Annotated in this window: 102 protein-coding genes, 1 tRNA gene and 3 pseudogenes (1 of these 106 cut by a window edge); 62 read left to right on the forward strand and 44 right to left on the reverse strand. The window is 71.5% G+C overall.

The genetic code is table 11. The features are described 5' to 3' along the window. A pseudogene (locus tag BLW76_RS10640) lies at positions 1-557 on the reverse strand (amidase family protein); the annotation flags it as partial. Between the two features lie 53 nt (positions 558-610). Continuing rightward, positions 611-1,006: pseudogene (locus BLW76_RS47705) on the reverse strand (STAS domain-containing protein); the annotation flags it as partial. A 350-nt stretch (positions 1,007-1,356) separates the two neighbouring features. On the opposite strand from BLW76_RS47705, the gene BLW76_RS10645 reads away from it, so the two are divergent. After that, complete coding sequence (locus tag BLW76_RS10645) at positions 1,357-2,238, forward strand: LLM class flavin-dependent oxidoreductase (protein WP_208613263.1); 882 nt, start codon at positions 1,357-1,359, stop codon at positions 2,236-2,238. A 57-nt stretch (positions 2,239-2,295) separates the two neighbouring features. Here the strand turns inward: BLW76_RS10645 and BLW76_RS10650 are convergent, their stop codons facing one another. Further along, positions 2,296-2,481, reverse strand: a complete 186-nt coding sequence (locus BLW76_RS10650; RefSeq protein WP_091305937.1) for a hypothetical protein — start codon at positions 2,479-2,481, stop codon at positions 2,296-2,298. A 619-nt stretch (positions 2,482-3,100) separates the two neighbouring features. On the opposite strand from BLW76_RS10650, the gene BLW76_RS10655 reads away from it, so the two are divergent. The 4 genes from BLW76_RS10655 (at position 3,101) to BLW76_RS48445 (ending at position 5,596) form a co-directional block, all read left to right on the forward strand. After that, positions 3,101-3,541, forward strand: coding sequence for an RICIN domain-containing protein (locus BLW76_RS10655; RefSeq protein ID WP_143060607.1), 441 nt, complete (start codon positions 3,101-3,103; stop codon positions 3,539-3,541). Between the two features lie 32 nt (positions 3,542-3,573). Next, positions 3,574-4,917 (forward strand): Ig-like domain-containing protein, encoded by a 1,344-nt coding sequence (locus BLW76_RS10660; protein ID WP_091305939.1) that lies wholly within the window; start codon positions 3,574-3,576, stop codon positions 4,915-4,917. Beyond that, the gene (locus BLW76_RS10665; RefSeq protein ID WP_091305941.1) at positions 4,872-5,216 is read left to right on the forward strand and encodes a choice-of-anchor P family protein; all 345 of its coding nucleotides are present in this window, start codon (positions 4,872-4,874) and stop codon (positions 5,214-5,216) included. Before BLW76_RS10660 ends, BLW76_RS10665 begins: the two co-directional genes overlap by 46 nt. A 227-nt stretch (positions 5,217-5,443) precedes the next feature. Further along, positions 5,444-5,596 carry a hypothetical protein gene (locus tag BLW76_RS48445; RefSeq protein WP_167384572.1) on the forward strand — a complete coding sequence of 51 codons (153 nt, stop codon included), beginning with the start codon at positions 5,444-5,446 and terminating at the stop codon, positions 5,594-5,596. Between the two features lie 974 nt (positions 5,597-6,570). Here BLW76_RS48445 and BLW76_RS10670 read toward each other — a convergent pair. Together BLW76_RS10670 and BLW76_RS10675 are read right to left on the reverse strand one after the other, a co-directional pair. Then, positions 6,571-7,554 (reverse strand): hypothetical protein, encoded by a 984-nt coding sequence (locus BLW76_RS10670; RefSeq protein ID WP_091305942.1) that lies wholly within the window; start codon positions 7,552-7,554, stop codon positions 6,571-6,573. A 167-nt stretch (positions 7,555-7,721) separates the two neighbouring features. Then, positions 7,722-9,899, reverse strand: coding sequence for a choice-of-anchor P family protein (locus BLW76_RS10675; protein WP_143060524.1), 2,178 nt, complete (start codon positions 9,897-9,899; stop codon positions 7,722-7,724). Between the two features lie 239 nt (positions 9,900-10,138). On the opposite strand from BLW76_RS10675, the gene BLW76_RS10680 reads away from it, so the two are divergent. Then, positions 10,139-10,711, forward strand: a complete 573-nt coding sequence (locus BLW76_RS10680) for a hypothetical protein (RefSeq protein ID WP_091304073.1) — start codon at positions 10,139-10,141, stop codon at positions 10,709-10,711. Positions 10,712-10,768: 57 nt separating this feature from the next. On the opposite strand, the gene BLW76_RS10685 is transcribed toward BLW76_RS10680, so the two are convergent. Then, the gene (locus BLW76_RS10685) at positions 10,769-11,662 is read right to left on the reverse strand and encodes a TIGR03619 family F420-dependent LLM class oxidoreductase (protein ID WP_091304072.1); all 894 of its coding nucleotides are present in this window, start codon (positions 11,660-11,662) and stop codon (positions 10,769-10,771) included. A 251-nt stretch (positions 11,663-11,913) separates the two neighbouring features. Here BLW76_RS10685 and BLW76_RS10690 point away from each other — a divergent pair, with 251 nt between their 5' ends. After that, on the forward strand, positions 11,914-12,288 hold the full coding sequence (locus BLW76_RS10690) for an STAS domain-containing protein (RefSeq protein WP_091304071.1): 375 nt from the start codon (positions 11,914-11,916) through the stop codon (positions 12,286-12,288). Positions 12,289-12,460: 172 nt separating this feature from the next. Beyond that, on the forward strand, positions 12,461-13,987 hold the full coding sequence (locus BLW76_RS10695) for an amidase (RefSeq protein ID WP_091305944.1): 1,527 nt from the start codon (positions 12,461-12,463) through the stop codon (positions 13,985-13,987). A 169-nt stretch (positions 13,988-14,156) separates the two neighbouring features. Here BLW76_RS10695 and BLW76_RS10700 read toward each other — a convergent pair whose 3' ends face one another. From BLW76_RS10700 to BLW76_RS10730, 7 genes are all read right to left on the reverse strand, one after another. Continuing rightward, a complete protein-coding gene (locus BLW76_RS10700; RefSeq protein WP_091319281.1) occupies positions 14,157-14,594 on the reverse strand; it encodes an HIT family protein in 438 nt (145 codons plus the stop codon). A gap of 37 nt (positions 14,595-14,631) precedes the next feature. Next, the gene (locus BLW76_RS10705) at positions 14,632-15,885 is read right to left on the reverse strand and encodes a hypothetical protein (RefSeq protein ID WP_091305945.1); all 1,254 of its coding nucleotides are present in this window, start codon (positions 15,883-15,885) and stop codon (positions 14,632-14,634) included. Between the two features lie 3 nt (positions 15,886-15,888). After that, entirely contained in the window at positions 15,889-16,737 is an 849-nt protein-coding gene (locus BLW76_RS10710) for an alpha/beta fold hydrolase (protein ID WP_167384573.1), read from the reverse strand. Between the two features lie 14 nt (positions 16,738-16,751). Continuing rightward, positions 16,752-17,921, reverse strand: a complete 1,170-nt coding sequence (locus tag BLW76_RS10715) for a cytochrome P450 (protein WP_244170130.1) — start codon at positions 17,919-17,921, stop codon at positions 16,752-16,754. Positions 17,922-18,071: 150 nt separating this feature from the next. Continuing rightward, positions 18,072-19,505 carry an alpha/beta hydrolase gene (locus BLW76_RS10720; protein ID WP_091305948.1) on the reverse strand — a complete coding sequence of 478 codons (1,434 nt, stop codon included), beginning with the start codon at positions 19,503-19,505 and terminating at the stop codon, positions 18,072-18,074. Between the two features lie 26 nt (positions 19,506-19,531). After that, the gene (locus BLW76_RS10725) at positions 19,532-20,251 is read right to left on the reverse strand and encodes an ABC transporter permease (RefSeq protein WP_091305950.1); all 720 of its coding nucleotides are present in this window, start codon (positions 20,249-20,251) and stop codon (positions 19,532-19,534) included. An 11-nt stretch (positions 20,252-20,262) separates the two neighbouring features. Beyond that, complete coding sequence (locus tag BLW76_RS10730) at positions 20,263-21,147, reverse strand: ABC transporter ATP-binding protein (RefSeq protein WP_091305952.1); 885 nt, start codon at positions 21,145-21,147, stop codon at positions 20,263-20,265. A gap of 109 nt (positions 21,148-21,256) precedes the next feature. Between BLW76_RS10730 and BLW76_RS10735 the strand changes: the two genes are divergently transcribed. Continuing rightward, the gene (locus BLW76_RS10735) at positions 21,257-22,396 is read left to right on the forward strand and encodes a sensor histidine kinase (RefSeq protein ID WP_091319285.1); all 1,140 of its coding nucleotides are present in this window, start codon (positions 21,257-21,259) and stop codon (positions 22,394-22,396) included. Beyond that, positions 22,393-22,995, forward strand: coding sequence for a response regulator transcription factor (locus BLW76_RS10740; protein WP_091305953.1), 603 nt, complete (start codon positions 22,393-22,395; stop codon positions 22,993-22,995). The genes BLW76_RS10735 and BLW76_RS10740 overlap by 4 nt, the downstream gene beginning before the upstream one ends. 71 nt (positions 22,996-23,066) lie before the next feature. Here the strand turns inward: BLW76_RS10740 and BLW76_RS10745 are convergent. Further along, positions 23,067-23,139 (reverse strand) — tRNA-Ala (locus BLW76_RS10745). A gap of 274 nt (positions 23,140-23,413) precedes the next feature. Between BLW76_RS10745 and BLW76_RS10750 the strand changes: the two genes are divergently transcribed. From BLW76_RS10750 to BLW76_RS10775, 6 genes are all read left to right on the forward strand, one after another. Continuing rightward, positions 23,414-25,597 carry an RICIN domain-containing protein gene (locus BLW76_RS10750; RefSeq protein WP_208613264.1) on the forward strand — a complete coding sequence of 728 codons (2,184 nt, stop codon included), beginning with the start codon at positions 23,414-23,416 and terminating at the stop codon, positions 25,595-25,597. Between the two features lie 135 nt (positions 25,598-25,732). Next, a complete protein-coding gene (locus BLW76_RS10755; RefSeq protein WP_091305955.1) occupies positions 25,733-26,287 on the forward strand; it encodes an HdeD family acid-resistance protein in 555 nt (184 codons plus the stop codon). 13 nt (positions 26,288-26,300) lie between these two features. Beyond that, the gene (locus BLW76_RS10760; RefSeq protein WP_091305956.1) at positions 26,301-27,215 is read left to right on the forward strand and encodes a ribonuclease Z; all 915 of its coding nucleotides are present in this window, start codon (positions 26,301-26,303) and stop codon (positions 27,213-27,215) included. A 22-nt stretch (positions 27,216-27,237) separates the two neighbouring features. Beyond that, on the forward strand, positions 27,238-28,890 hold the full coding sequence (locus BLW76_RS10765) for a response regulator (protein WP_091305958.1): 1,653 nt from the start codon (positions 27,238-27,240) through the stop codon (positions 28,888-28,890). After that, a complete protein-coding gene (locus BLW76_RS10770; protein ID WP_091305960.1) occupies positions 28,887-30,308 on the forward strand; it encodes an ATP-binding protein in 1,422 nt (473 codons plus the stop codon). The genes BLW76_RS10765 and BLW76_RS10770 overlap by 4 nt, the downstream gene beginning before the upstream one ends. Beyond that, positions 30,308-31,801 (forward strand): carboxylesterase/lipase family protein, encoded by a 1,494-nt coding sequence (locus BLW76_RS10775; RefSeq protein WP_091305962.1) that lies wholly within the window; start codon positions 30,308-30,310, stop codon positions 31,799-31,801. Before BLW76_RS10770 ends, BLW76_RS10775 begins: the two co-directional genes overlap by 1 nt. Positions 31,802-31,884: 83 nt before the next feature. Here BLW76_RS10775 and BLW76_RS10780 read toward each other — a convergent pair whose 3' ends face one another. From BLW76_RS10780 to BLW76_RS10790, 3 genes are all read right to left on the reverse strand, one after another. Beyond that, positions 31,885-32,703: a hypothetical protein gene (locus BLW76_RS10780; RefSeq protein ID WP_091305964.1), complete on the reverse strand. Its 819-nt coding sequence runs from the start codon at positions 32,701-32,703 to the stop codon at positions 31,885-31,887. Between the two features lie 76 nt (positions 32,704-32,779). Further along, a complete protein-coding gene (locus BLW76_RS10785; protein WP_020643997.1) occupies positions 32,780-33,034 on the reverse strand; it encodes a hypothetical protein in 255 nt (84 codons plus the stop codon). Positions 33,035-33,243: 209 nt separating this feature from the next. Further along, the gene (locus BLW76_RS10790) at positions 33,244-34,152 is read right to left on the reverse strand and encodes an ornithine cyclodeaminase family protein (protein ID WP_091305966.1); all 909 of its coding nucleotides are present in this window, start codon (positions 34,150-34,152) and stop codon (positions 33,244-33,246) included. A gap of 42 nt (positions 34,153-34,194) precedes the next feature. Between BLW76_RS10790 and BLW76_RS10795 the strand changes: the two genes are divergently transcribed. Genes BLW76_RS10795 through BLW76_RS10805 form a run of 3 tightly spaced genes read left to right on the forward strand, consistent with a single transcriptional unit; the run spans position 34,195 to position 36,136 of the window. After that, entirely contained in the window at positions 34,195-34,794 is a 600-nt protein-coding gene (locus tag BLW76_RS10795; RefSeq protein WP_091305968.1) for a pentapeptide repeat-containing protein, read from the forward strand. Between the two features lie 29 nt (positions 34,795-34,823). Next, entirely contained in the window at positions 34,824-35,423 is a 600-nt protein-coding gene (locus BLW76_RS10800; RefSeq protein ID WP_091305970.1) for a sulfite oxidase-like oxidoreductase, read from the forward strand. Next, complete coding sequence (locus BLW76_RS10805) at positions 35,393-36,136, forward strand: ferredoxin reductase (RefSeq protein ID WP_091305972.1); 744 nt, start codon at positions 35,393-35,395, stop codon at positions 36,134-36,136. The genes BLW76_RS10800 and BLW76_RS10805 overlap by 31 nt, the downstream gene beginning before the upstream one ends. Before the next feature lie 317 nt (positions 36,137-36,453). On the opposite strand, the gene BLW76_RS10810 is transcribed toward BLW76_RS10805, so the two are convergent. Both BLW76_RS10810 and BLW76_RS10815 read right to left on the reverse strand, forming a co-directional pair. Then, a complete protein-coding gene (locus tag BLW76_RS10810; protein WP_091305974.1) occupies positions 36,454-38,829 on the reverse strand; it encodes a helix-turn-helix transcriptional regulator in 2,376 nt (791 codons plus the stop codon). Beyond that, positions 38,826-40,004: an Hsp70 family protein gene (locus BLW76_RS10815; protein ID WP_091305976.1), complete on the reverse strand. Its 1,179-nt coding sequence runs from the start codon at positions 40,002-40,004 to the stop codon at positions 38,826-38,828. The genes BLW76_RS10810 and BLW76_RS10815 overlap by 4 nt, the downstream gene beginning before the upstream one ends. Positions 40,005-40,307: 303 nt before the next feature. Here BLW76_RS10815 and BLW76_RS10820 point away from each other — a divergent pair, with 303 nt between their 5' ends. The 5 genes from BLW76_RS10820 to BLW76_RS10840 all read left to right on the forward strand — a co-directional run bounded on the left by BLW76_RS10820 (position 40,308) and on the right by BLW76_RS10840 (position 46,632). Continuing rightward, on the forward strand, positions 40,308-41,315 hold the full coding sequence (locus tag BLW76_RS10820) for an IniB N-terminal domain-containing protein (RefSeq protein ID WP_091305978.1): 1,008 nt from the start codon (positions 40,308-40,310) through the stop codon (positions 41,313-41,315). A 101-nt stretch (positions 41,316-41,416) separates the two neighbouring features. After that, the gene (locus tag BLW76_RS10825; RefSeq protein ID WP_208613265.1) at positions 41,417-43,198 is read left to right on the forward strand and encodes a P-loop NTPase family protein; all 1,782 of its coding nucleotides are present in this window, start codon (positions 41,417-41,419) and stop codon (positions 43,196-43,198) included. Beyond that, positions 43,195-44,397 (forward strand): GTPase, encoded by a 1,203-nt coding sequence (locus BLW76_RS10830; RefSeq protein ID WP_091305983.1) that lies wholly within the window; start codon positions 43,195-43,197, stop codon positions 44,395-44,397. Before BLW76_RS10825 ends, BLW76_RS10830 begins: the two co-directional genes overlap by 4 nt. Before the next feature lie 169 nt (positions 44,398-44,566). Further along, complete coding sequence (locus BLW76_RS10835) at positions 44,567-46,120, forward strand: acyl-CoA synthetase (protein WP_091305985.1); 1,554 nt, start codon at positions 44,567-44,569, stop codon at positions 46,118-46,120. Beyond that, the gene (locus BLW76_RS10840; RefSeq protein WP_091305988.1) at positions 46,120-46,632 is read left to right on the forward strand and encodes a TetR/AcrR family transcriptional regulator; all 513 of its coding nucleotides are present in this window, start codon (positions 46,120-46,122) and stop codon (positions 46,630-46,632) included. Before BLW76_RS10835 ends, BLW76_RS10840 begins: the two co-directional genes overlap by 1 nt. On the opposite strand, the gene BLW76_RS10845 is transcribed toward BLW76_RS10840, so the two are convergent. Both BLW76_RS10845 and BLW76_RS10850 read right to left on the reverse strand, forming a co-directional pair. Further along, the gene (locus BLW76_RS10845; RefSeq protein ID WP_091305990.1) at positions 46,629-46,919 is read right to left on the reverse strand and encodes a hypothetical protein; all 291 of its coding nucleotides are present in this window, start codon (positions 46,917-46,919) and stop codon (positions 46,629-46,631) included. The genes BLW76_RS10840 and BLW76_RS10845 overlap by 4 nt on opposite strands. Positions 46,920-47,013: 94 nt before the next feature. Continuing rightward, a complete protein-coding gene (locus tag BLW76_RS10850; protein WP_167384574.1) occupies positions 47,014-47,415 on the reverse strand; it encodes a PPOX class F420-dependent oxidoreductase in 402 nt (133 codons plus the stop codon). Between the two features lie 156 nt (positions 47,416-47,571). On the opposite strand from BLW76_RS10850, the gene BLW76_RS10855 reads away from it, so the two are divergent. After that, positions 47,572-48,777, forward strand: a complete 1,206-nt coding sequence (locus tag BLW76_RS10855; protein ID WP_091305994.1) for a family 8 glycosyl hydrolase — start codon at positions 47,572-47,574, stop codon at positions 48,775-48,777. Positions 48,778-49,223: 446 nt separating this feature from the next. Further along, positions 49,224-49,409, forward strand: a pseudogene (locus BLW76_RS10860) (NADAR domain-containing protein); the annotation flags it as partial. On the opposite strand, the gene BLW76_RS10865 reads toward BLW76_RS10860, so the two are convergent. Continuing rightward, complete coding sequence (locus BLW76_RS10865; RefSeq protein WP_091305996.1) at positions 49,370-50,353, reverse strand: Gfo/Idh/MocA family protein; 984 nt, start codon at positions 50,351-50,353, stop codon at positions 49,370-49,372. The pseudogene BLW76_RS10860 and the gene BLW76_RS10865 sit on opposite strands and share 40 nt — an antisense overlap. A gap of 98 nt (positions 50,354-50,451) precedes the next feature. Here BLW76_RS10865 and BLW76_RS10870 point away from each other — a divergent pair, with 98 nt between their 5' ends. From BLW76_RS10870 to BLW76_RS10890, 5 genes are read left to right on the forward strand one after another with little or no spacing between them, the layout of a single operon-like run. Further along, complete coding sequence (locus BLW76_RS10870; protein ID WP_091305998.1) at positions 50,452-51,399, forward strand: ABC transporter substrate-binding protein; 948 nt, start codon at positions 50,452-50,454, stop codon at positions 51,397-51,399. Further along, positions 51,386-52,264 carry an amino acid ABC transporter permease gene (locus tag BLW76_RS10875; RefSeq protein WP_091306000.1) on the forward strand — a complete coding sequence of 293 codons (879 nt, stop codon included), beginning with the start codon at positions 51,386-51,388 and terminating at the stop codon, positions 52,262-52,264. Before BLW76_RS10870 ends, BLW76_RS10875 begins: the two co-directional genes overlap by 14 nt. Then, entirely contained in the window at positions 52,257-53,024 is a 768-nt protein-coding gene (locus BLW76_RS10880; protein WP_091306002.1) for an amino acid ABC transporter ATP-binding protein, read from the forward strand. The genes BLW76_RS10875 and BLW76_RS10880 overlap by 8 nt, the downstream gene beginning before the upstream one ends. After that, positions 53,021-54,742 carry an aminotransferase class V-fold PLP-dependent enzyme gene (locus tag BLW76_RS10885; RefSeq protein WP_091306004.1) on the forward strand — a complete coding sequence of 574 codons (1,722 nt, stop codon included), beginning with the start codon at positions 53,021-53,023 and terminating at the stop codon, positions 54,740-54,742. The genes BLW76_RS10880 and BLW76_RS10885 overlap by 4 nt, the downstream gene beginning before the upstream one ends. 44 nt (positions 54,743-54,786) lie before the next feature. Then, the gene (locus tag BLW76_RS10890; RefSeq protein ID WP_091306006.1) at positions 54,787-55,173 is read left to right on the forward strand and encodes an effector-associated constant component EACC1; all 387 of its coding nucleotides are present in this window, start codon (positions 54,787-54,789) and stop codon (positions 55,171-55,173) included. On the opposite strand, the gene BLW76_RS10895 is transcribed toward BLW76_RS10890, so the two are convergent. After that, on the reverse strand, positions 55,174-56,346 hold the full coding sequence (locus BLW76_RS10895; RefSeq protein WP_091306009.1) for a macrolide family glycosyltransferase: 1,173 nt from the start codon (positions 56,344-56,346) through the stop codon (positions 55,174-55,176). It abuts the gene before it with no gap. 409 nt (positions 56,347-56,755) lie between these two features. On the opposite strand from BLW76_RS10895, the gene BLW76_RS10900 reads away from it, so the two are divergent. From BLW76_RS10900 to BLW76_RS10930, 7 genes are all read left to right on the forward strand, one after another. Beyond that, the gene (locus BLW76_RS10900; protein WP_091306011.1) at positions 56,756-57,598 is read left to right on the forward strand and encodes an HARBI1 family protein; all 843 of its coding nucleotides are present in this window, start codon (positions 56,756-56,758) and stop codon (positions 57,596-57,598) included. 184 nt (positions 57,599-57,782) lie between these two features. Then, positions 57,783-58,682 carry an ABC transporter ATP-binding protein gene (locus BLW76_RS10905; RefSeq protein WP_091306012.1) on the forward strand — a complete coding sequence of 300 codons (900 nt, stop codon included), beginning with the start codon at positions 57,783-57,785 and terminating at the stop codon, positions 58,680-58,682. Then, positions 58,679-59,410 (forward strand): ABC transporter permease, encoded by a 732-nt coding sequence (locus BLW76_RS10910; RefSeq protein WP_091306014.1) that lies wholly within the window; start codon positions 58,679-58,681, stop codon positions 59,408-59,410. The genes BLW76_RS10905 and BLW76_RS10910 overlap by 4 nt, the downstream gene beginning before the upstream one ends. 57 nt (positions 59,411-59,467) lie before the next feature. Continuing rightward, on the forward strand, positions 59,468-60,091 hold the full coding sequence (locus BLW76_RS10915; protein WP_091306016.1) for a hypothetical protein: 624 nt from the start codon (positions 59,468-59,470) through the stop codon (positions 60,089-60,091). After that, complete coding sequence (locus BLW76_RS10920; protein ID WP_091306018.1) at positions 60,088-60,399, forward strand: transcriptional regulator; 312 nt, start codon at positions 60,088-60,090, stop codon at positions 60,397-60,399. The genes BLW76_RS10915 and BLW76_RS10920 overlap by 4 nt, the downstream gene beginning before the upstream one ends. A 1-nt stretch (position 60,400) precedes the next feature. Then, positions 60,401-61,705, forward strand: a complete 1,305-nt coding sequence (locus BLW76_RS10925) for a DNA polymerase IV (RefSeq protein WP_091306020.1) — start codon at positions 60,401-60,403, stop codon at positions 61,703-61,705. A 135-nt stretch (positions 61,706-61,840) separates the two neighbouring features. Then, positions 61,841-62,149, forward strand: a complete 309-nt coding sequence (locus BLW76_RS10930; RefSeq protein WP_091306021.1) for a hypothetical protein — start codon at positions 61,841-61,843, stop codon at positions 62,147-62,149. Between the two features lie 22 nt (positions 62,150-62,171). On the opposite strand, the gene BLW76_RS10935 is transcribed toward BLW76_RS10930, so the two are convergent. The 5 genes from BLW76_RS10935 to BLW76_RS10955 all read right to left on the reverse strand — a co-directional run bounded on the left by BLW76_RS10935 (position 62,172) and on the right by BLW76_RS10955 (position 67,574). Continuing rightward, the gene (locus BLW76_RS10935; protein WP_091306023.1) at positions 62,172-63,248 is read right to left on the reverse strand and encodes a glycoside hydrolase family 88 protein; all 1,077 of its coding nucleotides are present in this window, start codon (positions 63,246-63,248) and stop codon (positions 62,172-62,174) included. An 83-nt stretch (positions 63,249-63,331) separates the two neighbouring features. Beyond that, positions 63,332-63,970, reverse strand: a complete 639-nt coding sequence (locus BLW76_RS10940; RefSeq protein ID WP_091306025.1) for a FadR/GntR family transcriptional regulator — start codon at positions 63,968-63,970, stop codon at positions 63,332-63,334. Then, positions 63,967-64,992 carry an ABC transporter permease gene (locus tag BLW76_RS10945; protein ID WP_091306026.1) on the reverse strand — a complete coding sequence of 342 codons (1,026 nt, stop codon included), beginning with the start codon at positions 64,990-64,992 and terminating at the stop codon, positions 63,967-63,969. The genes BLW76_RS10940 and BLW76_RS10945 overlap by 4 nt, the downstream gene beginning before the upstream one ends. Continuing rightward, positions 64,989-66,527: a sugar ABC transporter ATP-binding protein gene (locus BLW76_RS10950; RefSeq protein ID WP_091306028.1), complete on the reverse strand. Its 1,539-nt coding sequence runs from the start codon at positions 66,525-66,527 to the stop codon at positions 64,989-64,991. Before BLW76_RS10950 ends, BLW76_RS10945 begins: the two co-directional genes overlap by 4 nt. Before the next feature lie 72 nt (positions 66,528-66,599). Next, positions 66,600-67,574, reverse strand: coding sequence for a substrate-binding domain-containing protein (locus BLW76_RS10955; protein WP_091306029.1), 975 nt, complete (start codon positions 67,572-67,574; stop codon positions 66,600-66,602). Positions 67,575-67,943: 369 nt separating this feature from the next. Here BLW76_RS10955 and BLW76_RS10960 point away from each other — a divergent pair, with 369 nt between their 5' ends. Next, positions 67,944-69,071, forward strand: a complete 1,128-nt coding sequence (locus BLW76_RS10960; RefSeq protein WP_091306030.1) for a CapA family protein — start codon at positions 67,944-67,946, stop codon at positions 69,069-69,071. 160 nt (positions 69,072-69,231) lie between these two features. Here BLW76_RS10960 and BLW76_RS10965 read toward each other — a convergent pair whose 3' ends face one another. The 4 genes from BLW76_RS10965 to BLW76_RS10980 are packed head-to-tail and all read right to left on the reverse strand — an operon-like array spanning position 69,232 to position 73,233. Further along, positions 69,232-70,251: a family 2 encapsulin nanocompartment cargo protein polyprenyl transferase gene (locus BLW76_RS10965; protein WP_091306031.1), complete on the reverse strand. Its 1,020-nt coding sequence runs from the start codon at positions 70,249-70,251 to the stop codon at positions 69,232-69,234. Next, positions 70,251-71,639 carry a family 2B encapsulin nanocompartment shell protein gene (locus BLW76_RS10970; RefSeq protein ID WP_091306032.1) on the reverse strand — a complete coding sequence of 463 codons (1,389 nt, stop codon included), beginning with the start codon at positions 71,637-71,639 and terminating at the stop codon, positions 70,251-70,253. The genes BLW76_RS10965 and BLW76_RS10970 overlap by 1 nt, the downstream gene beginning before the upstream one ends. Further along, positions 71,636-71,818 carry a hypothetical protein gene (locus tag BLW76_RS10975; RefSeq protein ID WP_091306033.1) on the reverse strand — a complete coding sequence of 61 codons (183 nt, stop codon included), beginning with the start codon at positions 71,816-71,818 and terminating at the stop codon, positions 71,636-71,638. The genes BLW76_RS10970 and BLW76_RS10975 overlap by 4 nt, the downstream gene beginning before the upstream one ends. Beyond that, positions 71,818-73,233: a family 2B encapsulin nanocompartment shell protein gene (locus BLW76_RS10980; protein WP_091306034.1), complete on the reverse strand. Its 1,416-nt coding sequence runs from the start codon at positions 73,231-73,233 to the stop codon at positions 71,818-71,820. The genes BLW76_RS10975 and BLW76_RS10980 overlap by 1 nt, the downstream gene beginning before the upstream one ends. 474 nt (positions 73,234-73,707) lie before the next feature. On the opposite strand from BLW76_RS10980, the gene BLW76_RS10985 reads away from it, so the two are divergent. Next, positions 73,708-74,475, forward strand: coding sequence for a bestrophin-like domain (locus BLW76_RS10985; RefSeq protein WP_091319288.1), 768 nt, complete (start codon positions 73,708-73,710; stop codon positions 74,473-74,475). After that, a complete protein-coding gene (locus tag BLW76_RS10990; protein ID WP_091306035.1) occupies positions 74,472-75,803 on the forward strand; it encodes a DUF6923 family protein in 1,332 nt (443 codons plus the stop codon). Before BLW76_RS10985 ends, BLW76_RS10990 begins: the two co-directional genes overlap by 4 nt. A gap of 8 nt (positions 75,804-75,811) precedes the next feature. On the opposite strand, the gene BLW76_RS10995 is transcribed toward BLW76_RS10990, so the two are convergent. After that, positions 75,812-76,828 carry an autoinducer 2 ABC transporter substrate-binding protein gene (locus BLW76_RS10995; protein ID WP_208613266.1) on the reverse strand — a complete coding sequence of 339 codons (1,017 nt, stop codon included), beginning with the start codon at positions 76,826-76,828 and terminating at the stop codon, positions 75,812-75,814. A 262-nt stretch (positions 76,829-77,090) separates the two neighbouring features. Between BLW76_RS10995 and BLW76_RS11000 the strand changes: the two genes are divergently transcribed. Then, on the forward strand, positions 77,091-77,546 hold the full coding sequence (locus tag BLW76_RS11000) for a DUF4396 domain-containing protein (RefSeq protein ID WP_091306037.1): 456 nt from the start codon (positions 77,091-77,093) through the stop codon (positions 77,544-77,546). Positions 77,547-77,590: 44 nt separating this feature from the next. Here the strand turns inward: BLW76_RS11000 and BLW76_RS11005 are convergent, their stop codons facing one another. The 4 genes from BLW76_RS11005 to BLW76_RS11020 all read right to left on the reverse strand — a co-directional run bounded on the left by BLW76_RS11005 (position 77,591) and on the right by BLW76_RS11020 (position 84,263). Further along, complete coding sequence (locus BLW76_RS11005; RefSeq protein WP_091306038.1) at positions 77,591-78,838, reverse strand: glycoside hydrolase family protein; 1,248 nt, start codon at positions 78,836-78,838, stop codon at positions 77,591-77,593. A 208-nt stretch (positions 78,839-79,046) separates the two neighbouring features. Beyond that, positions 79,047-80,270: a hypothetical protein gene (locus BLW76_RS11010; protein ID WP_091306039.1), complete on the reverse strand. Its 1,224-nt coding sequence runs from the start codon at positions 80,268-80,270 to the stop codon at positions 79,047-79,049. 101 nt (positions 80,271-80,371) lie between these two features. Further along, positions 80,372-81,310: a pentapeptide repeat-containing protein gene (locus tag BLW76_RS11015; RefSeq protein WP_091306040.1), complete on the reverse strand. Its 939-nt coding sequence runs from the start codon at positions 81,308-81,310 to the stop codon at positions 80,372-80,374. Between the two features lie 16 nt (positions 81,311-81,326). After that, on the reverse strand, positions 81,327-84,263 hold the full coding sequence (locus BLW76_RS11020) for an AfsR/SARP family transcriptional regulator (protein WP_091306041.1): 2,937 nt from the start codon (positions 84,261-84,263) through the stop codon (positions 81,327-81,329). A gap of 114 nt (positions 84,264-84,377) precedes the next feature. Between BLW76_RS11020 and BLW76_RS11025 the strand changes: the two genes are divergently transcribed. The 4 genes from BLW76_RS11025 to BLW76_RS11040 all read left to right on the forward strand — a co-directional run bounded on the left by BLW76_RS11025 (position 84,378) and on the right by BLW76_RS11040 (position 88,999). Continuing rightward, the gene (locus BLW76_RS11025) at positions 84,378-85,034 is read left to right on the forward strand and encodes an SH3 domain-containing protein (protein ID WP_208613267.1); all 657 of its coding nucleotides are present in this window, start codon (positions 84,378-84,380) and stop codon (positions 85,032-85,034) included. A gap of 27 nt (positions 85,035-85,061) precedes the next feature. Beyond that, complete coding sequence (locus tag BLW76_RS11030) at positions 85,062-86,633, forward strand: alkaline phosphatase D family protein (protein ID WP_091306042.1); 1,572 nt, start codon at positions 85,062-85,064, stop codon at positions 86,631-86,633. Positions 86,634-86,649: 16 nt separating this feature from the next. Next, positions 86,650-87,276, forward strand: coding sequence for a TetR family transcriptional regulator (locus BLW76_RS11035; RefSeq protein ID WP_091306043.1), 627 nt, complete (start codon positions 86,650-86,652; stop codon positions 87,274-87,276). Positions 87,277-87,517: 241 nt separating this feature from the next. Next, a complete protein-coding gene (locus tag BLW76_RS11040) occupies positions 87,518-88,999 on the forward strand; it encodes a glycoside hydrolase family 28 protein (RefSeq protein ID WP_091306044.1) in 1,482 nt (493 codons plus the stop codon). A gap of 217 nt (positions 89,000-89,216) precedes the next feature. On the opposite strand, the gene BLW76_RS11045 is transcribed toward BLW76_RS11040, so the two are convergent. Continuing rightward, positions 89,217-90,404 (reverse strand): glycoside hydrolase family 88/105 protein, encoded by a 1,188-nt coding sequence (locus BLW76_RS11045; protein WP_091306045.1) that lies wholly within the window; start codon positions 90,402-90,404, stop codon positions 89,217-89,219. Positions 90,405-90,757: 353 nt separating this feature from the next. On the opposite strand from BLW76_RS11045, the gene BLW76_RS11050 reads away from it, so the two are divergent. Further along, positions 90,758-92,530, forward strand: coding sequence for a discoidin domain-containing protein (locus BLW76_RS11050; RefSeq protein ID WP_091306046.1), 1,773 nt, complete (start codon positions 90,758-90,760; stop codon positions 92,528-92,530). A 49-nt stretch (positions 92,531-92,579) separates the two neighbouring features. Here the strand turns inward: BLW76_RS11050 and BLW76_RS11055 are convergent, their stop codons facing one another. Further along, a complete protein-coding gene (locus BLW76_RS11055) occupies positions 92,580-93,866 on the reverse strand; it encodes an MGH1-like glycoside hydrolase domain-containing protein (RefSeq protein WP_143060608.1) in 1,287 nt (428 codons plus the stop codon). Positions 93,867-93,928: 62 nt separating this feature from the next. On the opposite strand from BLW76_RS11055, the gene BLW76_RS11060 reads away from it, so the two are divergent. Further along, on the forward strand, positions 93,929-95,065 hold the full coding sequence (locus BLW76_RS11060; protein ID WP_091306047.1) for an ROK family transcriptional regulator: 1,137 nt from the start codon (positions 93,929-93,931) through the stop codon (positions 95,063-95,065). Positions 95,066-95,367: 302 nt separating this feature from the next. Then, entirely contained in the window at positions 95,368-97,299 is a 1,932-nt protein-coding gene (locus BLW76_RS11065; protein ID WP_091306048.1) for a S53 family peptidase, read from the forward strand. Between the two features lie 76 nt (positions 97,300-97,375). On the opposite strand, the gene BLW76_RS11070 is transcribed toward BLW76_RS11065, so the two are convergent. Next, a complete protein-coding gene (locus tag BLW76_RS11070; RefSeq protein ID WP_091306049.1) occupies positions 97,376-98,911 on the reverse strand; it encodes a sensor histidine kinase in 1,536 nt (511 codons plus the stop codon). A gap of 134 nt (positions 98,912-99,045) precedes the next feature. On the opposite strand from BLW76_RS11070, the gene BLW76_RS11075 reads away from it, so the two are divergent. The 4 genes from BLW76_RS11075 (at position 99,046) to BLW76_RS11090 (ending at position 103,199) form a co-directional block, all read left to right on the forward strand. After that, the gene (locus BLW76_RS11075; protein WP_091306050.1) at positions 99,046-100,419 is read left to right on the forward strand and encodes a purine-cytosine permease family protein; all 1,374 of its coding nucleotides are present in this window, start codon (positions 99,046-99,048) and stop codon (positions 100,417-100,419) included. Between the two features lie 44 nt (positions 100,420-100,463). Next, positions 100,464-101,117 (forward strand): SDR family NAD(P)-dependent oxidoreductase, encoded by a 654-nt coding sequence (locus tag BLW76_RS11080; protein ID WP_091306051.1) that lies wholly within the window; start codon positions 100,464-100,466, stop codon positions 101,115-101,117. Continuing rightward, positions 101,114-102,121, forward strand: coding sequence for an S-adenosylmethionine:tRNA ribosyltransferase-isomerase (locus BLW76_RS11085; protein WP_091306052.1), 1,008 nt, complete (start codon positions 101,114-101,116; stop codon positions 102,119-102,121). Before BLW76_RS11080 ends, BLW76_RS11085 begins: the two co-directional genes overlap by 4 nt. Positions 102,122-102,203: 82 nt before the next feature. Further along, positions 102,204-103,199, forward strand: coding sequence for an RNA polymerase subunit sigma-70 (locus tag BLW76_RS11090; RefSeq protein WP_091306053.1), 996 nt, complete (start codon positions 102,204-102,206; stop codon positions 103,197-103,199). A 3-nt stretch (positions 103,200-103,202) separates the two neighbouring features. On the opposite strand, the gene BLW76_RS11095 is transcribed toward BLW76_RS11090, so the two are convergent. Further along, on the reverse strand, positions 103,203-103,790 hold the full coding sequence (locus BLW76_RS11095; RefSeq protein ID WP_091306054.1) for a dihydrofolate reductase family protein: 588 nt from the start codon (positions 103,788-103,790) through the stop codon (positions 103,203-103,205). Between the two features lie 67 nt (positions 103,791-103,857). After that, on the reverse strand, positions 103,858-104,238 hold the full coding sequence (locus BLW76_RS11100; protein ID WP_091306055.1) for a hypothetical protein: 381 nt from the start codon (positions 104,236-104,238) through the stop codon (positions 103,858-103,860). A gap of 380 nt (positions 104,239-104,618) precedes the next feature. Between BLW76_RS11100 and BLW76_RS11105 the strand changes: the two genes are divergently transcribed. The 4 genes from BLW76_RS11105 (at position 104,619) to BLW76_RS11120 (ending at position 107,793) form a co-directional block, all read left to right on the forward strand. After that, positions 104,619-105,671, forward strand: coding sequence for an ABC transporter substrate-binding protein (locus BLW76_RS11105; RefSeq protein ID WP_091306056.1), 1,053 nt, complete (start codon positions 104,619-104,621; stop codon positions 105,669-105,671). Between the two features lie 13 nt (positions 105,672-105,684). Continuing rightward, entirely contained in the window at positions 105,685-106,476 is a 792-nt protein-coding gene (locus tag BLW76_RS11110) for an ABC transporter ATP-binding protein (protein ID WP_091306057.1), read from the forward strand. After that, the gene (locus BLW76_RS11115) at positions 106,463-107,347 is read left to right on the forward strand and encodes an ABC transporter permease (RefSeq protein WP_091306058.1); all 885 of its coding nucleotides are present in this window, start codon (positions 106,463-106,465) and stop codon (positions 107,345-107,347) included. The genes BLW76_RS11110 and BLW76_RS11115 overlap by 14 nt, the downstream gene beginning before the upstream one ends. A 74-nt stretch (positions 107,348-107,421) precedes the next feature. Continuing rightward, positions 107,422-107,793, forward strand: coding sequence for a DUF1761 domain-containing protein (locus BLW76_RS11120; protein WP_091306059.1), 372 nt, complete (start codon positions 107,422-107,424; stop codon positions 107,791-107,793). Positions 107,794-107,851: 58 nt separating this feature from the next. On the opposite strand, the gene BLW76_RS11125 is transcribed toward BLW76_RS11120, so the two are convergent. After that, positions 107,852-109,432 (reverse strand): DEAD/DEAH box helicase, encoded by a 1,581-nt coding sequence (locus tag BLW76_RS11125; RefSeq protein ID WP_091306060.1) that lies wholly within the window; start codon positions 109,430-109,432, stop codon positions 107,852-107,854. 236 nt (positions 109,433-109,668) lie between these two features. Between BLW76_RS11125 and BLW76_RS11130 the strand changes: the two genes are divergently transcribed. Genes BLW76_RS11130 through BLW76_RS11150 form a run of 5 tightly spaced genes read left to right on the forward strand, consistent with a single transcriptional unit; the run spans position 109,669 to position 113,882 of the window. Continuing rightward, complete coding sequence (locus tag BLW76_RS11130; RefSeq protein ID WP_091306061.1) at positions 109,669-111,375, forward strand: acyl-CoA dehydrogenase family protein; 1,707 nt, start codon at positions 109,669-109,671, stop codon at positions 111,373-111,375. 23 nt (positions 111,376-111,398) lie between these two features. Then, on the forward strand, positions 111,399-111,821 hold the full coding sequence (locus tag BLW76_RS11135) for a nitroreductase family deazaflavin-dependent oxidoreductase (RefSeq protein WP_244170131.1): 423 nt from the start codon (positions 111,399-111,401) through the stop codon (positions 111,819-111,821). Continuing rightward, complete coding sequence (locus tag BLW76_RS11140; RefSeq protein WP_091306063.1) at positions 111,818-112,582, forward strand: 2-keto-4-pentenoate hydratase; 765 nt, start codon at positions 111,818-111,820, stop codon at positions 112,580-112,582. The genes BLW76_RS11135 and BLW76_RS11140 overlap by 4 nt, the downstream gene beginning before the upstream one ends. Beyond that, the gene (locus tag BLW76_RS11145) at positions 112,579-112,983 is read left to right on the forward strand and encodes a hypothetical protein (RefSeq protein WP_091306064.1); all 405 of its coding nucleotides are present in this window, start codon (positions 112,579-112,581) and stop codon (positions 112,981-112,983) included. The genes BLW76_RS11140 and BLW76_RS11145 overlap by 4 nt, the downstream gene beginning before the upstream one ends. A gap of 32 nt (positions 112,984-113,015) precedes the next feature. After that, positions 113,016-113,882, forward strand: a complete 867-nt coding sequence (locus tag BLW76_RS11150; RefSeq protein WP_091306065.1) for a YwqG family protein — start codon at positions 113,016-113,018, stop codon at positions 113,880-113,882. 119 nt (positions 113,883-114,001) lie between these two features. Here the strand turns inward: BLW76_RS11150 and BLW76_RS11155 are convergent, their stop codons facing one another. After that, a protein-coding gene (locus tag BLW76_RS11155) for a Tex family protein (RefSeq protein WP_091306066.1) crosses the window boundary here: on the reverse strand, positions 114,002-114,334 show its 3' portion. 2,052 nt of this gene lie beyond the right edge of the window; 333 of the gene's 2,385 nt are visible here — the last part of the coding sequence; its start codon lies off the right edge, out of view; the stop codon is at positions 114,002-114,004.

Consider the following 114,334-nt stretch of genomic DNA (forward strand, 5'->3'; position numbering starts at 1 on the left):
GACGCCGCAGAAATGCGCGGGAGTGCGCAACGAACCGGCGATGTCGGAGGCGATGGACAGCGCCGAACCCGGCTGCCAGTGCCGCCGCCGATCCGCCGGACGACCCGCCCGGCGTGCGACCGTGCGCCCACGGGTTCTCGGTGGTGCCGTAGATCTCGTTGAACGTCTGGATGTCCTGCAGCCCCAGCGGCACGTTGGTCTTGCCGAGCACCACCGCGCCCGCGGCCTTGAGCCGCGTCACCTGGACCGCGTCCCCGGCCGGCACGTGGTCCCGGTGCGGCGGCATGCCCCACGTCGTGGGAGCCCGGCCATGTCGTAGGACTCCTTGACCGTCACCGGAACCCCGAGCAGCGGCCGGTCCGCACCCCGCGCGCGGGCCTCGTCGGCGCGGCGCGCGGCGGCCCGCGCCCGGTCGAAGTCCGGTACGCAGATGGCGTTGATCGACGGTCGTCACGCTCGATGCGGGCGATCGCCTCGTCGGTCAGTTCCGCCGATGTCACCGCGCCGGCCCGCATCGCGGAAAGCAGCTCTCCTGCGGTTTTGAAACTCCATTCCATGAATCCGACGCTATCCGCACGCCGATGGGGCACAAAATTTCTTTTCGGGCAAATCAATCCCGCGCGGGGCACACGAATTCGCGGATGTCCAGCACCGGTTTCGATCCAGGGCCACCAACGGGCCCCGGAGGCAGCCGCCGGGCCGCCACTGTCCGAAAAGGACGGCGCCGGTCAGGCCGGTTCGAGCGCTTCGGCGAACCGCAGCGGCAGCAGGCGGATGACGCGCAGCGCGCGGCCGGTGGCGTCGACGCGGACGGTGCAGGCGATCCCCGCTCGGTGGCGAGCAGGTAGCCGTGTTCGACGGCCGCGAAGCCCGTGGCGCTGAGGAAGCGCACGCCGCACAGGTCGATCACGAGGTGGGTGAGCGTGCTGGTCGCTCTGGCGGTGATCAGCTCGCGCAATCGCGGGGCCGTGGCGAGGTCGAGGTCGCCGGCGACCTCGACGACCGCGGTGCCCGGTGCGGCCGGTGGGTGGTGAGCCGGAGGGCGTCGGGCAGTTCGACGGGCGAGAGGCTCGTGGACAGCGTGTGCCGGCTGTGGTCATGGTGGCCTGCTTCCCTGGGCCACACCCTAGGTACAGCGCTGAAGTGAGATCGCGGCGAGGGCCGCGCGACAACGGATGCCCCGAGCGCGGGGTATCTCGTGCCGGCCGTTGTCTCGACCGCTTCACCCAGCATAGGACATCCGCGCCCGAGGTGCGGGCTGATCCCACGACATGCTTGAACAAGCAACTAGATGGGGGTAGTAGTGGCATCAGGACCAGTAGGGTCCGTTCACACTTCAGGGAGAAGCAATGTCACTTGTTTCAGCCTTCCGGTGTTCGGCAAGGCGGCGGCCACCCCGGCGGGATCGCGCGGTACGCGCGCGAGGCGGAGCGGGCGGGCGCGGGCGGCCTCTGGGTCGGTGACCGGCTGTTGTCGCCGGTCGCCCCGGTGGTGTCCTACCCGGGTTACGACACGATGCCCGAGGAGTTCCACACCGCGTACGACCCGTTCACCGCGCTGGCGATCGCCGCGGCCGTCACCGAGACCGCGGTCCTCGGCTCCAGCACCATCAACGCGACGCAGTACCAGCCCGCGAACTTCGCCCGGCTGCTGACCAGCATCGACGTCGCGAGCAACGGCAGGCTGCTGCCCGGCCTCGGCATCGGCTGGTCGCCCGACGAGTACGCGGCGGTCGGCGTGCCGATGTCCGAGCGCGGCAAGCGGCTCGATGACCTGCTCGACCTCCTCGAGTCGTGGTGGACGAAGGACACCGTGGCGCACGAAGGCGTCGGCTACGCGATCGCCGAGTCGCACGTCGCCCTGAAGCCGGTGCGCAAGCCTCCGATCCACCTGGCCGGCTTCGGCGAGAAGTCGCTGCGCCGGGTCGCCGAGCGGCGGACGGCTGGCTCCCGGTCTGGTCGGTGCCCGAGCAGTTCCCGCGGACGTCATCACCTCGACGCTGGCGAAGCTCCGCGCCGACGCCGAGCAGGCCGGCCCGACCCGCAGGCGCTCGGCGTCGCCCTGCGGGTGAACGCCGCCCCGGGCACGGACGCGGAGACCATCGCCGCGTCGGTCACGAAGATCGTGGAACTCGTCGCCCCGGACCACACGTTCGTCGACCTCACCTACCTGACGAGCAGCGTGGACGAGCACCTCGACCTCACCGGACGGCTGCTGGAGCTGACCGCCAAGGGCTGACGCGCGGCGCGGGAGCCCTTCCCGGACCACGGAGGGCTCCCGGTTCGCCGGAGAACGCTAGGAAAGCTCGACCAGGTCCAGCAACGTCCGCGCGTAACCGGTGATCGCGGCCTCCGCCTGGTCCGTTCCTTCGCCCGGCGCGGACGTGCGGTCCAGCACCAGGACTACATTGGACTTCCGGGCGACGAGCACGACCAGGCTGCCGTGCGCGCTGATCCTCGCCTCGTCGCCGACCCCGCTCACCGGCGTGTCCGCGCCGAGCCGGTACCCGGCGGACGGCCCGTCGTACCGGGTGACGCGGGACGCCGCCTCCTGCTCGGCTTTCCCGGTGCCGCTTTGGTTTCCCGTTCGCCGGTACAGCGAATACCGCGCCTCGACCTCGGGCGGTCCGGCCCAGGCGCAGTCGGCGCCCTGGACGTCGCCGGGGCCGGTGAGGCGCGCCGGGCTTCCCGGGGCAGGCCGGGCAGCCGCGGGCAGTGCCCGGCAGCGTCGCCGCCTCGTGCCGGCCCGGCCACCACGCTTCGAGCCAGGGCCGGGAGACCACCGCGAGCGCGGTCACGAGGACCACGGCGGCCAGCGCCGCGCCCCGCACGAACCACCGCCGGCTCGGCCCGGCTGCTGTCATCGGCCCCTCCCGATGTCCTCGTCACCGGCAGCCTAGCCGAACGGGGCAGCGACGCTGGTCCATCCGGGTTGAACGGACGAAACGGAGTTGACCGCCGGCACACTCGCGCGTTGCCTGGTGTGGCCGGACGAGGGCCCGGCAGGGGGCGCATGGGGATCGAGCACGCATTCTGTCGTGCGCTAACTGAATAGCAGCCACTAGGGGGTAGTGGAATTGTTCCATCGGAAACGCTTTTCCGTGGCCATCGTCATGGCCGCATTACTGGCATTGTCCGGACTCACGGTGCAACCGGCCGCGGCCGCCGACTTCGGCACCAAAGCGATCGGGGACGCGGTGGTCGCCACCATCGTGAACCGCGAAAACCACAACTGCCTCGACAGCGACTACAACGGCAACGTCTACCTCAACCCGTGCGGCGCGCGGAACTACTTCCAGCACTGGCAGGCGGTGGGCCACACGCTGGTGAACGTGCAGACCGGCCGCTGCCTCGACAGCAACAACGCCGGTGACGTCTACACCCTGATCTGCAACAACGGCGAGTACCAGCAGTGGGGCGGCGGCGGCGAGCACGTCGTCGGCAACCGGAAGACGCTGCTGGCCGTGACCGCCCTCGACGAGCACGGGGTGCACGCCTACGCCCCGATCGGACTGGAATCGCAGCTCTGGACACGCACCTGACCGAAGGCCTCTGCGACCCCGACCCGCTGACGATGGTGGTCGACGAGATCCTCGAAGACGACTGGACGAAGATCCAGGACACGCAGCAGAGCACCGAAGGCATCGCCGGGCCGTGGGACTGGAAGGTGACGACGGGCGTCGGCACGCACATCACGGCGACGACGTCCGCCTCGGTCGGCGCGGAATTCGCCGTCGGGCAGTTCAAGGCGACGGCGTCGGGCACCGTCACCGAAGGCGTCACGCACGACATGACCTACACCGTCGAACGGCCCTTCCACGCCATCATTCCGCAGGGCCAGGTCATGTACGCCAACTACGGCGCGCACCGGCACAACATCCTGTTCCACTGGCACCGCAGCGCGAAGGACTGCACGGACCTGGAAAGCGGCCAGTACAAACTCACCGTGCCGTTCGCGCAGGGTTTCTACTGGCGTTGTGAAACGCGCCTGGATCCCGACTGCAGGCGGAAGATCGAAGCGGCGAACAGCGGGACGCCCAACGCGGCACGGCTCGCGGAGTCGTTCTACCCGTATTACGCCCTGCTCGAACTGGGCCCGCCGACCGAGCCCCCGCCGCCGGTCCGGAAAGCGACCAGCGTCGCCTACACCGGCCCGACGACCGCGGCCTACCACGACTCCGTCGTCGCGTCGGCGAAGGTCACCAGCGAAGGCAGGCCGGTGGGCGCCGGCCTGGTCACCTTCACCCTCGGCCGCGGCAGCTGCGTCGCCGGGGTGGGCCCGTCCGGCACCGCGTCCTGCTCGATCGACATCACGGACACGCCGGGCGCGGCGACGATGCGCGTCAGCTACGGGGGCACGGCCGACTTCTTCCCCAGCAGCACGAGCGCGGCCTTCACCATCACCAAGGCACCGACGAAGCTGGCTTACACGGGCACCAAGCACATCGCCAACGGCGAGCCCGCCCGCCTGGCCGCCGTGCTGACCGAGAACGGGCGCCTCACCGGTCCGCTCGCGGGCCGCACGGTGCACCTCACCATGGGCCAGGGCGCGACGCAGCAAGCCTGCGACGCGACGACGGACGCCGCCGGGGCCGCGCAGTGCGAGATCGCGTCGCCGGACCAGCCGCTGGAACGACACCGCGACCGTGCCGGTCGGGGCGAGTTTCGCGGGCGACGAGTTCTACCTGCCGTCCAGCGACGCGGCGCAGGCCCGGCTGCAGTACTACACCGGGCGGGCCGTCGGGCTCGAGGCCGCGGTGAACCTGCCGCTCCTGCCGCTGAAACTGGGTCCGGCGCCGGACACCGGGCCGGTCCGCCACGGCCACGGCGTCGCGGACCAGCACGCCGTGCACCGCGTCGCTCGGCGTCCTGGTGCTCAACGCCCGCGCGCTGTGCCCGCAGGTCACGACCAGCCTGAAGCCGGGCACGATCACGTCCACCGTGCACGTCGACGACGTCCACGTCGGACTGCCGGGCCTGCCGGTGATCGACATCGCCGGGCTGACCGCGACGTCCACCAGCACCTGCACCGGGACGAGCGGCTCGGCGACGATGACGCTGAAGATCGCCGGCGTCCAGGTGACGGTACCGACCCAGCCGAACAGCACGATCCCCCTCGCCGGCGGCGGCCGGATCGTCGTCAACGAGCAGAAACCGGTGCCGGGCAGCGACTTCGGGCTGGCCGAAACCGCCGTGCACATCGTGCAGCCGGGTTGACGGGCAACCTGGTCGACATCACCGTCGGCACCGCGGTGAGCGCGTCGCACCACTGCACGTAGCCGGATCGCCCCTCGGACCTGTCCGGTCCGAGGGGCGCCACCCGGCCCGTCCCTGGTGGGCGTAGGACGACGCTTCGGTGAGCACCAGGCCGGACCCGTGGGGGTGTAACGCGGCTGACCCGTTCGACGACTCCCCGCGGTGACGGGTCCTCGAAGGGTTGTGGCTTGCTGACCGAAGACGCACACCGGCGGATGACCGAGACGCTGCGCCGGGTGGAAGGCGAACCCGCGCCGGACTCGTTCCCCGTGCAGGTGCGGTGGGACCCGGCCGCACGCCGGCTGCGTTGGGTGTGCCGGCGGCACTTCGCGGGGAGCTGAGGTCGGCGCTCGCCGTGCGGCCCCTGTTCGCCGCCGGATCCCGCATCGGGGCCGCGCCCGGCGACGAACGCTCCGCCTTGCTCGGGCGGTACGCCCGGTGGTGCGGGCGCGGAGCCCGGCTGAAGTCGCACCTCGACCTTTTCGACGAGGCCGTACCCGCGGTGCTGGCGGCAGTCTTCGTGGTTTCAGCCGTCGTGGCGCCCCTGTGTCTGTGGGGTCCGGGGAATCTCGGCCGGGTCCTGCTCGCCGGCGAGCTGGTGATGGTCTTCGCCACCGTGATCATCTCGTCCGCCGGCGTCGAGGAAACCCGTGCCGACCGCGCCGCGACCCTCTTCACCCTGGCGCTCATCGCCGGTGGCGAGGCAGCCACCCTGACCCTCGGCGGGTCGTGGACCATTTCGGTGGGAGACACCTCCGTCGAGTGGTCGCGGCCCCTCGGCCTGCTGCTCCTGCTCGGCTCGTGTCTCCTGCCGATCTTCTTCTTCGCCCTCTTGGCCTTCGCCGGCTCGTGCGCCTCGAGTCTGTTCGGCAGGTACGCCGGCCGCGAGGGGCCGGCCGAGCTGGCTCTCTTTCCCTCGCACTCGCGCTGGCGCAGCTGGTCGACCGCGCACCCGGGCGAACGGCGGCTGCCGTCGGCCGCGCAGCTGCGGTCCGTGGCCACCTGCATCGAGGGCTTGGGCCGGGACGTCGACCTCCCGGACGCCCGGCACCGGCGCGTGTTCCGCGGCCGGATCCGGTCGGCGGCGGAGGCCCGTGCGAGAGAAGGCTCTTTGGGTGGCGCCCAGCCGGACAGGGCCGACACTGCAGCGCGTTGCGCAGCTTCGTCGATCGAGCTGATGACGACCGTCCTCGATCGGGACACGCGAGCTACCGGATTCACCGCGCACGAAGTGGCACAGGATCGCCCGGCACCCTGTGCCATCTTGTGCGGCGTGAATCCGGAGCGCGTCGTGGTGCGTCGAGGACGGTCGTCATCAGCCGACGACGAAGCTGCGCAACGCGGCCTGCGTGTCGCCTTCCGGCAGCGCCACCCAAAGAGCCTTCTCTCGCACGGCCTCCGCCGCCGACCGGATCCGGCCGCGGAACACGCGCCGGTGCCGGGCGTCCGGGAGGTCGACGTCCCGGCCCAAGCCCTCGATGCAGGTGGCCACGGACCGCAGCTGCGCGGCCGACGGCAGCCGCCGTTCGCCGGGTGCGCGGTCGACCAGCTGCGCCAGCGCGAGTGCGAGGGAAAAGAGAGCCAGCTCGGCCGGCCCCTCGCGGCCGGCGTACCTGCCGAACAGACTCGAGGCGCCACGAGCCGGCGAAGGCCAAGAGGGCGAAGAAGAAGATCGGCAGGAGACACGAGCCGAGCAGGAGCAGCAGGCCGAGGGGCCGCGACCACTCGACGGAGGTGTCTCCCACCGAAATGGTCCACGACCCGCGAGGGTCAGGGTGGCTGCCTCGCCACCGGCGATGAGCGCCAGGGTGAAGAGGGTCGCGGCGCGGTCGGCACGGGTTTCCTCGACGCCGGCGGACGAGATGATCACGGTGGCGAAGACCATCACCAGCTCGCCGGCGAGCAGGACCCGGCCGAGATTCCCCGGACCCCACAGACACAGGGGCGCCACGACGGCTGAAACCACGAAGACTGCCGCCAGCACCGCGGGTACGGCCTCGTCGAAAAGGTCGAGGTGCGACTTCAGCCGGGCTCCGCGCCCGCACCACCGGGCGTACCGCCCGAGCAAGGCGGAGCGTTCGTCGCCGGGCGCGGCCCCGATGCGGGATCCGGCGGCGAACAGGGGCCGCACGGCGAGCGCCGACCTCAGCTCCCCCGCGAAGTGCCGCCGGCACACCCAACGCAGCCGGCGTGCGGCCGGGTCCCACCGCACCTGCACGGGGAACGAGTCCGGCGCGGGTTCGCCTTCCACCCGGCGCAGCGTCTCGGTCATCCGCCGGTGTGCGTCTTCGGTCAGCAAGCCACAACCCTTCGAGGACCCGTCACCGCGGGGAGTCGTCGAACGGGTCAGCCCGCGTTACACCCCCACGGGTCCCGGCCTGGTGCTCACCGAAGCGTCGTCCTACGCCCACCAGGGACGGGCCGGGTGGCGCCCCTCGGACCGGACAGGTCCGAGGGGCGATCCGGCTACGTGCAGTGGTGCGACGCGCTCACCGCGGTGCCGACGGTGATGTCGACCAGGTTGCCCGTCAACCCCGGCTGCACGATGTGCACGGCGGTTTCGGCCAGCCCGAAGTCGCTGCCCGGCACCGGTTTCTGCTCGTTGACGACGATCCGGCCGCCGCCGGCGAGGGGGATCGTGCTGTTCGGCTGGGTCGGTACCGTCACCTGGACGCCGGCGATCTTCAGCGTCATCGTCGCCGAGCCGCTCGTCCCGGTGCAGGTGCTGGTGGACGTCGCGGTCAGCCCGGCGATGTCGATCACCGGCAGGCCCGGCAGTCCGACGTGGACGTCGTCGACGTGCACGGTGGACGTGATCGTGCCCGGCTTCAGGCTGGTCGTGACCTGCGGGCACAGCGCGCGGGCGTTGAGCACCAGGACGCCGAGCGACGCGGTGCACGGCGTGCTGGTCCGCGACGCCGTGGCCGTGCGGACCGGCCCGGTGTCCGGCGCCGGACCCAGTTTCAGCGGCAGGAGCGGCAGGTTCACCGCGGCCTCGAGCCCGACGGCCCGCCCGGTGTAGTACTGCAGCCGGGCCTGCGCCGCGTCGCTGGACGGCAGGTAGAACTCGTCGCCCGCGAAACTCGCCCCGACCGGCACGGTCGCGGTGTCGTTCAGCGGCTGGTCCGGCGACGCGATCTCGCACTGCGCGGCCCCGGCGGCGTCCGTCGTCGCGTCGCAGGCTTGCTGCGTCGCGCCCTGGCCCATGGTGAGGTGCACCGTGCGGCCCGCGAGCGGACCGGTGAGGCGCCCGTTCTCGGTCAGCACGGCGGCCAGGCGGGCGGGCTCGCCGTTGGCGATGTGCTTGGTGCCCGTGTAAGCCAGCTTCGTCGGTGCCTTGGTGATGGTGAAGGCCGCGCTCGTGCTGCTGGGGAAGAAGTCGGCCGTGCCCCCGTAGCTGACGCGCATCGTCGCCGCGCCCGGCGTGTCCGTGATGTCGATCGAGCAGGACGCGGTGCCGGACGGGCCCACCCCGGCGACGCAGCTGCCGCGGCCGAGGGTGAAGGTGACCAGGCCGGCGCCCACCGGCCTGCCTTCGCTGGTGACCTTCGCCGACGCGACGACGGAGTCGTGGTAGGCCGCGGTCGTCGGGCCGGTGTAGGCGACGCTGGTCGCTTTCCGGACCGGCGGCGGGGGCTCGGTCGGCGGGCCCAGTTCGAGCAGGGCGTAATACGGGTAGAACGACTCCGCGAGCCGTGCCGCGTTGGGCGTCCCGCTGTTCGCCGCTTCGATCTTCCGCCTGCAGTCGGGATCCAGGCGCGTTTCACAACGCCAGTAGAAACCCTGCGCGAACGGCACGGTGAGTTTGTACTGGCCGCTTTCCAGGTCCGTGCAGTCCTTCGCGCTGCGGTGCCAGTGGAACAGGATGTTGTGCCGGTGCGCGCCGTAGTTGGCGTACATGACCTGGCCCTGCGGAATGATGGCGTGGAAGGGCCGTTCGACGGTGTAGGTCATGTCGTGCGTGACGCCTTCGGTGACGGTGCCCGACGCCGTCGCCTTGAACTGCCCGACGGCGAATTCCGCGCCGACCGAGGCGGACGTCGTCGCCGTGATGTGCGTGCCGACGCCCGTCGTCACCTTCCAGTCCCACGGCCCGGCGATGCCTTCGGTGCTCTGCTGCGTGTCCTGGATCTTCGTCCAGTCGTCTTCGAGGATCTCGTCGACCACCATCGTCAGCGGGTCGGGGTCGCAGAGGCCTTCGGTCAGGTGCGTGTCCCAGAGCTGCGATTCCAGTCCGATCGGGGCGTAGGCGTGCACCCCGTGCTCGTCGAGGGCGGTCACGGCCAGCAGCGTCTTCCGGTTGCCGACGACGTGCTCGCCGCCGCCGCCCCACTGCTGGTACTCGCCGTTGTTGCAGATCAGGGTGTAGACGTCACCGGCGTTGTTGCTGTCGAGGCAGCGGCCGGTCTGCACGTTCACCAGCGTGTGGCCCACCGCCTGCCAGTGCTGGAAGTAGTTCCGCGCGCCGCACGGGTTGAGGTAGACGTTGCCGTTGTAGTCGCTGTCGAGGCAGTTGTGGTTTTCGCGGTTCACGATGGTGGCGACCACCGCGTCCCCGATCGCTTTGGTGCCGAAGTCGGCGGCCGCGGCCGGTTGCACCGTGAGTCCGGACAATGCCAGTAATGCGGCCATGACGATGGCCACGGAAAAGCGTTTCCGATGGAACAATTCCACTACCCCCTAGTGGCTGCTATTCAGTTAGCGCACGACAGAATGCGTGCTCGATCCCCCATGCGCCCCCTGCCGGGCCCCTCGTCCGGCCACACCAGGCAACGCGCGAGTGTGCCGGCGGTCAACTCCGTTTCGTCCGTTCAACCCGGATGGACCAGCGTCGCTGCCCCGTTCGGCTAGGCTGCCGGTGACGAGGACATCGGGAGGGGCCGATGACAGCAGCCGGGCCGAGCCGGCGGCGGTGGTTCGTGCGGGGCGCGGCGCTGGCCGCCGTGGTCCTCGTGACCGCGCTCGCGGTGGTCTCCCGGCCCTGGCTCGAAGCGTGGTGGCCGGGCCGGCACGAGGCGGCGACGCTGCCGGGCACCTGCCCGCGGCTGCCCGGCCTGCCCCCGGGAAGCCCGGCGCGCCTCACCGGCCCCGGCGACGTCCAGGGCGCCGACTGCGCCTGGGCCGGACCGCCCGAGGTCGAGGCGCGGTATTCGCTGTACCGGCGAACGGGAAACCAAAGCGGCACCGGGAAAGCCGAGCAGGAGGCGGCGTCCCGCGTCACCCGGTACGACGGGCCGTCCGCCGGGTACCGGCTCGGCGCGGACACGCCGGTGAGCGGGGTCGGCGACGAGGCGAGGATCAGCGCGCACGGCAGCCTGGTCGTGCTCGTCGCCCGGAAGTCCAATGTAGTCCTGGTGCTGGACCGCACGTCCGCGCCGGGCGAAGGAACGGACCAGGCGGAGGCCGCGATCACCGGTTACGCGCGGACGTTGCTGGACCTGGTCGAGCTTTCCTAGCGTTCTCCGGCGAACCGGGAGCCCTCCGTGGTCCGGGAAGGGCTCCCGCGCCGCGCGTCAGCCCTTGGCGGTCAGCTCCAGCAGCCGTCCGGTGAGGTCGAGGTGCTCGTCCACGCTGCTCGTCAGGTAGGTGAGGTCGACGAACGTGTGGTCCGGGGCGACGAGTTCCACGATCTTCGTGACCGACGCGGCGATGGTCTCCGCGTCCGTGCCCGGGGCGGCGTTCACCCGCAGGGCGACGCCGAGCGCCTGCGGGTCGCGGCCGGCCTGCTCGGCGTCGGCGCGGAGCTTCGCCAGCGTCGAGGTGATGACGTCCGCGGGGAACTGCTCGGGCACCGACCAGACCGGGAGCCAGCCGTCCGCCCGCTCGGCGACCCGGCGCAGCGACTTCTCGCCGAAGCCGGCCAGGTGGATCGGAGGCTTGCGCACCGGCTTCAGGGCGACGTGCGACTCGGCGATCGCGTAGCCGACGCCTTCGTGCGCCACGGTGTCCTTCGTCCACCACGACTCGAGGAGGTCGAGCAGGTCATCGAGCCGCTTGCCGCGCTCGGACATCGGCACGCCGACCGCCGCGTACTCGTCGGGCGACCAGCCGATGCCGAGGCCGGGCAGCAGCCTGCCGTTGCTCGCGACGTCGATGCTGGTCAGCAGCCGGGCGAAGTTCGCGGGCTGGTACTGCGTCGCGTTGATGGTGCTGGAGCCGAGGACCGCGGTCTCGGTGACGGCCGCGGCGATCGCCAGCGCGGTGAACGGGTCGTACGCGGTGTGGAACTCCTCGGGCATCGTGTCGTAACCCGGGTAGGACACCACCGGGGCGACCGGCGACAACAGCCGGTCACCGACCCAGAGGCCGCCCGCGCCCGCCCGCTCCGCCTCGCGCGCGTACCGCGCGATCCCGCCCGGGGTGGCCGCCGCCTTGCCGAACACCGGAAGGCTGAAACCAAGTGACATTGCTTCTCCCCTGAAGTGTGAACGGACCCTACTGGTCCTGATGCCACTACTACCCCCATCTAGTTGCTTGTTCAAGCATGTCGTGGGATCAGCCCGCACCTCGGGCGCGGATGTCCTATGCTGGGTGAAGCGGTCGAGACAACGGCCGGCACGAGATACCCCCGCGCTCGGGGCATCCGTTGTCGCGCGGCCCTCGCCGCGATCTCACTTCAGCGCTGTACCTAGGGTGTGGCCCAGGGAAGCAGGCCACCATGACCACCAGCCGGCACACGCTGTCCACGAGCCTCTCGCCCGTCGAACTGCCCGACGCCCTCCGGCTCACCACCCACCGGCCCGCACCGGGCACCGCGGTCGTCGAGGTCGCCGGCGACCTCGACCTCGCCACGGCCCCGCGATTGCGCGAGCTGATCACCGCCAGAGCGACCAGCACGCTCACCCACCTCGTGATCGACCTGTGCGGCGTGCGCTTCCTCAGCGCCACGGGCTTCGCGGCCGTCGAACACGGCTACCTGCTCGCCACCGAGCGGGGGATCGCCTGCACCGTCCGCGTCGACGCCACCGGCCGCGCGCTGCGCGTCATCCGCCTGCTGCCGCTGCGGTTCGCCGAAGCGCTCGAACCGGCCTGACCGGCGCCGTCCTTTTCGGACAGTGGCGGCCCGGCGGCTGCCTCCGGGGCCCGTTGGTGGCCCTGGATCGAAACCGGTGCTGGACATCCGCGAATTCGTGTGCCCCGCGCGGGATTGATTTGCCCGAAAAGAAATTTTGTGCCCCCATCGGCGTGCGGATAGCGTCGGATTCATGGAATGGAGTTTCAAAACCGCAGGAGAGCTGCTTTCCGCGATGCGGGCCGGCGCGGTGACATCGGCGGAACTGACCGACGAGGCGATCGCCCGCATCGAGCGTGACGACCCGTCGATCAACGCCATCTGCGTACCGGACTTCGACCGGGCGCGGGCCGCCGCGCGCCGCGCCGACGAGGCCCGCGCGCGGGGTGCGGACCGGCCGCTGCTCGGGGTTCCGGTGACGGTCAAGGAGTCCTACGACATGGCCGGGCTCCCCACGACGTGGGGCATGCCGCCGCACCGGGACCACGTGCCGGCCGGGGACGCGGTCCAGGTGACGCGGCTCAAGGCCGCGGGCGCGGTGGTGCTCGGCAAGACCAACGTGCCGCTGGGGCTGCAGGACATCCAGACGTTCAACGAGATCTACGGCACCACCGAGAACCCGTGGGCGCACGGTCGCACGCCGGGCGGGTCGTCCGGCGGATCGGCGGCGGCACTGGCAGCCGGGTTCGGCGCGCTGTCCATCGCCTCCGACATCGCCGGTTCGTTGCGCACTCCCGCGCATTTCTGCGGCGTCCACGCGCACAAGCCGACGCTGGGGCTGGCGGCCGGCCGCGGCATGGTCCCGCCGGCCGACCCGGCGTGGCCGGTCGAGCCGGACCTGGCCGTCGTCGGCCCGATGGCCCGCAGCGCCCGCGACCTGACGCTCCTGCTCGACGTCATGGCCGGGCCGGACCCGTTGACGTACGGCGTGGCGCACCGGTTGCAACTGCCACCCGCCCGCCGCGAGCGGCTCGGCGATTTCCGCGTCCTGGTCGTCGAGGAGCACCCGCTCATCCCGACGTCGTCGGCGGTGCGGGCGGGAGTGCACCGAGTGGCCACCGCACTCGCCGACGGCGGCGCCCGCGTCGCGCGGCACAGCCCGCTGCTGCCCGACCTGACCGAAGCGGCGACGCTGTACATGCAGCTGCTGATTTCGGGTTCGGTGGCCCGGTTCCCCATCGATTCGGACGAGCAGCTGCGCACCCAGGCGGCGGAACTGAGCGCGGAAGATCGAAGCCTGGACGCGGTCCGGCTGCGCGCCCTGCAGTTCAGCCACCGCGACTGGCTGGCGGCAGACCACGGCCGCGAACGCCACCGCCAAGGCTGGCGCCGGCTGTTCACCGAGTTCGACGCGGTGGTGTGCCCGATCACGCCGACCCCGGCGTTCCCCCACGACCACACCCCGAACCCGATGGAGCGGCGCATCGACATCGACGGCGCCTCGCACCCGTACTTCGACCAGCTCGTGTGGGCGGGTCTGGCGACGATGCCCGGCTTGCCGTCCACGGCGATCCCGGCGGGCCGCTCTCCGGAGGGCCTGCCGGTCGGGGTGCAGCTCATCGGCCCGATGTACGAGGACCGCACCCCGCTGCGGCTGGCCGAACTGCTGGAGCAGGAGATCGGCGGCTTTCAGGCACCGGGTGGCGCGATGACGACGTCTTTCGCGCTCTCCGCCGGTCCTGCGAGTTCTGGATCCGCGTGTGCCGCGACTGGTTCGTGAACGTCCCGATCGCCGGGGAACACGCCCTCCGGCTGCTCCCCGGGCTGGCCCCGGCGGGGCCGCTCGAGGACCGCGATCCGTACACGTACGTCAAGACCACCAACGACTACGGAACGGCCTGGTTCTACTACGCGGTCGAGACGCCGGAGCGAGTGCCCCAGGCCCGCGATCACGACGCGATGGCGTCCCTGATCGCTCCCGCGTCACGGTCGAGAAGCGACCGCTCGCGGGCCGGCGGCTCGGCCTTGAGGGTCCAGCCGTCCCCGGCGTGGCGGGGGATGACGTGCAGGTGGAAGTGGAAGACGGTCTGGAACGCGACCTCGCCGTCGCAGACGAGGACGTTGATTCCCGCGCAGCGCAGGCGTGAACGGCGCAACGCCCGCGCCATGTCGTGCCCGACCGACCAGACGTGCCTGCCCGTGGCGTCGTCGAGGTCCTCGAGGCCGACGGCGTGCCCGCGGGGCACGACGAGGAGGTGGCCGGGCGTCACGGGGTGCAAGTCCATGAAGACGACGACGGTCTCGTCCTCGTGCACCACGCTGGCCTCGGCCCGGCGCGCCACGATGGCACAGAAAACGCACTCCCGCGCTGCCGCGTTCTGTGCCATACGTGCCATGGTCCCAGCGCACCAGGACCACGGCAATTCAATTGCCGAGCCACTTCTCCACGTACGGCTGGAACAGATTCAGCAACACCGGCAGCGCGACGGAGAACAGCACCGGGATGCGCGCGAAGCTCCCCAGCCGCATCGGCCGGATCCGTGCCTTGCGGTAGCGCTGCACGCGCGCTTCGAGCTCGTCCAGTTCTCTCGTCGAGGCGCCTTCCGCCTCGGCCTCGGCGATCGCGATGTGGCGCTCCCGGGCGGCGGTTTCGATCCTGCGGATGCCGAGCCACGGCAGGCCGACGTAGATCCACAGCAGGATGAACCAGAACGCGGCCGGGATCCACCCGCCGCCGCCGAGGCCGAGGACGACGGCCAGCCCGGAGACCATGATCCCGTACAGGGCCATGGAGAGCCACACACTGCGGAAGATCTGCCGGACCGGATCCCAGCCGTAGTGGCCGTCCGGGTTGATCCAGTTGGCGTCGAGCTGCACCAGGCGGGGCAGCGCGGCCGCGATGCGCGCGATGCTCACCCCGACGTGCGTCTGGGCGAGGATCATGTAGATGGCGAGTGCCGTCAGCAGGAAGTACGTGATCGCCCCGATGGGGTGATCGATGCCCGCCCACCAGTGCGCGTACGCGTCGCGCCGCCACTGCTCCCGCGCCGCCGCGCTGCCGTCGGTGGGCATGAAGATGCGGAACAACCCGTAGTACTGGCCCAGCGACAGCAGCAGGGCCAGCACGAACGCGGACACGACGAACGCGGTCGTGAACACCGCGGCGTGCCGTCGGTTGCGTTCGTTCGTCCGCTCGAGGTACCTGGCCAGCCGCTGCTCGGGCGGGAACCGCGCCGCCCAGCGCAGGATCGGCGGGTCGTCCGCGTTCTCCGCGGTGAGGCCGTGCCGCGGTTTGATGACCTTGTTGGCGATCAGCTTCGGCAGGCACGCCTTGAACAGCCGCCACTGCCGGTGCATGATCATCACCTCGACGATCATGATGGCCGCGAACAGCCACACCAGAGTGTCGCGCACGAGCGGGTACCGCAGCCCGACGGCGACCGTCAGGTTGTTGCGGCCGACCGCCCGCCAGAAGTCCTCGACAGGCTGGAATTCGTGGGCGTCACCCAGCATCCCGCCCGCGGCGGCGCTCAGCACGAGCACCAGGGCCACCGCCGGCGCCAGGAGCAGCAGCGCACCGCCCGGCACCTTCCGCAGCCACCGCAGGGGGATCGCGGCGGCGTAGGGATCGAATTCGGCGACGTCGACCGCCGACGAGCGGACGGGGCTGTCCGGCATGTGTCACTCCTTCGCCAGGATGAAGTCGATGAGGGCCTGGGGATCCTCGATGAGGGGCCAGTGGCGGCAGTGGCGGATGACCAGTTCGCGCCGCACGTCGGCGTGCCGGCGCACGATGGCGAAATCGGCGGCCGTGTTCATCGTGTCGCGCTCACCGCGCACGACGTCGACCGGAACGCGCGCGGCGTCGAGCAACGCGGGCAGGTCGATGCTGCGCGCCTGCCGCAGGGCCCGCAGCACGGTGCGGGCGCCACCGGTGTAGGAGAGGGCCTCCGCGGTGAGCCCGGGGTCGAGCAGCGCCGGCTCCGCGACGAACACCCCGAGCGCGAGCGAGCGCAGCACCTTCGACCGGGCGATCAGCCCGGCCGACCAGGGCCGCAGCGGCACCAGGCCGCCGACGAACTGGGCGGCGAGCGTGGCGGCGAGCGCCGGTGCCCGCAGCGCGCGCGCCGGGTGCAGCAGCATTTCGATGCCGGCCACCGGAGTCGCGTCGACCAGCACGAGCCGACGGCACACGGCGGGGTCCTTCGCGGCCACCCGGAGGGCGATGAGGCCGCTCAGCGAGTGGGCGACGACCGTGCAGCCCGTGGCGCCTTCCCGCCGGCAGAACTCGATGATCGCGTCGGCCACCCCGTCCAGGGTCACCTGGCCGCCGGGCAGCGCGCTGCGCCCGAACCCCGGCACGTCGATCGCCAGCGTCCGTCCGACGGCGCCCAGCGCCGGTGCCACCCCGCTCCAGAACCTCAGCGTTCCGCCCAGTCCGTGCAGCAGGAGGAACGTCGTGTCCCCGCCCTGGCCCGGCCCCAGGTCGACGACGTGCACGCCGCCCCGGAGCTCGGCCCGCCTGCTCATCGCGCCCCCGCCCGTCACCATGTGACCGGCAAGGACTCGACGCCGTGGATGACGGAGAAGCGCTTGAACCCGACGCGCTCGGCGGGCACCGCGAGCCGCAGCCCGGGAAACCGGCGCAGCAACGCGGAAAACACGACGCGCAGCTCCAGCCGGGCGAGCGGCGCCCCGAGGCAGCGGTGCACGCCGAACCCGAACGCGAGGTGCGGCGTGGTCCGCCGGCGGGGATCCACCGTGTCCATCGCGGCGCCGAGCGCCGGATCGCGGCTGGCCGTGGGCAGCGAGCAGAGCACGACGTCACCCGCCGCGATGCGTTGGCCCTTGAGCGAGGTGTCGCGCCGGGCGAACCGGGGAAAGGCGAGCTGGGCCACGCACACGTAGCGCAGCAGCTCGTCCACCACCCGGTCGATCGGTGCGGCCCCGCCCCGGACCGACGCGGCGAGCCGATCGTCCTGCAGGAGCACCAGGCAGCCGGTGGCGATCATGCTCGCGGTGGTGTCGAGCCCGCCGGTCAGCAGCCCGTCGATCAGGCCGGCCAGCTCCTGGTCGTCCAGCTGGTCGCCGTGTTCGTCGAGCAGCCGCCCGAGCAGCCCGGCGCGCGGCCCCGCCCGCTGCCGCCCGACGAGCCGGCGAACGTCGTCCAACGACCGCCCGACGGCGGCCACGGAGGTACCGAGATCCCCGGACAGCTCGAACCGGCTGGTGCCACGGCCCCGCCGGCAGGCACGGGGAACACCGACCAGCGCGCTCATCACGCCCGACGCGACGGGTTCGGCGAGCGCACGCACCAGGTCGACCGGCGGCCCGGCTCGCGCCAGCCGATCGAGCTGCGCGGCAACGATGTCCTCGATCCGGGGAGCCATGCCCCGGACGACGTGGGCCCGGAAGGCGGGGGCGAGCAACCGCCGCCGTCGGGTGTGCACGGGGGAGTCGTGGAAGCCGAGGCCGCCGGGCTGCCACTGCCCGGCCACCGGCGCCCCGTCCCGGGCCAAGGAGAGGTCGTTGCCGAAGGTGCCGGCATCCCCGAGCACGGTCCGCACGTCGTCGTGCCGAGTCACGAGCCACGCTTCGCGCAGGCCCAGCATGGAAAAGGCGGCAACGGGACGTTCGCGGCGCAGGCGGACGAGGTCCTCGTGCGGATCGAGCCCGTCGCGCATGACGGGCAGCAGCGGATGCCTGATGTCCAAGAGGAGAACCCCCTTCCCTTCGACCCGGCAAAGGTGTCGCGAAAGGGGGAGCCGGCTGTTTCGCGGCGTGATACGCCAGTGAATGACCGTTGTTCGATCGTGACCTGCCGTTGGCGGCGGTGCCACCGCAGGTGGCACCGCCGCCCACGGTCAGCTTCCCGCGGCGCAGAAGGTGTCGACCGGCCGCTTCCCGCTCACCAGGTACTCGGTCACCAGCGAGTTCCCGCACTTGCTGGGCGTGAACAGGTAGGCCCCGTGCCCGCCCTGGTCGATCGTGATCATGCGGGCGCGCTCGCCGAACGCCGCGCGCAGCTTGCGGGCACCGGACAACGGCGTGCCCGGGTCACGCTGGTTCTGCACCATCAGCACGTTCGCCGGGCCGTGGCCGGTGATCCGCACCCGCGGCTCGGCGGGCGGCGCCCAGTACGCGCACGCCGCGATGTTCGCGCTCGCCGCGCCGAGCAGCGGGTACCGGATGCGGTCGACCGCGACGTCCAGCTGGTAGCTCGCGATCGAGCGCGGCCACGCCGAGTCGCCGCAGATCACCGCGAACCGGGACGCCAGCAGGTTTTCGACCCCGGTCACCGGTTCCGCCGGCGGCTTCGGGGCCCGGCCCTGATCGAGCCCCTGCCAGTCCTCGGCCAGCTGCGTCAGGTCCGTCGAGTACAGGCCTTCGAACGTCAAGCCGCGGAAGAACGAGCCCGTGATGCCCCCGACCGGGGTGCGGTCCAGCCGCGCGGCCAGCTCGTGGAACTTGGCCGTCACCTGCGCGGGCGTCGTGCCGAGCCCGTACTCCGGGTGCTTCGCCGCGAAGGCCGCGAAGTCGGGGAACCGGTCCTCCATGCCCCGCCCGAAGCCGCGCATCGCGTCGATGTCGTACCCGCCCGGCCCGAGGCTGCTGTCCAGGACGATCCGGTCGCTGCGCTCGGGGAACAGCGTCGTGTAGACCGCGCCGAGGTAAGTCCCGTAGGACGCGCCCAGGAACGACACCTTCGGCTCGCCGAGCGCCGTCCGGATGCGGTCCATGTCCCGTGCGGTGTTCGCCGTGGTGACGTACGGCAGCAGCGATCCGGTCTTCGACCCGGCGCACTGCTCGGCTTCCCGCTTCGCGAGCGCGGCCTGCTTGACGACGTCGGCCGGGCCCTTCGGGTACGGCAGGTTGCCGACCGCGATCTGCTCCGGCGTCAGGTCGCACGTCACCGGCGTGCTGTGCGCGACCCCGCGCGGGTCGAACCCGATGATGTCGTAGGCGTCGAGCACGTCTTGCGGCAGCTTCACGAGCTTCAGCAGCTGCGGGTAGTCGAGACCGCCACCGCCCGGACCGCCCGGGTTGGTCAGCAGCACGCCCCGCCGCTTCGCCGGGTTCTTGCTCGGCAGGCGCGACACGGCGACGTCGATCGTCCGCCCGCCCGGCTCCCGGTAGTCCAGCGGGACCTTCATCGTCGTGCACTGCAGGTCCGGCGCCGGGAACGCCCCGGCGGGACACGGTCCCCAGTCCAGGTCGTTCGGTGCGGCCGAGGCCGCGGGGACGGCGATCGTCGCGCCGAGCACGGCGATCGCGGCCACCAGCAGGGTTTTGCGCATCGGAGTTCCTTTCGTTCGCACCGCGCTCAGCGGCGCGGTTCCCAGCGGAAGAGCCGGGTCGCCAGCACGACCGCGACGAAGACCCAGGCCAGGGTCGGGGCGAAGAGGAGCAGGGAGTCGGCGGCCGGTTTCCCGCCGTTCCACGCGTCGAGCACCAGCTCGGCCGCCGAACCGCCGGGCAGCAGGCGCTTGAGCAGCGTGAGCTCGCCGGTGCCGGTGAGGCCGACCCAGCCGGCCACCGCGATCACGCCGACGCTGATCGGCAGCGTGGTCACCTGCGCGTGTTCCGGCGAGTTCGTCAGCCCGGCCGTGGCCAGGCCCAGCGCGAGCATCATCACCACGGTGGCCACGACGGCGGCGGCCAGCAGCAGCGGGTTCGCCGGCTTCCCGGTGATCACGGCCAGCACCGCGAGCAGCACGGCGATCTGCACCACCGCGATCGCGGTGACCGGCAGCAGGAGCCCGCCGAGGATGCCGGCGTCCCCGGCCGCGGTCGAGCGCAGCCGCTTGAGGAACAGGTTCTGGCGGCGGGCGGCCAGCGTCGTCACCGTCGTGGTGTAGAGGCCGATGCCCAGCACGAAGAACAACGTCAGCGTCGCGATGTAGCCGAGGCTCCCCATCTCGGCGAAGACGTCGTGCCGGGCGATGAAGAACGCGCTGAGCGCGGCCGGCAGCACCAGTGCGGTGACCAGCACGAGCCGGTTCCGGAAGAGCTGGATCAGCTCGCCGCGGGCGATCGTCAACATGGTTCCCTCTCTCAGGAGTTTTCGATGGCGCGGAAGACGTCGTCGAGCCGCGTCGGCCCGGCCTGCAGGTCGAGCAGCTCCACGGCCTGGTCCTGCGCCCAGGCGAGCAGCGTGTGCAGGTCCTTCTGCAGGCCGAAGGTCTCCACGAGGAACTTGCCGTCCACCCCCCGCGTGGCGAGCAGCGGCGGCGACGGCGCGTCGGCCGGGAGTCCGAAGTGGATGGTCGAGGGCAGCGTCCGGGTCAGCTCGGCGACGGTGCCCTCGCGGTGGAGGACGCCCTGGTGCATGAGCCCGATGCGGTCGGCGCGCTGCTGGGCTTCCTCGAGGTAGTGCGTGGTGAGCACGACCGTGGAGCCGTCCTCGCGCAGCCGGTCGACGGCGTCCCACAGCGCGTCCCGCGACTGGATGTCGAGGCCGGTGGTGGGCTCGTCGAGGAAGACCAGCTCGGGCGTGCCGTAGACGGCGGTGGCGAAGTCGAGCCGCCGCTTTTCCCCGCCCGAGAGCTGCCCGACCCTGGTGCCCGCCTTGCGGGTGAGGCCGGCCACGTCGAGCAGGCGCCCGACGTCGTCGTGCCGTCCGGTGAGCCGCCCGACCAGCCCGACGGTCTCGCGCACGGTCAGGTCGGCGGAAAACCCGCTCTCCTGCAGCATGATCCCCAGCCGCGGGCGGACGGCGGCGCGGTCGCGGGGGTCCTTCCCGAACACCCGGACCGCACCCGAGCTGGGCGCGCGGTGGCCTTCGACCGTCTCCAGGGTCGAGGTCTTGCCGGCGCCGTTCGTGCCGAGCAGGGCGTACAGCTCCCCGCGATCGACCTGGAACGAAAGGTCTTTCACGGCGGGGAAGCCGCCGTAGGTGAGGGTGAGGCGATCGACGTCGATGACCGGTGTCGTGGACATGCCCCGGATTCCAGCGTGGATCGGCGCGGCCCGGCAGTGCGGCGGCGTCACCCGGATACATGACGTGGTGTCACTGGTGGTGCCCGCTCAGCCGGATACGCTCGGCTGGGTGGAGGTGCCGACGATCGCGCGCAGGACGTCCTGGACCGGCGGGAAGGTCCAGGAGCGGCTGCGCCGGCTGAACCTGATCACGACCGTCCCGCCGCTGGCGCTCGTCGGGGTGCTGTTGCTGCTGCTGACCGCCCGGTCCTGGTGGCACGTCGTGCTCCAGGTCGTCGGGCTGGTCGCGGCGCTGGCGACCGCCGAACGCTGGACCGCGGGCGACTACCTGCGCGTCGCGCGGCCGAGCCTGGCCGTCACCGCCGTGGTGTCGCTGGCCGGGTCGCTGACCGACGACACCGCCGCGTTCTTCAGCCTGTCCGTGGTGGGGTCGTACCTCATCCCGCCGCTGCCCCGCCACCGGCTCGCCGCGCTGGCCGGGCTGACGGTGCTGATCGCGGCGCTGGGCGCGGCGAACGTCCTCGTGCACGACGACCGGATCGGCTGGCGGCTGTTCCAGTTCGTCGCCGTGCCCGCGGTCGCCATGCTGGTCTCGACCGGGTTCATGTTCGTCAGCCAGCGCTTCTTCGACCTGATCGCGGAGCTCGAGCAGTCTCGCGAGCGCGAAGCGGACCTCGCCGTCACCCGGGAGCGGGTGCGTTTCGCGTCCGACCTGCACGACATCCAGGGGCACACCCTGCACGTGGTGAAGCTGAAGGTGGCGCTGGCCGAGAAGCTGCTGGACCGCGAACCGGAGCGGGCGCGCGAGGAACTGCGTGAGGTGCACGACCTGGTCGGGGAGACCATCGTCCGTACCAAGGAACTCGCCTACGCCCAGCGGCGGCTGAACCTGTCCGCCGAGCTCGAGAACGCCAAGAACCTCTTCGAGGCCGCGGGGATCCACGTCCGCGTCACCCGCGAGTCCGAAGTGGACGCCACGGCGAGCGAACTGCTCGGCCAGGTCCTGCGCGAGACGACGACCAACATCCTGCGGCACGCCGAGGCTCGCCAGGTGGGAATCACGCTCACCAGGCGCGGAATCACGATCGTCAACGACGGCGCCCCGGAAACCGGCCCGCTCGAGCTCGGCGGCCTCGCGGTGCTCCGGCAGCGCTTGGCGGAGCACGGCGCCGAGCTGGAGGTCTCCCACGCCGGCGGCCGCTTCCGCACCGCGGCGGCCTTCCCCGCGCCGAAGGAGGCCCGACGATGACAACGGTGGTGCTCGCCGACGACGAAGCTCTGCTCCGCAAGGCTTTGGCGGCGCTGCTGCCGCTGGAAGGCGAGATCACGGTGCTGGCCGAAGCCGACGACGGCGAGACGGCGATCGCGGCCACCCTCGAACACCGGCCGGACGTGCTGGTCATCGACCTCGAGATGCCCCGCGTGGACGGACTAGGCGCGGTGGAGGAGATCCGCCGCGCCCGGCCGGAGCAGGTGATCCTGATGCTGACCCGCCACGCCCGCCCCGGCGTGCTCCGCAAGGCGCTGAAGCTCGGCGTCCAGGGCTTCGTCAGCAAGGCGGCGGAGCCGGCCCACATCACGTCGGTGATCAAGACCCTGCACGCGGGCAAGCGCTGGATCGACCCGGACGTCTCAGCACTGGCCGTCGTCGACGACTGCCCCCTGACCGACCGCGAGCTGGACGTCCTGCGCGCAACCCGCGAGGGCTTTTCGGTGGCGGACATCGCCGGCCAGTTGCACCTGGCGGAGGGCACGGTCCGCAACTACCTGTCCAACGCGATGCAGAAAACCCAAACCCGCACCCGCCACGAAGCGGCCCGATACGCCCGCGAGCACGACTGGCTGTAGGCGATCGCCGAGAACGCAGTAACCCCTCCGGCCTGCCGGAACGGCGTGACCGAAGGGGTTCTTCGAGAGAGTGGAGCTAAGGGGACTCGAACCCCTGACCCCCTCACTGCCAGTGAGGTGCGCTACCAGCTGCGCCATAGCCCCGAGGCGAAGGTGAACTCCGCATCTCGTATGCCCATACAGTACACCCCGCCCAGACCCCCTCCGCACGGGGGTCCCCACAACCCCGCCGCTCGATCCACATCGCCTTGACCAGCACGTTCACACCTTATTTTTAGTCCTGTATTGACGCACGACTGTGGCCGCCGTTACATTTTGCGCGGTTGTGACGCCGAGGTCCCCGCCCGTTACGCCGCGTCTCCAGAACCGGGCACACCTCTCGATGAACGCCGCCCTCGTGCGGCAGAGGAGGTCTCGAATGAAGACGAGACGGCGGGTGTTCACGCTGCTCGCGGCAGCGTCCGTCCTGGTCGGAAGCATGACGACGACGACAGCGGCGGAAGCCGCCATTACCCCGGACGGGTGGTACACCGTCGCCGCCGCGAACAGTGGGAAGTGCGTCGACGCGCGGGGTGCCGGGGGCTCCGATGGCACCGTTGTCCAGCAGTACGCCTGCAACCAGACCACTTCGCAGCAGTGGCAGTTCCAGTCCACCGGGGACGGCTACTTCCGGGTGAACGCCCGGACCAACCCGGCCGCGGCCTGGGACGTCAAGGACGTCTCGACCGCCGACGGTGGCCTGCTCCAGCTCTGGACCTACGGCGGCGGCGCCAACCAGCAGTGGCAGGCCGTCGACGAAGGGAACGGGCGCTACCACCTCGTCAGCCGCAACAGCGGGAAGTGCCTCGACGTTCCCGGTGCCTCCACCGCCGATGTCCAGCTGCAGCAGTACACCTGCAACGGCACCGCCGCCCAGTCGTTCATGCTGACCCCCGTGAACACGAGCCAGCCGGGGCAGCCGGACTTCGGGCCGAACGTCGTGATCTTCGACCCGTCCATGCCGAGCTCGACCATCCAAAGCCGGCTCAACAGCATCTTCGCGCAGCAGGAACGCAACCAGTTCGGCAGCCAGCGCTACGCCGTGATGTTCAAGCCCGGCACCTACGCCAACGACGTCAACGTCGGCTTCTACACGCAGGTGCTGGGCCTCGGCCTCAGCCCCGACGCCGTCACCGTCAACGGCGCCGTGCACGTCGAGGCCGACTGGTTCCCGCCGCAGAACGCCACCCAGAACTTCTGGCGGGGCGCCGAGAACCTGTCCGTGACGCCGAACGGCGGCGCCGACCGGTGGGCCGTCAGCCAGGCCGCGCCCTACCGCCGCATGCACGTCCGCGGCGACCTGCAGCTCGACGACGGCGGCTGGGCCAGCGGCGGCTGGATCTCCGACTCGAAGATCGACGGCCAGGTCCGCTCCGGCTCGCAGCAGCAGTGGATCTCGCGCAACTCGCAGTTCGGCAGCTGGAACGGCTCGAACTGGAACATGGTCTTCGCCGGCGTCCAGGGCGCGCCCGCCAACACCTTCCCGACGCCGCCGTACACGACCGTCGCCCAGACGCCGGTCGTGCGCGAGAAGCCGTTCCTCTACATCGACGGCGCCGGCAAGTACCAGGTGTTCGTGCCCGCAACCAAGACCAACGCGTCCGGCACGAGCTGGGCCGGCGGCGCCGCACCCGGCTCCTCGATCCCGATCGACCAGTTCTACATCGCCAAGCCCGGCGCCACCGCCGCGGACATGAACGCCGCGCTCGCCGCGGGCAAGAACCTGCTGGTGACGCCGGGTGTCTACCACCTGAACCAGACCCTGCGCGTCACCCGGCCGGACACCGTCGTGCTCGGCCTCGGCATCGCCACGCTGATCCCGGACAACGGCATCACCGCCATGTCCGTCGACGACGTCGACGGCGTCAAGGTCGCCGGCCTGCTGATCGACGCCGGCACGACCAGCTCGAACACGCTCATGCAGGTCGGTCCGGCCGGCTCGGCCGCGAACCACGCGGCGAACCCGACGTCGCTGCACGACGTCTTCTTCCGCATCGGCGGCGCCGCCGTCGGCAAGGCGGTGAACAGCCTGGTCGTCAACAGCGGCAACGTCATCGGCGACCACCTGTGGATCTGGCGCGCCGACCACGCCGAACGCAACGAATACGTCGGCTGGACGACCAACACCGCCGACACCGGGCTGATCGTCAACGGCAACGACGTCACGATGTACGGCCTCTTCGTCGAGCACTACCAGAAGACGCAGGTGGTCTGGAACGGCAACGGCGGCCGGACCTACTTCTTCCAGAACGAGATGCCCTACGACGTCCCGAACCAGGCGAGCTGGATGAACGGCTCGACCCAGGGCTTCTCCGCCTACAAGGTGAGCCCGAACGTCACCAGTCACGAAGCGTGGGGCCTGGGCAGCTACTGCTACTTCAGCACCAACCCGTCCGTGGCCAGCGCGCACGCGTACGAGGCGCCGAACACGCCGGGTGTCCGGTTCCACGACATGGTGACCGTCTCGCTCAACTACCAGGGCACGATCACGCACGTGATCAACACCACCGGCCCGGCGACGCCGCCGGGGACCAAGGCCGTCAACCTGGTGAGTTACCCCTGAGTCACCGGCGTGCGCCGCGGTGGCGGCCGCGGCGCACGCCGGTCCTTTGTGGATACGCCCGAACGGGGTGTTCCGGGAGCCGGACAGGGGTAACCGTCGCACTATTGAGGTCCCCAATCGATTCGGGAGCGGCAGATGACCTCGTTCGCAGCGTTCACCGTCGTCGAACCCCGCAAAGCCTGGCCGCTGGTGGCCGTTCGCGGGGTGCTCGCCGTGCTCTTCGGGCTCTTCGCGCTGATCTGGCCCGGCGCCACCGTGCTCGTCCTGGCGATCCTGTACGGCGTGTACGCGATCGTCGACGGCATCGGCGGCCTGATGCAGGCGTTCCGCCCAGGTGACACCGGGCACCGGGTGGCCTACGGCGTCCTCGGCGCGCTCGGCATCGTCGCCGGGATCCTCGTCCTGGTCTGGCCCGGCATCACCGTCCTGCTGCTGGCCCTGCTGGTCGGGTTCTGGGCGATCATCACCGGCATCGCCGAGATCGCCGCGGCGGTCCGCCTGCGCAAGCAGATCCAGGGCGAGGCCTTCCTCATCCTGGCCGGCGCGATCTCCGTGCTCGCCGGCGTCCTCATCGTGATCAACCCGATCGCCGGCGCGTACGGCATCGCGCTGCTCGTCGGGATCTACGCGCTGCTGTACGGGATCGTGCTGCTCGTCCTGGCGTTCCGGCTCCGAAAACTCGCCGGCTGAGTACCGTGCGGGGGTGTCGACCCGTGAACTGGTGGTGCTGGGCACTGCTTCCCAGGTGCCCACGCGCCACCGCAACCAGAACGGCTACCTCCTGCGCTGGGACGGCGAGGGCATCCTCTTCGACCCCGGCGAAGGCACCCAGCGCCAGATGCTGCGGGCCGGCGTCGCCGCCACGGACATCACGCGCATCTGCGTCACGCACTTCCACGGCGACCACAGCCTCGGCCTGCCCGGGGTGATCCAGCGGCTCTCGCTCGACAAGGTGCCGCACCCGGTGCACGCCCACTTCCCGGCGTCCGGCGCGCACTACTTCGCGCGGATGCGGCACGCGACGGCCTTCTACGAGCAAGCCGACCTGCGGGAACACCCGATCGCCGAGGACGGCCCGATCGCCGGTGGGAAGCTCACCCTCGAGGCGAGGCGGCTGAGTCACCCCGTCGAGGCGTTCGGCTACCGGCTGACCGAGCCCGACGGCCGCACGATGCTCCCGGAGAAGCTGCGTGAGCACGGCATCGCGGGTCCGGACGTCGGCCGGCTCCAGCGGGAGGGGCGCCTGGGCACCACGAAGCTCGAGGATGTCAGCGAGGCGCGGCCCGGCCAGCGGTTCGCGTTCGTGATGGACACCCGGCTGTGCGACGCGGTGTACGCCCTCAGCGAAAACGCCGACACGCTCGTGATCGAGTCGACGTTCCTGGCCGAGGACACCTCGCTGGCGAAGGACTTCGGCCACCTGACCGCGCAGCAGGCCGCCCGCGTCGCCGCCGAGTCCGGCGTTCGCCAGCTCGTGCTGACCCACTTCTCGCAGCGCTACCCCGATCCGGCGCGCTTCCTGGAGGAGGCGAAGGCCGAGTTCGACGGCGAGCTCGTCGTCGCGCAGGACCTGGAGCGGGTCCAGGTGCCGAAAAGACGTTCTTTCCCCACGGGGTGAGAAGCGCCGTAGGCTGCATCTCGTGAGCCAGCCGATCCTGATGACCGTCGACGACGATCCCGCCGTGTCCCGCTCGGTCGCCCGTGACCTGCGCCGGCGCTACGGGAAGGACTACCGCGTCATCCGCGCCGACTCCGGCCCGGACGCTCTCGACGCGCTGCGCGAGATCAAGCTGCGCGGCGACGCCGTCGCGGCGATCCTCGCCGACTACCGGATGCCGCAGATGGACGGGATCGCCTTCCTCGAGAAGGCGATGGACCTGTTCCCGCACGCCCGCCGCGCGCTGCTGACCGCCTACGCCGACACCGACGCCGCGATCCAGGCGATCAACGTCGTCGACGTCGACCACTACCTGCTCAAGCCGTGGGACCCGCCGGAGGAGAAGCTCTACCCGGTGATCGACGCCCTGGTCGAGACCTGGAAAGCGGTCGGCGACAAGCCGGTCGAGGAGGTCAAGCTCATCGGCCACCGGTACAACTCGCCTTCGTTCCACCTGCGCGACTTCCTCGCGCGCAACGCCGTCCCGTACCGCTGGTACTCGGTCGACGACGACGAGGGCTGCCGGATCCTGCAGGCCGCGGAGGCGACCGACAAGGACATCCCGGTGGTCGTCACCCCGGACGGCACCGTTCTCAAGAACCCGACCGGCAGCGAGATCGCCGACGCGGTCGGCCTGTCGACCCGGCCGGCGCAGGAGTTCTACGACCTCGTCGTCATCGGCGGCGGCCCGGCCGGCCTCGGCGCCGCGGTGTACGGCGCCTCCGAGGGCCTGCGCACGGTGCTCGTCGAGAAGAAGGCCACCGGCGGCCAGGCCGGCACGAGCTCGCGCATCGAGAACTACCTCGGCTTCCCCGACGGCGTCTCCGGCGCGCAGCTGACCGACCGGGCGCGGCGCCAGGCGCAGAAGTTCGGCGCCGAGGTGCTGACCGCGCGCGACGTCGTCGGCCTCGAAGCCCGCGGCTCGTCGCGGGTGATCACCTTCGGCGACGGCAGCGAGATCGCCGCGCACTCGGTGATCCTCGCCAGCGGCGTCAACTACCGCGCCCTGGACGCCGAGGGCATCGAGGAGCTGACCGGCCGCGGCGTCTACTACGGTTCGGCCGCGACCGAGGCGCCCGAGTGCAAGGGCGAGCACGTCTACATCGTCGGCGGCGCCAACTCCGCCGGCCAGGCCGCGGTGTTCTTCTCCAAGCACGCCAGCGACGTCACGATCCTGGTGCGCGGCTCCTCGCTGGAGGCGTCGATGTCGCACTACCTGATCGAGCAGATCGCGGGCATCGGGAACATCCACGTCCGCACGCACACGACGGTCAAGCAGGTGCACGGCGACGGGCACCTCGAGCGGCTCACGCTCTGCGAGAACGGCGTCACCGAGACGGTCGAGACCGGGCACCTGTTCATCTTCATCGGCGCCGCCCCGCGCACCGACTGGCTCGGCGACGCCATCCACCGCGACGACCACGGCTTCGTCTGCACCGGGCCGGACCTGCTGAGCGCCGGGCAGCGGCCGGCCGGCTGGCCGCTCGACCGTGATCCGCACTACCTCGAGTCGTCGATCCCGGGCGTGTTCGTGGCCGGTGACGTGCGGTCCCAGTCGGTCAAGCGGGTGGCGTCCGCGGTCGGCGAGGGCGCGATGGCCGTGACGCTGGTACACCGGTACCTGGAGGAACAATGAGCGCACTGCCGCGGGAAGAGCTTCGCGGCCTCTTCCTGTTCGAACACCTTTCCGAAGCCCAGCTCGACTGGATCGCCGACAACGCCGTGCTCGAGGAGTACGCGGCCGACTCCACCGTCATCAGCGAGGGCGGCGAGGCGACCTGCTTCTACGTCCTGCTGCACGGCGCGATCCGGATGACGCGCCTGGTCAGCGGCACGGAGGTGGAGACCAACCGGTCCGACCAGCGCGGCGCCTACTTCGGCGCGACGCAGTTCTTCGTGCACCAGGAGAGCGAGCACATCTACAACGCCACGGTGCGCGCGCTGTCCGACGTCACGTTCCTGGCGCTGCCGTCGAAGGAGTTCTCCTTCGAGTTCCGCAAGTGGTTCCCGATGGCCACGCACCTGCTCGAAGGCATGTACCTGGGGTGGCGCAACAGCGACACGGTGATCGGCTCGCGCCGCCGTCTGCTGGCCCTCGGCGAGCTGTCGGCCGGCCTGACGCACGAGCTGAACAACCCGGCCGCGGCGGCGGTCCGGGCGACGTCCGCCCTGCGTGAGCGCGTCGCCGGGATGCGGCACAAGCTCGCCTTCCTGGCCAAGAAGGACATCGAACCGGAGCTGCTCTACCAGCTGATCGACGTCCAGGAACGCCTGGTCAAGCAGGTCGCGCAGGCGGAGAAGCTGACAGCGATGCAGCAGGCCGACCGCGAGGACGAGATCGGCGACTGGTTCGACGACCGCGGCATCGACGGCGGCTGGGACCTCGCCGACATCTACGTCCGCGCCGGGCTGACCACGGCCGACCTGGACCACGTCCTCGAGCAGGTCGGCGACACCTTCATCGACGGTGCCGTCCGCTGGCTCGCGTACGCGCTCGAGACCGAGATGCTGATGGGCGAGATCGAGGACTCGACCACGCGGATCTCCGCGCTGGTCGGCAAGGCCAAGCAGTACTCGCAGATGGACCGGGCGCCGCACCAGTGGGTCGACGTCCACGACGGCCTCGACTCCACCCTGGTGATGCTGTCCGGCAAGATCGGCGACGGCGTCCGCGTCGTCAAGGAGTACGACCGCAGCCTGCCGAAGATCCCCGCGTACCCGGCCGAGCTGAACCAGGTCTGGACGAACATCATCGACAACGCCCTCGGCGCGATGGCCGGCGATGGCACGCTGACGCTGCGCACGTGGCGCGTCGACGACCAGATCCGGGTCGAGGTCGGCGACACCGGGCCCGGCATCCCCGCGGACATCAAGCCGCGGATCTTCGAGCCGTTCTTCACGACCAAGCCGGTCGGCGAGGGCACCGGGCTGGGCCTGGACATCTCGTGGAAGATCGTCGTCGAACGGCACCAGGGCGACCTGCGCGTCGAATCCGAGCCGGGGAACACGCGGTTCGAGGTCTGCCTGCCGACGGTCGAGCAGGCCTCGCTCTGATGGCTTCCGTCCCGACGGTCACGACCGAGCTCGGGGCGCTGGTCGGGCTGGCGGGCGACGGCGTCCGCGTCTGGCGCGGGATCCCGTACGCCCGCCCGCCGGTCGGCGAGCTGCGGTGGAAGGCACCGCGGCCGCCGTCGCTGTCCGGCGGCGTGCACGTGGCGACGGAGTACGGGCCGCACGCGATGCAGTCGCCGGACCCGATGAACCCGGCCGCCGTGTGCGACGAGGACTGCCTGTACCTCAACGTCTGCACGCCCGAGGGACCCGCACCGGAGGGCGGGTGGCCGGTGCTGTTCTGGCTGCACGGCGGCGGCTACCGCGTCGGCCACGGTGAGCAGCTGGGTGACGGCGAGGAGTTCGCGCGGGCCGGGATCGTCGTGGTCACCATCAACTACCGGCTGGGCTCGCTCGGCTTCCTGCACCTGTCCGGCGTTTTCGGCGCCGCCGAGCAGGACGCCGGGGTGTGCGGCTTCCTCGACCAGGTCGAAGCCCTGAAGTGGGTGCGGCGCAACATTTCCGCGTTCGGCGGCGATCCGGCGCGGATCACCGTCTACGGCGTTTCGGCGGGCGCGAAGAGCGTCGGCAACCTGATGGGCAGCCCGCTGGGCGCGGGATTGTTCGCGCAGGCGATCAGCAGTTCCGGCGGCGCGGACCACGTGGCAACACCCGAAGCGGGGACGGCGCTGGCGCGGCGCCTGCTCGACGAGGTCGGCTGCCACGACATCGACGGGTTGCGGTCGCTGCCCGCCAAGGAGTTCGTCGAGGCGCAGGAACGGATCCTGAGCGGGTTCCAGGCGCTGTGGCTGTGGCGCCCGACGCTGCACCCGCGCGTGTTGCCCGAGGTGCCGATCGGGCCGATCGGACGGGGGAGCGCGGCGGGTGTTCCGCTGCTGATCGGCTGCAACAGCAACGAAGGCAGCACGTACGCGATGATGCTCGGCGACGACGTCGCGACGGCGCCGGCCACCGATGTCCTCTCGGGCATCCTCGGCGATCCGGGCGCCGCACGGCTGCTCGAGACGTACCTTCGCCGGGTCCCCGACCTCAAGGCCGCCCGGATCGCCGCCATGGGCGACGAGCGGTACGGGATCCCGACGCAGCGGCTCGCCGACGCGCAGTCCGCGCACGCTCCCGTTTACCGGTACCGGATCGACATCGCCGCGCCCGGGGTGCCCGAGCAGCTCGACGGCGGCCACGGGACCGAGACCACGATGGCGTGGAAAGTGCCGCTTCCCTTGGCGGCACAGGGAACCGCCGTGAACCCGGCGCGCGAGCGGGCGGCGCTGCTCATCCACCGGTGCTGGGTGAGGTTCGTGCACTCCGGCGTCGCGTCCGCCGACGGTCCCGAATGGCCGTTGTACGGCCCGGAACTGCGGCCGGTCATGGTGTTCAGCGAGGACACGGACCTGGTGCTCGATCCGCGTCCGGACGAGCGCGAGGCTTGGGGCGACACGGAATGGGCGTCCGGGACGTGGTTTCCGGTCGCCTGAGCCGGCTCTACCCTTGTGAGTGATGATGTTCGAACACGCGTGCGAGTAGCGTGGTCGGTGTCCGGCTCATCGAGGGAGGAAAGTCATGGACGGGTACCGAGTTTCGGCAGCGTCAAGGTCATCGCGGCGGTCGTCAGCCAGCTCAGCAGATCGGCGAGCGGGATGCGCGAAAGCCGTTCCGGCCATTCCTCGGCCACTGCGTGCAGCACGAGTTCGTCGTGCCGTGGCTCCACTTTCGTCAGCCTCGTGCCCGGCGGGAGCTCCGGCAGCGGCAGCTCGATGGGCTGGAACCGCTTCGGAGCACGGAGGGTTTTCTGTCCGATGTGGAGGGTTTGCGGCACGAGCACTACGGCGTCGGCCGCCACCTGGGGGCGCAGGGTCAGGTGGCCCCAGTGCGGGCGCTTGGCCCAGTGGATCCGGAGCAACCCGTTCCCGGCCGGGGCCGCGACGATCCCGGGGCGGACCGTCGCCACCCGTTCGCGCAGCACGTCCGCGGACACGGCGATTTCCAGCCGCACGCGGGCGGGAATGGCGGCAGGCGTGGGCAGCGAGCGGAGGCGGACGTCTTCGGCGATCACGGCGACGCGGCGCAGCGGAATGCTGCCGCCGTCCTCTTCGGACTCCGGCCAGTCGACGTCGTCGGCGACGATCCGGACGTCGCCGAGGCGCCCGGTGGCCAGCCGGAGGCTGTCGGCCGGGTAGTCGAGTTCGGCGAGGGTGAGGCCGACTTCGCGGTCACCCACCTTCGCGGTCAGCCGGCGCCCGACGAGCTGTTCGGTGACCGTGCGCGCCAAGGCGGCCGGCGTGACCGGGACGTTCGGCAGCAGCGAACGCCCGGCCGCGGCCAGCCCGGCCAGCTCGGGCCACGGTGACCAGCCGTCGAACCACCTGCCGTCGCTCATCCGTCCAGTGTCACCCACGGACACCGCCGGTGGCGACGGCGGGTGGTTCCCGGCTGGGGCAGCGGATCGCGCCCGGTCACCGGCCCGCGAAGCGGGCGATGATGCCGGTCACGACCAGCCAGAACACCGCGGCCAGGCCGAAGTCGAGAATCACGGCCAGGCTGGGGCTGTCGACCGGGAACAGACCGGGCCAGAACAACGCGAGAGGAACCGCCAGTGACTTGATGAACTGGAAGAAGGCATTGCCGGCATTGGCACCGGCCAGCACCATGATCATGTAGAGAACTTCGATCCCCGCGAAGATCGCGCCGATCGCCGTGATGACCCGCACGGCCGTGTTCCGTCTGGTGGTGGTTCGCCAAGGAGACATGCCGCAAAAATTCCCGGATCAGGTGACTGATCAAACGCTCCAGAGCCCAGATTGCGCCGTTCGGCCGCTTCTGTTGCTCTCCGCGACCCTTCGCTGCAGCTCGTGAGCAAGCGGTCACTACTCCCGGTCGCCATGTCGTTCCTCCAGGTACGCGTGTCGTCCGTCGGCCCCTACCCACGCATTCCCACCGCGTCCCCGAGCAGCCGGCCGACAGCCCAGTCCTGCACCGCAAGCCCCACGGACTTGAACACGGTCCGCCCACCCACCACCGGTGGCGCCTGCAAGGCCGAACCCAGCTCGACCAGGGCCCCGCGGTCCAGCAGCCCCGCGTCCACCGCGTGGATCACCTCGCCCGCCTCCGCCAGAACGGCATCGACCTGATCCACCACCACACACCCCGCCGTGGCGAGCAACTCGGCGGGCAGCTCCCGCATGGACGGCAGATACGACCCGATCGCATTGACGTGCACCCGTTCGGGCAAGTCATCGACAGCGAAGAGAGGAGTACTCGACGAGGTAGCACAACAAACGATCTCCGCATCGGAAACCGTGTCCGCAACACTCGAAGCCACCCGCACCACCACCTCAGGGAACTCGGCCCGCAACCGCGAGGCCAACGCCGAAGCGCGCGAGACGTCCCGGCCGAACAGCGCCAGAGAACGCACCGGCCGCACGGCCGCCACCGCCCGCACCTGGTCGGCGGCCTGGGCCCCGGTGCCGAGCAACGCCAGCCGGCTCGCCGAAGCCGGGGCGAGCAGGTCCGTGGCCACGCCGGACACCGCGCCGGTGCGCAGGGTCGTCACCTCGACGGCGTCGGCGACCACCTGGCCCGCGGCCGTGTTCCACACCAGCGTGCCCAGGATCATCGGCGTGCGGCCGGGGGACAGGTTGAGCGTCTTCACCACCGTCGTCGACGTCGGCGTGTGGCAGGCGGTCATCACGAGCGTGGTCGCGGCGGCGAACGACAACCGTTGCGGCACCACGAAACGGCCGGCGGCGAGGTCGACGAAGGCCTCGCGCACCGCTTCGACCGCGGCCGGCATCGGCACGGCGTTCCGGACAGCGTCGGCGTCGAGCATGCGTGGCCCCTCCGGCGTCGGATCTGCCGCTAGCCTGGCGGCATGTCCGAGGTCAGGCAAGAGGAGCAGCGGTTCTTCCGCGACGACTGGTACGGCGAGGAGATCACCGGCCGGCACTACGTGCGATGCGAGTTCCACGAGGCCGACCTCTCGGAGGCGGTCACCCGGAACTCGGTCTTCACCGACTGCGTCTTCGGCAATGTGCGCTTCAACGCGTCGCGGCACACGGACTCGGCGTTCACCGGCTGCACCTTCAAGCGGTGCAGCTTCTTCGACGCCGAATTCACCGGGTGCAAGCTCGTCGGCGCCACGTTCAGCGAGTGCGCGCTGCGGCCGTTGCGGGTCACCGGCGGGGACTGGTCGTTCGCCGGGCTGGCGGGCGCCGACCTGCGGGCCGTCACCTTCCAGGGCGTCCGGATGCGGGAGGCCGACCTCTCCGGGGCGGACTGCGCCGGCGCGGTGTTCGCCGACGTCGACCTGTCCGGGGCGCTGCTGCACGCGGTCAAGCTGCCGAAGGCCGAGTTGCGGGGCAGTGACCTCTCGGCGCTCGACCCGCTGAACGCCGAGCTGACCGGTGCGATCGTGTCACCCGAACAGGCTGCGGTGCTCGTCACGTCGCTGGGGCTGCGGGTCCGGGCGTAGGCTCGGCGCGATCGGGAAGGGAGGGCGGCATGGGTGTCGTGACACCGGGTTTCCAGGGCCGGGCGCGCAGTGGCAACCCGCGGCTGCCACCCGGGCAGTACCTGGCCGAGGACTTCCCGGTGCTGTCGGCGGGGCCGACCCCGCGCGTGCGCACCGAGACGTGGGAGTTCACCGTCACCACCGAGACGGGCGAGAAGCACACCTGGAGCTGGGCCGAGCTGATGGCCCTGCCCAGCGAGAAACCCACGGTGGACATCCACTGCGTCACCCAGTGGTCCAAACTGGACACCCGGTGGCGCGGCGTCTCGGTCGACACGCTGGTCGGCGGGCTCGAAACCGAGGCCGACTACGTGATGGTCCACGCCTACGGCGGGTACACGACGAACCTGCCGCTGGCCGACCTGCTCGACGGCCAGGCCTGGATCGCCTACGAATACGGCGGCAAGCCGCTGACCCCCGAGCACGGCGGCCCGGCGCGGCTGCTCGTGCCGCACCTGTACTTCTGGAAGTCCGCGAAGTGGGTGCGCGGGCTGGAGCTGAAGACCCGGGACGAGCCGGGCTTCTGGGAGAACGCCGGCTACCACGACTACGGGGATCCATGGCGCGAACAGCGGTATCAGGGCGACTAGCCTGGCGGGTCGCCCGCCTGGCGGAATTCCGCGACGAGACGCCGACGGCGCGCACGCTCGTCTTCGACCTGCCCGGCTGGCCCGGTCACCTGGCGGGCCAGCACGTCGACGTAAGGCTCACGGCCGCGGACGGCTACCAGGCGCAGCGCAGCTATTCCCTCGCGGCGCCCACGAACGGCGACCGGGTGGAGCTGACGATCCAGCGCGTCGCCGACGGCGAGGTGTCCGAGCACCTCACGGGCCCGTACGCGATCGGCGACCCGGTCGAGATCCGCGGCCCGATCGGCGGCTGGTTCGCCTGGCGCCCCACGGACCCGGCCCCGGTCCTCCTGGTGGCGGGCGGCTCCGGAATCGTCCCCCTGATGGCGATGATCCGCGCCCGCCGCGCGGCGGGCGTCCGCACACCGTTCAAGCTGATCTATTCGCTACGCACCCCGGCGGAGCTGTACTACGCGGACGAGCTGCGCACACCGGTGGCGGGCGTGGACGTGACGTACGTGTACACGCGCGAGCTGCCCGAAGGCCGCCCAGGCCTACCCCGCCGCCTGGACGTGGCGACACTCAACACGGCGGCCTGGCCGGCGGAGTTCGGAGCATCGTGCTTCGTCTGCGGGCCCACGGGCTTCGTGGAGACGGTCGCGGACATCCTGGTCGCCCTGGGCCACGACCCGCACCGCATCCGCACGGAACGCTTCGGCCCCAGCCGCGACTGACCGACGGGCCCCCGCGCTGGTGCTGGTAGCCGCGGAAGGGGCCGAGCCGCAGGCATGGCGCCAGGCTCAGCGCGCCGCCTCCGTGCCCGGCTGAACCACCGCCCCGCTCGCCCATCAACGGGCCCCGCTGCGGCCGGTCGGCGTCTCGGCGAAGCGACCGCCGAACCGCCGGCACGCCCGCTCAGCTCGCCGCCTCCGGGCCCGGCTGAACCACCGGCCGCTCGCTCGCCCGGGCCGGCGTGGCGTCCGGTGACCACCACCGGCCGCGCGCCCGGCGTGGCGTCCGGTTAACCACCACCCCGCGCGCCCCGGCCGGCCTACGTGGCGTCCGGGCGGGAAAGCAGCTCCCGCAGCGTCGCCAGCAGCTCCCGCCGGTCCGCCGCGCCCAGCTTCCCGCGGATCCGGGCCATGTGGTGCTCCACCGTCTTGCCCGAAATGAACAGCTTGCTGCCCGCCTGCTTGTACGTCAGCCCCTCCACCACCAGGCGGGCCACCTCCAGCTCGCGCTCGCTCAGCGCCGCCAGGCCCGTGCCCGCCGCCGGTTCGGCCGATGTCCCTGGTTCGCGGCGGGCGGCCGTGCCCTGGAACTGGCGGGCCGCCTCCAGGAGCTGGACCATCGCCTTGCGGTCGGACGTGCGGATGGCCGCCTGGCCGGCCAGGCGGGCCGCGTCCCAGCGGAGGCCCAGGTCGTGCAGTTCGGCCGCCGCTGCCGTGATCGCGTCCGGGTCGAAACTGCCGCCCAGCACCGCCAGCCAGCCCTGGGCCGCCGTCGCCAGGGCTCGGGGGTGGCGGCCGCAGTGGGCGTGCGTTGTCAACGTCGCCAGGTGGGCCTTGGCCGCGTCCGCGTCCTCCAGCGTGATCGCCGCGTGCAGCTCGTGCCAGACCAGCGACACCGTCCACAGTGGAGGCTCGCCGAGGCGGGCCAGCAGCCCGTGGGCGCGCTCGAACTGGCCGGACAGCTTCGGGAACGCGCCCGTGCGCGCCGCGGCGATCGCCAGCTCGCCCAGTGGCAGCAGCGTGAACAGGTCCGTCTGCTGCCGCATCGACGCCTGGTACGCGCGGTTCCACGACCGCTGCAACCCGACGAGATCGCTCGCCCGGCGCGCCAGGCCGAGTTCCAGCGTCGCGAAGAACAGCTCGTCGCGGGCTTCCAGGGTCAGGCCCGCCACGGCGTCGCGGTGTTCCGCGGCCGTCGCCAGGTCGCCCGCCGTCATCGCCACCCAGCCCAGCAGCAACCGGTGCCGGACGGCCAGCAGGTCGCCGCCGATCCGGCCGGCCAGCGCCCGGCTCAGCACGGACTCCGCCAGCGCCAGCTCGCCCGTGTGCAGCGCGGCCAGTGCGGCCAGCGCGGCCGGGCTGTCCGGCAGCAGCGTCCCGCCCAGCGCGGGCTCCAGCATCGCGGCCGCGCCGAGCAGCGTGGACAACGTCTCCGTCGCGCAGCCGGACACCGAATCCACGATGCCGCGGGCCATCCGGGTCGCCGCGCCGGCGAACAGCGTCGGCGCGACGCCGGGGGTGGGGGAGTCGAGGAGACGGCGGGCGCCCTCGATGTCGCCCGTGCCGACCAGGGCCGTCGCCGAGAACGCGTCCGTCCGGCCCGCCCAGTGGTACAGCTCGGCACTGCGGGCCAGCTCGCCGCGGTGCGCCAGCACCGTCGCCGCGATTTCCGCCCCGGCCGCGCGGGTTTCCGCGTCGGCGGCGCCGAGCATCCCGTCGCCGAGGCGCAGCGCGGTGTCCAGATCACCCGACAACGCGGCCGCGCGGGCCCAGCCCGCCGTGACGGCGGGCGACCGGTCGCCCGCTTCGGCGGCCGCTTCGAACAACTGCGTCGCCAGGTGCGCGTCGGACGGCAGCGCTTCCGCCGCCGCGGCGGCGAAGGCGGCGGCCGCGGACGCGCCGGAACTGCCGGTGCCGAGCAGGGACCGGGCCAGGTCGAGCACCGGCAGGCCGTTCGCCAGCTGCAGCTCGACCAGCCGCTGCACCGTCGTCAGCCGGCGGGCGGGCGGCCCGAAGTCGCGGACGGCGGCCGCGGCGAGCGGCAGGAGCGTGTCGTCGGGCGCGAGGAGGCCGGTCGCCCGGGCTCGCTCGACGATGGCGGGCAGCTGGTCGGGGCCGCGGTCGAGCAGCGCGCACAGCAGGTCGAGGTTGCGCCCGGCGCCGGCTTCGGCCGCGATCAGGTAGCGGAGGACGTCGTCGTCGAGTTCGTCGAGCTCGGGCCGGAACTCCTCGAGCCTGCCGAGCAGGGCGCGCTCGGCCAGCCGCGGCACCCCGCCGCTGCGGGCGTGCAGCTCGGCCGCGGCCGCCGGGTCGGCGGGCGAGCCCGTCGCCGCGGACATCAGCCGCGCCACGTCTTCGACGCCGAGGGGGCCGAGCTGCAGCAACGTCCACCCGGGCGCCACCGCGGCCGGCCGGTGCGCGACGACGATCGGCCCGTCCGCGCCGGCGAGCAGCTCCTCGAGCTGGTCGGCACCGAGCCGATCGGCGTCATCGACCAGCACGGCTTCGACGCCGGCCGCGCGATACCGCCGGTCGAGCGCGGCGAGCAGCACGCTCTTCCCATAACCACCGGGGGCGACGACGGCAAGCCGCAACGGAGCATCCGGCTCGGCGGCAACGCGGTCGAGCAGCTGCCGCGCCGCCGGGTGCACGGGGACGGCGTGCGACGGGGGAGCCTGCGTGAGCAGTGTGTTCAACAGTGACCTTCACCGGAGGGGGTGCAGTGGGTGGGGGTGTCGACTGGGGTGGGGGTGTCAGCCGAGGTGGGGGCGAGAGCTGGGGTGGGGGTGGGGGCCGGGCTGGTGCCCGGTCCGGCGGTGGCTTCGCGGGCCGTGACGGTGATCACCACGCCCGAGACCGCCGCGGCCAGTACCAAAACCGCCGCGGCCAGCGGGCGCCGTCGGCGGAACATGCTCAGGGGGCCTGTGCGCTCCGGTAGCTCGAACGGTGTGATCTCGACCGGGGGGCGGGGTGGCCGCTCGCCGAGCTCACCGAGGGTGTCCACCTTGGGGAGCAACGTGGTCTCGACCGCCGGGGGCTCCTGCGGTGTCCCGCGGTGGTCCGCGCGGAGCGTTGCGAGGGTGGCCGCGCCGAGGGCGGCCGCTGCCGGTGGAACCGGTCCCGCGAACATCGGGCACGGTGGGCGGGCCGGCAGGGCGTGCGGGGGGACGTCGCCGCAGAACACCACGCCCGCCAAGCCCTTGGGGGACGTCGATGCCGCGCCCGCGAGGGCGAAGAGCGTGCTCAGGGCCGCGGCCGGGGCCACGCCCTCCGCGCTCTGGCCGAGCTGCCAGCCGCCGGCGCCGGTTGCTGTTGCCAGTGTCACGTTCACGCCGTCGTTGCCGAACTCGCAGACTCCGGCGACCTGGTCGCCGGGGCCGGGGAGCGGCAGGTGTGCGCCCAGGGCCGCGATCGAGCCCGGGACCAGCGTCACCGCGGTGAACCCGGCTTCCGCGAGCGCCCGGCGCAGCACGTCACGGCGGTAGCCGCCCCAGTCGCCGGGGTGGGTGAGGACCAAGTGGTGCGGGGGGCCGCCGAACAGGTTCGCGGCGTGCTCGGCGATGCCTTCGACGAGCACCGTCGTCAGCGTCTCCGGCGGGAACGGCTCCCCTTCGACGAGCATCGGGACGTCGTCGCCGATCCGCCGGTGGAAGCCGGTGAGCAGGCGGGACGGGACCTGGGCGCCCGCCTGGGCGGCCGCGTCGCCCGTGAGCAGGTACCCCTCGTCGTCGAGGAACAGCGCGGACGCCGCGGCGGGGGATCGCTCACCCAGCCAGAGGGGTTCGGGTTCGCCCCAGCCGGGGCCCTGGCGGTGGCAGGTGGCGGCGTGGGTCCGGCCCTGGGCCACATCGATCCCGAGGACGTAGGGCAACGGCGCTTTCCTCCTCACCTCGTGGCGGCCGAACGGGGGCACGAAATCCCCCTAGGGTTCGGGGCATCCTCACCCAAACGGGTTAGTCAGGCAAGGGTCTGGAGGGATTTAACCCAACTGTGCGCGTCTCGGATGAGCCCCTAACTCCCTAACGATGACATATCGATCCCCTATCGGCTGACCGGACTGCGACTCGGAGTGATCCCCGATGTGCGCTGGGGGACGGTCTCCCTACCTTGATGACGGAGCGGCGGTCCCTGCGGTCGCTGCTGTCCCCCGAACCACCGGACCAGGAGAAACTCCATGGAATCCGTGCAGACCTTGCACGACTTCGCCCTGAACCTGCTCAACGACCCGACCGCGCTCGCGGCCTTCGGGACGGACCCGCAGGGCGCCCTCGCTGCCGCCGGTCTCGGTGACGTCAGCGCCGCCGACGTGCACGAGGTCCTGCCGCTGGTGCTCGACTACGTGCCGGTCGACAGCCTCCCGGCCGTGGGCGGCCTCCCCGCCGTCGGCGACCTGACCAACATCGGCACCGACGCCACCGGCATCCAGGGTGCGATCGACCAGCTCACCGCCCTCACCGCGGGCCTCGGCCTGCCGGCCACCCCGGCCCTGCCGGGCGTGGGCGACCTGGGCGTCGGCGAGCTGCCGGGCGTCGGCGGCCTCGGCCTGCCCGCCGTCCCGGGCGTCGGCTCGCTGCCGGCCGTGAACGACCTCACCACCACCGCCGCCGGCGTGACCGCGCTGGCCGGCGACCCGACCGGTGCCTTCGGTGCCGCGGGCGACCTCGGCTCGAGCCTGGACGCGGTCCAGGTGGCCGGCAACCTCGTGTACTCGGTCACCGACGTCGACCACAGCGCTGCCGTCGGCGCCGTCGGCGAGGTCAGCCACCTCGGCGAGAGCGTGCTGGGCGACGCCACCTACAACGCGACCACCCCGGTCTACGAGGCCACCTCGCACGTCGGCGACGTCAGCGGTGACCTGACCCACACCGTCAACTCGGTCGTGGGCAACGTCGGCGACTTCTCCGGCATCCTCAAGGGCGCGGGCGACGTCGACGTCAAGCACGTCACCGGCGAGGTCGCGGGCGCCGTCCACGGTCTGGGTGACGTCACCAACACGGTGACCTCCGCCGCGGGCATCAGCGCCGACCACAACGTCGTCGGCCAGGTCGGCGAGCTGGCCTCCGGCAACGGCTCGGCCGTCCACGACGTGGTTTCCGACGTGTCGGACATCAGCCACAACGCGCTGGGCAACCTGCACCTCGGCGACATCGCGTCGAACAACGACATCCACATCGGGCACTGAGCCCCGAACCGGTCACCGGTGCCCGTCCCGCGGTCTGGGTGCAGCCGCGGGACGGGCACCCGGTGTGCGTACGGGGAGTGAACCGGGGACACTCGACCATCGTGACCGCACCGGCTTGGCTCGAAGTGCTCAACGAGACGCTGGACGCGTGCCGCACGCACGGCCGCGCCGATCTCGCCGAGCGCCTGCGCAGACGCCGGGACGCCCCGGCCGGGCAGACCCGGCTCGGCGTGCTCGGCTTTCCCAAACAGGGCAAGGGCTACCTGCTCAACGCCGTGCTGAACGCGCCGGTGTGCGCGGTCGGCGACGCCGCGACGCCCGCCGTGCCCACGGAAATCGCCTACTCCGCCGAACCCGCCGCGACGCTGGTCGGCCGGTCCCGCGAACGGATCCCGGTCGCGGTCGAACGGCTCACCGGCGAACTCGGCGCCCGGCCCGCCGGCACGCTCAGCCGTGTCGAGGTCGGCGTGCCGCGCGAACTCCTTTCCGCCGGCCTGGTGCTGGTCGACACCCCGCCCGTCGGTGACCCGCGGTCACCGCGCACGGCGGCCGCGCTCGACCTGCTCGCCGAAGCCGACGCGGTGATCCTCGTCTCCGACGCCACCGATCCGCTGAGCCCCGCCGAACTCGCGCTCGCGCGGCACGTGCGCACCTGGTGCCCGCACGTCGTGCTGGCGCTCACGAAGATCGACGCCTGTCCGGGGTGGCGCGCGGTCGCCGAACGCGACCGGGCCATGCTCGCCGAGGCCGGGATCGACGCGCCCGTGCTGCCCGTTTCGGCCGTGGTGCGCCAAGCCGCCGCGAAGACCGGTGACGCGGAACTCAACGCCCGCTCGGGTTTCCCGGAGCTGCTGGGCTGGATCGCCGAGCAGGCCGCGCGGCCGCCCGAGCAGTCCCGCGCGCTGCTCGCCGCCGTGGGCGTGCGCGCGGCCGCCGCCGAACTGGTGGAGTCCCTGCGCGACCGCGTCGACGCCGTCGGCCAGGACGCCGGGCTCGGGCAGGCCGCGCTGCTGCAGCGGGCGCAGCGCCGCGCCGACGACCTGCGCCGGCAGAACACCCGGTGGCAGAACCTGCTTTCCGACGAGATCACCGACCTGCTGTCCGACGCCGAGTACGACCTGCGCGAGCGGACCCGCAAGATCGTCACCACGATCGACCGGACCTTCGACGAGGGCGATCCGGCGAAGGTGTGGGACGAATTCGCGCCGTGGCTGGACAATGCGCTCGCCGAGGCCGTCGACACCAACTACACGTGGCTGGCCGACCGGGCCGAATGGATCGCGCAGGCGGTCGCGGCGTGCTTCGGCGCCCAGTACGACCACGCGCTGCCCGACCTCCGGCTCGACGGCTCGGGCGTGGAGCACCTCGACGACGTCGGGCGGCCGAAGATCGAGAAGTTCAAGATCGGCCAGCAGGCCTTCACCGGTCTGCGCGGCTCCTACGGCGGGGTGCTGATGTTCGGCCTGGTCACCAGCCTCGCCGGGCTGCCGCTGATCAACCCGGTTTCGCTCGGCGCCGGCGCGGCCTTCGCCGCGAAGACGATCAAGGACGAAGGCGGGATGCGGCTGCAGCGGCGCCAGGCCGTCGCCAAGCAGGCGGCGCAGCGGCACGTCGACGACGTCTTCCTGCGGTTCAGCAAGGACTGCCGCGACGCCATCCGCGTTGTCCAGCGGCGGCTGCGCGACCACTTCACCGGGCTGGCCGAAGAACTCGCCGACGAGCTGACGCGCGAACGCGAGACGATCATGGCAGGCACCGCCGAGCGGGAACGGCGGACCGGGCACATCCGCCGCGAGATCGACCGGCTCGCCGGGCTGCACCAGCGCGCGGGCGAGCTCGGCACGATCGCCGGACGGCAGCAGCGGCGGGAGCTTTCGGCGTGACCCAGGACGTCCGCGACCTGCTGCACGCCGCGGCCGGGCTCTACCGGGACGACCCGCGGGCGTCGGCGCTGCTGCACGACTGCCTCGATCGGCTGGCACAGCCGCTGCGCGTCGCGTTCACGGGCGCGCCCTCGTCGGGGAAGACAACGCTCGCCGCCGCGCTGGGCGAGTGGCCGACGCGGGCCCTGCGCGACCTCGTGCTGCTGGACGACCCCGGCCCGGGCGACGACGTCCCGGACGCGACGGTCCGGCTGGTCCGCCACCTCGAGCCGGACGAGCTCGCGGCTGCGCACCCGCCGGGCGGCTCGCCGTTCGCGCGGCAGAGCGCGGTGAACTCGGTGCTGGTGCTGTCGCGGGCCGACGAGGTCGGCGCGGGCCGGATCGACGCGCTGCTCACCGCGAAGCAGCTCGCGCGGCGGGCGTGGCGGGAAGACCCGCTGTGCACCGGGTTCCTGGGGGTGATCGCCGTGGCCGGGCAGCTCGCCTACGGCGGCCGGTCGCTGCGCGACGACGAATTCGACCTCCTCGCCGCGTTCGCCGCGGTGCCGCGCGAGGAACTGGAACGGCACGTCCTGTCGGTGGACTCGTTCACCGATCCGGCGTTCCCGGGCCCGATCCCGGTCGAGACGCGGCGGTCGCTGGTGGTGCGGTTCGGGTTGTTCGGCGTCCGGCTGGCGCTCACGCTGATCCGCACCGGCTGCGACGACCGCGTCAAGCTCTCGGCGGAACTGGTGCGCCGCAGCGGTTTGGGCGAGCTGCGCGACACACTGGCCGGGTGTTTCGTGGCGCGCGCCGAGGCTTTGCGGGCGCGGACCGCGATCATCCGGCTGGAAGCCCTGCTGGCGGCCCAGCCCCGCCCGGGCGGCGACCGGCTGGTGTCCCGGGTGGAGCGCTTCGCCGCGGCCGCGCACGACTTCCGCGAGCTGCGGCTGATCGCCGACATCCGCGGCGGCCGCACGGCCCTGTCCGGCGAGCCCGCCGAGGAAGCCGTCCGGTTGCTGGGCGCGCAGGGCACGGCCCCGGCCGACCGGCTCGGCCTCGACCCGGAAGCCGACCCGAACGAGATCTACGACGCCGGCCTGGACGCGTTGCGGCGCTGGCGGCACGAGGCCGAGCGCTCGGACCGCCCGCACGCCGAGCGGACGGCGGCCCACGTGGTCGTGCGCTCGACCGAGGGCCTGCTCTCCCTGTTCGCCTGACCGGGCCGAGAACGCCATGAACGACTCTTTCGTGACGTCCGATGTCAGGAAAGAGTCGTTCACTGCATTCGCCGCCGGTGCGTGAGCTGCCGTCGAGCATTGACGCCTTCCAGGCCGCGGCGCACCATAGACCGGTCTATGGTCCAGTGCCGGCCCGAGGGGAACTCCCATGTCCGAAGACGTCCGCCCGCGGGTCCGGTTGTTCGGCCAGCTCCTCGCGCACTGGGCGAAGGAACGCCCCGCGGACACCGCGCTGATCTTCGGCGACCGGACGTGGACCTGGGCGGAGTTCGACGAGCGGGTCCGGCGGCTGTCCGGGGCCCTCGCGGCCGCCGGTGTCGCCCGGGGCGACCGGGTCGCCTTCGTCGACAAGAACCACCCCGCCTGCCTGGAAACCACCTTCGCGGCGGGCGGGCTCGGCGCGGCCAACGCCGTGGTCAACTGGCGGCTTTCCGGCGACGAACTCGCGTACGTGCTCAAGGACGCGGGCGCGAAGGTGGTCTTCGTCGGCGCCGAACTGCGGCCCGCGCTCGACGCGATCCGCGACCGGCTCCCCGCGGTGGAACGCGTGATCGTCGTCGGCGGGGACGCCGACGAGTACGAAGCCTTCCTGACCTCCGCCGCGCCCCACAGCGGAACCGAGGCCGGCACCGTCGACACCGACGACGGCGTGCTGGTGATGTACACCAGCGGCACCACCGGGTTCCCGAAGGGCGCGGTGCTGACCCACCACAGCGTCCTCGCGCACGGCCTGGCCGCCGGGACGGCGTTCCCGATCGGCCCGGGCGACGTCAACCTGGTCGCGATGCCGCTGTTCCACGTCGGCGGCAGCTGTTACGCGGTGTCCGGGTTCCTCTACGGCGAACCGAGCTACCTGACGCGGGAGCCGGACGCGGCCTCGCTGTTCGCGGCGCTGCAGGCCGGGATCACGCACGCCTTCCTGGTGCCCGCGGTCGTGGCCGGGATCGCGCAGGCCGGCGAGGCCGCGCTGCAGGCGTTCTCCCGGCTGAAGTACCTCTGCTACGGCGCTTCGCCGATGCCCCTCCCGCTGCTGCGCACGGTGCTCGCCGCCTGGCCGGACGTCAAGTTCGCCCAGGTCTACGGGATGACCGAGCTGTCCGGCGCGGTCACCGCGCTCGACCCGGAGGCCCACCGGGACACCACCCGCCCGGAGCGGCTGGCGTCGGCGGGCACCACACTGTCCGGAGTGGACATCCGGATCGTCGACCCGGTCACGGCGGCGGACGCCGAGGTCGGCGAGGTCTGGATCCGCACCGAGCAGCGGATGGCGGGCTACCTGGGCAAGCCCGAGGCGACCGCGGAGACCATCGTGGACGGCTGGGTCCGCACCGGCGACGTCGGTCGCCTCGACGACGGCGGGTTCCTGTTCCTCGAAGACCGCGTCAAGGACATGATCATCACCGGCGGCGAGAACGTCTACTCGCCGGAGGTCGAGCGCGTGGTGGCGGAGTTCCCCGGCGTCGCCGAGGTGGCCGTGATCGGCGTGCCGGACGAGAAGTGGGGCGAGCAGGTCAAGGCCGTCGTGGCCGGTGAGGGGCTCGACGCCGAAAAGATCGTGGAGTTCTGCCGCGAGCGGCTGGCGCACTACAAGTGCCCGCGCAGCATCGACGTCGTGGCCGCGTTGCCGCGCAACGCCACCGGCAAGATCCTCAAGCGTTCGCTCCGCGAGCCCTACTGGCGGGACCGGGACCGGAACGTCTGATGGCCTCGCGCCGCGAGTACTTCGACGCTGCGCTGAAAGTACTGGCGGAGCACGGGTTCACGGGCCTGACCGTCGGTGCGCTGTGCCGTGAGCTGGGTGTCACGAGCGGGTCGTTCTACCACCACTTCGGGAGCTGGCCCGGGTTCGTGGCGCAGCTGCTGGCGCACTGGGAGAGCCGGCAGCCGCTCAGCCCGCCCGCGGACTTCGCCGTGCTGATGGACCGCACGCTCGGGCTGCCGCACGAGGCCGAGGCCGCCATCCGCGCGTGGGCGAGGAACGACGAAACCGTGCGCGCGGTCCAGCAGCGCGTCGACGACGCCCGGCTGCGGACGGTCGGCAAGGCGGTCGAAGGCATCGTCGGCGACCGCGCGCTGGCCCGGACGCTGACGTCGCTCGGCCTGGCGGTGCTGGTGGGGCACCAGCAGCTGGCGCCGGCGGGGCGGCACGGCGAGCTGACGGAGCTGCTCGCGGAGTACACCCGGCTGGTGCACTCCCGGGCGAGCGGCGGTTAGAGCTGGGCTTCGATGGCGTTCACCAGCTGCATCAGGGAGGCCCCTTCGGACGGCGCCGAGTGCCGGACCAGGTCCACGGCCGGGTAGAACCCGATGTGGCCGAGGTCGGGCGAGCCCTGGGCGATGGCGCGCGCGAACTCCCGTTCGGCGGTGGCCCGCTCGGCGGTGGCCAGCCGGGTGACGGCCCGCCACACGGCGACCGCGCAGCTGAGCGGCTCGACGGGCATGAGCGGTTCGAGTTCGGTGCCGGGAGCCAGGTGCTGCGCTGCCGATTCGATGCGGTTCATGGTTGTCCACCTTCGGGTCGTTTCGCCCAAAGTAGGACGGGTCCCGGCGGTCCGGAATCGGCGATCCGCGGAAGTGCGTTCGTGCGGTGGCGGATCAGGCGTTGCCGAGCACCCGGGTCACGGTGATCTCGATGACGACCCGCTGCGGGTTCGGCTTGGGCTGCCGGTAGCGCTCGGCGTACCGGTTTTCGGCGTCGCGCACCGACTCCGGGTCTTCGCGCAGCACCGCGCGTCCCTCCAAAGTGGACCAGCGCGGGCCGTCGAGCTGGCAGACCGCGACCGGGATGCCGTCCGCGCCCGCGGCCCGCACGAGCCGGGCCTTGACCGACGGGGCGAAGGTGATCACGCGCGCGAGGCCGGCGTCGAAGTCGACGGTGACGCCGACCGCGACGACGTGCGGGGTGCCGTCCGGGCGGACCGTGGTCAGCGTGGCCAGGTGGCGCTCGGTCCAGAAGGCGCGGAAGTCCGGCCCGCGGCCGTCGAGGTCGATCTTCATGACGTCCACGCTAGTCCGTCCGGGTGGGCGGGCGAGGAGCGGGATCCACTGTGCGTGATAGTAAGGAAAGTTTCCTAACCCTCTTGACCTGGTCTTGAATCTTCTGTCAGGCTTCGATCACCTTCGCCGCAGCCAACGATGTCCTACGGAGGAGTCATGAAGAGAGTCGTCCGCGCGGTGGTGGTTTCGGCCGCGCTCGCCGCGGGGCTGGTGAGCGTGCCCGCGTCCGCTTCGGCGGCCGGCACGCCGTACGTGCCGGGAACGCTGCGGCCGTCCGTTTCGCAGGCCACGCAGGATGCCGCGCTGCAGAAGTACTACGACTTCTGGAAGAAGAACTTCCTCACGACCAAGTGCGGCACGGGCACCTACGCCGTGCTGTCCAAGGACGCCGACCACGCCTTCGTCGCCGAGGGCGAGGGGTACGGCATCACGATCTCGGCGATGATGGCCGAGAAGGACCCGCAGGCGCGCTCGATCGTCGACGGGATCCTGAAGTTCGTGAAGGCACACCCGTCGGTGAACAACAAGAACCTGCACGCGGCCGAGCAGGACGCGAACTGCAAGAGCGTCAACGGCAGCGACTCCGCCACCGACGGCGACCTGGAGATCGCCTACGGCCTGCTGATCGCGGACAAGAAGTGGGGCAGCGGCGGCGCGGTCAACTACAAGGCCGAAGCCGTCCGGATCATCAACGCGATCAAGCAGAGCGAGGTCAACGGAACGACGAAGTTCACGCTGCTGGGCGACTGGGGCAACGACGCGGAGTACCGCAACAGCTCCCGCTCGTCGGACTGGATGCCGGGCCACCTGCGCGCCTTCGCGACGGCGACCGGCGACAGCTTCTGGACGTCGGTCCGCACGCGCTCGGAGACGGCGGTGAGCCAGCTGCAGTCGTCGTACGCGCCGAACACGGGGCTGCTGCCGGACTTCGTGGTCAACACGAACACGACACCGAAGCCGGCACCGGCGGACTTCCTGGAGGGCCCGTACGACGGCAAGTACAGCTGGAACGCCTGCCGGGACCCGTGGCGCCTCGGCGCGGACGCGGTGTCGTACGCCGGCAGCGCGGCGGTGGCGCAGGTCCGCAAGATGAACACGTGGATCAAGTCGTCGACGGGCGGCGACCCGGCGAAGATCCAGAGCGGCTATTCGCTGTCGGGCTCGAAGACGGAGAGCGGCCAGCACCCGTGCTTCACGGCCCCGTTCGCGGTGGCGGCGATGGCGGACCCGGGCAGCCAGGCATGGCTGGACAGGCTGTGGACGGCGGTCTCGTCGTGGACCCCGGACGCGACGGATTACTACGGAACGGGCATCACGGTGCAGGTACTGCTGATTCTGAGCGGTAACTACGTGGCGGCTTAGGGGGTTCGTCCCGCACCCGGGTATTTCGGGTGCGGGACGGCCCCGTTTTTGACGAGCGACCGGCTTCTCGTGCAGGGGCGAGGAGCCGGGCCGCGCTCTCGACGCGGGGCGGCGGTTCAAGACGTGCGCGGCTGACCATTGCGCTTGGTGCTGTTGGGCCGTGGAGAGCAGCCCCCGAATCCACGCTAGCCCAGGGCACCGACAGTTTTGCGTTCCGCTGGGCGCCGTGGCCTCGGTTGTCCACAACTCTTCGATCGGCGCGGAGGCCGCCGAGCTGCCGAGGGTGGCTTCGGCCGGGCAAATCGTGGCTGTGCCCCGGATTCGCCGATCCGGTGGGCCCCGAGTGCGGCACTCCGGGCTTGCCGGGTGGCCCCGAACCGTCGGTGCCTCGCGGTAGCGTGGAATTCGGGGGCTGCTCAGCCGGATCTGCGGCTAAGCGCCGGCCGGGAACGGGCCGCCGGGTGCTCGTCGAGGCGAGTCCGGTCGACCGGGTGTGGGGGATCGGCTTGGCCGTGGACGATCCGCGGGCCGGGAAGCCCCGGGCGTGGCGGGGCCTGAACCTGCTGGGGTTTGCGCTCGCGGAGGTGCGGGCTCAGCTGGGCTCGCGCACGGGCAACCCAGCGGCCCGGTAGATCTCGTCGATCACGGTCATCGTCTCCACCGCATCCGCCGCCGACGTCTTCACCGGTTCGCCGCGAAGCACCGCCGCCGCGAAGGCGTCCAGCTGGTACTCGTACGACGGACGCCGGGGGAACTTCTCCGACCTGTGGTGGCCGTCCGTGTGGACCGTGAAACGGTGGTACGCCTGCGGGGCCACCGGGTTCAGCACCTTCAGCGATCCCCGGGAGCCGATCACCTTCGCGCTGATCCGCAGCACCGACGAAGACCACAGCGAGCACGTGATCCGGCCCGTGTGGCCCGACGGGTACGCGAGCTCCGCCGTCATCGCGCGATCCACCCGCGGCGACCGCAATCGAGCCGTGGCCGATACCACTGTCGGTGTCTCGCCGCCGAACACGCGCGCCATGTGGACCGCGTAGCAGCCCGCGTCCATCGTCGCGCCGCCCGCGAGGTCGTAGTCGTAACGGATGTCGGAGAACTTCGGCAGCGGGAAGCACAATGCCGTCTCGACGCGCTCCAACGAGCCCAGCTCGCCCGAGGCCACGATCTCCTCGACCCGCAGCGCCAGCGGGTGGTACCGGTAGTGGAACGCCTCCATCACCACCCGGTCCGACGCCGCCGCCAGCGTGGCGATCTCCCGCGCCTCGGCCGCGTTCGCCGTGAACGGCTTCTCGCACAGGACGTGCTTGCCCGCCGCCAGCGCCGCGCGGGTCCACCGGCCGTGCAGGCCGTTCGGCAGCGGGTTGTACACCGCGTCGATGTCCGGGTCGGCCAGCAGCGCCTCGTACGACGCGTGCACCCGGGGAATGGAGTGCCTGGTCGCAAACGCTTGCGCGCGCTCCGCGGACCGGGCCGCGACCGCGGTCACCGACACCGGAGGAACCGCTGAGGCGGGCTTGATCAGGGCAGCCGGGGCGATGCGCGCCGCCCCCAGGACGCCGATCCGCAGGCTCATGTCGCGAAGCTAGCACCGAACACGGATTTCAACATGCAGTTGACCTCTTCAACAACGAGTTGTAGCGTTCCGGTCAGCCGAACCAGTGGAGGTCCGTTATGTCCCGTTCCCACGCCGTCAAGGCGGTGTTGCTGGCGAGCGTCGCCGTGCTGGTGACGGCTTGTGGTGGCGGTCCGGACGGCGCCGGCGGGACGTCGCAGGCCGCCGGGTCGCCCGCCTCCGGCATCCCGGACACCGCCGCGATCGTCCAGGGCGTGCAGAAGGACGCGCAGCTCAACGCGGGTCTACCGGACAACGTCAAGCAGGCCGGCCTGCACCTGGCCTCGAACCTGCAGTCCGCGCCCAACAACTTCTACGCCGCCGACGGCAAGACCCCGATCGGCTACGAGGTCGACCTCGCCAAGGCCATCGCCGCCAAGCTCGGCGTCGCCGTCACGCACCAGGACATGGCCTTCGGCTCGCTCATCACCAGCCTCCAGTCCGGCCGCATCGACCTGACCATGGCCGGCATGAACGACACCAAGGCGCGCCAGCAGCAGATCGACTTCGTCGACTACTTCACCTCCGGCATCACGATCATGATCCGCAAGGGCAACCCCGACGGCATCACCGGCCCGGACACCCTCTGCGGCAAGAACGTCGCCGTCGTGCAGGGCACCAGCCACCAGAAGTTCGCCGCCGAGCAGAGCACGAAGTGCACGCAGGCCGGCAAGCCCGCCGTCAACGTCACCGCGACCGACAGCGACAACCAGAACCAGAACCAGCTCCGCACCGGCCGCGTGCAGGCGATCCTCAACGACCTGCCCAGCGCCGTCTACATCTCGCGGACGGCGGGCGAGGGCAAGTTCTTCGAGGTCGTCCCCGGTGAGCCGATCGACGGCGGCCCGTACGGCATCGGCGTCAACAAGGCCAACACCGCGCTGCGCGACTCCGTGCAGAAGGCACTCCAGGCCCTCATCGCCGACGGCACCTACGGCAAGATCCTGCAGGCCTGGGGCGTCGAGCAGGGCGCGATCAAGGAGGCCGCGGTCAATGGCGGCTCCTGAGCCACTCCCGATCGTCCGCCTGCGCCACTGGGGCCGCTGGGTCGCCGCCGCGATCATCATCGTGCTGCTCGTGCTGCTCGGCATCGCCCTCGGCAACGCGCAGATCGAGTGGAACCAGGTCCCGGACTTCGTCTTCTACAAGGTGATGGCGACCGGCCTGCTCAACACCGTCGTCCTCGCGGTGCTCTCGCAGGCTGTCGCGATCGTGCTCGGCATCGTCATCGCCCTGCTGCGGCGCAGCGCCAACCCGGTCGCCCGCTGGTTCGCCGCCGGGTACATCTGGATCTTCCGCGGCCTGCCCGTGCTGCTGCAGATCCTGCTCTGGTACAACCTGGCGCTCGTCTTCCCGGTGATCGACATCCCGTTCCTCGTCCACGAGCAGACGAACGTGCTGATCAGCGCGTTCACCGCCGCGTTCCTCGGCCTGGCGCTCAACGAGAGCGCGTACATGGCCGAGATCGTCCGCGCCGGGCTGAACAGCGTCGACAGTGGCCAGACCGAGGCGGCCAAGTCGATCGGCATGACGCCGGCCGCGACGCTGCGCCGGGTCGTGCTGCCGCAGGCCATGCGCGTGATCATCCCGCCCACCGGCAACGACTTCATCAACATGCTCAAGGGCACGTCGATGGCGTCGGTGATCGGCGTGACCGAGCTGATCCACGCGGCCAACAACATCTCGTCCAACAACCTGCTGGTCATGGAGACGCTGCTGGCCGCGGCCGTCTGGTACATGGTCGTGGTGACCGTCGCCGGCGTCGGCCAGCACTACCTGGAACGCGCGTTCGGCCAAGCCGATCGCGGGCCGCTCGCGCGCGCGGGCAAGGCGTTGCGCGGCGTGCCGCTGGTGAGGAGTGCCCGTGTCTGAACCGCTGCTGCGCGCCGTCGGCGTCCGGAAGTCCTACGGCCACACCGAAGTCCTCGGCGGCATCGACCTGGACGTCCACAAGGGACAGGTCGTCTGCCTGCTCGGGCCGTCCGGCGCCGGGAAGAGCACGTTCCTGCGCTGCATCAACCACCTCGAAACCATCGACGCCGGCCAGATCTGGGTCGACGGCGAGCCGATCGGCTTCCGGCAGCGCGGCGGCAAGCTGTACGAGCTGCGCGAACGCGAAGTGGCGCGCCAACGCCGTGACATCGGCATGGTGTTCCAGCGGTTCAATCTCTTCGCGCACCGGACGGCACTGGAGAACGTCGTCGAGGGGCCCATCCGGGTGCTCGGCGTGCGGCCCGAAGACGCCCGGAACCAGGGTCTCGAACTCCTGGATCGAGTGGGCCTGGCCCACCGCGCCGACGCCTACCCGGCGCAGCTGTCCGGCGGCCAGCAGCAGCGCGTGGCGATCGCGCGGTCCCTGGCCATGAAGCCGAAGCTGATGCTGTTCGACGAGCCGACGTCCGCGCTCGATCCGGAGCTGGTCGGCGAGGTCCTCGAGGTCATGAGTACCTTGGCGGGGGAGGGGATGACGATGGTCGTCGTGACGCACGAGATGAGCTTCGCCGCGGAGGCCGCCGACGAGGTGGTGTTCCTGGCCGACGGCGCCGTCGTCGAGACCGGGCCGCCGTCGCAGGTGCTGAGCGCGCCGCAGCACGACCGCACCCGGCAGTTCCTGGCGAGGATCCTCGCGTGACGCGGATTTCGCCCCGGTACCTGCTCCAGTTCGACGAGCCCGCCGGCTACCTCGACTTCGCCCGGTTCGGCCCGCCGTCGCACGCGGTGCTCGACACGACGGCCGCCCTGCTGCACCAGGCCACCACGGCCGGGCCGTCCACAGTGGACGAGCTGATGCGGCAGGAGGTCCGGGCCAAGGCCGCCGCCGCGCGGCTGGCCGGCTCGGACACCGACCACACGGTGCTGCTGCCCCACACCAGCCTCGGCCTGTTCCAGGCCGCCTTCCACAGCTCCGGCGAGGTGCTGGTGTCGGCGGCGGAGTTCCCGGCCAACACCTACCCGTGGGCGCGCGCCGAACAGACCGGGCGCCTCCGCGTCCGGCGCCTGACCAGCGGTTATGTGACGCCGGAGCGGGTCGCGGCGGCGTTGACGCCGGAAATCACCACGGTCAGCGTCAGCGCCGTCGACTTCCGCACCGGCCACCGCGCCGACCTGGCCGCGCTGCGCGACGTCGTCGGCGACCGGCTGCTGGTCGTCGACGGCATCCAGGGCTTCGGCGTCGTCGAGGAGCCGTGGGAGGTCGCCGACGTGCTGGTCGTCGGCGGGCAGAAGTGGCTGCGCGCGGGCTGGGGCACCGGCTTCGCGGTGCTGTCCGACCGCGCGCTGAACCGGATGGACCCGGTGCTGTCGGGCTGGACCGGCGCCCGCGACCCTGGCCTGTTCGACGACGAGATCCACCCGCCGGACGCCACCGCGCAGGCCTGGTCGATCTCCAACCTCAGCCCGATCACCTCCGGCGCGTTCGCCGAGGCCCTCGAGCTGGTCGAGGACGCCGGCGTCGGCGCCATCGCGGCGCGGATCGCCGAGCGGCTGGCCGCCTTCGAAGAGGTGCTGGCGTCCTGCGGCGCCGAGGTCGTCTCGGCGGTCGACCGCCGCGCGGGCATCCTGGCGTTCACCCTGCCCGGCCACCCGGCGGAGCAGGTCGGGGCGGCACTGGCCAACGCCGGGATCGCGGCGACGGTGCGGCCCGAGCACGTCCGGCTCTCGCCGCACGCCTCGACCGCTGAGACGACTTGCGCGGACCTGCTGCGTTCCGCGCTGGAGACGCTCACGCGGCCGCGTGAGCCCCTGGTCGTCCCGGCCGCGGGGGCGACGACGCACGACGTGCTGACCGCGCTGGTCCCGGCCATCCCGGGGCTGGCGGCGATGCTCGGGCCGGGCAACGAGGTCCTGCTGCACGACCTGAGCAGGCTGCCGGACTCGATCATCGCGATCGCGGGCGACCTGACCGGCCGCAGCGTCGGCGGGCCGATGACGGACCTGCTGCTCGGCCTGGTCCGGCGCGGCACCACCCAGGACCTGACCAACTACCGCACGCACGGCCCGGACGGCAGGCCGATCCGCTCGTCGACGCTGTTCCTCCGCGACGCCGACGGCGTGGCGGTCGGCTGCCTGTGCGTCAACAGCGTCGACACGGCGGCGTCGCCGAGCGGCAACGGCGAGCCGGAGACTTTCCCACCGGACGTCGACAGCCTCCAGCGGTTCCTGGTCGACCGGGCGGTGGCGAAGGCCGGGATCCCGGTGGACCTCATGAAGAAGCGCCACAAGGCGGCGGTGGTGCGGGAACTCGACGAAGCCGGTTATTTCCTGATCAAGGACGCGGTCGACCACCTGGCCGGCCGCCTCGATGTCACCCGGTACACGATCTACAACTACCTCAACGAGATCCGCGCCTGATCGGCCGCTTGCCACCCGCGCTTTCCGGGCGCACGATGGCGCCCATGACCGATTCGGACACGCGGGCCCTGGTCCGGCTCGAAGCGGACGACGAGGCGGACGCCGAAGAGTTCGACCTGCTCGCCCGCCGCCTGCGCGCCGAGCTGGGCGAACTCGACGTGGACGTGCTGCCGGTGCCGGCCGAGCTCCCGCCGGGCGCGAAGGCCGCGGACCCGGTGACGATCGGCTCGCTGATGGTGGCGTTCAGCGCGGCCGGCGGCGTGTTCCCCGGCCTCGTCGAGACGCTGCGCGAGTGGCTGGGCCGCCAGGCGGGCAAGCACAAGATCAAGGTGACGATCGACGGCGACACGGTCGAGCTGGAACGCGCGACGACGGACGAACGCCGCCAGTTGATCGAGGCGTTCGTCCGTCGTCATGCCCAGCCGGGCTGATCACTCCATAAAGGACTCCACGGCGTCCGCGGCGAAGGCGACCCCGCCATGGCCGCGGATCTCCGCCTTCAGCTCCGCCAGCCGCGCGGCGACCGAAGCCGACGAGGACACCTCGCCGACCGCCTCCCGCAACGACTCGACCGTCACCGCGTCAGCCGGCAGGTGCCGCCCGACCCCGAGCGCTTCGAGCTGGGCCGCGTTCCCGAACTGGTCCGCCGCCTGCGGGATCGCCACCGTCGGGACGCCGAACCACAACGCTTCCGTGGCCCCGCCCATCCCCGCGTGCGTGATGAACGCCGAGGCCGCTTCCAGCACCGCCAGCTGCGGGACGCTCTCGTACACCTCCACCGATGGCGGCAACGGCCCGAGGGCGTCCGGCGAGACGTGCTTCCCCAGCGAGATCACCACGTGCCAGTCGTCGGCGAACGCCGAGATGCAGGCCTGGTACACCGGCAGCTGGTCGTTGTACGCCGTCCCGAACGACACCAGCAGGACCGGCCGCCCCGACGACGGCGGTGTCCACGACCGGTCCGCCAGCCGCGCCGGATCCAGGCACGGGCCGACGAAGCGCACGTGCTGTCCCACCCGGTCCGCGTTCGGCTGCATGGCCCGCGGGATCAGCGAAAGGACCCGCGAAGGGTGCCCGAGCCACTCCCAGGGATCGGCCGCAACGCCGTGGGACGAAAGCCACTTCGACAACGTCGTCGCGTAGTCCACACCGGACGGTGACGCCTTGATCGGCTCCATCACCGATGCCATTTCCTCGTCGTAGCCCTCCCACGCCACCAGTGTCGGCGACAGCTGCACCGCGGGCACGCCGTACCGCAAGCCCAGCAACGGCGCGCCCAGCCCGCCGATGTCGTACAGCACCAGGTCGGGCCGGTCGTCGTCGAACCGCTCGGTCAGGGCGGGGTGGATCGCGATGGCTTCGTCGAGGAAGACGCGCATGGCTTCGGCCGGCTCGTCCGGCCACACGGCCGCCTCGCCGAGCGGGAAGATCGTCGGGTGCTCGACGACTTCGGCGCCGGTCGGGGCGACCAGTGCCGCCAGCGGCGCGCCGACGACGTAGGACACCCGGTGGCCGCGGTGGACCAGCTCGCTGATCACGCCCAGCGACGGGTAGATGTGGCTCGGCGCGGTGCAGCCGACCATGACGATGTGTTTGCGCAGCATGGTGCTCCTTCAAGGGAAGAAAGAACAGACGGCGCGCAGGTGAAGGGGCCGGCCCGGTCGGCGGGCGGCCCGGCGGTCACGCCGTCTCAGACGAGGCGGAGCCGGATGAAGAAGATCATGGCACCGACCGTACGGGAATCCGGAACGTCCGCGCCACCCGATTTCCGCCTTTGGCAGGACGTTGGTGCTCGGCCGTCCCGCCGGCCCCCTTGCCGGGACCAGGGGTCTCCCGCCGGAAGACACCGGGACGCACGGCATGGTCGCCGGGCGGTTCCTCGGCTGACCTGCGTGGTCGCCCCCAGCGCCCCAATGAGGTTTTCTCAGTAGCGGTGTGGTGTGTGGATGAGGGGTGGGGCCCCTGGTAGGACTGGATTTGCGAAGATCAAGTCCGAGGTTCCAGAGGCCCCACATGATCCATTATGGTGCCACCCTCGATGTGGCGCGTGAACTGGTCTGGTTCGTTGCCCGTGTCCTGCACACCGAGCGCCGGCGGCGTGGCACCCGCCGGGGCCGGCGCGCGTTGACCCCGTACTGGCAGGCGGTGCTGGTGCTGCGCTGGTTCCGCGACGCCACCCCCCTGCACCGGCTGGCGGCCGATCACCGCATCAGCATCGCCACCGCCTACCGCTACCTACACGAAGCCATCACCGCCCTCGCCGCCCAGGCCCCGGACCTGCATCAGGTCCTGCGCGAGCGCCACACCGCCGGTGACACACACGTGATCCTGGACGGCACCCTGATCCCGTGTGACCGGGTCGCGGCGACCACGATCAAAACCAAAGGTAAGAACCGTGGCCGGATCGTGCACCTGTGGTACTCGGGCAAGCACCGCGCCTTCGGCGGGAACATCCAGTTCCTGGCCAGCCCGGACGGGTTCCCGCTGTGGGTCTCGGCGGTGCTGCCCGGCTCCCGCAACGACCTCTCCGCCGCCCGCGACCACGGAATCGTCGGTGCACTGACCGCCGCCGCCGGCCAGGGCCTGAGAACTCTGGCCGACAAGGCCTACCACCCCGCCGGGATCGGCATCCTCACCCCGTTCAAGAAAACCGCAGGTCAACCACCCCTCAACGCCCGGCAACGGGTCCACAACCTGCTGCACGCCCGGGCCCGCGCCCTGGGTGAACGCGCCATGGCCATCCTCAAAACCCGCTGGCGAGCGTTGACCCACATCAGCCTCTGCCCCCACCGCATCGGCCACATCGTCCAAGCAGCCCTCGTCCTCACCCACCACGAACACCACGGCCGCTACTGAGAAAACCTCAATGTGGCGTTCGGTGCGTCAGATGCACCCAATGTGGCGTTCGGTGCGTTGGACGCAACCAACGCCACATTGGGGCGCTCGTGCTTTCCGGCGCCGGGGGCTTTGAATCCTCGTGGACTTTGTGTTACAAAGTGCGCAGCAACTTTGCGCTACAAAGTCCAGGAAGGAGGACGCCATGACTGGGGGACCGGCGTTCGCGCTCGACGGCCTCACCAAGCGGTTCGGGCAGGTCACGGCGGTCGACGGGGTGTCCGTCGAGGTCGTGCGCGGCGAGGTCGTCGCGCTGCTCGGGCCGAACGGGGCCGGCAAGTCGACCACCGTCGACATGCTGCTCGGCCTCACCAAGCCGGACGCGGGGGAGGTGACCGTCGCGGGCGGCACCGCGCGTGCCGCCGTCGACCGGGGGCTCGTCGGCGCGATGATGCAGAACGGCGCGCTGCTGCCGGACGTCACCGTCGGCGAGATCGTCGGCCTCGTCGTCTCGACGCACCAGAAGCCGCTGCCCGCCGGTGAGGTGATCGCCAGGGCCGGTCTGGACAAGCTCGTGAAACGCCGCTGCGGCAAGCTGTCCGGCGGGGAACGCCAGCGCGTCCGGTTCGCGCTCGCCCTGGCCGGCGACCCGCAGCTGCTCGTCCTCGACGAGCCCACCGCGGCGATGGACGTCGACGGCAGGCGCGCGTTCTGGGCCGCCATCCGCGAGTTCGCCGCCGGCGGCCGGACGGTGCTCTTCGCGACGCACTACCTCGCCGAAGCCGAGGACTACGCCGACCGCGTCGTGCTGATGCGCCACGGCGCCGTCGTCGCCGACGGCCCGGTCGCCGAGGTCCGGGCCGCGGTGTCCGGCCGCGTGCTCAAGGCCGTCGTGCCCGGCGCGACCGAAGCCGGGCTGGCCACGCTGCCCGGCGTGACGAGCGTGCAGCTGCGCGGCGGCCGGGCCGAGCTGGCCTGCGCCGACTCCGACGCCGCGCTCCGCGCCCTGCTCGCGGCCCACCCGGCCGCGTCCGACATCGAAATCACCGCGCTCGGCCTCGAAGAGGCCTTCCTGGCGCTGACCGCCGAGGAGGCCGTCGCGTGAACACGACGTACCTGAGCCTGGAGATCAAGCGGATCGTCCGCAGCCCGCAGTTCACCGTCTTCACCATCGGCATGCCGCTGGCCATGTTCCTGCTGTTCGGCTCGATCTTCGGCAAGGTCGTGGCGCCGAACGGCCTGGCCTCGAACGTGCAGACCATGATCAACCTGGCCGCGTACGGCGCGAGCGGCGGCGCGCTGTTCACCGGCACCCGGGTGGCGCAGGAACGCACGGACGGCTGGCAGCGGCAGCTGCGGCTCACCCCGATGCGCGGGCCCGGCTACCTGGTGGTCAAGGTGCTTTCGGCGATGGCCGTGGCCCTGCCGGTCCTGGTGGCGCTCTTCGTCGCCGGGTGGGCCACCGGCGTCGAGATGACCGCCGCGCAGTGGGGCCTGGTGCTGGTGTCGCTGTGGCTCGGCGTGCTCCCGTTCGCCGTGCTGGGCCTCGCGATCGGCCTGTTCGGCAAGGGTGACACGGTCGGCGCGGTGACCGGCGCGCTGATGATGCCGCTGGGCATGCTCGGCGGCCTGTGGATCCCGCTCTGGGTGCTCCCGGACTGGATGGCGACCCTGGCGCACTTCTTCCCGACGTTCTGGCTCGGCCGGATCGGCCTGGAACCGCTGGCCCACGCCGGGGGAACGGGCTTCGCGGTCCTCGTGCTCGCGGGCTGGCTCGTCGTGCCCGCCCTGGTCGTGCTGCGCCGGTTCCGGCTGGACACGGCGCGGCTGTGAATGCGTGTTAACTTCCGTGCAGTGGTGAGGGGTCTGCACGGGAGGAGGGCGAACCAGGTGGAAGACGAGCCGATGTCGGCCGAGGAGTCGCTGAACCTGATCGCCCGGCAGCACCGGCGGACCCGCCGGGAACTGGGCGGGGGCCCGGCGCGGATGCTCGCCGCCTGGGCCCTCGCCTGGCTCGTCGGCTGGGGCTTCACCTACGTGTCGGTGCAGCCGGGCGTCGCGATCCCCGGCTGGGTCGCCGGCGGCATCGTCGTCCCGCTGCTGTTCTGCGGCGCGATCGCCTACACGGCCTACACCAGCATCCGCGCCGGCCGCGGGATCCGCGGGCCGTCCCGCACGGTCGGCGCGATGTACGGGTACAGCTGGGCGCTCTCCTCGATCGGGCTGATGGTCGTCGACATCCGGATCACCCAGTTCCAGGCCCTGTCGTCCGACCAGGTGTCGCTGCTGTGGTCGGGCAGCTGGCTGCTGCTCACCGGCGTGCTGTACCTGGCGGGCGGCATGGTCTGGCAGGACAAGCTGATGTACGGCCTCGGCGCGTGGATGATCGTGTCGGCGGCGCTCAGCGTGCTGGTCGGCTATCCGCTGAACTTCCTCGTGCTCACCGTCTGCGGCGGCGGCGGGTTCCTGCTCGGCGCGATCGTCTACTTCGTCCGCGAGAAGACCGGCCGATGAGCGAACTGCCGCAGCTCGACCCGGTCATCCACGCCCAGGCGCGGCTGCGGGTCACCGTCGCCCTCGCCGGGCTGCGGGCCGGCGACCAGATCACCTTCCCCCGGCTGCAGCAGCTGCTCGACATGACCGCCGGCAACCTCTCGACGCACCTGCGCAAGCTCGAGGACGCCGAGTACGTCGAGATCACCAAGGCCTACGAGCACCGCACGCCGGTCACCCTCGTCCGGCTCACCACGGCCGGCCGGGCCGCGTTCGAGAGCTACACGAAGGCGCTCCACCAGCTGCTGGACGCCACCGGCGGCGACTGACGTGGCCCGCTGGGTCATCCACCTCGACCTGGACGCCTTCTACGCGTCGGCCGAGCAGCTCACCCGCCCGACACTGGCCGGCCGCCCGGTGCTCGTCGGCGGCACCGGGCCGCGGGGCGTCGTCGCCGGGGCGAGCTACGAGTCACGCGCGTTCGGGATCAAGTCGGCCATGCCGATGGCCCAAGCCCGGCGGCTGCTGCCGGCGAACGGCGTGATCGTGCCGCCGCGGTTCCGCGTCTACGAGCGGCTCAGCCAGGAGGTCTTCGCGGTCGTCACCGAGGTCGCGCCGGTGCTGGAGAAGATTTCCCTCGACGAAGCCTTCGCCGAGCCGCCCTCGCTCGCGGGTGCGTCCTTCGAGGAAGTGACTTCTTTCTGTGCCGCGCTGCGGGCCCGGATCCGCGCGGAAACCGGCCTGGTGGCGTCGATCGGGGCGGGCAACGGCAAGCAGATCGCGAAGATCGCCTCCGACGAAGCCAAGCCGGACGGGCTGCTGGTCGTGCCGCAGGGCACCGAACGCGAGTTCCTCGCGCCGCTGCCGGTGCGGGCGCTGTGGGGCATCGGCCCGGTCGCGGAGGGGAAGCTGCGGTTCATCGGCGTCCAGACGCTCGGGCAGCTGGCGGCACTGTCCGAACCGGACGCGGTGGCCACGCTCGGCGGCGTCGTCGGCCGCGACCTGCGCCGCCTGGCGACCGGCGCCGACGACCGCCCGGTGGCCGGCCGCGCCGAGACGAAGCAGGTCAGCGCCGAGACGACGTTCGACACCGACATCAAGGACCTGGCCACGCTGCGGGCGGAGGTCCGCCGGATCGCGGTGGGCGCGCACCAGCGGCTGGTCAAGGCCGGGCGCGTGGCCCGCACGGTGGTGATCAAGCTGCGGCACACGGACATGCACACGGTGACCCGCTCGGAGACGATCTCCGCGCCCACGGACGACCTGGCCGAGCTGGCGGCGACGGCGGAGCGCCTGCTGATCGACCCGGCGGAGTTCGGCGGCATCCGCTTGGCGGGCGTCGCCTACAGCGGGCTTTCGGTGCCGCACCAGGACGCGCTGTTCAGCCTGGCCGCGCCCGCGGTGCCGGTGGTGGAGTCCTCCGCGCCGGCACCGGTCGCGGCGCCGCCGTCCGAGTGGCGCCAGGGTGACGACGTGGTCCACGAGGAGTTCGGCACGGGCTGGGTCCAGGGCGCGGGCCACGGCCGGGTGACGGTCCGCTTCGAGCACCGCTCCTCCGGCCCCGGCGTGGCCCGCACCTTCCCGCAGGCCGACCCGGCTCTGACCCGCGGCGACCCCGGCGACTGCTTGCGCTGAAGCCGAAAACGGTCGCCGGCAAATCCTCATTTCGGAGGGTGTGCGTTCTGCCGGCGCCATCTAAGCTCAGCTTCGTCGGCAGTTGTCGACTTGCTGCGCGTAGCGGCTTTCTTCTGGGTAAAAAAGGTGAGAGAGATGATGGTTGACCGTATTCAGGCTGCCGCCGAAAAGTACGCCCCGGCCGGCGGAGAAATGCTGTCCCCCTTGGAGGTGACCACCGCGCAGACTCCGACGTCCTGCGAGGAGGCGGCGGCGTTGGCCCTGCTCACAGCCGCGCAGCGGGCGACCGACGCCAAGACGGCCTGGCACTGGTACCACGTGTACGGCGCGCTGGTGAAAAGCGCGGCCATGGGCGGATTCGTCGACGCGGACGGCACCTATCTGCTCGAAGCGGGCGAGTCGATGTCGGTCACCGAACTGGCGAATATCCGGGCCCGTTTCTGAGCCGGATTCGCCGACCGGGTGCTCACCCGGCCGAGCAGCCCTGCAGCCTGGCGATTTCCTGGCCGGCCAGCAGGAACGCGCCCACGCCGTACGCGGCGGTGTCTTCCGGTCGCGCGGTGGCCGGGCGGTCGCCGACCGGCTGGACGTACCCCACCAGGCCGCTCGGCTGCAGGGCTTTCGTGGACAGCGCCGTCCACGCCCTGTCCACCACCGGGCGGAAGCGCGCCGCGTCGAGGAGGCCAGCGTTGACGCCCCAGCCGAGGCCGAACGCGAACAAGGCCGTGCCGCTGGACTCCGGGCCGCCGTGGTGCCACGGGTTCAGCAGGTCCGAGTTCCAGAAGCCGTCACGGCGTTGCACGAGAGCCAGCGTCGAAGCCGTCTTCCGGTACACGCGCAGGTACTCCGGCCGCCGCGGGTCGTCGGCCGGCAGGACCTGGAGCACCTTCGTCAACGCCGCCAGGGCCCAGCCGTTGCCGCGTGACCAGAACACGCCGGATCCCTTGAACCGCGCGTCGCGGTACCAGAGGCCGGTGAACTCGTCGAACAGCTTGCGCTCCGCCGAACGGAAGAGCTGGTCCATCGCGTCCGAATAGGACGGATCGTGGTCGATCAGGCTCATCCGCGCGAACGACGGCATCGCCATGTTCAGCGCGTCGACGTAGTTCCAGTAGTCGCGGTGACCCGCCCGCACGGACGCCACCTCGTCGCGGATCCGCGTGCGGATCGAGTCCAGGGGGATTTCCGGGTGGAAGTAGGTGTAGAGGTCCAGGTACGCCTCGCCCGCCGCCTGGTTGTCCGGGAAGAACGGCCGCTTCGGGTCTTCCGGGAGCAGGTAGGCGTTGGCCTGCGCCCACGGGTACGTCTTGTGGTTGGACTGGCCGGTGGTCCGGACCAGGGCCAGGTTGCCGACGTGGAACGTCGCGTTCTGCCAGTCCGGGGCGTCGAGGTTCGTCCCGTGGGTGACCCAGTAGTTGCCCGCCGACACCATCTCGCCGGAGATCGTGCAGGTCGCGGCGGCCGCCACCGGGGCGGTGAGGAGACTGCCCGCCACCGCCGTGGCCGCGAGCACGCCGAAGCCGCGAATTCCCGGGAAACGCATGGAAAGCGTCCTCCTCAACACTCAGGGCGGCGGGCATCCGCCAGCGAGTGTTCGCGTTCCCGGTGGCCGTGTCAAGGTACCGATCACCGGTACGCCGCAACGGTTTCCAGCAATCCGCGGGCCGCCGACTCGGCCCCTTCCGCGTTCTTCGCCAGCACCAGGGTCAGCACGCGGGAATGCGCGACGAGCGTGTCCGCCGGTTCGCCCTGCGCCCGCAGCGCGGCCACCACCGGCACCTGTAGCTGCGCGATCAGCGCGTTGCCCGACGCGCGGACCAGTGCCGCGTGGAACTGCGCGTCGGCGGCCCGGAAGGCCGCCGCGTCGACGGCGTCGGCCATCAGCGCGTACGCCGCCGCCATCGCGGCCAGTTCGTCGGGCCGCCGGTGCCGTGCGGCCATCCGCGCCGCCTGCGGTTCGATCGCCAGCCGCAGTTCGAACAGCTCGCGCAGGTGCTCGCGGCCGCCGGGACCGGCGACGCGCCAGGCGATGACGTCCGGGTCGATCGCGTCCCACGCCTCGGGCGGCAGTGTCCAGGTGCCCACCCGCGGCCGCGCGGTGACCATGCCCTTGGACTCCAGCACGCGCAACGCCTCGCGGACCACCGTGCGGGACGCCGAAAACCGGCGGCCGAGCTCCTCGGGGACGAGCGGCTGCCCGTCCCCGAGGACGCCTTCGACGATGAGCCTGCCCAGCTCGTCCACGATCCGGGCGTGGAGATTCACTCGGGCAGGCCGACGCGCCGTTCCCCGCTGCGCAGCTGCTGCAGCACGACCGCGATCACCAGCAGGGCACCGTGGGCGACGTTCTGCCAGAACGGGTTGATGCCCAGCCCGGACATGCCGTTGTCGAGCACGCCGAGGATGATCACCGCGAGCACCGTCGAAATGATCGACCCGCGGCCGCCCTTGAGCATCGTGCCGCCGAGCGCCGCGCCGGTGACGGCCTGCAGCTCCAGGCCCTCGGAACCGGACGTCGGCTGCCCGGAGCCGGTGCGGGCGGTGATCAGCACGCCCGCGATCGCCGCGACCACGCCGACGAGCGCGTACACGCCGATGATGTACCGGTTGATGTTGATGCCGGCCAGCCGCGCGGCCGTGTCGTTGCCGCCGATGGCGTAGACGTTGCGGCCGATGTCGGTGTACTTGAGCAGGAAGTGCAGTAGCGCCGCGACGATCAGGAACACCCACACCAGCGACGGCAGCCCGAGCACGGATCCCTTGGCCAGGAAGATGAACAGGTCGTCGCCGCCGGTGTAGCCCTGCGCCTTGCCGTCGGAGATCACCTGCGCGATGCCCTTGTACGTGGCCAGCATGGCCAGCGTCGCGACCACCGGGTTGACCCGGCCGAAGATGATGATCATGCCGTTCACCAGGCCGCACAGGATGCCGACGCCGACCGCGGCGAGGATGCCGACCTCGGAGTTGCCGGTCGAGGTGAACACCATCGCCGAGACGACCGACGCGAGCCCGGCCATCGAGCCGACCGAGATGTCCAGCGCGCCCAGGATGATCACCAGCGTCTGCACCAGGGCGAGCAGGCCCATGATGGTGATCGCGCTGCCGATGAGCAGCAGGTTGTTGGTGCGGAAGAAGTTCTCGTTCAGGACGCTCAGCAGGATCACCAGCGCGATCAGCGTGATGATCAGGCTGGAGTTCTGCACGCCGATGCCGGTCAGCACCCGGCGTGCGGCGCTCGGCTGCGGCGGCGACGCAGGGGCCGAAGTTTCCTTGGTGGGAGTGCTCATGCGCCGATCTCCTGGGCGTCGTCCACGGCTGGTTCGGTTTCGGGGATGGCGAGGGTCAGCACGGCTTCCTCGGTCGCTTCTTCGCGGCCGAGCTCGCCCGCGAGGCGCCCGGCACGCATGACGAGGATGCGGTCGGCCAGCGTCAGCACCTCGGGCAGGTCGGAGGAGATGACCAGCAGCGCGATGCCCTCCGCGGCCAGGCCGTCGATGATCCGGTAGATCTCGGCCTTCGCGCCGACGTCGACCCCGCGCGTCGGCTCGTCGAGGATGAGCAGCTTCGGCCGCCGCGCGAGCCAGCGCGCGAGGACCGCCTTCTGCTGGTTGCCGCCGGAGAGCTTGCGGACTTCCTGCTCCATCGACGGCGTCCGCACGCGAAGTTCGCGTACGTACTCCTCGACGAGCGCGCGTTCCTTCGCCCGCTTCACGACGCGAAAGCGGCGAAGCCGGTCGAGAACGGCGATGGAGACGTTGTCGCGTACGGACCGCTGCATGAGCAACGCGTCCGTCTTGCGCTCTTCGGGCGCGAAGCCGATACCCGCCTTCACGGCGTCACCCGGGTTGTGCGCGCGAAGCCGTTTGCCGTCGAGCTCGACGGTCCCCGACCGGATCGGCAGGTCGCCGACGATCGCGCGGGCCAGCTCCGACCGCCCGGCGCCGACCAGCCCGGCCAGGCAGACGACCTCGCCCGCGCGGACCTGCAGGGAGATGCCGGTGACGTCGTCGGTCGTGACGTCGGCCAGCTGCAGCACGACGTCACCGGTGTCCTGCGTGGTCCGGCGTTCCAGGGTCGAGAGGTCGCGGCCGATCATCATCCGGACCAGGCCGGCTTCGTCGGTCTCCGCGGCCCGCTGGACGCCGACGAGCTTGCCGTCGCGCAGCACCGCGACGCGGTCGGCGAGCCGGAAGATCTCCTTCATCCGGTGCGAGACGTAGACGACCGCGACGCCGCTGTCGCGCAGCCGGCCGATCAGCCGGAACAGCGCCTCGACCTCGTGCTCCGACAGCGACGACGTCGGCTCGTCGAACGCGATCACCTTCGGCGGCGTGGCCGCGGTGAGCACGCGCAGGATCTCGACGAGCTGGCGCTGCGCGGGGGAGAGGGCGACGCCGAGCGTCGCCGGGTTGAGGACGCCTTCGAAGCCGTACTCGGCGAGCGCGTCGTGCGTGGCCTTGGTGAGCGTGCGGCGGCTGAACACGCGCGCCTTCGCCGGGAGTTCGCCGACGAAGACGTTCTCCGCCACCGAAACGTGCGGGATGATCTCGGGTTCCTGGTAGATCACGCGCACCCCGGCGGCCATCGCCGCGCGCGGGGTGTCGAAGGCGACCTCGGTGCCGTCGAGGAGCAGCCGGCCGTCGTCCGGGCCCTGGTCGCCGGACAGCACGCGCAGCAGCGTCGACTTGCCGGCGCCGTTCTCGCCCATCAGGGCCAGGACTTCGCCGGCGCGGAACTCCAGGGAGACGTCGTCGAGGGCGGTGACACCGGCGAAGCGCTTGCCGATGCCCTCGACGGCGAGCGCGGGAGGAGAGCTGGACATGGTCGCCTTCCGTACGGCGGAGCCCCATGGGGGGCACTTTCACGTGAAAGTGCCCCCCCCAGCGGGGTGCGGTCAGGTGCAGTTGACGCCGGCCTGCTTGTAGTTGTCCTTGTTGACGATCGTGGTCTTGGCGATCGTCTCGGCGGGCAGTTCCTTGCCGTTCTTGACCTTGTCGACCAGCACCTGGATCGCCGAGCGGCCGACCTCGGCGCCGGAGATGTAGAGCGCGGCCTTGTTGCCGGTGTCCTTGCCCGCGGCCCAGTCCTTGCAGTCGAGGTAGGCGCCGAGCCCGACGCCGATGATGTTGTTCGCCGCCACGCCGGAGTTGGCCAGCGCGGTGACCACGCCGGTCTCGTTCTCGTCGTTGCAGCCCCAGACGACCCAGTGCTTGACGCCCGGGTTGGAGCCGATCACCGCGCCGGAGCGGTTCTGGGCGTCGACGGGGGAGTTGTCGGTGCCGACGTCGATGACCTGGACGTCGGCACCGGCGGACTTGGCGAACGCGGCCTTCGCGGCGTTGACGCGGTCGGTGCAGACGGTGAGGTCCTGCTTGTAGGCGCTGATGATCTTCGTGTCGGCGGCGGCCCAGCCCGCGGCCTTGAACAGCTTCCCGGCCTCGGTGCCGACCGAGTCGCCCATCTGGCTGCCGTTGAAGCCGACGAACGGGGCCTTCGCGCCCGAGCCGTCCTTGATGACGTCGTCCGAGGCGATCAGCGGGATGCCCGCGCTCTTGGCCTTGTCGATCACCTGCGGGCCGATGGCCTGGTCGGGCACGACGATGGCGACGCCGTTGGCGCCCTGCGCGACCGCGGCGTCGAGTTCGGTGATCGCCTTGTTGGCGTCCTGGCCGAGGTTGACCACCTTGAGCTCGACGCCGAGTTCCTTCGCCTTCTCCTGCGCGCCCTGGGCCTGCTCGACGAAGTACTGCTGGTCACCCTGTTTCTGCAGGTAGTACAGGGTGATCTTGCCGTTGGCCGGCGCCTGCTGCTGCGGCGCCGCGGTGTCCTTTCCGGACGAGCAGGAGGCCAGCAGAGCTCCGGAAATCAAACAACAACCAACAACGCTCCAGGTCCGGAACCTGTGCGGGTATGTGGACATCGAGTGCTCCCCTGGGGGCCGAGGTCGAGTGGTTCGGGACGCTTCGCGAAGTGACTCGTATTACAAAACACCCCTTCGAGGAGCGTCAAGGCGCAGTTAGCGGAGCGAGACCTACTCTGCGTAGTTGCATCGTGGCAACCTCGGCCCTCATTTATCGTATTTTTTCGGGTCTGTCCTGCGCGTTGTCCGGTTTTGTCCTGTGCGAATGTTCTGATCGGTGTTGTCGACTGTGGTGGAAGTTTCATCGCGGATGTGGACGCCGTGGCTGTCCGATTCGCCCGGCTGGCAGGATGGCCGGACCACTCCTGAGGGGGACCGATGACGAAGCACCGCGTCGCCGCGCTCGCCGGAGTCGCCGTCCTGGCGGCCGCCTGCAGCGGCCCGCCGCAGCAGCAGGGGCCGGCGCCGACGCCCTTCCCCGAGGCGGGCACCTCGAGTGCCGCCGCGCCCGAGGGGTCGTTCAGCGTCGTCGCCACCGGTGACGTCCTGATCCACCCGGCGCTGACCGAGCAGGCCGAGGACGACGGCGGCGGGAAGATCGACTACCGGCCGCTGCTGGCCGGGATCAAGCCCCTGGTCTCCGGCGCCGACCTCGGGATCTGCCACCTCGAGACGCCGCTCGCGCCGGAAGGCGGGCCCTACAGCGGCTATCCGTCGTTCAGTGCGCCGCCGGAGATCGCCGACGCGCTCAAGGACACCGGCTACGACACGTGTTCGACGTCGTCCAACCACACGATCGACCAGGGCGCCGAGGGCGTCACCCGCACCCTGGACAAGCTCGACGCCATCGGCGTCAAGCACACCGGCTCGGCGCGGTCGGCCGCCGAGGCCGCGAAGCCGCTGGTCATGGACGTCCACGGCGTCAAGGTCGCGCAGGTGTCGTACAGCTTCGGGTTCAACGGGATCAAGGTGCCGGCCGGGAAACCGTGGCTGGCCAACCAGATCGACGTCGAAGACGTGCTGTCGGCCGCGAAGAAGGCGAAGCAGGCCGGCGCGCAGGTCGTGATCGCGAGCCTGCACTGGGGCGTGGAGTACCAGCACGACCCGACGGCCGAACAGCGTTCGCAGGCCAAGAAGATCCTCGCGTCGGACGACGTCGACCTGATCGTCGGCCACCACGCGCACGTGGTCCAGCCGTTCGAGAAGATCGGCGACAAGTGGGTGGCCTACGGTCTCGGCAACAGCGTCGCCCGCCATTCGGAACCCAAGGGAGACACGGAGGAAGGCGCGGCGGCCCGCTTCCGCTTCGTCCGCGACGGCGACCGCTGGAAGGTCGACAAGGCCGAGTACGTCCCGACCCTGGTCCGCCTCGAAGCCCCGATCCGCCTGATCGACTTGTCGACATCCCCGCCGTCCGCCGCGGTCACCAAGGCCCTCCGCAACACGGACAAGAACATCCTGAGCCTCGGAGCCGACAAGTCCGGCCTCACCCGCCCCGGCCCGTAGCCGTAACTCGCGTGATTGCGGAGTCGACACGCGTGTTTAAAGGGTCGACACGCGTGATCGAAGGGTCGACACGCCGGCACCGGGCCTGCTACGGCGTGTCGACCCTCCAATCACGTGAGTTGGCGTTCTGATCACGCGAGTTGGCGCTTCGATCACGGGGTCAGTGGGTGCGGGTGGTGATCAGGCGGGCCAGGGACGCCAGTTCGGCGGTGGCTCGGGAGGGTGGGGCGGCTGCGGTGAGTTCGCGGAGGGCCTTGGCCAGCAAGGCTTCCGCCTGGGCCTGGCTCCACTGGCGGCCGCCCGCGGCCTCGACGAGCGTGGCCGCGTGGGCCAGCTCGGTCTCGGCCAGCGGTTCGCGGCGGGCGTAGAGCGCGGCGAGGTCGGCGCCGGCCGTCGTGCCGGAACACAGGGCCGTCACCACGGGCAGGGACTTCTTGCGGTTCTGCAGGTCCGAGTACACCGGCTTGCCGGTGACGGCCGGGTCGCCCCAGATGCCGAGCAGGTCGTCGACGTGCTGGAACGCCAGGCCCACCGCGCGGCCGAACGCGCCGAACCGGTCGTCGCCGGCCGGTCCGACGGCCGCGCCGAGTGCGCACGCCGCGCCCAGCAGGGCCGCCGTCTTGCCCTCCGCCATGCGCACGCACTCGCCGGGGGTGACGTCGTCGCGTTGCTCGAAGTCGAGGTCCGCCGCCTGGCCTTCGAGCAGGGCCAGCGTCGCCGCCGACAGCAGCCGCGCGTTCGCCGCCCCGCTCGGCGCCAGCACCTCGAACGCCAGGCTCAGCAACGCGTCCCCGGCCAGGATCGCCGGCCCGGTGCCGAACACCGTCCACGCCGTCGCGCGGTGCCGCCGGGTCGTGTCGCCGTCCATGACGTCGTCGTGCAGCAGCGAGAAGTTGTGCACCAGCTCGACCGCGACGGCGGCGGGAACCGCGTCGGCGCCCGCACCGCCCGCGGCTTCCGCGCACAGCAGCACCAACGCCGGCCGCAGCGCCTTGCCGCCATCGGCCACGGCCGCGCGCCCGTGGGCGTCCTGCCAGCCGAAGTGGTAGGCGGCGACCCGCCGCGTCGCGTCCGGCAGGCGCTGGGCCGCCGCCCGCAGTGCCGGGTCGACGAGGCTCTTGCTCCACGCGAGGACCTCGGCGAGGGGACGCGCCGCGGTGCGCGTGTTCATCGTGGTCATCAGCGGCCGACCTGGACGTCGTCGAGCACGCCGAGCGCGTCCGGCACCAGGACGGCGGCGGAGTGGTACGCGCTGACCAGGTACGACGTCACCGCGCGCTCGTCGGTGCCGGTGAACCGGACGTTCAGCCCCGGCTGGTACTCGTCCGGCAGCGACTCCGGCCGCAGCCCGATCACGCCGGCGTCGTCTTCGCCGGTGCGCAGGGCCAGGATCGACGTCGAACCCGTGGCGCTCACCGGGATCTTGTCGCAGGGCAGGATCGGCACCCCGCGCCACGCCGTGACGCGCTTGCCGTCCACGACGGCCGTGCCGGGATACACGCGGTGGGCGGTGCATTCCCGGCCGAACGCCGCGATCGCCTGCGGGTGGGCGAGGAAGAAGCGGGTCTTGCGGCGGCGGCAGAGCAGGTCGTCCATGTCCAGCGGGGTCGGCGGGCCGCTGCGGGTGGTGATCCGCTGCTTGAGGTCGGCGTTGTGCAGCAACCCGAAGTCGGTGTTGTTGACCAGGTCGTACTCCTGGCGCTCCCGCAGGGCCTCCACGGTGAGCCGCAGCTGCTGCTCGAGCTGGTTCATCGGCTGGTTGTAGAGGTCGGTGACGCGGTTGTGCACCCGCAGCACGGTCTGCGCGACGGCGAGGTCGTACTCGCGCGGCGCCGGGTCGTAGTCGACGTAGGTGCCGGGCAGGACGGGCTCGCCGTCGTGGCCCGCGGACAGGTCGATCGCGGCTTCGCCCTTGGCGTTCTGGGGTTTCCGCGGCCGGGACAGCGCTTCCGCGACGTGCGTGCGGAGGGCCTCGGAGCGGCCGTTCAGCCGGGCGTACGCCGCGGCGGGCAGCACCAGCGCGATGACGCGGGTCGCCGCCCGCGCGGTGAACGTCCAGGTGCCGGGTTCGCGGCCGAGGAGTTCCTCGCCGAAGTGGTCGCCGTCGGTCGCGGTGCCGAGGTGGACCTCGTCGTCGTACGCGCCGGTGCCGTGGCGGGTGACCTTGCCGTGGGCGAGGAGCACGATCATGTCCTGCGGCGTGCCGGCCGAGAACAACGTCGCCCCCGGCTCGTATTCGCGTTGCTCGAAGGCGTCGGCGAGCGCGCGCAACGCCTCTTCGTCGCCGAAGTCGCGGAGCAGGGCCAGCTCGGTCAGCTCGGCGGGCACCACCTGCACGCGCGCCCCGGTGTTGTAGAAGCTGACCTTGCCGTCGCCGATCGTGTAGGTCAGGCGCCGGTTGACCCGGTAGCTGCCGGCCGGGACGTCGACCCAGGGCAGCTGCGAGAGCAGCCAGCGGGTGGTGATGCCGCGCATCTGCGGCAGCGACTTCGTCGTCGTGGTCAGCGTCCGGGCGGCGGTGACGCTCAGGGACAGCTGCAGCGACGTCGTTTCTTCGGTGACTGTCACGGTTTCACGCGCCGATCGGGTTCGGGTGCTTCGGGCGGGCGGGTGCCCCCGCCCTGCGGGACGATCCGGGCGGCGGCCGTGCCGAGCCCGGTCGGCCCGAAGGCCGACGCGGGCAGGCCGGGCCCCGGCCGCGGCGGTTCGACGTCCGGCTTGCGGGGCGGGGTGACCGGCTCGGGCATCACCCCTCCCGGCCGAGCTCGGCGCTTTCCAGCACCGCGAGCGCGTCGGGCACGAGCACCGCGGCGGAGTAGTAGGCGGAGACGAGGTAGGAGATGATCGCCTGCTCGCTGATGCCCATGAACCGCACGTTCAGGCCCGGCTGGTACTCGTCGGGCAGGCCGGTCTGGTGCAGCCCGACGACGCCTTGGGCTTCTTCGCCGGTGCGCATGAGCAGCACCGAGCTGGTCTGGGTCTCGGTGACCGGGATCTTGTTGCAGGGCAGGATCGGTACCCCGCGCCAGGCGGGGACCTGGTGGCCGCCGAGGTCGACGCTGCCGGGGTAGACGCCGGCCTTGGTGCATTCGCGGCCGAACGCGGCGATGGTCTTGGGGTGGGCGAGGAAGAAGCCCGGGTCCTTCCAGACGAGGGTGAGCAGCTCGTCGAAGTCGTCGGGGGTCGGGGGCCCGGTGCGGGTGGGGATGCGCTGGGCGAAGTCGGCGTTGTGCAGCAGCCCGAAGTCGGCGTTGTTGACCAGCTCGTGTTCTTGGCGCTCCCGCAGGGCTTCCACGGTGAGCCGCAGCTGCTGCTCGATCTGGTTCATCGGCTGGTTGTAGAGGTCGGCGACGCGCGAGTGGACGCGCAGCACGGTCTGCGCCACGGACAGCTCGTACTCGCGCGGCCGGGCTTCGTAGTCGACGAACGTGCCGGGCAGCACCGGTTCGCCGTCGTGGCCCGACGCCAGGGAGATCTCGGCCTCGCCGTGGTCGTTGCTGGCCGCCGCGCCCCGGGCCAGGTAGCCGTCGAGGTGCGCCTGCAGGGCTTCGGAGCGGGCGAGGACGTCTTCGAACGCGCTGCGCGGCAGGGACAGCACGGTGCAGGCGGTGACGGCCTTGGCGGTGAACTCCCAGATCCCGTCCCCGCTGACCAGTGCGGTTTCGCCGAAGTGGTCGCCGTCGGCCAGGGTGCCCAGCACGACCTGGTCGCCGTAGGCGCCGGTGCCGATCTTGGTGATCTTGCCGTGGGCCAGCAGGAACACCTGGTCGGCCTGGGAGCCGAACTCCACCAGCGCGTCGCCGGGCTCGTACTCGTGCTGGGTGAACCGGCCGGCCAGCTCGGCGAGGACCTCTTCGTCGTCGAACCCGCGCAGCGGGGCCAGTTCGCCGAGTTCGGGCGGGATGACCCGGACCTCGGCGCCGGTGGTGCTGAAGGTGACCCGGCCGTCGCCGACGGCGTAGGAGAGGCGGCGGTTGACCCGGTACGCGCCGCCGGAGACCTCGACCCACGGCAGCACCTTCAGCAGCCAGCGCGACGAGATGCCCTGCATCTGCGGGACCGACTTCGTCGTCGTCGCCAGCGTCCGGGCCGCCGCCCGACTCAGGCTCGACGGCGCCTGCTCACCCGCGTTCACGGAATCCACCGGGTCGGTGACAGTCACAGCGAGAACCACCCAATCATTCGCGTTCGGCACGCGCCCGCCCCAGCGGGCACGCCGGTCATGACCTGAATTTTGCTGATATGCGCGCGGTTTCACCGACGCCGCGAAATCAACATAGCAACCGGACCTCGCCGCACAATGACACGATCGGGTCACCGGGTTAATCGCGGGGACCGGTGCTTGATCGTTTTCCGATGATCTCCGAAGTGAGTGGTCACGGCCTGTTCCTGGACGTCACCCGGTCGTGAGATTCCCTGCTCGGCGGCGCGGTCCGTGGTTGCCGTGGGGTGTGGGCGCACCGGCCGCAAGACGCGGAAATGCGCCGAACCGGCGATGTGTGCGGCCCTATTTCGGCCACTCGGATGAATTCGGTGCTTTCGGTTGTCCGACCGGAAATGGATGACTAACTTGAGCGGTCTCGGTCGCGGAATGCGCCGGGCAGCGTTCCCGCGCTTCGCGGGCGAAAGGACCTGGATGAACATCTTCGTGGCCGGCAGTCTGTGGGTGGCCGGTGCGGCCTGCGTCGGCGGCCTGATCGCCTACCTCGTCCGCCGGGTGGGCCGGGAGGACGAGGGCAGGCCCGGCAACAACGACGCCGCGGGCCAGGTGTTCACCATCGTCGGCGGGCTGCACGCGGTCCTCGTCGCCTTCGTGCTCATCTCGCTGTACGACGAGGTGAGCACGGTGAGCCAGACCGCGCAGACCGAGGCCGACAGCCTGGTCGCGGCCAGCTGGGCCGCCGACGCGCTGCCGGAGTCCACGAGTGACCGCGTCCACCGCCTCGCCGCGGCCTACGCGCGCACGGTCGAGGAACAGGAGTGGCCGCGCCTGGCCGACGGCGGCGAGATCCCGGCCACCGGCGCGACGCAGCTCGACCAGATGCGCCGGGCGGTGGCCGAGGCGCCGGCCGACGGCGACTGGCAGCTGGACCGCAAGACCGAGGCGAGCAACCAGCTCTGGTCGGTCTACCAGGCCCGGCAGCAGCGGCTGAGCCACTCCGGCGCCGGCGGGGTCGGCGCGGTCGTGTGGTTCGCGCTGATCCTCGGCAGCCTGATCACCGCGCTGCTGCTGCCCAACCTGTTCGGCGGCACCCGGCCGGCCGCGCACGTCATCATCGTGTCCACGCTGGCCGGCACGATCACGTTGCTGCTGTTCGCGATCCACCAGCTGCAGAACCCGTTCAGCGGCGGGGTCAGCGTGCCACCCGAGGCGTTCACCTCGGCGCTGGCCAGGCTGGCTTGACCGGCACGCGGTTCCGCGGGGCGGCGGTGATCGGCGCGGCCGCCGCCGTTGCGGCGCTGCTGGCGGCATCAGGCTGGCTCGCACCCCCGGCGGCCCGCCTCGCGGTGGCGCAGGCGCCCGGCGGCTGCACGGTGCTGCAGGCGGAGAACGAACGCGGTGGCGCGCCGACGACGTTGCGGCTGCTGTCGCTGCCCGGCGGGGTGACGCAGCGGGTGACCCGGGCCGGGTACTGGATCAACGCGATGGGCTACTCCGCCGCGCAGGGCGTGGTCTACGGCGTCGCCGACGGCACGCTCGCCGGCCGGTACCACGGCGCGCACGCGGTGCGGATCGACGCCGGGGGCGTGGTCACCGACCTCGGCGTGCTCGGCCGGGCGGGGGCGCGCGATCCCGTGTGGAGCCCGGTCACCGGCGCGACCGCGGGCGCGGTCGACGGCGACCGCTGGTACGTCCGGCAGGGCAGTGATCTGTACACAGTGGACATCGACCCGGCCCGCCGGGACTACGGGCGGGTGGTGCGCCGGACGGCGCTGCGGCCGGTGTCGCTCGCCGTCGGCGTCGACGACTTCGCCTTCGACCCGGCGGACGGGCTCCTCTACGGCGTCTCGGCGTCTTCCCGCGGCCACGGTTCGGTGGTCACGCTCGACCCGTCGAGCGGCGCGGTCGAGGTGGTGCCCGGGCTGCGGTTCCCCGAGGGCGGTGCGTACGGGTCGGTCGTGCTCGCCCCCGGCACGATCTACGCCACGGCCAACCGCGAAGGGCGGCGCAGCGTCACCTGGCGCCTGCCGCGCGACGGCTCGGGCCCGGCCACCGAGGTCGCGACCGGGCCGGCACTGGCGAGCGGTGACGCGGCCGGGTGCTTCGCCGAGCCGCCCGCGCTGTCGCCGCCGCCGCCCTCGACGCCCCCAGGGCAGTCGTCGCCCCCGCCTTCGACGCCGCCGGGGCAGTCGTCGCCGCCCTCGACACCACCAGGCCAGTCGTCACCCCCGCCGCCACCCCCGTCCTCGCCTCCGCCGCGGACCGAACAGCCGCCGGCTCCCCCGCCGCCGGAGCCGTCCCCGCCACCACCACCGGTGGAGCAGCAGCCCGTCGTCGTGCCGCCGTCCCCGGCACCCACGCCGACGCCTGCTCCGGTGGTCACCCCCACGCCGACGCCGTCACCCGCGCCGCCGCCGACGACGCCCCGCGCGCGTCCGGAGAAGGAGCCCGAGCCGGTGGCCCGGGACACCGGACGGCGGACCGAGGAGAAACGCCGCTGGGGTCTCGCAGCGCTGCTGCTCGTGCTCGGCGGCGGTGCGGCGATCGCCCACGGACGACGGCACCGCTGACGGGGACGTCAGTACTTGAACTGGTCGACGTTGTCGGTGGTGATGAGCAGGGGGTCGCCCAGCAGGACGGTCTTCGACGCCGCGTCGTACTTGACCGACGGCAGCTCCAGGCTCACCTTGTTGACGGCCTGGAGCGGCTTGCCGTCGGCGACCTGCTTGGCCGTCCACGCGGTCAGGTAGCCGAGCGACTCGACGTTCCACAGCACCGACTGCGAGCAGGAGCCGTCGAGCAGGAACGGCTTGATGGCCTGCGGCGTCCCGACGCCGACGGTGAACACCCGCCCGATCTTCTGCTCGTCGCCGACGGCCTTGGCGACGCCGGGCGCGGACGTCGTGCACTCGCCGATCAGGCCGGTCAGGCCGGGGTGGCGGGCCATCAGCTGCTTGGCGAGCACGGTCGCGGCTTCCTCGTCTTCACCCGCGTACACGATGTCGACGAGCTCGGCCTTCGGGTAGTGCGTGGCCGCGTACTCCTTCTGGACCGCGATCCACGCGTTGAGGTTCGCCGCGGCCCGGCCGCAGGAGACGATGGCGTACTGGCCGGTGCCGCCGGTCTTCGCCATCAGCGCGTCGACGAGGGCGGTGCCGATGCCGTGCGCGCTGGCCTGGTTGACGAACACCTCGCGCTGCGTGCCCGGCGCGTCGGTGTCCGAGGTGAGCACGTGGATGCCCTTGGCCCTGGCCTCGGCGATCACGCCGGCGAGCGCGGCCGGGTCGTTCGGGGCCACGACGATGACGTCGACCTTCTTCGCGATGAGGTCGCGCATGATCGTCACCTGCGCGGCCGGGTCGACGGTCGACGGCCCGGTCGTGTGCCACGCGACGCCCAGCTGTTTCGCCGCTTCGAGCCCGCCGTTGTCCATCGCGACGAAGTAGGGGATGTCACGGACCTTGGGCACGAACTCGATCCGGGTCGGCGACGGCGCGGGCGCGCTGCCCAGCTGGTCCGAGCAGCCTCCGAGCGCGAGCGCCGCCACCAGCGGCAACGCCGCGACCAGCCGGAAGGTCTTCTTCGGCCCTCGCATTCCCACCCATTCCTCAGGACTTTCGATCGGTCTGCGCACGGTGAAGACCAAGGGCGAACGTAGGGCCCCGGGTAACTGTGGTCAACGGGATGTGCGCAAAGGGTTACGGAAGTGAGTTCTGCTCCGGTGGTCGCCGGAGGTGGATGCCCTGGTCGGCCGCGGTTGGTCACGGTGGGTAGCGGTCGGCCGTCCGTCCGTGCCTGCGCGGCGTTGTCACGCGCGGAACGTGCATTTGGTACCCCCCAGGGGTATAGTCCGACGCATGAGCGAACAGCACGGCGCGTCCTGGGCCACGGCGATCCAAGCGACTCTGCACTGCCTCACCGGCTGTGCCATCGGTGAGGTGCTCGGCATGGTGCTGGGCACGGCGTTCGGCCTGCACAACGCGGCGACCGTGGTCCTGTCGATCGCGCTGGCCTTCGTCTTCGGCTACGCGCTCACCATGCGGGGCGTGCTGAAGTCGGGGCTGGGCGTCGCGGCGGCGTTCAAGGTCGCGCTGGCCGCGGACACGGTGTCGATCGCCGTCATGGAACTGATCGACAACACCGTGATCGTGGCGATCCCCGGGGCGATGGACGCCGGGCTGGCCAGCCTGCTCTTCTGGCTGACCCTGGCGCTCTCGCTGGCGGTGGCGTTCGTCGTCACGGTGCCGGTGAACCGGTGGATGATCGGGCGCGGCCTCGGCCACGCCAAGGTGCACGCGCACCACCACCACTGAGCCGAAGTGCGCGTCCGGGGAGGTGGCGGCCTCCCCGGACGGCGCTAGACGCTCGAAAGGTCGATCGCGCGGTCGGCCTTGCTCCGGTCGAGCACCCGCAGGATGCCTTCCAGCAGGTAGTAGTCGGCGTAGGGCAGCGACACCTCGACGCCGTCTTCGGCCGGCCGGTTCCGGGTGCAGCGCGCCACGCTCGCCTCGGCGCGCGCGGAGTTCGTGGTCAGACACGTGCGCGAGACCGCGGTCAGGATCCGCAGCGCATTGTCCCGGTAGTGCCGGCGGTGCGTCAGCTCCGCGAGGTCGAGCAGGCCGCACGCCATGATCACGCCCGCGGACGCGTCCTTGACGTCGTGGGGCGCCTGCGGGGCCAGGTAGTCCCAGACCGGCACGTTGTCCGGCGTCAGCCGCGACAGCGCGAAGTCCGCGAGCCGCCGGGCGGTGGTGAGGAACTCCGCGTCGCCGGTGCGCCGGTGGATCGTCGTGAACCCGTAGACGCCCCATGCCTGCCCGCGCGACCAGCACGACGCCGGGCTGTAGCCCTGCACGGTGTTCGGCCCGATCGGCGCGCCCGTCACCGGGTCGAAGTCGAACACGTGCGGCGACGAGCCGTCGGGGCGCAGGAAGTTGCGCTGTGCCGTCTTCGCGTGCGCGACGGCGATCTCGAGGTACTTCGGGTCCTGCGTCTGCGCACTGGCGAACGCGAGCAGGTCGAGGTTCATCATCGTGTCCATGATGACGCGGCCCGCGTTGTTCGGGTCGGACAGCGCGCCCCAGGCGCGGATGAACCGCCCCGCCGGGTTGTAGCGCTTGATCAGCGACGACGCGGCCTGCACCGCGCCCGCCTTCCACTTCTCGTCGCCGGTGAGCCGCCAGGCGGTGACCCACGAGGGGTAGAAGAGGAAGCCGAGGTCGTGCGTGCCCGTGTCGTGCCGGCGCGGCGCGAGTTTTTCGGCGGACGCCAGCGCGAGGGTCCTGAATTGTTCCTCGCCGCTGTGCAGCCAGGCCAGCCACAGCTGGCCGGGCCAGAATCCGCCGACCCAGTCGCCGTTCTGCGAATAGGTCCATTTCTCGAACTTCGTGCCGACCGGAAACGCGGTGACGCCGGGGGCGACCGCGCGGAGTTTGGCCACGGCGTAATCGGCCGCTTGGCGGAGCGTCCGGTTCACCGAGGCCGTGTCGAGGTTTTCGGGGGTGGCCGCACCGGTGACTGCGGCGGTGGCCGTTGAAGTGCTGGCGCCCGCCGCCACCGCGGCACCGGCCGCGGTGGTCAGCAGGGTTCTCCGGGAAACGCTCACAGGTACCCGCCATTCCGTGATTTCGTCGCTGCGGTGAGAGCGAATCTTGGCACGGTCGGCGGGCTGTTGTACACCCGGCGGAAGTTTGTTCACGGTTGTGAAAAGTGTGCCGCTGAGCGGAATGGCGGGGAAATGGGCGAAGGCCCGGCGGGGGACACCGGGCCTTCGCTGTTGTCGCGGGTGAGGGCAGTCAACCACGCGACGGTTTTCAGCAGTGCGGGGCGACCGGCTTGTCGGAACCCGTCTGCAGGTAGGTGTCGGACACGTAGTGGCCGGGGCCGATCCGGTCCCAGATGTTGCTGGTGCCGAACTTGCCGGTGACCGTGTCGCCCTCGACGTAGCATTCGATGTTGACCCGGGCGTAGTTCGCCGCGAGGCCCTTGATGGCGGCCGTGGTGCTGGCGCTCGCCCGGACGTTCATCGGGTCGCCTGCCGTGCTGACGACACCGGTCGGGCCGGAGCCGGTCCACAGGTAGGTGACGTTCACGTTGCCGTTGTCGGACATGCCGAGGCCGTCCCAGAAGACGCCGTCGGCGAGGTCGATGCCTGCCGGGTTCTGCACCTTGTAGCCGAGGCCGCTCTTGCCGCCGTTGTAGCCGTTGTAGTAGGCGGCGTACGCCTCGGGCTGGCCCTGCGGCAGGTCCTTGAACTTGGTCCGCACCGACGACGGGTTCCAGTAGTCGTCCTGCTCGTTCCACGGGCCGACGTCCCACACCGGCGCGTACTCGCACTTGCTGCCGTCGGTGCGGCAGACGCGGACGGAGTAGGTGCCGGTGCCCTTGGGGGCCAGCCCCTTGCCGGACGGCAGCGCGACGAAGTGGTCGCGGCTGGTGATGACGTGGCCGTTGGCGGTGGTCCCGCCGATCAGGCCTTCGCGGGTGCCGTAGACCTTGTAGGTCAGTTCGGTGCCGGCGGTCAGGGCGTTGGCCTGCGGGGCGCTGTCGGCGCTGAGCGCGACGCTCTTGACCGAGGGCCGCACGCCGTCGGTGGTGCTGTGCAGGCTGATCCGCACCTGCACCTCGCTCACGGAGCTCTTCAGCGTGGTGCCCGCGGGAGTCCACTCGGTCCAGTCGTGCACGCCGGTCCGCCCGCGGACGTCGACGTCGATCGACGTGCCCTTGGGGGTGTCGGCGGTGAGTTCCGCGCTGACGCGGTTGATCGCCGAGCCGAGCTTGTGCCCGTCGGTGGTGAGGCTGCCCTCGCTGCCGGCGAACACCCGGGCGGTTCTGTGCCACGCGGCGTCGGCCAGGGTGAGCGTACCGCCCGCACCGGTGACGTTGACGTCATTGCTGTCCACAGTGGACAAGTCGGCGGACCAGTGGGTGCCGTCGGGCGCCGTGGCGGCTTGCGCGGGGGCTCCGGCCAGCGCCGTCACCGCCCCGGCGGCCAGAACCGCCGCGGTCACGCGGCCGGCTTTCATGTTCCGGATCATCCCCGGTTCTCCTCTCGCACCTGCTGTTTCGAAGGTGCCGAAAGACTGACGGGGCGGCGTACATGATCCGTACAAGCAGATTGTGCGCGCGGGGGCCGAGGCTAAACGCCGGGCAGCAGAAGCCCCGGTGGCGGCTCCTCCCACGGGTCGAACACCGGCGGCGTGGCGTAGTCGTCGGCACCGACCTGGGACAGATCGACTTCGCCGCCGGTGAACTTCGCCCCGCGGAAGGACACTTCGCCGCCTTCGAAGGCGGCGCCCTCGAACTTGACTCGGCCGCCGCTGAACTCGGCCTTGTCGAAGGTCACCCGGGTGCCTTCGCCGAACACCGCGCCGCCGAACCAGACTTCGCCGCCGCTCACGTGCATGCCGTCGAACGAAATCCAGCCGCGGTGGAAGCGGGCCAGGCTGAACAGGAGCCGGCCGGCCGTCACCTCGATGTCCGCGAAGTCCGCGGAGCGGAGGATCACCCGGAGGAGGTTGAACTCGTGGCCCTGCCAGCTGACCGGGGCGCCCGGGCGGAGGTGGTCGCTGATCACGCTCGTGATCGAGAAGCGCACTTCGGTTTCCTCGTCGTGGTACCACGGCGAATCCAGGTCGGGCTCGTACGGCATGCGCAGGTACGCGCACAGCACGTCGATGCACACCTGGCGCTGCTCGGCCCACTCGTCGGCGAGGCTCGCCATGGCGTACACCCCGGCGAGCCGGATGGCCGGTTTCTCGTGGCCGATCTGGGCGCACGCGGTGGCGAAGCGTTCGTTCAGGACCTTGACGTGCTCGCGTGCCTCGGCCGACTCGCCGATGCGCTGCTTGCGGTAGGCGACGACGAGCGCCACCACCCCGCCGACGCCCGCCACGACCGACAACGCGATCTTGATGACGTTCAGCCGGGTGTCCGGGCTCGGGGCGGACGGCAGGCCCAGCGCCAGCCACAGGAGCACGGTCGCGGCCGCGAACACGCCGAGCCCGATGCAGACCACCGCGACGAGGTGTCTCCGGATCGACCACAGGCCCGTCACCTGGTTGCGGCGGGATGCCACGGCGAGCGCCCCGCGCTCAGGCCGACGCGATGTGCGGCCGCTGCTCCGCCACAACCGCCGCCGGCTCCTGCGGACGCGTCGACAGCTCGCGCCAGATCGCCAACGCCCGCTCCGAGTAGTCCCGCGACCGCTCCGGCTGCGACAGCGCCCGGTGCAGTTCCCCGAGCAGCTGCGAAACCTCCGCCTCCGACCGCCGGTCGCCGTTGCGGCGGTGCACGGCGAGGGAGTTCACCAGCAGCAGCTGCGCGTGCGCGAAGTCCCCGCTGTGCAGGCACAGCTCGCCCAGGTTCTGGTTCGCGTAGCCCACGCAGTGGTCGTCGCCGAGGTCGGTGAAGATCGCGATCGCCCGGTCGACGTGCTCGCGCGCCGCCGCCAGGTTGCCCTGGTGCTGGAACAGCAGGCCCAGCCGCTTGAACGCGTGGGCCTCGCGGTGGCGGTCGCCGATCGCGGCCGACAGCTCCAGCGCGTCCGTGATCCAGCGCTTCGCCGACGCGTAACACCCGCGCGCCATCCACACCGCGCCGGCACCGAGCCGGGCCACCGCCTCGCCGTTCGGGTCGCCGGCCTCCGCGAACAGCTCCAGCGCCTCGTGGCAGTGGTCGAGGGCCGGGCCGTCCTCGCCCTCGATGCGCAGGATCGTCGAGAGCCCGGTCAGCGCGACGGCGACGCCCTGGATGTCGTCGACCTTGTCGAACAGCTTCTTCGACTCCTCGAACGCCACCCGCGCCTCGGCGTACTCGTCCTGGTAGAGCAGGTACTGCCCGAGGTTGCGCTGGACGATCGCCTCGGCACGGGCCGAACCCGACCGGCGGGCCGCGGCCAGGGCGACCAGGTGCGTGCTGTGCCAGTCGTCCTGCGGCCCGCGCAGGTCGAAGTACGGCGTCAGCGCCGAAGCCAGCTGCCAGGCCAGGTCGTCGAAGCCGTGCTGGGCGGCCAGCGAAACCGCCGCCACCGTGGTGCGCCGCTCGGCCGCGAACCACTCGGCCGGGTCGTCGGGCAGGACGTCGAAGGGCACCGCGGGGCGCGGCAGCTCGTCGTCGCAGTACGCGCCGAAGAAGTGCAGCGGCATCCGGCGCGCCGCCTCGAGCGCGAGGCCCAGGTAGCCCTCGAGCACCCGCCGCAGGCCGGCGCGGGTCTTCGCCGCGTCACTCCGCTCGGCGAGTTCCACCGCGTACACGCGCAGCAGGTCGTGGAGCCGGTAGCGCGGCTGGCCCGCCGAATCCGAGCCGACGAGCTCGACGAGGTGGCCGTCGACCAGCACGTCCAGCACGTCCTCGGCGTCGCGGCGGCCCAGCACGGCCGCGACCGCCCACGCCGGGAACTGGACCGGCCCGAGCAGCCCCAGCCCGCGGAACGCGGTGGCCGCCGACATCGGCAGCAGGTCGTACGACAGCGTCACGCTCGCGCGGACGGCGAGGTCGCCGACGCGCAGCTCGTCGAGCCGGCGGCGCTCGTCGCCCAGCCGGTCGGCCAGCAGCCGCAGCGTCCAGCCCGGCCGGTGCGTCAGCTTCGCGCCGGCCACCCGGATCGCCAGGGGCAGGTGCCCGCACTGGCGCAGGATCGCCGCGGCGCTCTCCGGTTCGGCGGCCACCCGCTCGGCGCCGACGATGCCCTGGAGCAGCCGCGCGGCTTCGGCCTCGGGCAGGAGGTCGACGTCCACCGGCTTCGCGCCGTCGAGCCCGGGCAGCCGGATCCGGCTGGTGACCAGCACCGCGCAGGCGCCTGCCCCGGGCAGCAGCGGCCGCACCTGGGCCTCGCTGCCGGCGTCGTCGAGCACGACGCACATCCGCCGCCCGGCCAGCCGCGACCGCAGCAGCGCCGACCGCTCGGCCAGCTCGCGGGGGAGACCGGCGTCCGGGATACCCAGCGTGCGCAGCAGTTCGGCGAGCACGCTCATCGGCGCCCGCGGCGACGACGACGTGCCGGCCAGGTCGACGTGCAGCTGCCCGTCGGGGAACTCGTCGCGGACCGCGTGCGCGACCCGGACGGCGACCGCGGACTTGCCGACGCCGGGCGCGCCGGACAGCACGACCACGGCGGGTGTGCCCGAGTCCGCGCGCTCCTGCAGCAGCGTGACGACGTCGTGGATCAGCGCGTCGCGGCCGGTGAAGTCCGGCAGGTCGAGGGGGAGCTGGCAGACCGGGGCGACGTCGGCGGGGCGCCCGGGGACGGCGCTTTCCGGCACCAGGGTCGCGCGCAGCTCGCGCAGCCGGGCCCCCGGTTCGGCGTCGAGCTCCTCGCGCAGCACCCGCTCGGCCGACTCGTACGCCTCGATCGCGTCACCGGTCCGGCCCGCGGCGCGCAGCGCGACGATCAGCTGGGCCCAGAGCTCTTCGCGCAGCGGGTGCTCGGTGACCAGCCCGCGCAGCTCGGCGATGGCCTCGCCGGAGCGGCCGAGGCCGATCCGGGCCCGGAGCCGCTGTTCCTGCACCGACAGCCGCAGTTCGGCGAGCCGGGCGACGGTCGCACCCCAGCTGTGGTCGTGTGGGAGTCCTTCGAGGACTTCACCGCACCACAGGGCGTCGGCCCGGTCGAGGAGTTTGAGGGCGCTTTCGGCTTCGCCGGCGTCGAGCGCTTCCTGCGCTTGGCCGGCGAGCGCGGCGAAGGCGAGGTGGTCGAGTTCGTCCGGCGACGCGGTGAGCAGGTAACCGGACGCCCGGCTGCTGATCCGCTCGCCCAGGTCGGGGTGGATCTCCGCGAAGCGTCTTCGCAGCGAGTGCACGTACGTGCGGATGTTCGCCGCCGCCGACCGCGGCGCCGATTCCGGCCACAGCACTTCCACCAGCACGTCGGTCGAGACGACGACGTTCGGCTGCAGGGCCAGCGCGGCCAGCAGCAGCCGGGGCTTCGGGCCGCCGAGGGCGATCACCCGCCCGGCGGCGGTGACCTCCAGCGGACCGAGGACGCGGATGGTAAGCGAGGTGGTCTCAACCTGCCCGATGAGTTCCCCCATGTCCCGGACTCTAGGACCCGTCCGGCGCAGGGGATAGATCCATTCGGAGTGTCTGTGCGCACACGTGCGCGCCCTTTGTACGGAATGTGTACGGCGCGCGGAGACGCTGCGGCCATGAAGCGATCGAAACTCCGGCGTATCGCCGGTTCCGGCCTGGTCATGGCCGCGGTCGGCGCGCTCCTGACCGGCGGCGCGATCGAGGCGTCGGCGGCGGCGAGCGGCACCGTGAAGACCGCGGGTGACCCGCTCAACGTCCGCCGGGCGCCCACCGCGAGCGCCACGGCCGTCAAGACCGTCGCCAACGGCGCCGCCGTCACCATCGACTGCCAGATCACCGGCGCGTCGGTGACCGGGACCTACGGCACGAGCACGTTGTGGGACTACGTGCCCGCGCTCGGCGGGTACATCTCGGACACCTACGTCTTCACCAACTCCGACACGCGGATCGCGCCGGACTGCGGCGTCGGCTCGGGCAGCGGCCAGTGCGCCGACGCCTGCGCCGGCGAGGCGCAGTACCGCGCGTCCGACTCCCACTTCCTGGTCTACGACATGAAAGCCGACGGCTACTCCGCCGTGGTCGCCTACTGGCTCAAGGGCGGCGCCGGCCCGTTCTACGTCTGGAACTCCGGCGGCGAGGGCACGAAGGTCGACAAGGCCGTCTCGGTCCCGCGCGGCAGCTGGCTCTTCTACAAGGTGTGCGTCGCCAACTACACGACCGCCAAGCCGGAGCTGCTGTCCTGCAGCGACGGCATCACCGACTACGCGGCCTGAGGCCCGTTCCCGAGAAAGGGCTTTCCCATGGGTCAGGTCAACCGGCGCAAGGTGCTCCTCGGCGGGCTCGCCGCGGTCACCGCCACCGCGGCCTCGGCGGCGCTGCCGTCGTGGGCGAACGCCCGCACCACGGCCGCCGCTCCCCCCATCCGCGATCCGTTCCAGCTCGGCATCGCCTCCGGCGACCCGCTGCCCGACAGCGTGGTGCTGTGGACGCGGCTCGCCCCCTCGCCGCTCAACCCGGACGGCTTCGGCGGCATGCCGGACGCCACCTACGCGGTCGACTGGGAGATCGCGAACGACGAGGCGTTCAGCTCGGTCGTGCAGCGCGGTTCGGTGAACGCCGTCAGCGCGTCCGGGCACAGTGTCCACATCGAACCGACCGGGCTGCAGCCCGCCCGCGAGTACTTCTACCGGTTCAAGAGCTCCGGCTACATCTCGCCGGTCGGCCGGACGCGCACCGCGCCCGCCGCCGGGGCCGCGGTCAACCAGCTCAAGTACTGCTTCAGCTCCTGCCAGCACTGGGAGGAGGGCTACTACCACGCGTACAAGGGCATCGTGGCCGACGACCCGGACCTGGTGCTGTTCCTCGGCGACTACATCTACGAGAAGAAGTCGGGCCGCGCCGCGCAGGAGCGCAACCCGCGCAGCCTGGCCTTCACCGAGGACGTCACCACGCTCGCGCAGTACCGCGCCCGCCACGCCCAGCACAAGACGGACGCCGACCTGCAGGCCGCGCACGCGATCGCGCCCTGGATCGTCGTGTTCGACGACCACGAGGTCATGAACAACTGGAACGGCACCACCTCGCCCGCCCCGGCCGCGCGCAAGGCCGCCGGCTTCCAGGCCTTCTACGAGAACACCCCGATCCGCTCGACGGCCAAGCCGAACGGCGCGTCGATCCAGCTGTACCGGCAGCTGATGTGGGGCAACCTGGCCCGCTTCCACATGCTCGACACGCGCCAGTACCGCAGCGCCCAGGTGCCCGACCCGTCCGGTGACGCCGGCCCGGCCTGCGCCGACATGCGCAGCACGTCCCGCAGCATCCTCGGCGCCACGGAGGAGGCGTGGCTGCTCAAGCAGTTCGAGTCGCACCCGGCGACGTGGGACTTCCTCGGCCAGCAGGTCTTCTTCGCCACGCGTGACTCCGACGGCAACAAGGCCACCTGCGAGAGCAACGACTCCTGGCAGGGCTACGAGGCCTCCCGCAACCGGATCCAGCAGGGCTGGGTCGACCGCAAGGTCGCCAACCCGGTGGTGCTCACCGGCGACGTCCACCGGCACTGGGCCGCCGACCTGCGGCTGGACTACTTCAACCACAGCTCCCCGGTCATCGGCTCCGAGCTGGTCACGACGTCGGTGACGAGCAACAGCGACAACGCTTCGCCGCCCGACGCGACCTGGAACGCGAACAACCCGCACGTCAAGTACTGCAAGGGCGAGCGCGGCTACGTCCGCGTCACGACCACGCCGGCGCAGACGCGGGCCGACTTCATGACGACGTCGGACACCAGCGTCTACGACCCGGCGTCGGTGGTGATCAAGGCCGACCGCAGCTACGTGATCCAGGCGGGCAAGCCGGGCCTCCAGCAGGTCTGAAGCTACGCTGCGTGACGTGACCGATGAACCGGGCCTGCGGGAGCGCAAGAAGCTCCGCACGCGGGCGGCGATCTCGACGGCGGCGATCGAGCTCTTCCTCGAGCGCGGGTTCGACGCCGTCGGCGTCGCCGAGGTGGCACGGGTGGCGGAGGTGTCCAAGCGGACGCTCTTCGCCTACTTCCCGACCAAGGAGGACCTCGTGCTGCACCGGTTCGCCGACCACGAGACCGACGCGGCGGACGTCGTCCGCGCCCGCCGGCCGGACCAGGGACCCCTGGCCGCGCTGCGGGAGGCCTTCCTGCGGGGGCTCGAGGAGCGGGAGCCGGTGACCGGGCTGTGCGACCTCCCCGCGGTGGTCGCGGTGTTCCGGCTGGTCACCGGCACGCCGGCGCTGGCAGCGCGGCTGGCTGAATTCACCTCCGCGGGGGAGGTGGCGCTGGCGGCCGCGCTGGCCGAGGCGGGTGTGGGCGCGCCCGACGCGAGTCTCGCCGCGGCGCAGATCGCCGCGGTCCGCCGGACGCTGGCCGGGGCCAACATGGCGGCGGTCGCGGCCGGGGTGCCCGCCGACCGGCGTCTTCCGGCGGCCGTCGCGGCGGCCGAACGGGCGTTCACGCTGCTGTCGTCCGGAGTAGGGTTCGCCTGACTCGCCGAACATGCCGGATTCACGTTGCCGTCGTGAAAAACGCACGGGGCACCCGGGCCCGGTGAAGGTAGACTCCGAGAATCCTGAATGGACCGAAGCCACGATCACGGGGACCCGCGCCCGACTGGGGGTGGCGCGGGTCCCCGGTCCCGCGATCTTGACATTCCGTTGGTACCGCTCGTAATCTGGGTGTTCCGCCGTCATGCCGAATTTTCCGATTCCATGACAAGGCGGTTCCACGGTGAAGAAAATCTTGCTGATCACCTGCGCGGTGGCGGGGCTGGTGGTGACCGGTGCCGGCGTTTCCGCCGCCGCACCGGGCGGCGTCTACGACGTCAAGGACTACGGCGCCAAGGGAAATAGGTCGGCCAACGATTCCGCCGCCATCGACAAGGCGATCACCGCGGCGAACGCGGCGGGCGGTGGCACGGTCCGGTTCACCTCTGGCACGTACAAGTCGGCGAACACCGTTCACCTCAAGAGCAACGTCACGATCCAGCTCGACGCCGGGGCGACGATCACCGGGTCCGGCGCGGACACCTACGACAAGCCCGAACCGAACCAGTGGGACGACTACCAGGACTACGGCCACAGCCACTTCCACAACGCGATGTTCTACGGCGACAAGCTGACGAACATCGGCTTCACCGGCGCGGGCACGATCGACGGCGGCGGCAACCTCATCACCGGCAACCCGAAGTCCGGCGAGGCCGACAAGATCCTGTCCCTCACCCGGTGTGACGGACTGACGCTGTCCGGCATCAAGCTCCGCCGCGGCGGGCACTTCGCGGCCCTGATCAACGGCTGCACGAACGTCGTGTCCGACCGCCTGACCATCGACACCGCGAGCGACCGCGACGGCTGGAACATCATCAGCACCACGAACGTCACGATCACGAACGCGAACATCGCCGCGAACGACGACGCACTGGTGTTCAAGAGCGACTACGCGCTCGGCGCGAAACTGCCGAACGGCAACGTGACGGTGACGGGCGCGAAACTGTCGGCGGTCTGCTGCAACGCGCTGATGTTCGGCTCCGAAACGTGCGGCGACTTCACTGGCTACCACTTCTCGGGCATCACGATCACCGGCGCGCACAAATCCGGCATCGGCATCGTCTCGATGGACGGCGCGAAGATTTCCGACGTCCACTACCGCGACATCACGATGTCCGGCACCTATTCGCCGATCATGCTGAAGATCGGCACGCGCAAACGCTGCGGGAACAACCCGGGCGTCGGCTCGATCAGCGGCATCACGTTCGACAACATCACCGGAACGCACACCGGCAGCAACTTCAGCCCGACGATCTGGGGCGCCGACAGCGGTCACCGCGTCTCCGACGTCACGTTCACCGGCGTGCAGCTGAACGTGCCGGGCGGGAACGGAACCATGGGCACGGGCGTGCCGAGCAACACGGCGACGGACTACAACCCGAAGAGCATCGGCACCCGCCCGTCGTACGGCTGGTACCTGCACTACGCGGCCGGCATCCGGTTCACCGACAGCTCGGTGGAGTTCGCCAAGGACGACGGCCGCCCGGCGAGCATCGTCAACAACAGCGCGGACATCACGTTCGACCACTTCACGGCGGAGAAGGGGGCGAAGAGCCCGTTCGACATCGGCTTCCAGTCGGTGACGGGCTACTGCGTCAAGGACTCGGCCACCACGTCCGGCTCGGCCCTGCGCCTCAACACCTCGGGCTCGACCTCGAACTGCTGACGTCCCCGTATCCCGCGTGATCGAAGGGTCGACACGCGTGATCGAGCAGTCGACACGCGTGATCCCAGGGGCGACACGGCGCAAGCGGCCCAGCCTGGCCGTGTCGACCCTCCAATCACGCGAGTTGACCCTCCAATCACGCGTGTCGACCGTTTGCGCACGGACGAAGGGGCCCCGGCTCGGCTGAGCCGGGGCCCCTTCTGCGGCGTCACAAGGGTCAGTGCGAGTACTGCTCGTTCATGATCAGGAACGCCCCGAGGCCGTGGAAGTCGTTGGTCTTGCGAGCGCGGGCGTAGTAGTAGGAGAGGTCGCCGACGTTGGTGCCTTCGCCGATGTCCGTGATGTTCGTCAGGCCGTCCGAGCCGAGCGACACCTTCTTCAGCACGCCGGCGTACCCCTTGTCCGCCACCGCCTGGTAGGACGTCGGCAGGTAGCCGCGCTGGACGCCGCGGGCCAGCGTGAACGTGTACATCGACGACGCCGACGTCTCCAGCCAGTTCTTCGGGTCACCGCCGCGGTCGACCACCTGGTACCAGCGGCCGGTCGACGCGTCCTGGTAGCGCTGGTAGCCCGCGGCCAGGAACTTGACGACGTCGATCAGCGCGGCCCGCCGCGGGTGGTTGGCGGGCAGCACCTCGAGGATGTCGATGGTGGCCATGCCGAACCAGCCGATCGCGCGAGCCCAGTGGTACTTCGAGTGCCGTCCCGAGCCGGACGCCCACGATTCCGAGCCGTCCTCGTCGTAGGCGTGGTAGAGCAGGCCCTTCGCGGGTTCGCGCAGGTGGCCGAAGTACACGACGATGTTCTTGGCCGCCTCGTCGAAGCAGTAGTCCGCGTCGCCGAACGCCGCGCCGTACAGCGCGAGGAACGGCTGGGCCATGTAGACGCCGTCGCCCCACAGCTGGCCGACCTTGCTGGTGGCGTGGAACATGCCGCCGTCGGACGTGCGGGGGTAGGACGGGAACCGCTTGCGCAGCTGGTCGGCCGCCGTCTTGTACTTCTTGCGGCCCGTTTCCGCGTACAGCAGCGGCAGCATCTGGCACGAACGCATCGAGTCGAGGTTGGTGAAGCTGTTGGAGATGCCGCTGTCGGTGATGAACCGGTCGTACCAGGCGATGATGTAGTCGAGGTACTTCTTCTCGCCGGTCCGCTTGTAGAACAGGTACTGGCCGTAGAGGTACAGGCCGAGGGTGTAGCCCCAGCCGCCGATCTTGTCGGGCGTGTACCGCCGCATCGTCGAGTCGATGACCGCGCGCGACCAGTCCGGTGGCGGCGCCGCACCGCCGATCGGGGGCAGCTGTTCGGCCGCCCGCGCGAGGGGACCCGCCGCGGCGAGCGTGCCCAGGGCGCCGAGGGTCCCGGCCAGGACCGCACGCCGGGTCGGGCGAAGGGGATGTTCGGACATACGTTGTCCCTTTCGTGCACTGGCCCCGCGACGCGGTGGAAGGGTGGCCGGGATGCCGATCCGCCGTCCGTCGGCATCCCGACCAGCTCTGGGGGGCGCGGCGCGGGAGCCCGTGTCGCCGGAGCGATGGTCTGGCGAGCGAAAGCGCTCTCGGGGAGAACATCTACTCGCCTGCCCGACGCGGAGTCAAGAGAGATCGGATCTCTTGCGTCATATATCAGATATTTAACCCGAACGGCCGGGTGGAAATGTACCGACCAGCGAGACTTTGCGAAAAGGTCGGATCTCAGCCTTGACCGGCCGTCGCTGTCAGGAGTACACCACCGAGTGGACCAGACCACTGGAGGTCGTTCATGGCGAACAGGTTCCTCCGCCGGGTGCTCGTCGCAGGCGCGGCGGTACTGGCGGCGTCCGGGCTCAGCACCGCGCCGGCTTCGGCCGACCTGCAGAAGCCGTCGCAGCAGTGGCTGCGCGACAGCCAGGCCGGGCTGTTCCTGCACTGGGGCATGCGCACGGCTCCCGGCTACACCAGCTGCAGCGCCTGGGAAAAGGCGGTCACCGACGGCGGGTGGAGTCCCGGCTACTGGGTCACCGAAGCCGAGAAGCTGCACGCGTCCTACCTCGTGCTCGCGTCGTTCCACAGCCGTCTCGGCTACGCGCGGGCCTGGCCGTCGAAGATTCCCGGCAGCTGCAGCACCAAGCGGGACTTCCTCGGCGAGCTGATCGCCGCCGCGAAAGCGCGCGGGCTCAAGGTCGTCCTCTACATGACCAACGACGCCCAGTGGCACGACGAGGGCGGCCACGAATGGCTCGACTCGGCCGGCTACTCGAAGTACAAGGGCAAGGACGTCGACCTCGACAGCCAGAGCGGCTTCGGCCAGTTCAGCTACGACAACTTCTTCGAGGTCATGAAGAACCACCCCGACCTCGCCGGCTTCTGGATCGACAACGACAACGCCTACTGGGAATCGCACGACCTGTACCGGCAGATCTACCAGCAGCGCCCGGACTACCTGCTCAGCAACAACAACGAAGACACGCCGATCATGGACACGATCAGCAACGAGCAGAAGACCGGCATGACACCGTCGTACGACTACCCGCAGGCGACGTACACGGCGATGCCGCGGCTCACCGAGGCGTGCTTCAAGCTCCCCGACGCCGGCGCGTGGTGGTACAGCGGGTCGAACTCGGCGGTGAACAAGATGCTCAACCTCGGCCGGTTCGTCACGAACTCGGGCTCGTCGATCAAGTCGCTGATGGCCGAGACGGCGATGGTGAACGGGAAGTTCCCGTCGAACCAGGAGGCGTTCAACAACTTCGCCGACACGTACCTGGACGCGATCTGGGAGTCCCTCGGCGGCACCGAGGGCGCCGGGTACATGTACGGCGGCATGCAGCCGGGCTTCTGGAACGACGGCGCCCACGGCGTCATCACCATCAAGGGTGACGTGCAGTACGTGCACGTCCTGACCAAGCCGTCCGGGAGCACGCTCAAGATCCGCGACAACGGCTACCGCGTCCGCCGCGTCACGAACCTGCGCACCGGCGCGGCGATCGCGTTCAGCCAGGGCGGCGGCAGCCTGACGTTCACCGGGCTGTCCGGCTGGGACACCTACGACACGGTGTTCAAGGTCGAGACGGCGGGCCGCACCGGGACGTACGACCCGAAGACCGTGACGCTCAAGGCGAGCGCGTCGGCGAGTGGCCACAGTGGACAGTCAGCGGGTGATGGCAGCTACCTCACCTACTTCGACAACAACAAGACGCTGCCGGTCAACCTCGACTACGATCTCGGGGCGGCGAAGAAGGTGCAGTACCTCGGGATCAACCAGCGCGAGGACTCGGTCAGCTACGCCCGCTCGGACACCGAGCAGTCGGCGCGGATCAAGGCGTACCAGATCTTCGTCTCGGACGACGGCAAGAACTGGGGCAGCGCGGTCAAGTCCGGGACGCTGCCGAGCCGCCGCGGTGTCCAGTTCGTCGACCTGTCCGCGGTGAACGCCCGGTACGTGCGGCTCCAGGTGACGAGCACGTACGCGGCATCGAGCGACAGCTCGCGCTACAAGCGGCTGCGGATCGACGAAACCTGGGTGGGCTCGGACTACGCGACCGCGGCGGGCTGAGCTGACAGACCGCCCAGCCGCCCCCGAATGCGGCTGGGCGGCCCGTTCCTCAGCCGCCGTTCGGGGGCTCCGGGTGGCGGAGCCCCCGGCCCGGGGCGAAGCTCCGGTTGTCACAGGTCCGCTCGGTCAGCAGGTCCACGGTCAGTGCCGCGGTCCAGCTGAACGAGCGGGTGCCGTGCCCGGCGCCGGTCAGCGGGTCGACGTACTCGGCGAAGCCGGTCTGGGCGGCCGTCTCGACGAGGTCGTGCTTCAGCCGCGCGGCCAGGACGTGCTCGCCGTGGCGGAGCAGGCCCTGCCGGACGAGCCAGCCGACGTTGAACCACGACGGCCCGCGCCAGTAGCGGCCCGGGTCGAAGCCCGGTGCGGTCAGGTCGTAGCTGGGGACGCCGTGCACGCGGCCGAGCCGGAAGCGCGGGCCGGTCGCGGCGGCCAGCAAGGCCGGCGCGACCGCCAGGTCCGGCAGGACCAGCGGCAGCAGGCCCGCGCACGTGTGCTCGCGGATCAGGGTGCCGGTGCGGACGTCGCGGGCGAAGAAGAAGCCGTCGTCCCAGAGCGTTTCCTGCATGGCCTTCTCGAGGCGGGCCGCGGCTTCGCGGTGCGTGTCGGACGGCAGGCCGAGCTCCTCGGCGATCCCGGCGAGTGCCAGTTCGGCGTCGGCCAGCAGGGCGTTGAAGCCGGGGTCTTCCACGACGAAGTCGCCGGGGTCGGTGTAGCCGCTGTCGCGGTAGGCGGCGGCGAGCCGGACGTACCGGCCGTAGTCCTCGTCGCTGGGCCGGTCGCCGGCGTCGCCGTGCTGGAGGTCGCGGCGGACGAACCCGGTGGCGAGCGGGACGCGGGTGAGCGGCTCGTCCCAGGCCGGGCTGTTGTCCATGCCGGACTCCCACGGGTGCACGATCGCCACCAGTCCGCGGCCGCCGACGTCGCGGCTGGTCCGCAGGTAGTCGTGCCAGGCGACGAGCCGGGGGTAGAGCTCGGCGAGGAACGCGGGATCCGGCTCGGCTTCGTGCACGGCGAGCGCGGCGCGAGCGTGGACCGGCGGCTGGACCAGGCCCGACGTCCGGCCGGCCTGCCAGAAGGACGGCCCCGGGAAGTACGCCTCGGGTGGTGTCTCGGGGTCGAAGACGATGTGCGGGACGCGGCCGTCGGCCCACTGCGCGGCGAACAGGGTGCGCAGCTCGCGCCGGGCGTGCGCGGGGGACAGGTGGCGCAGGCCGAAGGCGATGAACGCGGAGTCCCAGCTCCACTGGTGCGGGTAGAGCGAGCGCGAGGGCACGGTGGACGCGCCGAGCCAGTTGCCCGCCAGGACAGCCGCGGCCCGCTCCCGTGTTACGTTCATATGTCCAATCTATCTCCGACTTGTGTCTTGTCAATGGACAAAAGTCCGAAGGGGGCCGCGGGATGACCAGCGCCGGCGAGCTGTTGCAGCTGGTCCGGACGGGGCAGGCGACCACGCGGAAGGCGCTCCAGGTCCGCAGCGGGCTGTCGCGCTCGACGCTGACCGCGCGCCTGGACCTGCTCCAGGCGGCCGGCCTGCTCGCCGAAGGCGGCCAGGAGGACTCCACCGGGGGTCGCCCGGCGCGGTACCTGCGGTTCGACGACGAGCACGCGGTCGTCCTCGCCGCGAGCATCGACACGACGCACGCCGAAGCGGTCGTCACCGACCTGGCCGGGCGGGTCCTGGCCCGCCGCGCGGGCGCGCTGCGGGTCGCCGACGGCCCGGAGCCCGTGCTCGACCGGATCGCCGAGTGGTTCGACGCGCTGCGGGCCGAGACGGGCCGCCCGGTGTGCGGTGTGGGGGTGTCCGTGCCGGGCCCGGTGGAGCCCGGCCGCGCCCGGGTCACCCAGCCGCCGATCATGCCGGGCTGGGACGGCTACCCGATCGACGCCCACCTCGGCGCCCGCTTCGGCGCCCCGGTGCTGGTCGACAACGACGCGAACCTGATGGCCCTGGGCGAGCACCGCGCCCGCTACCCGGAGTCGGCGGCGCTGGTCGTGGTGAAGGTGTCGACGGGCATCGGCGCCGGCCTGGTCCTCGGCGGCGAGGTGTACCGCGGCATCGACGGCGGCGCGGGCGACATCGGCCACATCCGGCTGCCGGGACACCCGGAGGCACGCTGCCTGTGCGGCTCCCACGGCTGCCTCGCGGCGGTCGCCGGCGGCGGCGCGCTGGCGGCGAGGCTGACGGAGCTGGGCTTGCCGACGGAGTCGGGCTCGGGCGTCCGCGACCGCATCGCGGCGGGGGAGCCGGCCGCGGTCCGGCTGGCCGAGGTGGCAGGCCGTCAGGTGGGCGAGGTGCTGGCGACGCTGGTGTGCGTGGTCAACCCGGGTGTCGTGGTGGTCGCCGGGGACCTCGCCGAGCCGCATTTCGTCGCGGGCCTCCGGGAGGTGCTGTACCGGCGCGCGCTGCCGCGGGCGACGCAGAACCTGCGCGTGGAAATCGGCGGCCGCGGGGAGGGAATGGCGGTGGCGGGCGCGGTGTCGATGGTGGTCGACGCGGTGTTCGCCCCGGCGGCGGTCGACCGGCGGCTGGCGTGACGGCCGAAGTACCGCCACCCCCGGACTGTCCGGAGTGGACTCGGCGACCGACTTTAGTAGGTGGTGTCCGCTCTCGGCGCGTGGTCCGCGGTCCTGTCGCGAACCGGACCAAGCGCACATAAAACCCTATTCCTCGCTTTTTCGCCGCGACAAATCGGATTTCCTTACCATGGTTAACGACTCGCGAATTCCTGGCGAGATAACGGTTTCGCAGGCACTTCCCCGCGAGCGGAACACCGGCTTAGTCTCACCCGGTGTTCCCAGGCCCATTTCCGGGGGCCGTTTCCAAGAGGGAGATTTCTGTGCGAAGAAGCTCCACCCTGCTCCTTTCGCTCGCGGTGGTGGGTGGCCTGACCGGCGCCCTGCCGGCGACGGCGTCCGCGCAGGGACGTCAGGACATCCCGCAGTCGCACCCGTTGTGGGCGAACGCGCAGGCGAAGGTCGCCGACACGGCGCCCGCCGCGAAGCTGAGTTTCCGGGTTTACCTCAACCAGCGCGACAAAGCCGGCGCCGAGGCGCTGGCCCAGGCCGTGTCCGACCCGGACAGCAAGACCTACCGGCAGTACCTGAGCCCCGACCAGGTGCGCGACCGCTTCGCCGCCACTGACGCGACCGTCGACGCCGTCAAGGCGTGGCTGAGCGGCAACGGGTTCAGCATCGGCGAGATCCCGTCGAACCGCGCCTACGTCGAAGCCACCGGCACCGCGGCTCAGACGGAGCACGCGTTCGCCGTCGACCTCGGCAAGTACCGGGTCAAGGGCCAGACGCTGCGTGCCGCCGACAAGAACCTGTCGGTGCCGGCGAACCTGGCCGGTGACGTGCTCGGCGTCGTCGGCGTCGACCAGGCCACCAACCTGTTCAAGCCGGACCACGAGACCGGCTCCGGCACGCCGTCGGACGTCGCGCCCGGCCCCGGCTTCCGCAACGCGCGGCCGTGCAGCGCCTACTACGGCGAGAAGATCGACACCACCGATCCCGCCTACAACGGCAAGCAGCTGCCGTACGCCCCCTGCGGCTACACCCCGGCCCAGCTGCGGTCGGCCTACGGCGTCGACAAGGTCGGCGCGGACGGCAAGGGCACCACGATCGCGATCGTGGACGCGTTCGCCTCGCCGACCATCTACTCGGACGCGAGCACGTACGCCAAGAAGAACGACCCGGCGCACCCGCTCAAGCAGAGCCAGTTCTCGCAGCACGTCTTCCCGGTGAACCCCGAGCTGGAGCCGCCGGACCAGTGCGACGCGGCCGGCTGGTACGGCGAGGAGACCCTCGACGTCGAGGCCGCGCACGGGCTCGCGCCGGGCGCGAACATCCTGTACGTCGGCGGGTCCGACTGCCAGGACAACTCGCTCGACATCGCGCTGAACTACGTCGTCGCCGGCCACAAGGCCGACATCGTGTCGAACTCCTACGGCGACACCGGCGAGGACATCCCGGCCGACGAGGTCAAGGTGTTCAACCAGATCTCGCTGCAGGCGGTCCTCGAGGGCATCGGCGTCTACTTCTCCTCGGGCGACAACGGTGACGAGGTCGCGCGCCTCGGCACGCCGTCGCCGGACTTCTCCGCCTCGGCGCCGTGGATCACCGCGGTCGGCGGCACGTCCATCGCCATCGGCAAGGACGGCAAGAAGATCTTCGAGACCGGCTGGGAGACCAGCAAGTCGACGCTGACCGACGGCGTCTACGGCCCGGCCGCCTACACCAGCGGTTCCGGCGGTGGCACGAGCCGGCTGTTCGAGCAGCCCTTCTACCAGAAGGGTGTCGTGCCGGACGCGCTGGCGAAGAAGAACCAGACCGGCAACAAGAAGGGCCGCGTCGTCCCGGACATCTCCGCGATCGGCGACCCGAACACCGGCTTCCTGGTCGGCCAGACGCAGACCTTCCCGGACGGCGCCTACTACGACCAGTACCGGATCGGCGGCACGAGCCTCGCGTCGCCGGTGTTCGCCGGCATCATGGCGGTGGCCGACAGCTTCGACCACTTCCACCACGGCTTCATCAACCCGGTGATCTACAAGCTGACGTCCCGCACGTCGGCGATCAGCGACGTGAAGCACGTGGACGCCGCCGTGGCCCGCGTGGACTACGCGAACCAGGTCGACGCCACCGAAGGCCTGCTCCGCTCGGTCCGCACGCTGGACTACCAGGGCCTGACCATCCACACCACCCCCGGCTACGACGACGTGACGGGGCTCGGCACGCCGAACGGCCTGCTGTTCCTCCTGCTCGTCTAGCCAGTGCTCGACGGAGTGCCCTCTCGCCGGTCCCGGCGAGGGGGCACTTTCACGTGAAAGTGCCCCCCCCCGGGGGTCAGCTCGCCAGGGGGATCACCGCGGTCACCGTGGTGCCGCCGGGGCCGCCGGCGACGTCGAGTTCCCCGCCGAGGGCCTGCACCCGGTCGCGCAGGCCGGCCAGGCCCGTGCCGCCCTCGACGTCCGCGCCGCCGACGCCCGCGTCCGTCACCGCCACCCGCAGTTCCGCCCCGGCGACCTCGATCCGGACGTCGGCGCGGTCGGTCCGGGCGTGCTTGAGGGCGTTCGTCAGCGCCTCCGACGTCACGAAGTACGCCGTCGCCTCCACGGCCGCGTCGAGGCGGGGGACCGTGCCGACCGTCAGCGCGACCTCCATCGGGATGCGGTCGGCCAGCGACCGGACCGCCGGCACCAGGCCCGCTTCGGTGAGGATCGCCGGGCGGATACCCCGAGCCAGTTCCCGCAGCTCGGTGATCGCCGTCTGCAGCTCGTCGACCGCGCCGGTGAGCACGGCCCGGATCTCCGGCGGCAGCTCGGCGCCGGACCGGCGGGCGGCCATCCGCAGCAGCAGCACGACGCTGACCAGCCGCTGCTGGGCGCCGTCGTGCAGGTCGCGTTCGAGCCGGCGGCGTTCCTCGTCGCCGGCCGCGACCAGCCGCGCCCGCGACGCACGCACCTCGGCGAGCCGCTGCTCCAGCTCGGCCGTGAGCCGCTGGTTGTCCAGCACCAGCCCGGCGGCCGCGTTGAGCGCGTCGATCGACCGGCTGTCCTTCCACACCTCGTCGTCCTGCACGAGCGCGGCCAGCCCGGTGCCGTCGCGTTCCAGCAGCAGCCGGATCATCTCGGCGTTGCCGACGCGGGCCCGCAGCACCCCGGCCAGGAACGCCAGCGGCCACAGGCAGAACAGGATCCGGTACGCCTGCAGCAGCGGGTCGGACAGCGGGTGCGCGTCGCCGAGCGCGGTGCCCGCCCCCGACGTGACCGCCCCGGCCAGCGCGATGACCACGACCGGCGAGAGCAGCCGCCGCTGCGGCAGCCTGCCGCTCAGCCACCGGTAGAGCAGCACGACGACCACGCCCGCGCTGATCGCCGTCGCGGCCAGCTCCAGCGCGCGGTCGGCGAAGGCCCCGCTGCCCGGCCGGAGGGCCAGCAGGTCGCGCGGGTCGTCGTCGACGAGCAGCCCGACCACGCCCGAGCCGAGCACCACCAGGTAGGCCGCGGCCACCAGCAGCCGCTCCCACCGCGATCGGAGCCGTCCGTGCGGGAAGGCGAGCACGAGGTGCGCGATCACCGGGCTGGACGCGGCCCGCAGCGGCACGGCGATCGTGTACAGCACCGGGTCGTGCGCGAACTGCAGGTCTTCGAGGAACAGGGCGACGCCGGCGAGCGCGATCAGCACGCCGATCGGGTTGGCCGGGCGCCGCACGTGCGCGACCGCGCCCGCGAGCAGGAAGAGGAACCCGGTCGTGGTGCTGAGCGCGGTGTCGAGCGCCGAGTGGGTGCCTTCGCCGGCTTTGAGCGCCAGCGCGACCACGCCGAGCGCGCACCCGGCGGCCAGCAGGCCGGTCATCGCCGACGTCCGCGGGTGCTGCACTTTCGCGACCCTCCCGATGGGTCTTGACGGGTGTGTGAAGCAGTCCGGCAACGGCTAACCGTGATTCGTCCGTTCGGGCCGTCGCGTTACACCACGCGGCTGCCCTTTAGGGTGATCGTGACAGGAGGCGGGACATGAGCGGACGCGGTCTGGGCGCCGAGGTCTTCGGCGGGCGGATGCCGGCCGGCGGGCGCGACCTGGCGATCGAAACCCACGGCATCGCGCCGGTGCCGGCGGGCAACCGGTTCGGGCGCCCGTGGCGGCTGTTCAGCGTGTGGTTCGCGCCGAACCTGACGATGACGGCGGTGTTCACCGGCACCCTGGCGGCGTCGCTCGGCCTCGGCTTCTGGACGGGACTGGCCGCGATGCTCGCCGGCACCGTGCTCGGGTCGCTGCCGGTGGCGTACCTGTCGACCTGGGGCCCGCGCACCGGCACCGGCCAGCTCCCGCTGGCCCGGCTGCCCTTCGGCGGCGGCGTCGTGCTGCCCGGCCTGGTGCAGTGGCTCGGCTCGATCGCCTGGGACGCGCTGGTCGGCCTGTTCGGCGGCGAGGCACTGGCCGAGCTGACCGGGCTGCCGTTCTGGGTGGCGGTGCTGATCGTGCTGGTGCTGCAGTGCGCGCTCGGCGTGTTCGGCTACGCGCTGATCCACCGCGTGCAGGCGGTGATGAGCGTGCTGCTGGTGCTCGCGTTCGCCGCGCTGACCGTGAAGGTCCTTTCCGGACACCCGATCGCCGTCGCCGACACCGCCGCGGGCGCCGACCTGGCGGGCGGCGTCGTGCTGTTCACGACCATCACGCTGTCGCTGGCGATCTCCTGGGCGCCCTACGCGTCGGACTTCAGCCGGTACCTGCCCGTGGCCACGTCCTCGCGGGCGGTCTTCTGGGCGACCCTGCTCGGCCTCGTCGGCTCGTACGCGATCGGCGAAGGCCTCGGGCTCGCGTTGGGGTCGTCGCTGGGCGACCACACGGCGTCCGGGATTTCCCGGCTGCTCGGCGGCGGGTTCCTGGGCGCGCTGGCGCTGGCGGTGATCGCGCTGGCGGCGGTGTCGTCGAACGCGATGAACGACTACAGCGGCTCGCTGGCGTTGCAGACGGTGGGCGTCCGGCTGCGGCGCCCGGTGTCGGCGGTGGTCGTCACGGTGCTCGCCTTCGCGCTGATCCTCTGGATGCACAGCGGCGACCTCTCGGCGAAGTTCGAGAACGTGCTGCTGTTCGTCTCGTACTGGATCCCGCCGTTCCTCGGCGTGGTGGTGCCCGACTGGCTCGCCCGCACCCGCGGCGGCCGGAGCGTGGACGTCCTGGCGTCGGTGTCCGTGCGTCCGTGGGCGGCGGTGGTGGCGTTCGTCGTCGGCTTCGGCGCGGCGGTGCCGTTCATGAACACGTCCCTCTACACCGGACCGGTCGCGGCGGCCCTGCACGGCGCGGACCTGGCGTACTACGTCGGCCTGATCGTTTCGCTGGCAGCGTATTCCGTGCTCCGCGGCCGAACTCCGGTTGACCTCAAGTAATGTAGAGGTTTCACGATGGTGGGGCACCCCTCGGAGGAGGAACCATGCCCACCGCACTCGTCACCGGCGCTTCCGCCGGACTGGGCCGCACGCTCGCGGCCGCCCTGGTCGGTCGCAAGTGGACAGTCATCGGCGATGCCCGCGACGCGGCCGCGTTGGCTTCGGCGGCGCAGCAGGACGGCTTCACGGCCATCCCCGGCGACGTCACCGACCCGGCCCACCGCGCCGCGCTCGCCGACGCCTGCCCGGCGCTCGACCTGCTTGTCAACAACGCCAGCTCGCTCGGGGTCACCCCGCTGCCGCCGCTGGCGCGCTACCCCTTGGCGGACCTGGAAGACGTCTACCGCGTCAACGTCTTCGCCCCGCTCGCCCTGACCCAGCTGCTGCGGCCCGCCGTCGTGATCAACGTCAGCTCCGACGCCGCCGTCGAGGCGTACGAGGGCTGGGGCGGCTACGGCTCGGCGAAGGCGGCCCTCGACCACCTCACCGCCGTCCTGGGCGCGGAAAACCCGGACCGGTCGGTGTACGCGGTCGACCCGGGCGACCTGCGCACGGCCATGCACCAGCGCGCGTTCCCGGGCGAGGACATCTCGGACCGGCCGTTGCCGGCGACGGCGGTCCCGGCGTTCCTCCGGCTGCTGGACGAGCGCCCACCGAGCGGCCGCTACCGGGCCGCGGACCTCCTGGTGACGGCATGAACGTCCACTTCGACCTGCCCCCGGAGCTGTCGGCGTCGGCCCCGCCGGAGGCCCGCGGCCTGTCCCGCGACGAGGTCCGCCTGCTGGTCGCCTCGCCGTCGGGCGTCCACCACACGGCGTTCGGCTCGCTCGGCGACCACCTGCGGCCGGGGGACGTCCTGGTGGTCAACACCTCGGGCACCCTCCCGGCGGCGGTCGACGCGCGGCGGGCGGGCCGCCCGATCGCGGTCCACTTCGCGACGGCCCTCGACGACGGCTCGTGGGTAGTGGAGCTGCGCGCCCCGGGTGGGCCGCTGCTCGACGGCCGTCCGGGGGAGCGCGTTGCCCTGCCCGAGGACGCGTCGCTGACGCTGCTGGCCCCGGCGGTCCCGGGTGCCGCCCGGCTGTGGCGGGCGTCGGTGTCGGTCCCGGTGCCGTCGTTGCTGGCCGCCGCCGGCCGCCCGATCCGCTACGGGTACGTCCCGCGCTCGTGGCCCCTCGCCGACTACCAGACGGTGTTCGCCCGCGAGCCGGGCAGCGCGGAGATGCCCTCGGCGGCGCGGCCGTTCACCCCCGAGCTGGTGACCCGCCTGGTGACCGACGGGGTGGTGATCGCCCCGCTGCTGCTGCACACGGGCGTGTCCTCGCCGGAGGCGGGGGAGCCACCGCAGGCCGAGCGCTTCCGCGTCCCCGCGACGACCGCGGCCCTCGTTTCGTGGGTCCGGGGGCGCGGGGGCCGGGTGATCGCGGTCGGCACCACGGCGGCCAGGGCCCTGGAGTCGGCGGCTTCGGGCGGCGAGGTGCGCGCGGCGGAGGGCTGGACGAACCTGGTGCTCGGCCCGGACCGCCCGGCGCGCGTGGTGGACGGGATCGTGACGGGGTTGCACGCCCCGGAGGCGTCGCACCTGCTGTTGCTGGAAGCGGTGGCGGGGGCGGAGGTGGTCCGGCAGGCGTATGCGGCGGCGGTGGCCGAGCGGTACCTGTGGCACGAGTTCGGGGACGTCTCACTCCTGCTGCGCCACTGACCGGCGGGGGGACCGATCAGGAATCCGTCGCCGCGGCGTCGGTTCCGGTAGCCCCCTCACCCCGGTGGAAGGATCGACGACCATGACCGACGCCAGCCCGCGGAGCGCCGACGAGGACACGTTCATCGCGGCGGCCCGCGCCGGCGACCCGGCCCGGTTCGCCCTGGTCACCGAGCGCCACCGGCGTGCGCTGCAGGTGCACTGCTACCGGATGCTCGCCAACTACGAGGACGCCCGTGACATGACACAGGAGACGTTCCTGCGCGCGTGGCACGGCCGGGAGTCGTTCAAGGGCGACGCCTCGCTGCGGACCTGGCTGCACCGGATCGCGACGAACGTCTGCCTCGACTTCCTGGGGAAGCGCACGCCGGTGCCGGTCGAACCCGATCCCGGCTCCGAGCTGCCGTACCTGCAGCCCTACCCCGACCGGATGCTCCCCGAGGACCCGCAGGAGTCGGCGGTGGCGCGGGAGACGATCGAGCTGGCGTTCGTCGTCGCCGTCCAGCGCCTGCCGCCGCGGCAGCGGGCGGTGCTGATCCTGCGCGACGTACTGGGCTGGCCGGCGGCGCAGGCCGCCGGCACCCTCGGGCTGACCGTCGCCTCGGTGACCAGCGCCCTGCAGCGGGCGCGCGTGACGATGCGCGCGCAGCTGCCCGGCCGCCGTCTCGACTGGCGGAGCCCCGCCACCCACGAGCTGTCGGCGGCCGAGCGGGCCGTGGTGCGGGCGTACGTCGACGCCCACGAGCGCAACGACCTCGCCGGGCTGGCGGCCCTGCTGCGCGACGACCTGCGGTTCGCGATGCTGCCCGACCCGGGCACCGTGACCACGACGGCCGGGGACGCGGTGGACGGCTGGGTCGCCGGCGGGCTCTTCCAGCCCGGCCACGACGACTGGCGCGGTGTCGTCACGACGGTCAACCGCATGCCGGCCGCCGCGCTCTACCTCCGCGCCCCCGGCGACCCGGAGCACCGGCTGTTCGCCGTCGCGGCCCTGCACGTCGACGGCGGGAAGATCGCCGAGCTCACCGGGTTCGACACCACCGGCAAACCCTGGCTGGAGCCGCCCTCCGCCGGGTGATGCTCACCGCCGCGTCGCGTACCGGGTCAGCACCACGCCGCCGGGGAACGTCCGCGTCTCGACGAGGTCGAGGTGCACCTGGCTGTCCATGGCCGCGAAGAACGGCGTGCCGCCACCCACCAGGACCGGGTGGGTGGCGACGGCGTACTCGTCGACCAGCCCGGCGCGCACGGCCGCCCCGGCGAGCGTGGCGCCGCCGATGGTCATCGGGCCGCCGTCCCCGGCCTTGAGCCGGGTGATCTCGGCGACCGCGTCGCCGGTGACCAGCCGGGTGTTCCAGCCGAGCTCGCCGGCCTTGCCGGCCTTGTCGGACGTCGAGGAGAACACCACCTTCGGCGTGTCCCGCCAGTTCCGCGCGAACTCCGCCTCCAGCGGGGTGGCGCCGGGCTGCTGGTCGCCGGTCGGCCAGTAGGCGCTCATGGTCTCCCACAGCTTGCGCCCGTACAGCGTCAGCTCGCTCGCCAGCTCCTGGTCGAGCCACCAGCGGAACAGCTCGTCGCTCGGCGGCCCGCTCCAGCCGATGTCGTCCCCCGGCGCGGCGATGTAGCCGTCCAGGGTCTGGTTCATGCCGAAGATCAGTTTCCGTGCCATGCCGGCCTCCCGTGCGTCGGTGTCACAGGTAAGACGGGCGTGGCGGCGAAACCTGATCGGTGTGCCCCTACTGGCCGGCCTCGACGCGCCGCCTCGAGCGGATCAGCCCGGTGATCACCACCACCGCGATCCCCAGCCCCACGCCGCTGACGATCGACGCCACCAGGCTCGCCGTCCCCGTGGCCAGGCCGAACGCGCCCCCGAGGTACACCGGGATGGAGATCGCCACCGGCAGCCAATTACGCAGGGTGAAGGCCCGGTCCGAGGCGACCCACAGCACCAGCGCCACGGCCGCCCCGGTGGCGACCGGGATGGCCCAGACGAAAGCGCTCGTCAGCGCGTCCATCCCGAGTGACCGGAGCCACTCGAACGACGCCTGCCCCAGGCCAATGAACAACACGACCAGCGCCACGCGGACGCCGACGGCTCCCTGGCTCCTGCTCGTCATGACTTCCTCCCGAATCTTGGGTCATCCTCTACCACGTCCGGGTGACGCCGGTGGTTGCCCGTTTCGCCGACTTTCTCCCGGCGGCCCCAGGTCCTGGCCGGCTCACCGCGGCCCGCGATCTCTGGCGGAGGCGGGAACGCACCCAATGTGGCGTTCGGTGCGTTGGATGCACCCAACGCCACATTGGGTGCATCGCGAACCGGCAACGCGCACTCACGATCGTGGATCCAAGCCTGACGGATCGACCCGCTCGGGGCCCTAGGCGCCGCGGCCGCCGATGTCAAGAAATCTCACCGGATGTCCCGGGATGCGGATGGCCATGCGCCTGAGTGGGTGACCGTGCGAACCTCCCCCCGACACCGACGAAAGGCGATGCTGACGTGCGCACCCCTCGGAGATTCCTGGCCTCGGCGCTGGCCGCCCTGACCACCGTGGGCGCGCTCGCGGGCTGTTCGCGTGCCGACAGCAGCGCCGCACCCGCCGCCAACCAGGGCGCTGCCGGCGAGGTCCGCGTCGGGTTCTTCCCGAACGTGACGCACGCGCCGGCGCTCATCGGCGTCAAGAAGGACTTCTTCAAGAACGAGCTCGGCTCGACCAAGCTCACCACCCAGACCTTCAACGCCGGCCCCGACGAGGTCAACGCCCTGCTCGGCAACTCCCTCGACGTCGCCTTCATCGGCTCCGGCCCGGCGATCAACGCCTTCACCAAGTCCAAGGGCGCCATCCAGCTGATCTCCGGCGCCGTCTCGGGCGGCGCGCAGCTGGTCGTCAAGCCCGACATCACCAGCGTCGAGGGCCTCAAGGGCAAGAACATCGCGACCCCGCAGCTGGCCAACACCCAGGACGTCGCGCTCAAGAAGTTCCTGTCCGAGAAGCAGCTGACCGACCAGGTCAAGATCACCAACCTGGAGAACCCGAAGACGCTCGACGCCTTCCGGAAGGGCGAGGTCGACGGCGGCTGGCTGCCCGAGCCGTGGGCGTCCCGGCTGGTCCTCGACGCCGGCGCGAAGGTACTGGTCGACGAGAAGACGCTGTGGCCGGGCGGCCGCTTCCCGAGCACCGTCGTCATCGTGCGCAGCGAGTTCCTGCAGCAGCACCCGGACACCGTCCGCGCGCTGCTCAAGGGCGAGCTCGCCGCCATCGACTGGGCGAAGGCCAACCCGGCGGACGCGAAGACCGTGGTCAACGGCGCGCTCAAGGAGCTGGCCGGCAGTACCCTGAGCGCAGCGGTCCTGGACCGCGCGTTCTCCGGCATCGAACTGACCACCGACCCGGTCGCCTCGGCGTTCCCGCAGCTCGCGCAGGACTCGGTCACGGCGGGGGTCGTGAAGTCGGCCGTCGCGCTCAAGGGCTTCGCCGACTTCGGCGCGCTCAACGAGGTGCTGAAGGCGCAGAACCTGCCCGCCGTCGTAGCTCCCGAACTGACCAAGTGAGAGGCAGCCCGCGATGACCACGACCCTCCCGACCGGCCGCACCAGCTTCACCGGCACGGCCGCGGTCCGTCTCGACGGCGTGCGCAAGACGTTCGGCACCGCCGGCCGCGCGGTCGTCGCGCTCGACGGCGTCGACCTGACGGTCGCGCCCGGCGAGTTCGTCTGCCTGCTCGGCGCGTCGGGCTGCGGCAAGAGCACGCTGCTGAACCTGGTCGCGGGCCTCGACGCGCCGTCGGCGGGCGAGATCACGCTGAACACCTCCCGGCCGGCGGTGATGTTCCAGGAAGCCGCGCTGATGCCGTGGCTGACCGCCGCGCGCAACGTCGAGCTGCCGCTGCGGCTGGCCGGCTTCGGCCGGGCCGAGCGCCGCGAAAAGGCCGCCGAGCTGCTGGAGCTCGTCCGGCTGAACGGCGCGGGCGGCAAGCGGCCGCACGAGCTGTCCGGCGGGATGCGCCAGCGCGTCGCACTGGCCCGCGCCCTGGCCGCGACGCTGCGCGTCGGCGGCGACCCGGAGCAGTCGCTGCTGCTGATGGACGAGCCGTTCGCCGCGCTCGACGCCATCACCCGCGACGTCCTGCAGGGCGAGCTGCTGCGCGTCTACCGCAGCACGGGCACGTCGGTGCTGTTCGTGACGCACGACGTGCGCGAGGCGGTCCGGCTCGGCCAGCGCGTGGTGCTGCTGTCGTCGCGGCCCGGCCGGGTCGTGCGCGAGTGGACGGACGTGCCGCTGGCCGACGCCGAGGAGCTGACCGAGGACATCACCGGGCACCTGCGAGAGGTGATCAGCACCCATGCCGCAGCTTGACCGGTCCGCCGAAGCCGACCTCGACGCGGTCGGCGCCGGACTGGATTCGCTCGACACCCCGGCGGGGGAGCGCCGCCCCGGCTTCTGGAAGCGGTTCGCCTGGGGTTTCCTGCCCCCGCTGGCCGCGCTCGTGCTGCTGGTCGTCGTCTGGCAGATCCTCTGGGCGGCGGCCTTCTGGCCCGAGACGCAGCTGCCCGCGCCCCTGTCGGTGTGGGCCGAGTTCTGGGAGCGCGTCGTCACCGGCGACGTGTTCGAGTTCGTCTGGACGTCGGTGCACCGCGCCGCGCTCGGCTTCGTCGCCGGCGTGCTCATCGGCACCCCGCTCGGCCTGGTCGTGGCCAAGGTCCGCGTGGTCCGCGCGGCGATCGGACCCCTGCTGACGGGTCTGCAGAGCCTCCCGTCGGTCGCCTGGGTCCCGGCGGCGATCCTGTGGTTCGGCATCAACGACGGCGCGATCTACTTCGTCGTCCTGCTGGGCTCGGTGCCGTCGATCGCGAACGGGCTGGTGTCCGGCATCGACCAGATCCCGCCGATCCTGCCCCGCGTGGGCCAGGTGATGGGCGCGAACCGGCTCGCCTCGGCCCGCCACATTCTCCTGCCCGCGGCGCTGCCGGGCTTCTTGGCCGGGCTCAAGCAGGGCTGGGCGTTCTCCTGGCGTTCGCTGATGGCGGCCGAGCTGATCGCCCTGTCTCCTCAGCTGGGAGTGGGCCTGGGTGCGTACCTGAACCAGGGGTCTTCGCTCAACAGCATCGAGAAGGTCATCGCGGCGATCTTCCTGATCCTGCTCGTCGGGGTGGGGATCGAGCTGCTGGTTTTCCGTCCGCTGGAGCGTGCGGTGCTGCGGGCGCGTGGGCTGACTTCGTCGCTTTGATCCGCGTTTGGATGTCGAAGCCGGGTTTCCGGCGTCGACGTCTCCTTCGAATCCCTTGATCGAAGGAGTGGGCGATGGTGATCTCGGTGCTGGTGGCGTCGGTGGTGGCGTTCGTGGTGAGCGCTGGTTGGTACATGGCGTTCGGGTCGGTCTGGGCTCGCTTGAGCCCTGCGGGTGCTGCTGCTGGGCCGTCTCCGTGGCGGATGGGCTTGGAGTTCGTGCGGACCGCGGTGCTGGTGACTGCTTTCGCGCTGCTGTCTGTGGACGTGGACGGCGTCGCGGGCTCTTTGGGGTTTGCGCTGGCGGTGTGGGCTGGGTTTCCGGTGGTGATTCTTGCCGGCTCGGTGCTGCATGAGCGGGTTCCCGTGGGGCTGGCCGCGCTGCATGCGGGGGACTGGCTGGTGAAGCTCACCGTGGTTGCGGTGGTGCTGGGGTTGTGGCGCTGACCACGGGACAAGCAGGGCCCCGGCAACGAGTGCCGGGGCCCGGACCTGCCGGCCAGGGTCAGCGCGAGCGTCGCCCGCCGGCCCGGGTGCCGGCCGAAAACGCCGCCGCGCCGCCCGAACCCGATCGGCGGTTGCCGCCCGTGCCGGCTGCGCCGCCGGAGCGCCGTGCACCGCCCGAAGCAGCCGCCGTGCCCCGTGCGCCGCCCGAAGCGGCGGCCGCGCCGCCCGACCGCCGTGCGCCGCCCGAAGCAGCGGGTGCGCCCGACCGACGGGAGGAACCGCCCGCGGCGGCTGCGCCGTCCGAGCGGCGCGAACCGGACCCGGCCGAACGCTGCTTTTCCTGCACCGCCGCCCGCGCGCGCTGTCCGCCGCGGTTCTCCTTCGGCGCCGCACTCCGGCGACCGCGGCCACCACCTGGTGCCGCGCCGGTCGCCGATACCTTCTTCGGGCGGTTGTCCACCGCCGGGGCCTTCGAGAACGTCCGCTCGCCCGGGGCCAGCTCCGCCAGCAGCGGGTGACCCGGGCCGAGCTGGGTCGTCGTCGGCTGGATGCCCGCCTTGCGCGTCAGGTCGCGGACGTCGCGGACCTGGGCGTCCGTCATCAACGTCACCACCGTGCCCGACGCCCCGGCGCGCGCCGTGCGGCCCGAACGGTGCAGGTACGCCTTGTGCTCCACCGGCGGGTCCGCGTGGATGACCAACCGGACGTCGTCGACGTGGATGCCGCGGGCCGCGATGTCCGTCGCCACCAGGGTGCGGGCCGTCCCGGACGAGAACGCCTCCAGGTTGCGTGTCCGTGCGTTCTGGCCCAGGTTGCCGTGCAGCTCCACCGCCGGGACGCCCGAAGCGTTCAGCTTCCGCGTGAGCGCCTTCGCGCGGCTCTTCGTCCGGGTGAACACCAGCGTGCGCCCGGGCGCCGCCGTCAGGTCGACCAGCACCGGCAGGCGGTGGGTCTCCTCCAGGTGGAGGACGTGGTGCTCCATCGTCGCCACCGGGGACTGCGCCGAGTCGACGCTGTGCAGCACCGGGTCGTCCATGAAGCGCTTGACCAGCACGTCCACGCCGTTGTCCAGGGTCGCCGAGAACAGCAGCCGCTGGCCGCGCTCGGGGGTGGCGTCCATGATCCGGCGGACCTCGGGCAGGAAGCCCAGGTCGGCCATGTGGTCGGCCTCGTCCAGGACCGTGATCTCGACGGCGTCGAGCTTCACGTGGCCGGAGCGCATGTGGTCGGCGAGCCGGCCGGGGCAGGCGACGACGATGTCGACGCCGTCACGCAACCGGGTGATCTGCGGGTTGGCGCTGACGCCGCCGAAGATGGTGGTCGCCTTGAGGCCCAGGGGACGGGCCAGGGGCAGGATCGACGCCTCGATCTGCGTCGCGAGCTCGCGCGTCGGCGCCAGGATCAGCGCGCGGGGGCGGCCCGGCTTGCGCCGCGTCGGGCCCGCGGCGAGGCGGGCCAGCACGGGCAGCACGAAACCGTACGTCTTGCCCGAGCCGGTGCGGCCGCGGCCGAGGACGTCACGCCCGGCGAGGGTGTGCGGCAGGGTCGCCGCCTGGATGGGGAACGGCTCGGTCACACCCTGGGTGGCCAGCGCGGCCACGAGCGGGGTGGGCAGGCCGAGTTCAGCGAAAGTGCTCATAAGTGCGTGCGGGCAAGCGAATGCCCTGGTCTCCATAACCTCGAGAAGGGTTGTCCTGCCCGGCGCAGACCTACTGACGGCCGCGGCGCGTGGTAGTCGACAACAGCAGCGGGCCGAGGCAGAACTGAGCGGCCCGCATGATCAGTGTACCCAACGGGAGTGACATACCCCTAGTGAGATTGCCCGCATGTAGGGGGCTTGCTAAGTTACCGGTCGGTAATCGAGGAGGCCCCACCATGCTGCTGAACCCGCGCGACTACGACCCGGCGCACTTCGACGCCGAGACCCGGCGCCTGCTGCGCGCCACCATCGACTGGTTCGAACAGCGCGGCAAGGCGAAGCTGACCGAGGACTACCACAACCGCACCTTCTACGCGGACTTCATCGAGTTCGCGGGCAAGGAAGGCCTGTTCTCGACCTTCCTGACCCCGGCCGCGAACGCCGGCGGCAACCCGGACAAGCGCTGGGACACCGCCCGCGTCGCCGCCCTGTCGGAGATCCTCGGGTTCTACGGCCTGAACTACTGGTACCCGTGGCAGGTCACGATCCTCGGCCTCGGCCCGGTCTGGCAGAGCGGCAACGCACAAGCGCGGGAACGCGCGGCGGCCGCGCTCGACGCCGGCGGCGTCGGCGCCTTCGGACTGTCCGAAAAGGACCACGGCGCCGACATCTACTCCTCCGACATGGTCCTGACCAAGGACGGCGACGGCTACCGCGCCACCGGCTCCAAGTACTACATCGGCAACGGCAACTGCGCCCGCACGGTGTCGGTCTTCGGCCGCATCGACGGCGTCGAAGGCCCCGATCAGTACGTCTTCTTCTACGCCGACTCCGAGCACCCGAACTACCACGTCGTGAAGAACGTGGTGCCGTCGCAGATGTACGTCGCCGAGTTCCGGCTCGAGGACTACCCGGTGGCCGCCGAGGACATCCTGCACGTCGGCGCCGAGGCCTTCAGCGCCGCGCTGAACACCGTCAACATCGGCAAGTTCAACCTCTGCTTCGGCGGCATCGGCATGGCGACGCACTCGCTGTACGAGGCCATCACGCACGCGCACAACCGCGTCCTCTACGGCAAGCCCGTCACCGACTTCCCGCACGTCCGCCGCGAGTTCGTCGAGGCCTACGCGCGGCTGACGGCGATGAAGCTGTTCTCCGACCGCGCCGTCGACTACTTCCGCAGCGCGAACCCGGACGACCGCCGGTACCTGCTGTTCAACCCGATCACCAAGATGAAGGTGACGACCGAGGCGCAGAAGGTGATCGGCCTGGTCGCCGACGTCGTCGCGGCCAAGGGCTTCGAGGCCGACACCTACCTGGCGATGTCCAAGAACGACATCGACGGCCTGCCGAAGCTCGAGGGCACGGTGGCCGTCAACCTGGCGCTGATCGCGAAGTTCATGCCGAACTACCTCTTCGCGCCGCAGGAGTACGCCCCGGTGCCGACCCGCACCGACGCCGCGGACGACGAGTTCCTCTTCCGCCAGGGCCCGGCGCGCGGCCTGTCGAAGGTCCGCTTCCACGACTGGAAGACCGCCTACGCCGAAGCCGCGCACATCCCGAACGTCGCGCTGTTCACCGAGCAGGCCGGCGCCCTGGTCAAGCTGCTCACCGAGGCGGCGCCGGACGAGGCGCAGCAGGCCGACCTCGACTTCGGGCTCGCGCTGACCGAGCTGTTCACGCTCGTCGTGTACGGCCAGCTCGTCCTGGAGCAGGCCCGGATCACCGGCCTGGACGACGAGGTCGTCGACCAGATCTTCGCGGTGCTGGTGCAGGACTTCAGCGTCGCGGCGGTGGACCTCAACGGCAAGGCGAGCTCCACCGAGGCGCAGCAGGCGATCGCCCTGGCCGCGCTGCGCAAGCCGGTGGTGGACGCCGAGCGGTTCGAGAACGTCTGGGCGCGGGTGCGGGCGCTGTCCGGGGTCTACGCTATGCAGCCGTGATGGCGCGGAAGTACCGGTTGGGCGTGACGCGGAAGGCCGCGAACGTCGTCGTGCAGGCGCTGCTGGCGCGCGGGATCCCGATCAACGGCAGCACCGGGTTCCTGCTCACCACGCGCGGGCGCAAGAGCGGCGAGGACCGGACCACGCCGGTCAACGTCATCGAGGTCGACGGCGAGCGGTGGCTCGTGTCGCCGTACGGGCGGGTCGGCTGGGTGCACAACCTGCGCGCCGACGCCACCGCCCGGCTGTGGCGCGGCCGCCGTCGCGAGACGTGGGAGGTCGAAGAACCCGACGCCGCCACGGCGGGCCGCGTGCTGCGGGCCTACGTCCGCAAGATCCCGGTGACGGCGCCGTTCTTCGACGCGAAGCTGACCGACCCGGCCGAGGCCTTCGCCGCGGAAGCCGATCGACACCCGGTGTTCCGGTTGGCAAGATCGCGGTCGTGAAGCGAGAGCGGGCGGCGGAGCTCATCTGGGACGCGTGGCTGACCGGCAAGCGGCTGGACGGCCTCCCGGACGCCGCCCGCCCGTGCGACCTCGCCGAGGGCATGGCGGCGCAGGCGGCGCTCGCCGAGCTGGCCGGGCCGGTGTCCGGCTGGAAGATCGCCGCGACCACGGCGTACGCGCGGCAGTACCTCGACGTCCCCGGGCCGTTGCCGGGCGCGATGTTCGCGCGGTTCCACCACGCCGAGGGTGCCCCGGTGCCGGCCGACACGATGACCATGGGCGTCGCCGAGCCGGAGTTCGCCTTCCGGCTCAAGGCCGACCCGGGGCTGTCGCCTTCGCTGGCCGCGGTGCTCGACGCGGTCGACACGATGTTCCTGGCCATCGAGCTGCCGGACAGCCGCTACACCGACCACCGCCACGCGGGCGGTCCGCAGCTGCTGGCCGACGCGGCGTGCGCGGGCCGGTTCGTCGAGGGCCGCCCGGTGCCGGGCTGGCGCGACCTCGACCTGCCCCGCCGCCCGGTGGTCCTGCACGCCGACGGCGAGGAGTTCTCCCGCGGCAGCGGCAGCCTGGTGCTGGGCGACCCGCGGCTGGCGCTGCACTGGCTGGCGATGGAGCTGCCCCGCCACGGCCGTGCGCTGCGCCCGGGCGACATCGTGACGACGGGCACGGCGACCCCGCCGTGCCCGATCCGCGCGGGCGGCCACGTGGTGGCCGACTTCGGGGAGCTGGGCAGCGTGGAAGTGCGGTTCGCGGCATGACCTTCCGGCCGGGGTTCGTGGTGCTCGCCGTGGTGGTCGCGGCCCTCGACGCGGGTTTCTGGTTCATCGCCCGCGGCCCCCACCCGCCGACGGCCCGCAGCGGCTTCATCGTGGCGTTCGTCCTGCTGCTGGCGCTGCTCGCGGCGGCGGCGGGCGTGGTGCGCTGGGAGGTTGCGGCCCCGCTGGGCGCGGCGTCGACGTCGGGCCTGCTGGTCGTCGGCGCGGCGGCGATCTTCAGCGTCGGCCTCGGGTTCCTCCTGGCGGCCGTGGTGGAGGCGGCCCTGGTGCGCCGGATGGTCGCGGCGGCGGCCGGCTGGCGCGGCGGGCTGGCGCTGGTCAGCGCGACGGCCGCGGTGGTCCCGGTGGCGCTGCTCGCCGCGGGGCTCTTCGCGCTTCCGTGATTTTTGTCGGTGCTCCCTGTCACGATGTCCCGGTGACGTCCTGGAGAGATCGACTCGACACCCTTGCCCATCAGCAGCTGCCCGCCGAAGTGGCTTCCGCCTGGACCGCGCTGGCCCGCCCGGGCATCCGCCTGGTGCCCGGCGGCGACGGCCCGCGCGTGGGCCGGATCGGTGGCGCGCCGCGCATGCCCGCGGACCTGCCGTGGCCCGAGTGGCCGGGGCGCGGCCCCCTTGACTTCGTGGCCGCGGTGGACTGCGCGGCGCTGCCCCGGGAGTTCCTGAGCATCCCATTGCCCGAGGCGGGCACGCTGCTGTTCTTCTCCTTCGACGGGTTCCGCCGGGGCTCCGACGACGAGCCGCGGTTGGAGGACGTCGAAGGCCACCGGGTGCTCTACGTCCCGGCGGGCGTGCCGGTCGTCGAGCGGACGGCGCCCGAAGGTCCCGTCCCGTACCCGGCCCACGACCTTTCCGCCGAGGTGGTGGCGACGGCTCCGGAGCGCGAGCACATCCTGCTCGACCAGACGACGATCGCGAGCGGGGAGTCACTCGACGAAGCGGTCGAGACGGTGGAGATCCCCGGCGGCCACTCGGAGTCCGACGTGTTCGGCGTGCTGGCCGCGCAGGCCAGGGGCGGGGGCCGCGAGCACCAGGTCGGCGGGTTCGCCGCCCCTGTACAGGGTGCGGTGGAGATCGAGATCGCCGCCGAGGTGCTCGGGGACCACCAGGATCCCCGCCTGGCCGAGGAGGCGGCCTGCTGGGTGCTGCTCGCCCAGATCGACAGCGACGACAAAACCGACATGACCTGGGGCGACGCCGGAATGCTCTACTGGCTCATCCGCACCGACGACCTCGAGGCAGGCCGCTTCGACCGCGCGAAGTGCACCCTGCAGTGCGGCTGAATGGTGCAGTGCGGCTGATGTGGCGCGGCTGATGTGGCGCGGCTGATGTGGCGCGGCTGAGGGGTCCTCGACCGCAGGCAGGCCACCCCGGCTCGTCCGGGGTGGCCTGCCGCAGGCTCCTACTTGCCGAACCCGGCCCGCCGCAGTGCGTCGGCCATGGACCCGCTCGCCGCGGAGTTGCCGCCGCGGTCGCGCCCGCCGCCTCCGCCACGTCGGTCGCCGCCGCCGGAGCCGCCCCGGCGCTGACCGCCGCCACCACCGCCGCCGCCCTGGCCCCGGTCACGGCCGCCGCCCCCGCCGCCGCGGTTGCCCGAGCCGGCGCCCGGCTCGTCGTCCAGCCGCAGGGTCAGCGAGATCCGCTTCCGCGGCACGTCGACTTCCAGGACCTTCACCTTCACGATGTCCCCGGGCTTCACGACCTCCCGCGGGTCCTTCACGAAGTTCTTCGACAG

This window comes from Amycolatopsis tolypomycina, assembly GCF_900105945.1.
GTDB lineage: Bacteria > Actinomycetota > Actinomycetes > Mycobacteriales > Pseudonocardiaceae > Amycolatopsis > Amycolatopsis tolypomycina.

Bases quoted from the DNA above. Each gene is read 5' to 3' on its own strand.
- BLW76_RS10660 (WP_091305939.1), top strand. From the start codon at position 3,574: ATGGTGGTCGACGAGATCCTCGAAGACGACTGGACGAAGATCCAGGAC.
- BLW76_RS10680 (WP_091304073.1), top strand. From the start codon at position 10,139: ATGACAGCAGCCGGGCCGAGCCGGCGGCGGTGGTTCGTGCGGGGCGCG.
- BLW76_RS10685 (WP_091304072.1), bottom strand. From the start codon at position 11,662: ATGTCACTTGGTTTCAGCCTTCCGGTGTTCGGCAAGGCGGCGGCCACC.
- BLW76_RS10690 (WP_091304071.1), top strand. From the start codon at position 11,914: ATGACCACCAGCCGGCACACGCTGTCCACGAGCCTCTCGCCCGTCGAA.
- BLW76_RS10695 (WP_091305944.1), top strand. From the start codon at position 12,461: ATGGAATGGAGTTTCAAAACCGCAGGAGAGCTGCTTTCCGCGATGCGG.
- BLW76_RS10700 (WP_091319281.1), bottom strand. From the start codon at position 14,594: ATGGCACAGAACGCGGCAGCGCGGGAGTGCGTTTTCTGTGCCATCGTG.
- BLW76_RS10705 (WP_091305945.1), bottom strand. From the start codon at position 15,885: ATGCCGGACAGCCCCGTCCGCTCGTCGGCGGTCGACGTCGCCGAATTC.
- BLW76_RS10710 (WP_167384573.1), bottom strand. From the start codon at position 16,737: ATGAGCAGGCGGGCCGAGCTCCGGGGCGGCGTGCACGTCGTCGACCTG.
- BLW76_RS10720 (WP_091305948.1), bottom strand. From the start codon at position 19,505: ATGCGCAAAACCCTGCTGGTGGCCGCGATCGCCGTGCTCGGCGCGACG.
- BLW76_RS10725 (WP_091305950.1), bottom strand. From the start codon at position 20,251: ATGTTGACGATCGCCCGCGGCGAGCTGATCCAGCTCTTCCGGAACCGG.
- BLW76_RS10730 (WP_091305952.1), bottom strand. From the start codon at position 21,147: ATGTCCACGACACCGGTCATCGACGTCGATCGCCTCACCCTCACCTAC.
- BLW76_RS10740 (WP_091305953.1), top strand. From the start codon at position 22,393: ATGACAACGGTGGTGCTCGCCGACGACGAAGCTCTGCTCCGCAAGGCT.
- BLW76_RS10750 (WP_208613264.1), top strand. From the start codon at position 23,414: ATGAAGACGAGACGGCGGGTGTTCACGCTGCTCGCGGCAGCGTCCGTC.
- BLW76_RS10755 (WP_091305955.1), top strand. From the start codon at position 25,733: ATGACCTCGTTCGCAGCGTTCACCGTCGTCGAACCCCGCAAAGCCTGG.
- BLW76_RS10770 (WP_091305960.1), top strand. From the start codon at position 28,887: ATGAGCGCACTGCCGCGGGAAGAGCTTCGCGGCCTCTTCCTGTTCGAA.
- BLW76_RS10775 (WP_091305962.1), top strand. From the start codon at position 30,308: ATGGCTTCCGTCCCGACGGTCACGACCGAGCTCGGGGCGCTGGTCGGG.
- BLW76_RS10780 (WP_091305964.1), bottom strand. From the start codon at position 32,703: ATGAGCGACGGCAGGTGGTTCGACGGCTGGTCACCGTGGCCCGAGCTG.
- BLW76_RS10790 (WP_091305966.1), bottom strand. From the start codon at position 34,152: ATGCTCGACGCCGACGCTGTCCGGAACGCCGTGCCGATGCCGGCCGCG.
- BLW76_RS10795 (WP_091305968.1), top strand. From the start codon at position 34,195: ATGTCCGAGGTCAGGCAAGAGGAGCAGCGGTTCTTCCGCGACGACTGG.
- BLW76_RS10800 (WP_091305970.1), top strand. From the start codon at position 34,824: ATGGGTGTCGTGACACCGGGTTTCCAGGGCCGGGCGCGCAGTGGCAAC.
- BLW76_RS10805 (WP_091305972.1), top strand. From the start codon at position 35,393: ATGGCGCGAACAGCGGTATCAGGGCGACTAGCCTGGCGGGTCGCCCGC.
- BLW76_RS10820 (WP_091305978.1), top strand. From the start codon at position 40,308: ATGGAATCCGTGCAGACCTTGCACGACTTCGCCCTGAACCTGCTCAAC.
- BLW76_RS10835 (WP_091305985.1), top strand. From the start codon at position 44,567: ATGTCCGAAGACGTCCGCCCGCGGGTCCGGTTGTTCGGCCAGCTCCTC.
- BLW76_RS10840 (WP_091305988.1), top strand. From the start codon at position 46,120: ATGGCCTCGCGCCGCGAGTACTTCGACGCTGCGCTGAAAGTACTGGCG.
- BLW76_RS10845 (WP_091305990.1), bottom strand. From the start codon at position 46,919: ATGAACCGCATCGAATCGGCAGCGCAGCACCTGGCTCCCGGCACCGAA.
- BLW76_RS10850 (WP_167384574.1), bottom strand. From the start codon at position 47,415: ATGAAGATCGACCTCGACGGCCGCGGGCCGGACTTCCGCGCCTTCTGG.
- BLW76_RS10855 (WP_091305994.1), top strand. From the start codon at position 47,572: ATGAAGAGAGTCGTCCGCGCGGTGGTGGTTTCGGCCGCGCTCGCCGCG.
- BLW76_RS10865 (WP_091305996.1), bottom strand. From the start codon at position 50,353: ATGAGCCTGCGGATCGGCGTCCTGGGGGCGGCGCGCATCGCCCCGGCT.
- BLW76_RS10870 (WP_091305998.1), top strand. From the start codon at position 50,452: ATGTCCCGTTCCCACGCCGTCAAGGCGGTGTTGCTGGCGAGCGTCGCC.
- BLW76_RS10875 (WP_091306000.1), top strand. From the start codon at position 51,386: ATGGCGGCTCCTGAGCCACTCCCGATCGTCCGCCTGCGCCACTGGGGC.
- BLW76_RS10890 (WP_091306006.1), top strand. From the start codon at position 54,787: ATGACCGATTCGGACACGCGGGCCCTGGTCCGGCTCGAAGCGGACGAC.
- BLW76_RS10895 (WP_091306009.1), bottom strand. From the start codon at position 56,346: ATGCTGCGCAAACACATCGTCATGGTCGGCTGCACCGCGCCGAGCCAC.
- BLW76_RS10900 (WP_091306011.1), top strand. From the start codon at position 56,756: ATGATCCATTATGGTGCCACCCTCGATGTGGCGCGTGAACTGGTCTGG.
- BLW76_RS10905 (WP_091306012.1), top strand. From the start codon at position 57,783: ATGACTGGGGGACCGGCGTTCGCGCTCGACGGCCTCACCAAGCGGTTC.
- BLW76_RS10920 (WP_091306018.1), top strand. From the start codon at position 60,088: ATGAGCGAACTGCCGCAGCTCGACCCGGTCATCCACGCCCAGGCGCGG.
- BLW76_RS10930 (WP_091306021.1), top strand. From the start codon at position 61,841: ATGATGGTTGACCGTATTCAGGCTGCCGCCGAAAAGTACGCCCCGGCC.
- BLW76_RS10935 (WP_091306023.1), bottom strand. From the start codon at position 63,248: ATGCGTTTCCCGGGAATTCGCGGCTTCGGCGTGCTCGCGGCCACGGCG.
- BLW76_RS10945 (WP_091306026.1), bottom strand. From the start codon at position 64,992: ATGAGCACTCCCACCAAGGAAACTTCGGCCCCTGCGTCGCCGCCGCAG.
- BLW76_RS10950 (WP_091306028.1), bottom strand. From the start codon at position 66,527: ATGTCCAGCTCTCCTCCCGCGCTCGCCGTCGAGGGCATCGGCAAGCGC.
- BLW76_RS10960 (WP_091306030.1), top strand. From the start codon at position 67,944: ATGACGAAGCACCGCGTCGCCGCGCTCGCCGGAGTCGCCGTCCTGGCG.
- BLW76_RS10965 (WP_091306031.1), bottom strand. From the start codon at position 70,251: ATGACCACGATGAACACGCGCACCGCGGCGCGTCCCCTCGCCGAGGTC.
- BLW76_RS10975 (WP_091306033.1), bottom strand. From the start codon at position 71,818: ATGCCCGAGCCGGTCACCCCGCCCCGCAAGCCGGACGTCGAACCGCCG.
- BLW76_RS10985 (WP_091319288.1), top strand. From the start codon at position 73,708: ATGAACATCTTCGTGGCCGGCAGTCTGTGGGTGGCCGGTGCGGCCTGC.
- BLW76_RS10995 (WP_208613266.1), bottom strand. From the start codon at position 76,828: ATGCGAGGGCCGAAGAAGACCTTCCGGCTGGTCGCGGCGTTGCCGCTG.
- BLW76_RS11000 (WP_091306037.1), top strand. From the start codon at position 77,091: ATGAGCGAACAGCACGGCGCGTCCTGGGCCACGGCGATCCAAGCGACT.
- BLW76_RS11010 (WP_091306039.1), bottom strand. From the start codon at position 80,270: ATGATCCGGAACATGAAAGCCGGCCGCGTGACCGCGGCGGTTCTGGCC.
- BLW76_RS11020 (WP_091306041.1), bottom strand. From the start codon at position 84,263: ATGGGGGAACTCATCGGGCAGGTTGAGACCACCTCGCTTACCATCCGC.
- BLW76_RS11025 (WP_208613267.1), top strand. From the start codon at position 84,378: ATGAAGCGATCGAAACTCCGGCGTATCGCCGGTTCCGGCCTGGTCATG.
- BLW76_RS11030 (WP_091306042.1), top strand. From the start codon at position 85,062: ATGGGTCAGGTCAACCGGCGCAAGGTGCTCCTCGGCGGGCTCGCCGCG.
- BLW76_RS11045 (WP_091306045.1), bottom strand. From the start codon at position 90,404: ATGTCCGAACATCCCCTTCGCCCGACCCGGCGTGCGGTCCTGGCCGGG.
- BLW76_RS11050 (WP_091306046.1), top strand. From the start codon at position 90,758: ATGGCGAACAGGTTCCTCCGCCGGGTGCTCGTCGCAGGCGCGGCGGTA.
- BLW76_RS11055 (WP_143060608.1), bottom strand. From the start codon at position 93,866: ATGAACGTAACACGGGAGCGGGCCGCGGCTGTCCTGGCGGGCAACTGG.
- BLW76_RS11060 (WP_091306047.1), top strand. From the start codon at position 93,929: ATGACCAGCGCCGGCGAGCTGTTGCAGCTGGTCCGGACGGGGCAGGCG.
- BLW76_RS11075 (WP_091306050.1), top strand. From the start codon at position 99,046: ATGAGCGGACGCGGTCTGGGCGCCGAGGTCTTCGGCGGGCGGATGCCG.
- BLW76_RS11080 (WP_091306051.1), top strand. From the start codon at position 100,464: ATGCCCACCGCACTCGTCACCGGCGCTTCCGCCGGACTGGGCCGCACG.
- BLW76_RS11085 (WP_091306052.1), top strand. From the start codon at position 101,114: ATGAACGTCCACTTCGACCTGCCCCCGGAGCTGTCGGCGTCGGCCCCG.
- BLW76_RS11090 (WP_091306053.1), top strand. From the start codon at position 102,204: ATGACCGACGCCAGCCCGCGGAGCGCCGACGAGGACACGTTCATCGCG.
- BLW76_RS11095 (WP_091306054.1), bottom strand. From the start codon at position 103,790: ATGGCACGGAAACTGATCTTCGGCATGAACCAGACCCTGGACGGCTAC.
- BLW76_RS11100 (WP_091306055.1), bottom strand. From the start codon at position 104,238: ATGACGAGCAGGAGCCAGGGAGCCGTCGGCGTCCGCGTGGCGCTGGTC.
- BLW76_RS11110 (WP_091306057.1), top strand. From the start codon at position 105,685: ATGACCACGACCCTCCCGACCGGCCGCACCAGCTTCACCGGCACGGCC.
- BLW76_RS11115 (WP_091306058.1), top strand. From the start codon at position 106,463: ATGCCGCAGCTTGACCGGTCCGCCGAAGCCGACCTCGACGCGGTCGGC.
- BLW76_RS11120 (WP_091306059.1), top strand. From the start codon at position 107,422: ATGGTGATCTCGGTGCTGGTGGCGTCGGTGGTGGCGTTCGTGGTGAGC.
- BLW76_RS11125 (WP_091306060.1), bottom strand. From the start codon at position 109,432: ATGAGCACTTTCGCTGAACTCGGCCTGCCCACCCCGCTCGTGGCCGCG.
- BLW76_RS11130 (WP_091306061.1), top strand. From the start codon at position 109,669: ATGCTGCTGAACCCGCGCGACTACGACCCGGCGCACTTCGACGCCGAG.
- BLW76_RS11145 (WP_091306064.1), top strand. From the start codon at position 112,579: ATGACCTTCCGGCCGGGGTTCGTGGTGCTCGCCGTGGTGGTCGCGGCC.